Consider the following 82,393-nt stretch of genomic DNA (forward strand, 5'->3'; position numbering starts at 1 on the left):
CTAAACAACCAGTCGCCGGTTCATTTCCGCCAACTGGCTGCTTAAACTTGCAAGGTGTTTTGATCCCTGTCTCACAAACGGGGGTCAGTCCCGAACCAGGACTGCTGACGCTTTAATTGCTATTGGAATACATTGAACTCGCGAACCGACCACCAGTTTGATGCGGTGCCCGTCTGTACAACTTTGATGTAGCGTGCATTTTGACTCGCAAAATTCACCGTAATCACAGGTCCGTTTCCGCTGCCGCTGGAAACCGCATTGCCCCAATTCGTGCCGTCATTGGATACATAGACTTCATACCCACGGGCATAATCCTCATTGCTGCCCGTGGAATCCATCACAATCTTGCTAAAGCTCTTCGCGCTTTTCATATCAACGACAAAGTATTGGCCCGGCGCCATGGCTGCACCCGTGCTCCAGCGTGTCGACATATTGCCATCCAGGAGGTTGGCTGGTATATCTCCACTGGAAGGTGTGGACGCTGCGGTCCAAGTGGTACGGTCAAGCGCAGCGCCTCCCCCCGTATTCTCCGAACCGTACACATTCAACTCGGTAATCGACCACCAGCTGGAGGCCGTACCGGTCTGTACTATCTTAATATACCGTGCATTTTGATTCGCAAAATTCACCGTAATCACAGGTCCGTTTCCGCTGCCGCTGGAAACCGCATTGCCCCAATTCGTGCCGTCATTGGATACATAGACTTCATACCCACGGGCATAATCCTCATTGCTGCCCGTGGAATCCATCACGATTTTGCCAAAGCTTTTTGCGGCCTTCATATCCATGACAATGTATTGTCCAGGTGCCATCGCGGCTCCAGTGCTCCAGCGTGTCGACATATTGCCATCGAGCATATACTCAGGCACATCCCCGCTCGTTGGAGAGGAGATGACGGTCCAGCCGCTTCGGTTCAGCGGCAAGCTGCCACCGCCACTGTCTGGAGCCGTTACGGCTGTTACCGTGCTGCTGTAATCCGATAGATTGCCTGCTGCGTCCTTAGCCCTTACAGCATATTGATATGTCGTTGCGGCAGCTAATCCGTAATCGGCGTAAGAGGTTTGTGCTGCGCTGCCAACCAGGACTCCATTACGGTAAATGTCATACCCGGTTACACCCATATTATCCGTCGCAGCGGTCCAGCTCAGATTGATTTGGCTGCTGCTGACAGCCGCTGCCGCTAAGTTCCCGGGTACCGTTGGCGCTGTTGTATCACCGGAACCGCTGCCAGCGTATTCGACTACCGTTTGCCGCATGGCTTCAGCAGGCGAGTTCGCATACACTTTTCCGCCTGTATTATTAATGACATGCGTGATTTCACTGCCTGGTACTCCGTTAAGCCAGATGGTGGTGGCATGGTGAATTTTGACGCCGGGCACATCCGGCACTTCAATGGCGCTTTGAAGTTTCACAGCGGCGTCTCTGAAATACGAGTACACGCCAAGCCCCCACGCTTCATGGCTGGTGACGTGATCAGCCACCTTATACGAGGCAAACCCGTTAACGCTTCCGTTCTTGCTCATCCAAGAGGGTTGGTTAGGAACATCGTAAGGGATTTCCGACTGATAGAAATATAGTCGACCCCCGTTTCCGTTCCATACCGTCTGATATTCGTTATGGTGTTCGTTAAACAGTCCGTACAACGTCACGTTGTTGCCGTTAACGACAAGACCATTCTTGGACACATTGGTGTTCCAGGCTGCCCCGGCACCGTGGTCTGCGCGCCAGATCCAGAAGTGATCGCCAATCACGTTGTGGCTGTTGATGACAATGCCTTTATCGTATTTCCCGCTAGTGGCTCCTCCGGTTCTTACTGTAATATCATGGAGCGATGTCGGATTAGCAGCATGCAATCCCGAGCTTCCATTCGGGCCAATTTCGAGCATGACGGGAGATTCCTGAGGCCCTGCATCAAGGACCAGACCCGCTATTTTTACACCGTCCACGTCCGCAACCGACATCGCCGCTTTTCCATTGTCCGGGATGAGCGTAGGGAGTCCAATCCCCAGTACAACCGTGTTCGGGTTATTGACCCGAATCGTATCGTTCAGATGATAATTTCCCGGTGTAAACAGCAGATGTTTGCCTTGGCTTAGCGCACTGTTAATGCTGGCTGCTGTTGCTGTTCCAGGCTGCGCAATATAGAATTGATCGATGGATATCGATTGGCCCGGTGTCGAACCATTCGCCCAGCTGACCCCTTTGCTGTTAGTTTGAAGCGAGGGAACAAACACCTGATACTGTCCGGCCTGATTAACGTAGAGGTATGGTTTCTCGCGAATTACCGGCGTTCTGTCAACCACGGTATACGGAGGATCAGGAAATTGCCCGGTCGGTGTATTGTTGCTGCCCACGAACACCATATTCCAGACTCCATTGTTCCAGTTGGCCCACTGACTGTTCCGCGAGAACCATTGCTGCTGGGAGGCGGGTACCACAATGCCGTCAACCATGGAATCTGCCAAGAATCCCCCGCTGGCCCAGCCTGCATTCCAATTGTTATCAAAATCAAACAGATCCAGCTCGCCCTTAATATGGAGACGCCGCAGGGGAGCTGCCTGAGAGACCGCAATTTGCGTTTTGCCGCTGGATGGAGTAATACTCAGATTCTCGATGGCACGCCAGAAGTTACGCGTTGCATTCCCGTTGTCCCAGTCCGCATTGACATTCAATCCCCCGGTAATATTAACGTCCGATGGATTCTGTCCCAAACCGGCTACATGCGTATAAAATCCGACATTAAAATTAACGTTATACGATCCCGGCTTAAACAGGAAAGCGTACCGGTTGCTGCTGAACTCATTCGATTCCATCTGACTGAACACGGTGTTTGTGATATTGTTTATTTCGGCGACAGGAGTTGAAGGATCAAATACATATACATTCGGTCCAAAAATACTTGAATTCGCAGCGGTTACTTCGACATCTGCCGCTTCCGTGGCGGCGGGGTTCACTGAATATAAACCGAGTACGATAGCCAGAATGGATATCGATGAAACGAACCGTTTCATGTTCAAGATTTGCTACCTCCTTGTTTGTCCTTAAAATATTCCTGATTCCCACGGTGTCTTTAACAGCTAGCTGTTATATTCTTAATCACAGGCTCCTCTCCAAGGTAAGCGCTTGCATAACGGGCGTTCGTTTCACCTTCTTTCTCTGAGGTACTTCCACCAGACACTCATTGTTTACGTATTTCTCTACGTCGTCCATGAGAATGTCCCCCCAGTGCATTTGAAACAATTATCGGGCCAAATAACATTTTATGGAATGTATTGAATTTTAGATGTGAGGTATTATTTTTATGATCATGATCCGGAACTGCACAGCAACGTGTCAAAAAGACCAGCCCCTTACATCGGGACTGGTCTTCATAAAGGTTACGTATTGGGACGCAAGGCGAACTTACTTATGTCTCTGCTACGATTTTTAAGAATTGATCAATCATTTCTGTTGTAATCTGTTGGTCTTCATGCGATTGGGCTGTCGAATTCTTATTCACGGATTGAATGGCCACGTTGGGTCTGACTGCGCTTGAAGCCATGCCGGATTGGGCTTGTCCGTCCTGGACATGATCATTGCTGGCAAGCATCATCATCAGGAAAGCACTTCCCAGCCCAATAGACCACATATTCATTTTATTCTTCTTGTTCATCTGCGTTGCTCCTTCCATCACTCTTAGTGACATACTTAGTATAAGGTCCGAACCTTAGCGAGAGATGAAGACAACCTAAAAACAAATTAATTTTAAAGACGGCAATGATGATTTATCCGTCAAACCAACCCACCCAAACAATTAGTTTACATAATATAATTTATGTTTCTTTTGCAAAAATTTATTCCCAAACTTGATTTAGTTTGTCGGAATAGAAGACAATAGCTCTCTGGTAACGATGGATTCCCTCATCGCTGCTCGTTTCGCCAAGCTCCTTCAGCAGAAACTCCATCGCTTTATCGTATTGACCGAGATTATGCAATGTCATGGCATAAAATACGTTAAACTCCCTCGCCTGAGGGTAATCCATCCTTCCCCGTTCAAAAATCTCCTTGGATTTATTGTACAAGCCTAGTGTACGGTAAGTACTTCCAAGACCAAGCAAAGCGCCGCGCCGCTCGGGATCTTTCAACCCGGACGAAATCGCCTTCTCATAATAAGGTACTGCTTCACCTTCGAGCCCCATTAGATCATGTACCCAGGCCAGTTGATACAGAATGTCGGGATCTTCGGGCGATTGCTCCAACAGACCCAGAAGAATTTGCTTGGCTTCCTCCGGCTTGCCTGCTGACCGAAGCTCGATTGCCGTTTGTATCGTCGACATAGGTCACATCCCTCTCGATTCCTTTTTCAAAACATTCTCTTCCTTATCTTACCAGCGCTCCTCCGTACAAGTCAAAACAGAAGACAGCCACCCTCGATTCCCTAGTCCATCCTAAGAAATATTGGCGGCTGCCTACTGAAATGTTGTATTTGTCTAATCATCACGACACAAATCTGTTCGATTACTAACGGCTAATCCCTTCGCTTCTACTTGACCAGACAGAAGTTGCATTCCTATGCGATGCGCTGCATCTAACTTATGCGTTGTTCTCGACTTGCAGTGGTTGTTTCTCTTCTGTTGCCATGTGAGATTTACTTGGCCAGAACGCCCACTTGCCCAATAGCGTTGTTATTGCAGGCACCAGGAATGGTCTGACGATAAACGTATCCAGCATGACTCCGATTGCCGTGATAATCCCAAACTGCACCAATACCTGAATCGGAAGAGTTGCCAATACGGCAAACGTTCCTGCCAGGATTAATCCGGCTGATGTAATCACCGAGCTGGTCTCGCCAACGCCTTCCTTAATCGCTTGCTTCAGCGGCATCTGCTTCCTCTTTTGCCATATGCTTGAGATCATAAATATGTTGTAATCCTCCCCCAGAGCAACCAGGAATACGAAGGAGTACAGCGGTATCGCTCCCTGGATGGCTTCCGCTCCGAGGCCGTAGTGAATAATGATCCAGCCAAGGCCCAGTGCCGAGAAGTACGATAAAATTACGGTGGCTATCAGATACACAGTCGCAACAACGGATCTCAAGTAGACCAGCAGCAGCAATGTGATCAGTCCAATGACAACCGGAATAATCAATTTGGCATCATGTTCTCCCGCAATTTCCGTGTCATACTGCGTAGCCGTTTGACCACTAATCCACACCGCTTCACCGGGGTTTGAAACGCCTGCCTCCCGAAGAGAAGCTTCTGCGACTTCACGCAAATCCGGAATATGCTGCATCGCTTCCATAGAGTATGGATTCATGGCAAGCTCAATGTCATAACCGATAATGTTGTTATTCTCCGCACCGTTCTGCGGTTCCGACACCCGATCCACGTATTCGAGTGACTGCAGCCGTTCCCCCAAATCCAAAGTTTGCCCGCTGCTGTTAACCATCAATCGAACGGGTGCAAGCTCTCCTTCCGAGAATTGTTCCCCCATGATGGCGAAGCCCTCACGCGAAGGAACATCTTCCGGGAAAGACGAGAGCAGATCATAGGTAAACTTGATATGGGATGAGAATGTCGCAAGCCCGCCAAGTAATACCAATGCAACCAAAACAACGGTCCATGGTTTCGTTGTCACCACGCGACCGATCCAGCTCTCCTTCTCTTTATGCGGAGCTTTGACGGGTTTTCCTTTTTTCTGAGCGTGTTCGGCTTGCATCTCCGGGGTTCTCGGGATGAACGGATAAAACGATCCTCTGCCGAAAATGGCCAATAATGCCGGAACCAATGTCAGACTGGCTATGAACATAATTAGAATCGATAAGCTGAAGGGTACGGCAAAACGCTGATAGGCCCCGTACTGGGCCAGAAGAAGTGCAAACAGCGAGAGCACCACCGTGAAGCCGCTCATGGCAATGGCGCCCGATGAACTTGTAATTGCCTGGAACAAGGCTTTGCGTTTATCAGGTTCATGCCATAACAGCTGACGGAAGCGTGAGATCAGGAACAGGCAGTAATCCGTCCCCGCCCCAAAGAGCAGCACCGTCATAATCGCAATGGATTGGGAATCCACTGTTATCACTCCTTGATCGGCCATAAAGCCGAGGATCGGGCTTGTTACCATATAAGCAAAACCAACTGCGACCAGCGGGATCAAGGCGAGTATTGGTGAACGGTAAATGAGCAGCAGTAATATAAGAACCAGCAGCACGGTAGCGATCATCAGTGACACGTCTGCGTCTGCAAACAATCCCGTTGCATCGATGGAGATTCCAACAGGCCCTGTTATTCGTGCACTGATTCCGTCCCCGCTCTGAATAGGTGCCTGAAACGGATTGCTGCCAAGCAGCTGTTCCGTCCGGAGCTCGAGCTCTCCCGTCCCTTCCTTGAGCTGATCCGTTTCCTGATCCTCATCAAACAACACCGGCATTACCAGTGTGCTCTGATCCTCTGACAGCTGCGCGGTCAACGCTTGCGGCGGAAGTTTATGAAAGGGAACAACGAACCTCTGATAAGGCAGCGGGTCTGACTCAAGACTCGCTGTCAGTTCTTGGAGCTGGGCCAGATCGCCTTCATTCAAGCCATTCTCCTTGTGCCATACGATTAACGCCGGAATTCCCCCATTGCTGGGAAATTCTTGATCTGCAATCGCCTCTGCCATTACGGAAGGGACAGTCTCCTTCAGATTGGCTGCATGGTTTTCCTCTTTATCTCCTACAGCAGGCCATAACAAATTCAAAGCCAATGCGATGAGCACCCATACCAAGAGCGTGACCCATTTGCTTCTCTTTCCAGCAACCCATTTCCCATAGCTCGGTCCTGTTCCGTGCATATGTAGATCCTCTCCAATCGGTGTTATTCCTCATACATATCATGATTCTCTCTTAATAAATCTGGGAACATAACAGCGCAAAATTAATTATATATACCGGAAGGTTAATTATCAATATTTATTTTGAAAAAGCACTCCGCATGTCTTACACTATAGACAGGAGGTCATCATGACAAAAATACGCAACCCCCGAAATCCCGGACGTCCCAAAGCTGCTGCCGATCAGGCGCCAGTCCAGGATACTATTCTTTGGACTGCCTCCAAGCTATTTATGGAGAACGGGTACGAGTCCGTATCCTTGCAACAAATCGCGAAGGCTTGCCAAGTGACCAAGGCTTCCATCTATTATCATTTCACAAGTAAACCTGAGCTGTTTAAAATAGCGGTAACCACGATCCTTAATAAAGCATATGCTTCAACACGCAGGTTCCTGGATGAAGCGGATACCCTGGAATCCGGATTAATCCGGGTGGCTGAAGCGAAGATTGCAAAGCCCCACGCTGAGATGGAGACCATGATGCGGGAAGCAGAACCCTTCTTATCCAAGGAGCAAATGGCTGCGATCCGTGAAGCAGAACAGCGTATTCATGAGGTTCTCTCTGAGCGCTTCAATCAAGCGATGCTCGCCGGCGAACTTCGGAAAGGCAACACAATGCTGATGGCGCAGGCTTTCTCAGCTATGCTGATGCTCGGTAATCGCGAAGATACCCGCAGTGGTTATGCTGGCCCCCGTGAGATGGCTATTGAGATTGTGGATCTGTTCATGCATGGAGCCGTGGAACTTTCCCATTGATTCTTCACTTTTCAGGCCATATACAAAAAAGAAGGAGATCATCATGATGATCCCCTTCTTTTTTGTATAACGATTTATATTTCATTCCAGAAAGCAACGTCTTCGAGCGGTAGTCTTACCGTCTGCCGTCCCGGAGCGGCTGCTTTTCCGATTGCAATCAACATCACACTGCGGTAGTGGGAAGGAATATGGAACTCTTCCACAAATTTGACTTTGTTATATCCGCCCATCGGCACGGTGTCATACCCTCTGGAGCGTGCACTCAGCATTAGCTGCATGGAGATCAGTCCCGCATCCACGTCGATAATGCTTTCTTTCACGTCATTATCCATACCGGCGTAGATATTCTCCGCTGCATAGATAAAGCGCTGCTTCACCTCTTCGGTCATATAACCTGCTTCTTCAGACATTGAATAGATTTTCTCGCCCTTCTCATACCATTTCAAGTCTCCCAAAACAGCAATGACTGCGGACGCTTGAAGTACATGCTCCTGATTGTTGGCAATCGGGTGCAGCTTCTTCAACAGCTCAGCATCATCAATCACCAGAAAGCGCCAAGGCTGCAGGTTGCTTGAAGAAGGTGCCAATGTAGCATCCTTCAGAATCGCTTCCATCTCTTCTCTCGGAATTTTCACCGACGGATCGTATTGACGAACAGAATGACGTTCCTGAATTACAGTTTGGAAATCAGGTTTGGTTACAGTAGACATGGTTTATTCCCTCCACATTTTATATTGTGCATTTTTCTGCACAGTTTATATCGCGAGTTAACTGTGTTGTTTAATGCACAGTATATAGCAGACATAAATTCGTTGTCAACACATTTTATATCGTCTGTTCTACCATGTCGGCAATGGTACGGGATTCCAATATTTTCAGCGTGCTTTCCTCAATCTCGGATAAAATTCCGGCAAAGGACTCCCTGATTTCCGCTGCAAAGCAATGCCCGGTCGTGGCATCCAGCATGCCGTCGCTTATGGAGTTATGAACCTGGAGTATCGAATATACTTCAGCCAGTGTGATATCGCTGGCATTCTTCTTCAGGCGGTAACCGCCGTCCCTGCCTTCACGCGACTCAATCATATCAGCATGGGCGAGTGTTTTCAGAATACGACGAATCAAGGTGGATTCCAAGTGCAAATACGAAGCAATATCACCGCTTGAGCATTTGCCGGAGTGACGTTCGAGAGCTACCAATGCTTGTACTGCGAGACTGAATGTTTTGAAGGTGGACGGGCAGGCCGTTGCAGGTTTCTTGGAGGCCGCTTCTTTATGGATGCTCATGTTCCTCCCCCTCGTTAAGAATTAACTGTTCCTGATGGCAAGTGGGCAGCAAAAGATGCTGACCCCATGCTTCTCATTATTGTAACGTAAACCTGTCACTCCATCAAGCAGAACGAGGGCTCTCCCTTAATGACCCTCGTTCTCAACCAGTTCTTGAGACTCGAATAAGTTCGCCTCGCGATAATTTACATCCATCCTCAGATGGTTTGCCAGCGCACGATCCACCTCTCCCTGTTCAAACATTCGCTGAATCTCGTTACGCTCCGCTTGAATTGCTTTAAGCTCAAGCTCTCTGCGCTCGCTGCTCAGCTCGGGTTCCATTCGGCTCCATATTCGATCGTTCTCGATGTGATGCTCCATCGCGCGATAATCTGCGATAACGGCATGGGCAATTTCCAGGTTCTCTATAGGCTGCATGGCTTCGATCTCATGTATCGCTGCGCGGATCGCCTCCAGCTTCAGATCTTTATACATCTCCCAATCCGGATGACCGGGAGACATGGGGGTCTCTTTATGCTCCGGTTTTTGCAGCAGACCTCTCAGATGCCGCCATGATGCTTTCAACAGAAGTTTAAACTTATAACGGCTGCTAAGCAGCATTTCTACCCTGTTGAGCGAAGATTGGAATAGCTCCGCTATGTCAAGGGATACTCTTTTTTCCTTAAGCCAAACCTCCGCAACGTTACGTTCTGCTTCCAGCGCCTTCTGCCGAATCGTAATCGCAGCTTCCCAAAACTCCCGCATGTCGGCCTTATCCGAAATTTGAGATTGCTGAAGACGCTTGGTATATACGTAGATGAGCTGAAGGGCCTGCTCTTTGTTCTCATCCGTCATTTCTTCCCGCACAGCCCGAAGACCCGCTTGCAGCATATGCATCCGCGCTTCACGCTCATGATCTTTTGTTGAAACCGTCTCGGTATTCTTCTCACGGGTAAGCAGCGGCAGCAGAACACTGGCGATAATCAAAGTTAACAGAATGACACCGGCACAGATAAACAGCATTAAACTCCGCTCTGGAAAAGGGCTGTGATCCGCAAGTGTCAAGGGAATGGAGAAAGCCGCCGCCAATGTCAAGGCACCTCGAACTCCCGACAGGGCTGTCAACAGAGAAGTTTTAAACTGCCGGTTCGTTGAAGCCCACACCCAACCGAAACGCAGCAGGATCAGCACCGCCGTTATCAGTACAATGTAGCCGACCACTTGTCCGTTGTTATAGGCCGGGTCACTCCATATCTGATTAATAACTCCCGGAATTTCATGCCCCAGCAGGATAAACACCAACCCGTTTAGCGTATAGAGAATGACGGACCAGGTGCTGTCCGATACGACGCGGAGCTTAATGGATGCCGATCGCATGCGATCCCTCTCCACCGCATGGGTGACACCCGCTGCAACAACAGCCAGGATTCCGGATACATGGAATTCCTCTGCGATCAGGTAAATGATGAAGGGTGTCAGTATGATAATCAGCATATGCAGCGTAACGTCCTCCATACCAAGACGACGCAGCAGCATTCTGAACCATATCACAAGAAATCCTAACAGAGCGCCAACCACGATTCCTCCAACCGCAATGACAAAGAAGCTGCCGATCGCATTGGTTAAGGAGAAGTACCCCGTTACCGTAGCTGCGATGGCAAAATTGAACGCAACAAGTCCGGATGCATCATTCATAAGCGCTTCGCCTTCAAGCAAATGCATGATTTTCCCAGGCAGCTTGACTCTTCCCGATAAGGAGCCCACCGCAACCGCGTCGGTAGGAGAAAGTATCGCGGCCAGCGCAAAGGCTGCCGATAACGGTATGGCAGGAATAAGCCAGTGAATGAAAGGCCCCGCAATCAGGACGGTAGCAAACACAAGCCCAAGAGCAAGCAGCAGGATATAGGATCGCAGCTTCCATAACTCGTCACGCGGTGTAAGCTTACCATCGTTGAACAAGAGCGGTGCGATAAACAGCACCATGAACAATTCCGGATTTAACGGAACATGATGAAATCCGCGGATATAGGCGGCAACGATACCCAGTGCAATCTGGATCAGCGGAACGGGGATGAATGGCAGAAAACGATGAATGATGTTGGAAATGCCGACCAGGACCAGAAATGTTAGCACCATCAGAAATATTTCCATAGTCCGCCTGCTCCTCTCTATTTGGAATCTCTATGTATCTTCATCATGTACAGCCATGAACTCATCAATAGGTTGCGTAGAAGAATAGCGGTTTATTTATCCGATGATAAGTTTAGTTACATCCGTCGCATTAGATAAAAAATAAACAGGGCTCCCTAAAGGAGTTATCCTTTAGAAAGCCCGTGGGGAACAATAATTTATTAATAGGCTGTCCAGCCTGCGTCGGCGGTCACGACAGTACCATTTACAAAGCTGGCTTCATCCGATGCGAGGAACAATACAACTTTTGCAATCTCTTCCGGTTCGCCTGCCCGGGGATTCAAGTTCATGCCGGCCATTGCTCTTTCCATGCCGAACGGATTCGGATCGTTGATGGTTGTGTTGATATTCGTGCTAACCCCGCCTGGAGCAACCGCGTTACAGCGAATGCCCTTCGTGGCGTACTGGAATCCAACATTCTTGGTCAAGCCGACAACAGCATGTTTAGCGGCTGTATAGGCTGCACCGGCTCTGGAACCCATAAGTCCGCCAGCCGATGCGATGTTCACGATAACTCCGCTATTCTTCTCCAGGAAAATCGGCAACGATTTTCGGATGGTTCTCATCGGTCCGGTTGTATTGATGGCAAATACGCGGTCCCACAATTCATCGGTCACATCCGCGGCCGGAACAAAGTTGTCCATAATTCCCGCATTGTTGATCAAGATATCCAGTGTTCCATATTCATTCACGGTAGCGTCAACCAATTGCTGTACCTCTTCCTCCTTGGCAACATTTGCTGCCTGAGCAAGAGCTGTGCCTCCCTTGGCTACAATGCCGTCAACAACAACTTGTGCCGTTTCCAGACGGAGGTCAGACACAACAACCTTTGCCCCTTCGGCAGCAAACAGTTCAGCTATTGCTTTTCCCATACCGGAAGCAGCACCTGTAACAATTGCAACTTTACCAGATAATCTCATGTTTCATACCTCCATTAGTGGTTGTGAAATCGATGGAAATGACGAACATCATTCAACAACTGTTCAATGTACGACATATGTCAATTCTAGTATAACTATAGTATGATATAACTCACAATCATTAAAAAAAGCGAAACTGTGCGATAATGAACAAAAAGAATGGAATTGTTTATTTTTTATATATTTAAATTCGTTTTATATTTAACCGAAAGGAGTCGAATCTATGCAAACCTCGAAAAACATGACGGATCGGCGGATCATCCGCAGTAAAGAAGCATTGAAACAAGCGCTGCTATCCCTGCTGTCCCAGAAAAGCTTCTCCAGCATTTCCATCACGGAGATTGTTGAGCTGGCCAATTATAATCGTGGAACCTTCTACACCCACTATGACAACAAAGAAGCTCTGCTGGATGATATTCTCACCCCGCTAATGGAAGAACTGGTCGCTTCCTACAGGGCTCCTTATGGTGAAGTCGATGTGTTTCATATCGATGAGCTGCCCGCCAATGCAGTGAAAATATTCGATCATATCCATCTAAATGCAGATGTGTATACCGCCCTGTTCAAAAGCGATGTTTTACCGCTTGTGCGGGATAAAATGTTCTCGGCATTAAAGCATATCGCCATGGAGGATCTGGACTATCCCAGCGGTGAGCTCAACCATGAGCTTCTGGTCATCTACAACATGCATGCCTTGATTGGCCTTGTGTCTCACTGGATTGAGAGCGGCTTCCAATATCCGGTCACTCACATGAGAGATCAGCTGATTCTTATGATCAACTGGCGTCCGAGAAGCGTAAAAACCCAAATCAAACGCACAGACAAACCGTGAAATATTGGAGCAGGGCTGCCACTGAAAAAAACCATCTACCGTTCAGGGATTTAACGAACGATTGGATGGTTTTTTAACGTGCTAGATCCTGCAAACCAGTTAAAGAGCTCCCATACCGCCATCAATCCGATATTGAGCACCTGTAATAAAGGTGCTTTCGTCAGATGCCAGGAACAGAACCAGATTTGCGATATCGCTGGTTTCTCCGTAACGCCCGAGCGGAATGGTTTTGGCAAGCGTGTGCTCATCCACTTTCATGCCGCTTTCTAGTGAACGCATCATTCTGGTATTCACCGGGGATGGATGAATCGAGTTTACCCGTACGTTCGATCCCGCTACCTCAATCGCCGCCGTTTTGGTCAAACCGACGACCGCATGCTTGGAAGCGATATAGGGAGCTACGCCAGGGCTGCCGTCAAGTCCTGCAACCGATGAAGTATTGATTACACTGCCGCTGCCTTGTTGGATCAGGTGTGGAAGCACATATTTCAACCCCAGAAACACGCCGCGAACATTGACGCTGAGGACTTGATCGAAATCCTCTACTTTCTGATCAACAAGCGGAGCCACTTTCCCTTCAATGCCCGCATTGTTGAAGAATACATCAATCCGGCCAAAGTGCTCGATGGCCCTCTTCACATAACTCTCGACCTCGGAAGCGTTCGTAACATCCGCTTTAATGGCGATAACCTCGCCATGACCATCAAGCTCACTCTTCGCCTTATCGAGGGCATCCTGCATGAGGTCTACAATGACAACCTTGGCTCCCTCTTTCAGGAATTTCTCGGCAGTAATCTTGCCGATCCCACCCGCTCCGCCCGTAATGACGGCTACTTTTCCAGCTAATCTGCTCATGCTTCATATCCTCCACAAGGTTCATAAGTAGTTCTATCTTAGTTCTATCTTAGTTCTATCGTGAACTATTCTTATCCCCCGGATGAAATCTTATTCCTGTTTCTCTATTGGCGAGGACTTCGGTTCATCCAAGAAGTGCTGGGAGCCATCCGTGCCGAAGTGGGAATCGACTACCCGGTGCAGTTGCGGGTATCCGCCTCCGATTTTTCCGATGGCGGTTTGACCCCTGCCGAGGTTGCGCTAGCCTTGACCTACCTGGAAGCTGAGCTTGATGCGGTGCATGTATCCTCTGGCGGCCTAGTCCCCGCTGCTCCGCTAGCCACACCGGAAGGCTACCAAACCCCTTATGCTGCCATGATCAAACAATATGTACAAATCCCCGTCATTGCAGTGGGCAATATCCGCACCCAAGCGCTCGCCAATTTCATTCTAGCAGATCAAATGACGGATTTAATAGCCATTGGCCGACCGCTGCTGGAAGATGCAAATTACGGGGAAAAGATGTTGGCGCTGGCATAAATGTTTTACCGATAGGGAATTAGTGAGGGACTTGCGACGCCTGCACGAGAGGGATTCCTCACTGCAAGAGGTGCGCTTTGGTATACTCCTGCAACTGGCTGTCCCCCAAAATTAGAAGCAATCTTGGGGGCAGCCATAATCTTATATAGAAATCCGCATCCAACGCATGTTCGACTATCAGCCCGGCCATCACGCGATATAATCAGACGCCTTCAAAACCCCTCGTGCTGAACATTTTCCCTGGCGTATCCATGACAGGCTGTTTTCCTATAGCATCGGTAGAAGTTGCGCTTTAATGTGCCGCTTCACCTAACATCATCGTCCCCGAAAATATCGCTTAACGGTTTCATAGGCCAGCTTGGGACGTCGATATTCATCCACAATGCCTTTACTGTTACGTGTACATGAACGGGCCAGCAGCCAGCCAAGGCCTTCCGTCACACGACAATCGCTGAATTGCCATATGAAAATGCCGGATATATAATCCCGTTCCAGGTAAGCCCTTAAATTGCTGTCGATAATATCGGCCTGCCTCTCCTCCGAGCCCTTCTCCCGATTCGGACTGCGGAATCCGTAAAACCCGTCCCCCCCGAACTCGCTTATGATCATGGGTTTCCCCTTTCCGCCTAACGCATCTGCCCAAAGCCTTGCCTGATCCGCCAGTTCTCCCGGATTCTCATTGGTATACCAACCGGGGTAAAGATTGAAAGACACAATCTCCGCCAAGTCAAAACACTTCTCTTGATCCCTGTGATGGGAAGCGAAGGAACGGGGCCTGCTTGGATCAAGCTCGCCGATGATCGTCAGCTGTTTCTCATAATGGGCTCTCCCCTCTTCGGTATGACTTGCACATTCATTAAGAATGGCCCATATAAGAATGGACGGATGGTTATAATGCTGCTGCACCATTTCACGTGTCACCTGCTCGCTCTGCCAGCCAAAATTCGGATTCAGCATTTGCTCCAGACTCAAGCCTCTGGCATGATTCTCTTCCCACACCGCAATACCGCGTTCATCACATAAATCGAGAAAACGCTCATCGTAGGGATAATGGCTCGTCCGAACGGCGTTACATCCCAGATCCGTGATAAGTTCCAAGTCTCTCACCATCAGATGAAGAGGAAGCGCTGATCCGGCCATGGGATGATCCTCATGCCGATTGACTCCTTGAAGAACGACATCCTTGCCGTTCAACTGGATTTTTCCGTTATCCGTCGTAATCGTCCGGAAACCTACGCGATCCAGCCAATCATCGCAATCGTAGCCTTCCTCTGTCGTAAGGATGGCTGTCAGTGCATAGAGGTTGGGATTTTCCAATGACCATTCCTTCACATCCGGATATGCCACCCACGAAGAAATCTCCACAGTTTCTCCCGACTTCACCAGGGACCTGCCCAGCTCCGCGTCTATTCCTGCAAGTATCCCTCGGATCGATACCATTCTCTCTACCTGACCCATGTTTCGGACGACCGCTTTCCATGAACCATGCCAACCAAGACCCTGCCTGACGGGTGTAAACATGACATTTTGAATGTATAAATCGCTTATTTCCTCTACGGCAACCGGCCGTATAATCCCTCCATAGGTGTAATAATCATTGGGTACATGGAGAGCGGAATCCTCATGAAATGAATTATCAACGTAGACCACCAAATCATGAGTACCAGCTTCTACCTGAGGGATGACACACTCAAAAGCAGTATATGCGTTATAATGACAGGCTTTCATTACGCCATCGAAATAAACATGAGCCGTATGGCTAACGCCTTTGAATTCCAAGCGGAGATTACTTCGTTGATGAAGGGTTACCTTCTGCCTATAGACGCCAATCCCCCGGTAGTTACCAAATTCGGGATGCATCTCCCAACAGCCCGGTACCGGTAATCGATATCGATACGCTCCTACCTTTTCCCCCATATGAGCAGCAGGCGTGAAATCCCAAAGTCCCTCAAGTTCCGTGCTCTTACGAATCTGGTGCGTGCTGAATAGTCGAATCATAGTAGGCCTCCTTTTAATCGTCCTTTTTAATAAACATAAAAGAACCCCTTCCCGAACACCATAGCCAAGAAGGGCATTTACATGTCAAAATCGCTCTTTTGAAAATTGGAATTCAACCCGTGGTTAGGATAAGCTTAAGAAAGAACCACGCTCTAATCAATTTACCAAAAAAATCGACTTCAGAAGGTGAGTTGCTATGTATCAGATGCAGGACTTGGTTGTGCGAATTAATTGGTGTTTCCAAAAGATGACCTCCTCCAACTGGTCGGACATACGAAACAACACCACGCTGCACAGTTTTTATTGGATTCACGAAGGCAGCGGTGTTTTTCATACGGATCAAACGTATCAAGTCGAACCGGGTATGCTGTTTTACATGGAGCCTGGGCTGCGTATGCGCATGGCAAGCTCTACCGAATCCCCCCTGCTCATGAGCATGGTGTTGTTTGAATGCTGCGCTGTGCATTTTTCCACGGGTCAATGGCAGATGCCGGCAGCTGTTCCTCGACTGGATTTGCCGTTCGTCAAGAAATTCAATGGGGATATTGCTCTAAAACTGGATTCTACTTTCAGGGACGTTACGCATACGTGGGTACCGACTAATCCCGACAGTGAGCTGGAGAGCAGCGCCATTCTTCTCCGATTGATCGCAAAGCTGCATCAGCAGGAACAGGCTCCTGTGCAAGAAGAGCAGGCTTTTGAACGATACGCTCGCATTAAGAAGGAGATCGAGAATCATTTCGCGGAGCCTCTTCATATCGAGCAGATGGCTCGGGAGCACGCCATTTCGGTGTCGTATCTGCGAAAACTATTCCTGAAGCACATCCACCTCCCGCCCAAAGACTATTTGACCGCCATCCGGATGCAGCACGCCGAACGCTACCTGACCTATACAAATCATACGTTGCGCGTAATCGCTCACGCCTGCGGCTACAGCGACGAATTTCATTTCAGCAAAGCCTTTCGTAAGTGGAAAGGAGTCGCACCAACGGAATTTCGAAACGGTGTTGCGCAGGTGTTGGGCAAATGTTGACAATGAACCGCTCTCTACCCTAGCACCACACTCGTTTATAAGAGCAATATCTAAAAAGTTGATGGTGTGCAGCTGCAGCATCAAGCACGGAAAAACGGCAGCCGATGTTAACCGACTGCCGTTTTTTACACTTGTTATGCTAGCGTCTCCCCATGAACGATCTTCTGTAAAATATGGTTGTTCGGATAATGATCCTGTGGGCGGGCAATGTACTGAATCATAACTTCGGCCGCTTCCCGGTAAGCGTCAGCATCAAAAACAACAGTCTCCGCCCTCCCGGAGATTAGTTCTGGGCAACCGCTTGTACACAAAGCGGCGAGCCTGCCTGCGGTGTCAAAACGGAGTGCCTGTTCGCACAAGAATTCATTGATGACAACGCCCGGTAGACCTGAGTATTGAGCGAGAAACTTTTCAAGCTCCGAAGCGCTGGAATAAACATGCATCCGCTTCTCGTCCATGCCGGCCATTTCCCTAATCTGCTCCGTCATGCCTTGATCGACATAATGGTCGATCAGAAGAAATTGCGGCTCGGCTCCAAGTCGCCTTGCAGCTTCCTTGATGCCCGCCTCAAAATCCGGGACAACCGTATGGAAGAGAGGGTCATCAAGCGATGTATCGATCCCGATGATGGGAATCCCGACACCGTAATGCTTGGAGATCCGATGAAAAATGGAGGAAGAAGCATTCAGAATGAAGACCCCGTCCAGCTCCCTCTCCAACAGAATCGGAAGTTTGGAGAATTCCGGGTCGATATAGGAAACGACCAGCTGGTATCCAGCGTCGTTCAAATGCTTCCCTAGATGATACAATGCCTGTGAATACCGATAACGTGCCCAGTAAGGTTCACCCGTCTGATCGGGTAACAGAACGCCGATCAGCTCCGACTTGCCGCTTTTCAGCGCCAGTGCTGTTAAGTTTCGTTTATAATTGAGCCTTTGGGCAGCTTTCATTACTCTTTCCCGTGTTTCGGAAGAGATCGATTGATTATTCACGTTGTTCAGAATATAGGAAACGGTCGCCACCGATACGCCCGCTTCCTCGGCAATCACCTTCATAGTTACTTTTTTCATGTGTTTCAGCATCCTTTACTCAATCTCAATCGGCGGCTTTCGCATCAGAAGCCGTGTTTGCTAGGTTAATCATAAAGAATCTCATTCGTACGTCAACGAACGAAGCGGAGAAGGTTTATGCTCATGTAAACATCAATCAAGCGGTGCCACCTTAGGATTAGAAAGCCTGTCCCCGCGTCCATTGGATTACCTCGTATTGTAATTTTAAATCACCATTCACAACGAAGTGTCGTTGTACAGAAACTTTTCCCTCATGATCCGCTTCCATAAGGCCTGATTCCTCGGTGATATGAAAAGAGAATCCTGCATTTAACGGAAGCTCGGCCTCGGCTTCATAAATGCCAACCCCCTTCTTCACCAGCGGAATCCCCGCATGAATTCTTGCGTCTTCTGGCGTATCCGCCGGCACGCGCACTCGGATCGCAACGTTCGCCTTCTCCCGCAGATGAGGCAGCACGGTCAACGGATGGAGGGCGCTGCCGAGTCGGCCCTTCTCATACCGCACACAGCAATCACCTATTGACCGTGGTACGATCAAACCATGCTCATCGATATGCGCACTGTCTTCTGGATCCAATACGAGTTCGGCTTCTCCGTCCACGATGGTCAGGCCTCCTGCGTACCGGAGCAACGGGTGCACATAGGTCGGCTTACCCTCCATCCCCGCCACCCGGCTGCCTGCGAGCTCCACTCCGTCTGGTTCCCCCAGATGACCGAACAAGAATAGCAGCGGTCCATGAACCCGATCCGCCCAAGCCTCTTCGTTATGTACTGCTTCCGGAAAATACCCGAAAGCCAGCTCCTCCCCATAACGATAGCCTAGACGCAAGAGGCGTGCGGCCATCTCCCGGACGTGGTCCGCCTGCACTGTCATCCCCTCCATGCCCCCGGTATCGATCCAGAGCTTAATAGGTCCTTTCTCCTCATATTGATTGAATATGGGTTCATGGCTTAAAGAACTCTCATGATATTGATAGAAATAGGGCGACAACATAGCCACCTTGCCGAAAACGTCGGGTCGATTGAAACCAAGATGATACGTGACCAGCCCTCCTCTGGAGGAACCCATCAGTCCCGTATCACGGCTTTCACGTTTCGTTCGGAAGGATCGGTCTACGAATGGCTTCAGCTCTCTGATTAAAAAGCGTTCGTATGCTTCTCCACGGCATGGATATGGCAACCGCTCTGCAAATGGGCCTCCATGCGCGTATTCCTCGTTTCGGGACAAGCCCGCATTGCCTATGGCAACAATGATAATCTCCTCCATCCGGCCTTCCGAAATCAGCCGGTTGCACACATGGTCCAGACGCCAGGACTGACCATTAAAGCCAGAATGAAATACATTCTGCCCGTCATGGACATATAGAACCGGGTACCGCGTCTGTGTATCGCGGTCGTAACTTGGCGGCAAATAAATGTGAATGTCGCGGACGTTATTCATGACCGTTGAATAGAACGATTGAAACGTAATGATTCTGGCACAACTCATTACGATAGCTCCCCTTTCGTATGTTCTCCTGCAGGCAAATCAATCCAATTGTCCACTATATACGAAACTTTCTGATCTCTGTCAGCGTTTAATCTTCGGTACGGTACCGGGCGGTTCTGATCATCCGCTTCTTCCTTCTCATACCCCCGTGAAACCTTGAATCGGAAACAGACTCCCCTCGGAAGGCGGGCAGTACCCCTGTAGAGACCCTTTCGGACCTTCGATAGCTTAAATACCGCATGAATGGATGCATCCTCAGGTGTCGTGTCCGGTACACTCACCTCTACTTCCACCGTGACGGTAGCCGAGAGTTTCTCTACGACCGCGATTTTCATGCTTGCCTGTAAATTGCGGTTCTGATATCGAACTATCGTTTCTCCCGGCTTCCTAGGATGCAGCCTTCCTTCAGGCGTCACCTCCAGAATTGCGGGATGATCGACGGTATAGCCTCCTTCTAAGTCGGTGTACATCAACCCGTTGTCCAGCGTTACGACTGCGTTTAGCGTTGCGGAAGCCCCCTCCATTCCGACCGTATCAGGTCCGAACAAGTCAACTCGTTGGGAGACGCCCTCCCTGCCAAAAAAGAATCGCAGCGGAAGCTGCGCACGTCTTCCCCAATCGGTCTCAGCATGCGCGGCGTCAGGTTCCTCGTAGAAATACAACGTCTCCCCTTGTACGCAACCGCTGCTTAACAGTTCTTCCGCCACCGAACGAACGTGAATCGGCATGAAGAAACCTTCGGCTCCACCGATGTCGAGCCATAGCTTTTGACCGGGATTTGGCTTATGCGGCCGATACTGCTTCTGTTCGACAAACGTCTCTTCATCCAGATGGACAAAGAACGGGGACAGCATCCCGAGCAAACCGAATACATCAGGATTCCGCATACCGATGTTGTAAGTCGCAAGTCCTGCGGCTGAGGAACCCATCAGTGCTGTATGGGAAGCGTCCGACAGCGTCCGAAACATTCGATCGATGATCGGCTTCAACTCGTAAATCAGGAAAAATTCATATTGCTCACCCAGCATTTGAATCGGATACGCACATTGATCGTGGAAATACTCACTCGCTCCCTCGTTTTGCTTATGTTCAACCGCAACCACTATAATCTCCTGGATCTCACCGTTTCGAATCAAACCGTCCAGCGTCTCCCGAAGCCCCCAGGTTTCTCCCGATCGCTTGCGGGATTGAAATACATGCTGTCCAACATGCATGTAAAGCACGGGGTACCTTAGGCTTTGCAAGTCATCGTAGCTTGGAGGCAAATAGATCCAGGCATCTCTTTCGTTGTTCAATCGACTTGCATTAAGACCAGATAAGCTAAGAATCCGGGATTCCATTCGTTCTATTCCACCTTTCATTTCAATATTTACAACTTAATCGATTAAGTGAAAGTGATATATAGTCCTTTTTCTTGTCTCATCGATGATGTGTAAATCCTTACTAAAATAACGTTTATGATGGCCGCTCAAGTTTAACTTAAACGATTAAGTTTATTCAGAGTATAATTGCTTTTCTCTTGAACTGTCAATCCTATTTGACCCGAATTTTGAATCCCTCATCCGAAATCTCGCTCCTGTAATTGCTTCGGAGATGTCATTATAATACTGATTGTAAGCGCATTTATTGGTTTATATATATTATTTTTGATGAAGAGGGTGATATGTGTAAAATGGGTCGCTGAGCCCCCCTGCCCAGCAGATGCATCTTGTAATCTAATTTCATACTTAGGAGGAACAATGATGAGAAAATGCTTGTCTTCCCTGCTAGTCTTGTTCATGCTGGTTACATCCTTTTCCTTGTTTAATTCCAGAGCAGAGGCTGCTGACTACACCCAAGGGGTTGAACTATCCGGGGCTGTGGCGACGGTCTGGTTTAAATCAACCGTGAATACGAGCTGGGTGGATGTTCATTATCAAATTAATGGCGGCCCCCAGCAAAATTATCGAATGGCCAATAATAGCGGCAAATCCCGATATGAGCAGGCCATCTCAGGCATAAACAGTGGCTCCGTTATTACTTATTTCTTCACTTACAACAATGGAACTCCCGCTTACGATACCGGCACATTCACATATACTGCTGGCAATACTCCTCCACCATCCAATTCTTCCGGTTCCATCTACGACATCAATCCGTCCACCATTCCCGTTGCACCAGGCGGCTCCATATCCATGAAAATATTAAACGGCACAGGAGGCGCATACGCCGACAACCAAGTATACTGGGGCGTTCTCGGCATAAACCCTGCCAACAATAAGTGGAGTTATCTGGATTTAAGCGGAAATTTGGTGCCGATTTCTACGGCTCTGAATGATGCGCCCGGACATCTGACTAAAAATGGGATCAATTATGCCAATATCTATCATACCGTGAGTGACGCATCGTGGGTGAATCTGCCCAAAATTACATCCGGCCGAATGTTTCTAAGCGTAGGCACACCGCTCTATATTAAGACTTACAACGATGGATTTGCCGGACCTGATATCAACAATCCCACCGATCCGAACCGGAACATTTACTTCGATTTTGTCGAATTTACGATTGACAACGCAGGGTATCATGGAAATACGACCCGTGTTGATGGTTTTGGTTTCCCCATTCAACATCGTCTCGTAAACCAATCGGGCTCCTACGATAAGACCGTTGGCGAGCTTGAATCGGAAACCCGTGCCGGGATATTCACCAAATATCAGAATGAGGTGCCTGCCGCTTTCAAATCACTTGCAACGATACAGGCTCCGTACCGGATTGTAGCACCGATTCATGGCTCCTTTGCTCCAGGCGGAGCCAATGCCAATTATTTTAGCGGATACTCAAGCTACAGCACGCAGGACATTCTAAGATGTGATGGTGCGCTTACAGATGCTGCCACTTGCGCAGCCATTAACCGTCATGTATACACAACGAGCGACTGGAATACGGTATCCAACTATTATAAAGCTGCACCAGCGAATTTTTATGCGAAATTCTGGCATGATCATAGCATCGACCGTTTGGCATACGGTTTTGCCTATGATGATGTCAACGGTCAAGCCGCTTATTTAGAGGTAGGTGATCCAAAAGGACTCATTATCCGCGTTGGCTGGTAACCAGCTTGCCGCTTTATAGCCAACATGTATGAATAAAAATCCAGACACCCTCTTGTTTAAAGAGGGTGTTTGAACATTCAAGACAAACCAACCGTATAGTTTAACAATCCGCAGATTATGAGGATGGAATGTACGTGAACGTATGGGTACGGTTGAGCTGATCATTATTCTACGAGTAAGACGTCCATCTATACCAAGTACTTGTTTTTAAGTATCGTTCTTTCTTCCTCAGTAACGCCAAGCCCTTCATGAAGATACCGATCAAAGGATCCGTAATTCTCATCAATTGCTTCGAGCGAAGCCTGTATAAAGTTAGCTTTCATCATTTCCGGGATCTCTCCTGTCTTTCCCATTAACTCAGGCATATGGTCCATGTAATCCTTGCTGTCTGCCAGGAAACGCTTCATGAGTTCATCCACCGCCAGATTGGTCAATTCGTAATCCTCGATGACCACATCGCGCGGCACACCCAGCGTGAGAAGAATAAGCGCGCATACCACCCCTGTACGGTCCTTGCCGGCAGCACAGTGGAACAAAGACGTGTACCGACCTTCCTGTAACAGCTCATGAAGAATGAGCGAACACTTCTCCGTATTCATCATCATGGCTTTGTAACCTGCGTTCAGGTCAAGTCCGATCTTCTCCATATCCTCCGGATTAGCTTCCGCCATAAAGGGGATATTCGTATTGATTGCCTTGCCCATTGCGGGGCTCGGACGTTTCGCTACCTCGAAATCGCTGCGCAAGTCGCATATCCAGTCAATGTCGAGTGTACCCGCAATATGCAGATCCTGCTCACTCAGTTCATGCAGATCGGCGGAGCGAAGCAGTGCTCCCCAGCGAGTGGTTCGTCCATCCTCTGTAAGGTATCCGCCCATATCACGGAAATTGATCACTCCGTCTGTATTGATCATACGGTCATATATTGTTGAGACAGAGCCATCGTTGAACTTTACGTGATAGTAATTGCGACCCAGGGACTGTGTTCTTGTTACAGAAGCAGCCTCCAGATCGATATGAGCTTCAAGCCGCGCGCTTTGGGACTCATCAAATTCCAGTTGATTTGAAAGGTAGATGCCCTCGACTTCAACATGTGCAGCCGTATTCCAGGACATCGTAATCCGGTTGCCGACGCTGTATTTGGCTTGAACTAAGGGGCCCTGCTTTACTAGGTTGTTTGATATTGATATAGACATGATCAGAACTCCTCATTTCCTATTTTTATTTAACAAGTGGTTAGTGTTTACGAACTTTCAGATTCATTTTATATCGATTCGCCACAAGCTCTACGCTGAATACCATGATAAAGATAACGAGACCGACAAACAAAGCCCCGGCAAAATTATACGATTTCATCGCATGGGTCAGCTCATATCCGATACCGCCTGCACCGACTGCGCCAAGAATCGTAGATTCTCCAAGGTCCCCCTCGAACCGCAGTACGCACCAGGCAATAAAGGCCGTCTTTACCGTTGGCAAAATACCCTGCATGACGATGGCAAGCCAGCTGGCGCCGGTGGCCTGCATCGCTTCCAGCACGCCTTTGTCGACCTCTTCCAGCGATTGCGCGAATACTTTAATGAGCATGCCTGCCGCAGACACGGTAATAGCCAGCACGCCTGGAAGCGATCCAAGCCCGACAGACACGATAAAAATAAGCGCCCACACGACAGTCGGTATCGCACGCAGCAGCGAAGCGGCACTTTGGATGATCCACGCAATGAACGGATGGGGCGTCAGATTGCTTGCTGCCAAAAAGGAGAGAAAAAAAGCAATCAGGATACCCAGCACGGTTCCCAGAATGGCGACCTGCAACGATTCTATCGCTGCCAGAAGCACATGCCGCCACGCCGTAAAGTCGGGAGGAAACATGACTTGGACAATGCCCATGAGCTTCATGAAACCTGCGGCGATCCGGGAATAGTCGAATTGCAGCTGAATTAAGCTGAACACAAACAGCAAGGCAACAAGAGGCATTCCCACCACAAGAAGGCGGTTCTTTTTGGTTTTTTTGGGCTCCGCCATAGACGTAAGCACCGTCAGGGATGGTTTTGGCTCATTCCATTGCGCCCTCATATAATCCGCTCCCTTACACGATTGGTGATCGTTTCAACTACAAGAACAATGACAAGCACGAGAAGTACAGCCATGCTGGCTTTCTGGTACTGAAACAATTTCAGATTGGATTGCAGAATAAAACCGAGGCCTCCCCCGCCAACCATCCCGACAATCGTCGAAGCGCGCACATTAATTTCGAAATTGTACAGGCTCCAGCCGATAAATCCAGGCATGAATTGCGGGATGACCGCTTGAGACAATACTTGAAAATAACTACCTCCAGCCGCGCGAACCGCTTCCACCTGGCCCATGTCAATTTCCTCAAGCACCTCCGCAAAGGATCGGGTCAGCATGCCAATCGAGATCAATATGAGCGACATCGTGCCAACGATAGTGCCGAGCCCGAAAGCTGCGACCAGCAGGATAGTCCAGATGACAACCGGAATGTTCCGGAACAACGACGTAGCCGCTCGGACAAACACCTGCAGATAAGGATGCGGACTTGTCGTGGCTGCCGCTAAGAAGGACAGGAGTCCAGCTACAATCGAACCGATAACCATCGCCACGACGCTCATGTATATGGTCTGCATCGCAGGCTCGAGGAGCTTCGGCAGTGAAGAGAAATCCGGCGGCAGAAAATCGAGAAAGATAAAGCGAAAGCTTTCCCCCACCCCTGCAAACAGCGCGGGAAGCGAAAATTCGGCGCCGATTGAAGACCAGATAACAAGAGCCAGCAGCACGATGAGGAACAGTATCGTCTGGGTCCGTTTCATTTTACGAGCGGATTGCATTTGTGCCGCATTCATGTCAGGCGGTCTCCTTCACTTTAGCATGGCTCTGGTTGTAGATGAGCTGGATCATATCATCTGTGAGCTCCTCGGGGGACCCGTCAAACACTTTGGAACCTTTGTGGATGCCAATGATGCGGGTGGCATACTTCTTGGCGATTTCAACCTGATGAAGATTGCACAGGCAGGCGATGCCCTCCTCCTTGCAGATCGTGTACAGATAATGCATGATCGTCTCGGAGGAAGCCGGATCCAGGCTCGCAATCGGTTCATCCGCCAAAATCAAGTCCGGCTTCTGGGATAAGGCTCGCGCAATCCCTACTCGCTGCTGCTGGCCTCCACTAAGCTCATCGGCGCGTTTGTACATTTGCTCATATAACCCGACACGCTGCAGCATGCTCTTGGCAGCTTCCGTATCCGATTTGGAGTAGAGGCCAAGCGCGCCCTTGAACGGACTCATATAACCGAGGCGGCCATGAAGCACATTTTTGATTACCGTTACGCGGGTGACAAGATTATATCCCTGAAAAATCATGCCCATATGGCGGCGCATTTCGCGCAGCTTTTTCCCCTTGATCCCCATTGTCTCCTCGCCTTTAAAACGTATCTTCCCGTTTGTCGGCTCGATCATACGGTTCAAGCTGCGCAGCAATGTGCTCTTGCCGGCACCACTGGGTCCGATAACAACAACGAACTCTCCCGGACGAATCTCTAAATTCAGGTTGTCAAGTGCTTTGGTTCCATCCGGATATATTTTAGACAGGCCTTCCACTTGCAATAGTGTCATGTTTAAATCCTCCCTTGTTTATCTCTATTTGCTCAGCAATTCCTCAGGGGACATTTCAAGCGCTTTAGCTACTTTACGAATCGGATCAAAATCACTGTCGCTCCCCTCTACAAATGAAGAAGCGCCTACGCTTTCCATAAACTCAGGATTTTTAGTGTGATAATCCAGCATAAGCTCTCGAAGCTTGGTTACCAGCTCTTCAGGCAGATCTTGCCGATACAGCAGCGGAGCACCGCCAACGATGGGCTCGGACTCGGCGATCACGCGGAAATCTTCTTCTTTAACAAGACCCGATTCTGCCAGCATCGGCAGCATCAAACTGGACGTTCCGATTGCGTCGACATTGTTATTTGCCAGAGCAAGGAGCGATTTGTCATGTCCACCCGAGAAGGCGACGCTGCCGAAAAAGGATTCCAGCTCATTGTTTGCCAGGCCGAGTTCATTCATCAGCGTGGCACGGGGATACAAGTTACCTGAAGTCGATGCCGGATCGACGAATAGAAAATCTTTGCCTTTCAAATCTTTTACACTCTGATAAGGGGAATCTTCACGAACGAGAATGACGGTGTTGGATGATTGTCCACTTTCAGAACGGACAAGCAGCTTGGCGTTCGCCCGCTCCGTTGCGATGATGTAGCCAAACGGACCAATGAGTCCAATCTCGATTTTACCTGCACGAAGCGCTTCAATAACCATATTGTAATCCTCAGCTACAAATATTTCGGCAGGAATGCCTGTTGCATCTGTAATGTCTTTGGCCAGCTGCTCCTGGGAACGATTCATCTCCCCCTCTTCACTTGGCATCATGCCCACGCGGATGACTTCCGGAATTCCTTCGTTCCCGGATTCGGAACTTGCGGCAGTTCCGCAGCCGGAGAGAATAACCATCATCATGACAAGCGTTAGAATCAAACTTTGGCGACCTGTGTGTCTTTTGTTTTTTAGCATCCTATATCCTCCTGAAATAGATCTCATATTCTGTGGTACACAAGTAGGATACAAGTTGAATGTAAGAAGGATATCTTCGCAGATGAACAGGTTTGTTAAATTTCCGAATTGGTTGCGCACCTTCTTAGAAGACTGTTAATATAGGGTAAAATGTTAAAATAACGTGGAGTGTCGAAAGAGACCATCTCAAGAAACACTGGTCGTGGGCAGAAAGGAACTACTTATATGAACAAAATATCGCTTGTCGACACAGCATACCTGCTGCTGCGTGAGCGGATGGTTCTCGGAGAACTCATGCCGGGCACCCTGCTATCGGAGAATGAATTAGCCGAGGAGTATCAAATGAGCCGTACACCGGTCCGCCATGCGATTGCCCGTCTGGAGTCGGAAGGCTATGTTACCTCTCTCAAAAATCGCGGCGTGTTGGTCAAGGAAGTGAGCAGCAAGGAGTTTCTCGATTTAATTGAACAAATTCAGTCCATGCTCTTCTATTGTTTCGAAATCATGAAAGACCCGAAGCGGGAGATTCGCCTAAACTTGGAGTCGCTTGCAGCTCATGTTGAGGCACAGCGAATCGCCGAGCAGATGGATGATTATCCGTTATACACCAAGCATCATTTCCTATTAATGCGAGAAATTGTAGAATCCTTGGGCAACGGCGTAATGCTGAGCACGTTTGACTCATTTCGGGATAAATTATGCATGTATGCGATCGTCCGCTTCAAGCAAACTCCACATATCAAGCATTACAGCGCGATCGGAATCAACCGGGATACACTTCAAGCTCTATCAAGCCATGATTATGGAGCAGCGCAGGCGGTCGTCCTCTCTCTCAGCCGCATATCCAGAGAGCGTATGCTGGCTACAGGGCGGTTTTAAAAGACCGTCCTGGAACAAAACAGGCTTGAAAAGAATATAAAGAGAACGCCTGATTCAGGCGTTCTCTTCTTGTGATAACTTGAGTTATCGTCCACATGAAGTTCTATCTTGATTTTTGTTCAGCTGCTTATCTAAATTCAATTCATCCTTAAGAAAATCGGCGTTTATTATGCCCATTATATTGTTCACAAGCGTGTAATCCCATCCACTTCGTATGGCATTGATGTAGACGGATAGATCATACAGGGTGACAGATTCACCCCGAGTAGAGGTGTTTTGTCCACAAGCATCTCCACGGTGCTTCTTGAAGCGTTACAATGTCATGGCGTGACCATACCTGGCGAGGAATGCTTCCTTTTCCTTGTAATCCTTCATTACACTTCCGACAAGCCGCCAAAAGGATCGATCGTGGTTCATATGCAAGAGATGACAAAGCTCATGAATGACCACGTAGTCAATGACCTCGATGGGCGCCATCGCAAGACGATAGTTGAAGGTGAGATGTTTAGCCGAGCTGCAGCTGCCCCATTTTGTTCGGGACTCCTCGATGATGAAGGATTTGGGCGTGACTTTCAGCAGCTTCTGATAGATTTTGATGCGTTCACCGACTACCTTCTTGCAGCTTGCGAAATAGAACTTCTTCAAATCGTTCTGAAGCTCTTCTTCCGTACGCCCCTTCGTCTCGATTAACTCATGAAGCGAACAATATTGACCGAGATGAAGGAACTTGCCTTCCTCTTCGTATTCCCTGACCTTCGGTGAGGTACGTGCTGCTTCGATGGCTTGCAATTGCTTCAATATCTTGTTCTCATACTGCCTTACGGTATGTATCACCACATCATCACTTGTATAATTCGGTGCCTTCACCGTAACCAGCCCTGAGGGATGGATATGGATCGAGAGTTTTTTCCGTGGACCGTATTCCACATGAATTTCGATTTGTTGGTGTCCCAGTTCAATTTTCATGATCAACATCATTTCTATAAGATAGTATATCTATTGTAACAGAATCGAGCTGAATTAAGCTGCTTCATTATCGCTCTCTAGCTCTGAATCTACCCACTTCAAAACTTCATTGCCGGAACACCCTGTCCTTTCCATCAGATCATCATAGAATATCATATGCTTTACAAGGAGGAGGGAATGAGCCATGGGAGAAGTAGTAGAAGGTGGATATGGTGGATATGGTGGATATGGTAACGGTGTAGGAGCAATCTTGGTATTGTTCATCTTGCTGGTTATCATCACAAGTGCTTTTATCTAATAAGAACCAATCATCAGCCTAGCTCAGTAAAAGGCCATGAAAGGAATCATCCTTCATGGCCTTCTTCTCTAAGAAAATTGAATTCTCTATACATACATGTTCCTGTCATTTATCCTAATGCAACATCAAGAATCATCATCAATGTGAAGCCGAACATTAAACTCATTGACGCTAGATCCTTATTGCCTTTTTCTTGCGAACTGGGTATAACCTCTTCGGCTACTACAAAGATCATAGCTCCAGCTGCAAAGCTTAATGCGTAAGGTAATAAAGGTTCAATAAATGAGACAGCCACTGCACCGATTACGGCAGCGATGGGCTCGACCATACCCGAAAACTGTCCATAGAAAAAGCTCTTTCTTCGAGACATCCCTTCTCCTCTTAGAGGCATGGAAACCGCCACGCCTTCCGGGAAGTTTTGTATGCCAATGCCGAGGGCCAGCGTCATAGCACCAGCCAGGGAAGCCTCGGTTCCCCCATTGGCGAGCGCACCAAAGGCTATCCCTACTGCCAAGCCTTCCGGAATATTATGAAGCGTAATGGCGAGCACCAGCAATGTACTTCTTTTTCTTCGTTTTGGAAGATATCCTTCCGCACCAGCAATCGAAGAATTGGGATGAAGGTGAGGTAGTATTTTATCAATTCCCCACAGAAATACCCCGCCTAATAAGAATCCAAAGGCTGCCGGAAACCAGTTCCCTATGGGATTTCCTTCCGACATGGTTATAGCTGGCGCTAATAAAGACCAATAACTAGCGGCAATCATGACACCACCGGCGAAACCTAACATGCTGTCCAATAGTCGCTGGTTTAGTGTTTTTGTCATAAACACAAGGGCTGCCCCTAATGCAGTCATTCCCCATGTAAACAAAGTCGCAATGAATGCTTGCGTAATCGGATTGAATTTCATTAGGAAGTCTACCACTGTGCAAGAGCTCCTTCTTCAAAATATTAAAATGAATCGACAAATAGTATCCCCTAAATAAGAGCCCTACATGTATTTATATCCTATCATCGGGCTGACTGATCTTCTATGAACTTATTAACCATATTAACGTGACTGTATCTCACCCGCGTCGGTTTCCAACAAAAAAAGCCGCGATGATCGCGGCTTCTTCGATACTAAACAATGGGCTTGCTTTCTTTTGAGAAAAGAGTTTCTTCTGCCACCTGGGCTAATTCCTCGGCTTTATTGCTAATTTCCTGGATCGTTACCGAGAATTCTCGAATCGCCCCTGACTGGCTGTCAGTTAACGTGTGAATATCAGAAAAAGCATGATTTAATCCCAGCAGCAGTTCCTGAATATTCTTCGTAATTCCATTAATCCGATCCACATTCTCTTTGGAGATGGTCGCCAGCTTCCGGATCTCATCGGCAACGACGGAGAAACCTCTTCCCGCTTCACCTGCTCTTGCTGCTTCGATGGAAGCATTCAGCCCCAGCATGTTACTCTGCTCCGAAATCTCCTTAACCACGGTGGAAATCTTACCGATCTGCTGAGCACTTGAGCTGACGTCCTTCATTTGAGTCGTTACGTTGGTTACACGCTCGGTGAGGTGAGAAACCGATTGGCTTATATCTTCAATGGACGCCGTTGTCTGTTCGACAATAGCAGAGAAGCTTTCGGCCATCTCAAAAAGCTTATTCGCTTTCTCGAGGCTGGTCCCCATGCCTACGCCGCCAATAACGCGGCCCTGCTCGTCATGCAGCGGGATCGCGCGTGCAGCAAGCGGGAAACCAAACAGCTCTTTCGGAACGACCGCGGATAGAGCCGTATTATTCCTGATCGCGTTGGTGACGATATCCCCTTCCATTAAAGGGTCGCCTGGGCTCACATTCAATGAGAACGTTTTGCCCGGATAGTTGATGATCAGTTTCTCCGTATCATATATGCCAATGGTGATGTCATCATTCGTAAGATTATTCAGCAGTGGAGCTATCCTTACAAAAGCTCGGATCAGCTCATGCTGTGTTTGAACTTCAGTCACATTTACCATCCTATCTCCCCCCAGCCCTTAGTACGGGAATTTCCTTTGTCCGTAATGAACCGATATCCACTTCATCGTGGTGAATTCATCCAAGCTCCATGCCCCATTCAAGCGGCCCAGCCCGGACTGTTTCTCTCCCCCAAAAGCAACAATCGGCTCGTCGTTAATCGTGACATCATTCACATGGATCATACCGGTGTGGATTTTCTTCGCCATCTCTACCCCACGCTCCAGATTGGAGGTATGAATAGCCCCGCTAAGCCCAAAACGTGAATGGTTGGCAATTTCAATAGCTTCTGCTTCTGTTTCGAACGGAATGATACACACAACCGGGCCAAACAGCTCCTCTTGCGCTACCACCATATCCGGTTTGACGTCTATAAGGATGGTAGGCTCCACCATTCTGCCCGTAATCTGACCTTTCAACAGCGGAACCGCCCCTTGCTCAATGCCCTGTGCAATCAGCTCCTGCAGTGTCTCTGCCTGACGGTTGTTGATGACGGGTCCAAGGATGGTCTGAGGATCACTCGGGTCACCTGTTGTAAGCGTAGAGACCTTCGCTCCGAATTTATCGATAAATTCCTGATAGATCGTCTTCTGTACCAGAATTCGGTTGGCCGACATGCAAATCTGACCTTGGTGCGTGAATCTGCTGAATGTCGCCGCTTGCACCGCGTAGTCGATATCCGCATCCTCCATAATAATGAACGCGCTATTTCCCCCAAGCTCCAGCAGCGGTTTTTTGAAATTCTTGACAGCCAATTGTCCAATATAGCTCCCAACCTTAGTGGAACCCGTAAAGGAAATGATTCTCGGGATCGGATGCTCAACAAACGCATCGCCGATCTCCTTGATATCTGTCACCACTACGTTCAACAGGCCCTTCGGTACACCGGCTTCCTCAAAAATCTTGCCAATCAGAGTTCCACCCGTAATAGGTGAATCCTCGTGCGGTTTCAGTACCACTCCATTGCCAGCACCCAGCGCCGGTGCAACTGATTTCATGGACAGGAAGAAAGGGAAGTTAAACGGACTGATCACCCCAACTACGCCAGCGGGCATACGGTACAGCCGGTTCTCCTTGCCGTTCTCTACAGAAGGCAGAATCTTACCCTCCATTCTAAGAGGGAATGTAGCTGCTTCCTTTATGATATTTTTCACAAGACCGATTTCAAATGCGGCCTTCAGCCGCGTTCCGCCCAGCTCCTGAACAATAATGGACGTAATCTCTTCCTCATTCACTTCAATATATTTAACGGCATTCTCAAGGATATCGCGTTTATTGTAAGGATTAACCTTGTCCCATTCCAGCTGAGCTTTACAGGCCGCTTGATAAGCAGCATCAATGTCTGCAACACTGGCGATTTGAAATGCGGTGATTACCTCATCATTATAAGGATTGATATCAGGCAGCGTTATACTGCTACTACCATCTCTCCATTCCCCGTCTATGAATTGCTTTCCTAACTGTAAATAGTCCATATTCTGCCTCCTATGTCGATAAATTTGTTGTTACTACCCCATATATTTATCGACAAAATATCCATTGTTTGTTAAGGTAAATTTTTTCATATTGCCAAAATTCTGCACCCCAGAATGTTCTTCAACCTCTTCTCGTGCATTCAAGTGAATGGTACAAAACAAAAAAGCCGCCAATATGGCGACTTATAAAGCATATATATTTTTGTCTCGTCTCCAACGTATAGGTTTCGCCCCTGTTCACCTCTCACCCATTACTGATGTCCCACGATCCGATGAGGTACATACGGTTCTTCCAATGATGCAATTTCTTCAGCTGTTAATGTTATGCTAAGAGCCGCGACCGCATCCTCAAGATGGGATAGCTTCGTAGCGCCAACAATGGGAGCCGTAACCGGCTCTTTCTGCAGCAGCCAGGCAAGTGCGATTTGAACGCGCGGAACGCCGTGTTTTTTCGCTATAGCTGCAACCTGATCAACAATCAAGCGATCAGATGCCGCGGTCCCATCGTATTTCTGTTTTGCGATTTGATCGGTTTCGGAACGAAGCGTGGATTCCTGCGGATCTCTTGTCAATCTCCCACCGGCAAGCGGACTATATGGAATCACGCCGATCTTCTCCTCCTTGCAAAGAGGCAGCATTTCTCTCTCTTCCTCACGGTAGATGAGGTTTAGATGGTTCTGCATGGATACAAATCGAGTCCAGCCATTACTCTCGGCAACAAACAATGCCTTTTGGAACTGCCATGCATACATGGCTGAAGCTCCAATATATCTGGCCTTACCGGCCTTCACCACATCATGCAAGGCTTCCATTGTCTCTTCAATGGGCGTGTTGTAATCCCAGCGGTGAATCTGGTACAAATCCACATAATCGGTTTCCAGTCGTTTTAAACTTTTATCTATCTCACTCATGATGGCCTTTCGGGAAAGTCCGGCGCCGTTCGGACCTTCGTGCATGCGTCCGTTAATCTTCGTGGCTAGCACGATTTCATCGCGATTGGCATAATCCTTCAGAGCACGCCCCACGATTTCCTCGCTATGTCCAAGTGAGTAAACATTTGCCGTATCAAAAAAATTGATGCCCAATTCCAAGGCTTTCTTAATAATGGGGCGGCTGTTCTCTTCATCAAGTACCCATGGATGAACCCAGCCCTCTGCCGATCCAAAGCCCATGCAGCCAAGGCACAGCCGGGACACATCCAAGCCTGTATTTCCAAGCTTCGCATAATTCATATGATTGCTCCTCGCTTTCCCATAGTTACTATAGACGCCATTCACTCTTCTTCTCTATTTTTGTTCTGCAAAATAATGCGACACCGCATATTGATACGACTGCAAGAAAAACGCGACTGCCTTTTGGCTTACCGCCGCTTTAGGGTTAATGATATCAAAACCATGATAACAGCCCTGGTACAACTCGAAATCAACCGGAACGCCTGCTTGCTTTAATTTCTCCACGTAATGAATGGTTTCATCCCGGAATGGTTCGAGATCACCGACATAAGTGACGGTAGGCGGAAGATGAGTGTAATCGGTGGCTCTGGTAGCCGCGGCATAGGGAGATACCTCTTTTCCGTAGCGGTCCCCAAGGTATAACTTCCAAGCCCATTGATTCATATCGGAGTTCCATATAGGAGCGTTATTCTCCTTGGCCGATTCCGTCATCATTCGATCATCAATCATTGGATACAACGGCATTTGAAAAGCGATGTTCACTTCTCCTTTATCCCTTGCATAAAGCGTAAGGGCAGCCGTTAGTCCTCCCCCCGCGCTTTCCCCTCCTACCATCAATTGATTACTTCGGATGCTCAGCTCCCTGGCATGATTCTTCATCCATAGAAGAGCGTCATAGCTATCCTCCAATGCTGCTGGATAGGGTGCTTCGATGGATAGACGATAATCGGGAGCGATGATGACACAGCTGCTGGTGTCCATTAATTTTTTGTACGTATTCTCGAACATTTCGGGTACACCCATCGCATACCCCCCTCCATGCAGCCACAAGATACCGGGAACCTCTTCATTCGTATGATGGGGTTCATAAATTAGAATGCGCAGTTTGGAGCCATCTTTACGTGTAATCCATTCTTCACGGACATTTAAACCTTCCATGTGACTGCCTTTCCGTTTATCGCTTTGTTTCTTTCGATTTAACATCGTTTTGACAAATTTAGCTTCGCTGGAGGTGCCCAATAAGAGACCTAGAAGCTTTCCTCTCCATCTTAATTCCCTATCCATCATGGTATAAGTTACTTTCATGAGTTCCCTCCAAGTACGTATTGATCTGAAAATGTGTTTACAATATAGTAACACTGTGTAAGATAATCAACAGCCAGTTCGATAAATATTGCCGCTTATCGAACGAAAAAATCAAAAACATGAAAGTTGACCGCAGAATCCGCTATACCAAGATGGAGATTATCTGAAACGTGTGATCTATATTTTGCACGATCGCAGTATCGAGACTTGGAGGGAACAAGCACCGCAGATCGATGTCCATACGCCTGAAGCCTTATATTCATTTATATCCAGCGGCAGCGCAGCAGCGATTAAGGAGTGGGTTCGGAACGGAATGACCCAGAGCCCTGAAGAAGTAGCAGCGTTCATCGATAAAGCCACTCGTTCTGTGGAACGGTCTTTTTTGGAATGAAAGCCAATTGGCATACGAGCAGCCATAAGTGCTTGAAAGCCCGTTCTTCCATCACAAACCCGTTCTTCTCTCCAGTTCCTCGGGATAACGGTCTCCCGTCAGCGTGATTCGAGATGTAGCCGAGTTGATCGCAAGCAGATCTTCGGGCGTCAACTCCACTTGGGCTGCTCCCAAATTCTCCTCCAACCGATGTAATTTTCGTGTACCTGGTATTGGAACGATCCAGGGCTTCCGAGCAAGCAGCCATGCAAGTGCTATCTGAGCCAGAGACACGTTTCTGGGTTCAGATACTTGTTGAAGTACTCGAATCAATGCTTGATTGGCTTGAATCGCCTCTGCCGTAAATCGTGGAAGGATACGGCGCGTATCATTTTCATCGAAGGCAGTATCTGCACTCACTTTTCCGGTTAAGTATCCCTTACCTAAAGGACTGAATGGAACAAAACCTATACCCAGTTCCTCCAGAACAGGCAATAATTCCTCCTCCGGACGTCTCCACCACAAGGAGTATTCACTCTGAACCGCAGTCAGGGGATGGACGGTATGCGCACGACGAATGGTTTTGACTCCTGCTTCCGAGAGACCCCAATGCTTCACCTTCCCCTCCTGGATAAGATCCTTCACGACGCCCGCCACTTCCTCAATGGGTACCTTGGGATCCACGCGATGTTGATAATAGAGATCAATGGCTTCCACGCCAAGCCGTTTGAGCGAGCCTTCTACGGATTGCCGGATGCATTGAGGTCGACTATCCTGGACCTGTTTGCCATCCACCATCCTAATGCCAAATTTAGTCGCCAATACAACCTTGTCCTTGAACGGCACAAGCGCTTCTCCTACCAGTTCCTCGTTGATGAAAGGACCGTATATTTCGGCTGTGTCAAAAAAAGTAACGCCTCGATCAATGGCAGCATGAATCACCGATATCATTTCCTTCTTGTCAGCTGCGGGGCCATAGCCATAACTCATGCCCATGCAGCCAAGCCCAATGGCGGTAACCTTCAATCCGCTTGTTCCTAATTCGCGCATTTGCATCATCATCTTCCCTCCCATTGATTCATGTTTAGATTACATACATAACATGATTTCATTATGCTATAGATTATAAGGAGATCGATATCTCATTTGTCTTAAATGATTGCCTAATCCTCTCATTACATTATCGCTGTAGAGAAACATGCCTTATACTGAAAGAAGTGAAATAACAAGGAGGAGCTTATGTCCGAGGAAATACGCAAACACCGGAATGTGCTGGTACAACTATTGGAGCGACATGCGAATCAAAGCGGGGTTCACAAGACGGATATTCCATCATTATTCTTCATTCGTCACTTGCAAGTTACGGAGCCGGTTCATCGGGTCTACAATCCTTCCCTATGTTTTATTGCACAAGGTTCAAAAGAGGTATTGTTGGCGCAGGAACGATATGTGTACGGACCCGCTGATTATCTGATTTCCTCCATGAATGTGCCGGTGGTGGGTCAGGTCATACATGCTTCGAACGAAGTTCCTTTTTTGAGCCTGAAGCTGGAGTTTACGCAGAATCAAATCCTTGAGGTACTCAACGAATACGAACTTCCGATCCTGACTAAGGAAAACGCGAGAAGAGCTTTGTTTGTTGGTCAGATGGAGGCATCACTTCTGGAAGCCATGGTTAGGTTGGCACGCTTGCTGGATCATCCTGCAGAAATATCATTCCTTGCGCCGCTTTATATTAAAGAAATCTTGTTTAGACTCTTGCAAGGGCCTTACGGTGTTGCATTGGCTCAAATCGCTATGGAAGGCAGCAGCACTTATCGAATAAGAGAGACTATTGAGCAAATTATCCGGCATCGTGATCAACCGCTGCGTATCGAAAGTTTAGCTGAGACCGCGAGAATGAGTGTATCTTCGTTCCATAGGCATTTTAAAGAGGTAACCGCCATGAGTCCGCTGCAATTTCAAAAGCAGCTCAGATTACAGGAAGCAAGGAGATTATTATTGTCGGAATCAGCCGATGCCGCCGATGTTGCCTTCCGGGTTGGTTATGAGAGTCCATCCCAATTCAGTCGGGAATATGCGCGTCTATTCGGTTGCCCGCCTAGAACAGATATCAAGCAATTGAAGGAAAAGTATGATGTTTTGCGAGATGCCAACACCTTTTAAGGAACGGATCCGGCATAATAGCTTGGCGAACGACGTAAACGGCACGGCTATGCTATTATCGCAAAAAAAGCACCCCCGGAGTGTAGACTCCAAGGGCACTTCATTAGTGGGATATGCTTCGGACTACAACAGAAAGATCAGAATCGTATGGGACTAGAAGGTGTCGGATGATCACTCCTGCGTGGCTTCCTTCACCAGCGGCATGCCAGCTTCAACTAATCGCTTGTTGCGAATGAAAAATAACGCAAGTACAAGCATGAACAGCCCCGTTCCCATGAGCAGCCATTCAATCTCAATGACATCGGCAAGCGGTCCGAAGACCAACATCCCGAGGGGCATCATGGAAGTCGAGATCATGCCGAAGACCCCGAATATGCGCCCTAAATAATTGTCGTCCACTCTCTCCTGAAGCAAAACAGTCGTAGGCGTGTTGAAAATAGGCATTGCCACTCCAAACACACCCATAACGGCCAAGTAAATCCAGAAGATCGGCACAATGCCGAGCGCGAAGGTGCACACGCCCATGATGATGCTGGCGAGCGTCATGGTGTACACTTTATTTTTGAAACCGCCCCATGAAGCGATAATGCCCCCGCCAACCATCATGCCGATGGAGAACGCGATCTCGATGGCAGTCAAGCGCCATACGTCGTCACCGAAGGTACGCGTCACTTGCAGCGGTGTCAAAAAGGCCGCAGGGGCCATGAGCACGAAGAAAAAGGCGAAAAAGATAAAAAATGTTTTTAAAAAGGCATGCTGGCCAATATAGTCCAAACCCTTCTTGAAATCATCAAGGTAACCTGTCGTTTGGGCACTGGCTGCCTTTTGGTGGAGCGGAATTTTGAGAAAGAACAGTAACGTCAGGATCGCGATTGCCGCTGTGATGACGTCTATGAAAAAAATTATTTCGATTGTCGCCATGGTGAGTAATGCCGCGCTGGCGATAGGCGCAACGAACATAATGAGCGCCTGCAAGGTGCCATTGATGCCGTTTACTCTTGTTAGCTGATCTTGCGGCACGATTTGCGGTAAAATCGCCCCGACCGCAGGTGTCTGAATGCCTGCCCCAAGTGCGCGTACAGCAGCTATGACAAACAGCAGCCATAACGCTTCATAGCCCAGCAAAAAAACGATGGCCAGAATAAGCGTAACCACTGCGATCATGGCATCCGCGATCATAATTAGCCATTTGCGGTTAAAACGGTCAGCCCACACCCCAGCAAAAGGTGAAAGTAAAAAAGTCGGAATAAATCCGCAAATGATATATAACGTCATCATAATACCTGACTGTGTAGTCAGCGTAATATACCACATGATGGAATACTGCACCAAGGCCGAACCAAACAGAGAGATGGTCTGGCTGCTTAAAAAGAGAACAATATTCCTTTTCCAATGCTTTTTCTCATCTGCTTCAGATTGTGACATCGTTACCTGCTCCTACCTCCTTCATCTCGATTACGCTAACTCTATCACAAACCTGACGAGCATATTTCTTCTTGATTGCTCATGTTGATCTTCCCTATGACGATACTCGAAAGCTCCTTATTTCGCAGGGAATGAATGCTGTTTCCCTCACCAGGCCACGAGGAGTGCGAGGATTAAGAGCGTGAACAATCCCCACGGAAAAGAGCTGGCACCAAAGACTTCAAGTAAAACGCCTCCTGTTACTCCCCCGCCAGCGTTAGCCAAATTCCATACCGTTGTGCGCATTGGAATGACCATATCCACTTTGCTATCACCTGCTGCTCTGCAAGCGCTGTTTGCAGCAGCGTTGCTGCGCCGCCGAATGTTAATCTGGCGATGGAAATGACGGCGAATGCTAACTACGCTGTTCAGTACATTTTAGAGGGGATTTGGGATAGCTGTAAAAAAGACCTGAAATAAAAAAGCCGCAAATCTGCGGCTTTCATATTTTGCAAAGGCTAATTCATTTTGGCGATTATTTAAATACGCTATCAGGGACGTAGTAAACTTTCTGCGTATCTTTTTTGTTTACCGGATCTGTAACTATGGTGAAATATACGTTTCCATTTTTAGTCTGTACTCCCTCGATCTCGCGCTTTCCCACATTGGTAATATTCACAAGGGTTTTGTAAGCTCCTGTGCTGGATATGAATGCGATCTGCGGAGTGTCGCCATCCGCGCCGCCTGAGGTATAGATTTCTGTTTTTCCCAGCATATCAGCACCTTGGAAAGAACCGTTAGGTCTGATGATATTACTCCCCGACTGCGTAAAGCTGCTGACCGCGGCGTTGACAGCTGCTGCACTGTCCATTCTCACCTGCTCATTACTGTCTAGCAGCTTGTTTAATGCTACCGTGTCATAAATGGACCACGTTACGGTTCCTTCTGATGTTTGTACGCGGAAAACCGTGTGGGTGCTGTTGCCCCCGCCATCCACGCGATAAGTCTCACCTAATCTTGCACCTGTTGTATTGGCATAATTCATATATGTGAACCGATGCAGGTCCGTATAATCCACTGTCGTTCCGGCCGAATATTGAAGCCTGGCTACCTGAAGAGACCAGTAATACGTGGTGGAAGGATCTGCTTTTGAGCTAAAATAAAAGTAGTTTTCTCCATTATAGGTATACATGTCAAGCGTTTGGCAATGGCCTGAATTGGTGATGGTCATTTCATCAACATATGTGGCATCATTCCCGCTCATAAGCAGTCTTGACAGATAGCATGTTCCCCCCGAGCGTTGGGTGACGTAAAGATACTTGTCTGCGATATAGGCTTTCTGAACGGCCACGTTGTGGTTAAGTCCCTTGAGATTGTAAGCAAGTGTGGCGGAAGCATTTACGGTTTTCTCAGGACTTGCCGCAAATACGGGCATAACGGACACGGTAAAAACCAGAACGGCGAGCATGGCGGAAACCATCCATTTCATTGGCCTTCTCATAAGACGCAGTGCTTGAGCTTGAAACATAACAATACCTCCATTCGAATTCGAAATGATAATTCATGGGACTAATATCGAACTCCGTGTGTGTATAACCTCCTTTATCTTGTATTTCAAAAAAATGATTGGCAAACCATCATACACTAAATACCATACCAAAAAATGGATTGGATTTCCAATGCCATGATGATGATAATGTCATCACATGTCGCCACCATCTCTCGTTCCAGTAAAAAGAATATCCAACGATCGCTCCCGAACCGGAGATCACTGAACAGATGCCACTCATGCAGGGAATGACTCTTTAGGGCAGCTACGGAGAGAGCTAAAACTCGTACAGCAACGAGGGCACGGTCTACCGAATTAAGTTTATTCGGGTCGGGGATGATCCCCGGAAAGCATTAAGGGAAAACGATGAGCTGGACGAGGAACAATTGACCTCGCTTCACAAGCGTCTTGAGCGATTGGATCAGGCCAGCCCTGCTGGTGTGTGGACGGGTGATTTTTTACGTATCATCGAAAAGAATCCAGGTGTTCGAGCGGCAGAACTGGCAGTCGCTATTGGCTGGGAAACCGATAAACTGAAACTGAACGTTCTTAAACTTATCCCCGACATCAGATATTCTCGAATGTAAAACTGCATTTTGTTCCCCCATCTGCTATACACTCCTTACGTTCGACGCGACTGTCCAGTAAAGATTCAAACATAGCCAGCTCGCATTGACACGCTTGCCGGTAACGGCTAGCCACTTGAAAAATGGGACAGTTTCCTTCCTCTAAGGAATACTTGTCATCGTGAATCTTCACTAGCGAGGTCATGTATCCTGCATTATCCTGGATTTTGGCGAGTGTTACTATTTTTTCCTCGAAATTTTGTCCAGTCATGGCTAATTGGTATTTTTGTTCAAGCCTTTTCCTTCTTCGCTTAAATAGTTCGTCAACGAATAATTCACCGAACATATGGTTAATCTCTTCCATCAGCTCTAAAGACAGGACATCATATTGAGTAGGAAATAACTGTTCCGCTAAATCAGTCAGACTATATATATAAGTTGGTCTACCGATATGCTGACGAATCGTCGAGCTTTGGATATAGTTATCCTTTTTCAATGCATTTACATGTTTACGAACAGCCATTCCTGTCACTCCTAGATGTTCTGACATTTCTTGAATGGTGGTTGATCCTAATTTTTTGAGCAACAACAATATTTCTCGTTTCGTCGATGATTCCCGCAAAGGAGCTGTAAGTGTGTTCATTTAATTACCTTCCTTTCTGAACAAGAACATCGATGCAGGCAAAAACTTGGCAGCTCTTTCGCAGCATCCGTCCGGATTTCCTTCACGGAGGGAGGACTCATGAGAAGTCCAGTACAAGCTCTATTTTCGTAATGCCCTCCTCCAGAAGCAATGAAGTAAACACAAGTACAGTTTATACGCTTAAAACATATTTGTATACACTCAATTTTGTTTGTATGTAGAAACAATTTGTCGTTAAGTAAACATGTGTGGATTATACTGGGTGTGAAAATGTTGAAATGAGGTGAATCCAATTGGATTTTATGCGTGTGTTGATTGAAGGCAGCATTTTATCCGATGTTTTCTTGATCATCGTGCCTTGTTCCATCCGTGTGCCGTTGTTTCCTTTTGACTTCCCTGTCATTAGGTTTAATATGTAAGTAAAAGAGATGGGGGTATGATATGGAAAGAACTGAAATTATAGCAATAGTATCATTGTTAATATCCATCTTCCTTCTGCTTAAGCACTTTAGAATGCAATCCCGAATCAATGAGCTTACATCCGATCTTGCACGCCTGGAGGGCCGATCGGAGGTTTATCCTCCTCCCCGCCCACAGCAGCCGGCTGTTGTTGATACTCATTTCATAAGCTCGGGGAGCTCAGAGCTTTCACCAGAGCTGGAGCAACGCCTGCGACAACTGCTGGCTGAAGGAAATAAGATTAAGGCGATCAAAGAATTACGTGAGGCTATGCATCTCTCCCTGAAAGATGCGAAGAATTACGTGGACGCCATGGATCAGCGCTAGGCTATACGTACAAAGAGTGCCTCTTGATCATGAGGCATTCTTTTTTTTTGTGGTGCCCCTTCACTAAGCTAGAAATGCTTCTTCAGAAGTTCTTCAGAATTAATTCAGAATTCCCCTCGTTTTATCCCAAGATTTCCCCCTTAGAATAGAATCCATAACATGATTACGGGGGGATTTACACAATGACAAGGCTGATCGATTGGCTGCACGAGCAGGCTGTTTTTTTAAGCAGATTTCTTATATCGCCGGGGCAGATCGGAAGTGTAGCACCAAGTTCCAGAGAACTTGCAGAGACCATGGTGAAACCGGTAGCTTGGGAGCATATAAGGACCATTGCAGAGCTTGGCGCCGGCACAGGTGCGATTACAAGACACATACAATCCGCTGCCGGAGTGGATACAAGAGTGCTGTTATTTGAGAAAGACCCTTATCTTCGTCGTAAGCTGAAAGAGCGATATCCGCACTATTCCTGTTACACCGATGGCAGTCACCTTCGTCTATTCCTTAAACAGGAAGGCCTGGAGTCACTGGACTGCATCATCAGCGGACTTCCTTTTTTTAATTTTTCACAATACGTTCGGGACCGCATCATAACCGAAATTGTTGCAGCCTTGAACAAGGACGGGCTCTTTATTGCATTTCAATATTCACAACAGATGAAGAAGCAGCTCATGGAGCATTTTGACATCATCAACATTCATTTCGTTCCGAAGAACTTCCCTCCAGCCTTCGTTTACGTGTGTCGAAAAAAGCAAATTTGAGTGCTGAGGAGCCTCATCGTTGAATACTTTATTATGGCTTATCCGCTATGTTACTCTTTCATTAGATTGCGCCGACATTCAAGCTTGATCTTGGCCTGGGAGCCTACTAGCAAAGGAGAGCATGTCCTTGAAAAACATTAACGTTCTGATCGTCGATGATGATAAGGAAATCCGCGACGTCCTGCACGTCTATCTTCGCAATGAAGGCTATCACGTATTGGAGGCGGAAGATGGGCTTCAAGCCCTTCAGCTTCTTCAACAACATGAAGTTCAGCTCATCATTCTCGACGTGATGCTGCCGAAACTGGATGGGATCGCGGCCTGTCTTCAAATACGTGAGCGATCAGCGATTCCCATCATTATGCTCTCGGCCAAAGTAGAATCTCTGGATAAGATTACGGGACTGTCAACCGGGGCGGACGATTATGTCACGAAGCCGTTCCATCCGGTGGAGCTTATGGCGAGGGTAAAGGCCCAGTTGCGGCGGCAAAATTTCCTGAGCCTTCGGGAAGAGGAACCTTCCGAAATTCATATCGGCGACCTGTCCATTCATAAAAAACAGCATCTGGTGAAGGTTCGCGGTGCTGCGGTTTCCCTGACACCTATTGAGTTTTCCATTCTAGAGCTTCTTGCGGCGAATCGCGGTCAGATTTTCAGCGTAAGCAAGATTCACGAATGCGTTTGGAAAGAACAGACCCCCTTTTTCTCTGACAATACGGTGATGGTCCATATCCGTAATATCCGAGAAAAGATAGAGCTGGTCCCCCGCAAGCCGCAGTACATCAAAACCGTATGGGGAGTAGGATATAAAATTGAAAAATAAACGCTTTTCCTTGCTGACGGGCGCCGGCAGCTTACGGATGCGAATGCTCTGGTCTTTTGTCATCAGTATACTTGTGGGCTTGCTTGTCTCACTGGTAACGCCTAGGTTCACAGAAGTCTATTATGTGAATTTGCTGGTTGTGTTGGTGTCGTTCATCCTCCCCTTTTTCTTCACCTTCTTTTTCCTGACGCGTCATATCATCCGGTACGTGTCGGAAATGGCCTCTGGTCTTGACACTATCGCTCAAGGCCAGCTGGATTACCGAGTTATGGTAAAAAGAAAGGATGAACTGGGGGATATTGCGCTGAATATCAATGCCATGGCTGAAAAGCTCGAAACGCAGATTGGCCGGGAGCGACAGATGGAGAAAGCCAAGCTGGAACTGATCACGGGCGTATCTCATGACCTGCGCACCCCTCTCACAAGCATTATCGGCTATCTGGATTTATTGAAAGACAAGGCGTACCAGGACTTGAAGGAACATGACCGTTTTGTAAGCAATACCTACAACAAAGCGCTGCAGCTCAAGCAGCTCATCGATGACTTGTTTGCGTACACCCGGCTGGCTTCGAATGAAGTAAGCCCGGAGATGGAGAGGATTGATCTGAGGGAACTGTTGGTTCAACTCTTGGTTGAGCTTGAACCGATTGCCAAAGAAAACCAGCTTCGATTGGAGATGAACATCCATGAAGCCCCCCTTGTTCGCGAGGCAGATCCGGAGATGATCCGCAGAGCCATCGATAATCTGCTGATGAATGCACTGAAGTTCTCGGTGAGGCCCGGTGTTATTCGCATAACATTACTCCACAGCGATGATCATATGGAGCTCTCCATCGAAAATAAAGGAATGCCGATTACGAAAGAGCAGGAGTCCCGGCTATTCGACCGCTTTTACAAAGCTGACGATGCCCGTACCTTTCAGAGAATCCAGTCTGGTTCCGGTCTTGGGCTTTCCATAGCCCGCAGCATTGTGGAGCTGCACAGCGGAGCGCTTCAATTTCATCATCAAGACGGACATTTTACGTTCAGCATAATCCTTCCTTTATGAATGAATCCATCCCAAACGACCTCCAAGGCTCTTTTCAAGCGCAATGGACATGGATTAAAATGGTAGTAACAGTACCTAATCCCAATGGAAAAGAGGTTTGCCCATGAAAAGAAGATTCGTTCTATTGCTTGCCGCCTTATTTGTCACCGTCTCTTTATCAGCCTATTCATCCACCGCTGTCTCTGCAGACGGAACAGAGTACACTGTATTCTCCGATCGCCAGACAGGTACGGTAAAGCCTTGAGGACAAAGGATTCTGCTTGCCGCATCCCCTGCTTAAACAAATTCCTATCTTGACTCTATTAAATTCACGACAATACACCCATACGTAAAGTTACTCTAACAGAACAGGATGAGACGATATCGGCTCTTACTGCCCCAATCGTCTCATCCTGTTCCTCTTTCTATTTAAATATAAATTCAGCGATTTGCAGCTTCTCTCTTATTGCCCAGCCAAATATTCATCCAACTGACGCTGGATTTCCGCTACGTAATCATCAATGCCTGCCGCCTTCAGTTTCTGGATGGCCTTCGGATATTCGGTTTCAAAATTTACAAAGCCGGAACGTATGGCAGCTAAATCCTTGCCTGCCACTTCCTTCAATGCCGTTTCGATTAACTTCACCTTCTCATTATTAAACCGGAAACCGAGTGAAGCCGATCGTACGGCCTGATCATCCCAGCTCTTATAAGTATCTATGGACTCTTGTGCTACATTCGGCCCGAACAATTGATAGTTCTGGTTTCTGAACATCCATTCATAGAAAAATTCGTTAGGAGTCAGCTTGTTGATTCTTCCGTCTACAATCTCGTAGTCCTTGCCTTCGACGCCATAGAGAGCAAACAGGTAATTTTCCTGGGATTTATAAAGCCAGTTGACAAACTTCATGGCCCCTTCCGGATTTGGAGCATTCACAGGGATACCTAGCACTTCTCCGCCTGTGGCCGTAATATAACGCGGCTTCTCCGCCGCTAACAGATAGGTTTTGACCTCGGCATCCGGTGCATTTGCCTTAATCGCATCAACAATCTCCATTTCCTTGCCCAAAGACCCTTCAACCCATAAGTACAAGCCGGTCTGCATCCGGGAGTCTCTTTCATTGTACTTAATGGTCAGATCCTCCGTATATAACCCCGCATCATACATGCCGCGGTTGAATTTCGCTACTTCCTGGAAAGCTTCCGTTTCATAGTAGCTATATGCTTTTTTGCTGTCTTCCCCAAACACAACCAGATCTTCTACAGCAATCCAGTTATATTGTTCTTCGGCAAAATACCGGGTTAACGGTTTAAAGATAATGTCAGCAGGCCCCTTCATATCAGGAAAATCCTTGGCCGCCCTTGTCGCAAACTCTTTCAAATCGTCGGCAGTCTTCAGATCCGTCATCCCCACGGCTTCGAGGATATCCTGACGCACGGCAACTAACTGATACATGGCAGAGGACGGCGCATAAGCTGAAGGAATACCGTAAATCTTCCCGTCGATGGTTGCGCCCTGAAGCTGCTCCTTGGGCAGGACTTTGAGCATATCCTGGCCATGTTCCTGAATCAAATCATCCAAGACCATGGCTTGTTTCTTGTTCACGATTGTTGAGAGGTCCGGGAGACCGTCCCAATATAAATCAATCGGTTCGTTGGCAGCCAGCATGATATCTTTTTGTTCCCAATACTGCGCCCACGGCACAAATACAACTTCTACCTTCAAGCCAAGATCGGCAGCCATTTTCTCGGCAAATTCATTGTCCAGAAATTCGCTCATCCGATCGCTTCGATCCCCCGGGTACAGAATCGTAACCGTTTCCAGCGCAGCGGCTCCCCCTTCTTTTTTGCCGCTGCAGCCTGCCATAACGGAAACAGCCGCAATCAGTAACACCATAAAGATCAGCATTTTCTTTGTTCTCATGAAAGACCCTCCCTAATCAAATGGTTAATCTATGTTAAAAGCCTGTATCGGCCAGTAACCACTTAGGTGTCTATTCTTTGACCGCACCGGCCATAATTCCATGCACGAAGTATTTCTGAATGTACGGGTACAGGAAAATGATCGGCCCAATCGTAATGACCGTAATGGCCATCTTCACGGTCTCCGCAGGCAATGTGATGTTGCCGGAGGCCCCTGATGGAATGCGCCCGGAGCTTATCGCATTGACGTTGGACAGAATGTTGTAGAGATAATACTGCAGCGGGAACAAATCGCGTTCATTAATAAAAATCAGAGCATGCCACCAATCGTTCCAATATTGAAGCGCATACATTAAACCTACCGTCAACAGTGCCGTTTTGCTTAACGGGAGCGCTATTTTCACATAAATCGTAAAATAATTAGCGCCATCCATCTCCGCCGCCTCATATAGGGATGAAGAGATGCTTGCAAAATACGTCCGCATGAGGAACATGTTCCATACGCTAAAGATCGAAGGCAGGATCAAGGCCAGAATGCTGTTCTTCAGTCCGTAATAATTGACACTGACCATGTACCACGGAATCAAGCCGGCCGAGAAGATGATGGTGAAATTACTGATAAAAGCGAGTACATTGCGATATTTCAGCTTTTTGATCGATAGGGAAAATGCAATCATGCTGGTAATCAGCAAAGCCCCCATTGTACCCACAAAGGTTACAAATAAAGTCACGCCGTAGGACTTGAGTATTTTCGTTCCGCTATTAACGAAGATATATTTATACGTATCCAGGCTTGGGCTCAAGGGAATAATCGAATATCCGTTTCTCGCCACGGCCTGTTCCGAAGAAAAGGACACGCTTAGGGTTAGAACAAGGGGATACAGACAAATGAGTGCAAATACGCCAATGAAACCATAGGCAACGCCGATCACCAATTTATCGCCTAGCAATCTGTTCTTTTCCTTCATTAAAATAGACCCTCTCCGTCATTTATTTTCTTAGCGGATTTGTTCGCAGCCGTAATCAGGATTAGTCCCATCAAGGACTGGAACAGCCCGATGGCCGTCGAATAGGAAAAGCCAAGCGTGCGCATCGACTGATACACATAGGTATCAATGACCGTTACTTCCTCAGCCAGAACCGGATTGTTGCCGACGATACCATAAATCATCCCAAAGTCGCCATAGAAGATTCGTCCGACACTCAGCAAACTTAAGACGATAATGGTTGGTTTCAGCATGGGCACAGTCAAGAAAAGAATGCGCTGCAGTTTGTTCGCGCCATCAACTTTGGCTGCTTCATATAAACTCCCATCGAAATTGGACATCGCCGCCATATAGATAATGGAGCTGTACCCGCTCCACTTCCAGACGCTTGACAGAATGATGATCCATTTCCAATATTTCGGCTCCGAGTACCACCGAATGGGTTCTGCGCCAAAGAACTCCAAGACATGATTGGCAACGCCCACATCCGTGGAGAAAATGCCGTACAGGATCGCCCCAACGACGACCCAGGATATAAAGTACGGAAAAAACATCATGCTTTGTGCTATCTTTTTGTAGGTTTTATGCCGGATCTCATTAATCATGATGGCAATCGTAACAGGGATGATAATGCCTAGGATAAGACCGAAAAAGTTGATGTACAGTGTATTGTAAGTAACCTTCCACCCCATGCTGTTTGCCGAAAAAAAGTATTTGAAATTGTCCAGGCCCACAAACTTGCTGCCAAAGATGCCATCCACGACATTAAAATCGGTAAATGCCATCCATACTCCCGCAAAAGGGATGTAAGAGAACATGATCAGCACAATCAGAGCAGGCACGCACATGAGATACAGTATTCTGTTCTTCTTGATTTCATATAGAAAGCCCTTAACACCCGAACCCATTCCATCACTACCTTTGCATTGTGATTAAACGATTATGCTGTAATGCTGTGCTGCAGCTTCTCCTTCAGTTGATCCAGATCAATGACGGTGCCGGTGAGCCTTGCCTCTTCTGCTGCATAGGCCATCATGTGGCTTTCGACGGACATGTCGATGGAGGATCGGCTGCTGAAGCCGGCGTTCCCCAAATTATCCAGGAAATCGATCATCAGACCGGTATCGCCGCCATTATGTCCGCCGCTCATCATGGCTGGCCGAACAACAGTCTGCTCAACGGGTTCTGCCATATTGGAGTTAAAGCGGGTCACTTCGATGACGTTCAGGTTATCGTCTCCTCGAATTTCTCCATGCTCGCACATGATTTTAATCGTGCGGTACATCTTGTTGGTAAACGCGCTTAAATTAAATGTGGCCGTTACCCCGTTCTTGAACTCGATCAGTGTCACCTGATGATCACACACATCGTTGTCCGTCCGGTAAACACAGCGTCCGTAAGGACTCGTCTCCAGTACGTTTAACAGTCCCTCTTCACTCTGATCGACCGATATGGCCGTTGCCGGCCACTGCCCTCTCATCGGCAGATAGGCCTTTCTGGCATCGAACCGGCAGTCTGCGGCCACCTTGCAGTCCAGGCATCGCTCGGCACTGCCGGCCGGCGCATTCTCTTCCTTAAAATAAGTCAGGTTGCCATAAGAAGAGATTCGTTTAGCCCCGCTGTCCACCAGCCAGGAAAGAATATCCATGTCATGACAGGACTTCTGCATAATGATCGGACTCGCCAGATCACTTCTTCTCCAATTACCTCTTACGAAGGAATGAGCCATATGGAAATTACCAACGTTCTCGTTATGCTGAATCGTGATCACCTTGCCAAGCTCCTGGCTATCAATGATTCTCTTAATCTCGGCAAAAAAATGAGTGTAACGGAGCACATGACATACAATCACTTTGCGCCCTTTTTCATTGGCCTTCTGCTGGATTCTCAAGCATTCTTCAGGACTTGGGGAAATGGGCTTTTCGAGCAAAATGTCATATCCCAGATCGAGCGCCTGCATCGTCTGCTCATAATGGTCTCTATCCATGGAAGAGATAATGACGGCATCGCAAATTTTTCCGAGCCGGTAAAATGCTTCTACGGATTCAAACTGTCGGTCCAGCGGGATCTGGAACTCATCCGCAGCAGCCTTTCTTCTGTCGTCATTTGGTTCGATCACCGCAACGATGTCTTCGCTTTGGTAAGCGTATCTTGTGTAAATCATGCCTCTTTGTCCTGCGCCGATTAATGCTAACTTCAAATCTATGACCTCCAGCGTTCTCGTATTTGTGCCAAACAAGCTATTCCTGCTCCGGAACTACAGGGTCTTCCAAGGGATAATATCCTTCCGGATAATACGTATCCCATATATTCGTCAGTGGATCTTCATGGGTGATTTCGACTTGTATTGAACCTGTCTCATAATATCCGTTCTGCTGCCGGTTTTGTATATTCAGCGCGACATAGGAACGGTCTTCGAAATAGAGGGCTATACTCAGCGTATAACTTCCCGGCGACATGTCCGGCAATGGAACCATCTCGTTATGGACATGGTCCCCTGTCAGCCATGTGTGGGTAGCCGCGTGCAGCGGTAGTTCATAGGATACTTCTCCCTGCCTTAACTGAACGCAGATTTGAAAATCCCGATAAATCCTCGAACTGCCCGTGTTGGCAAACCAGAATCGCAGTGGCAGGCTCCCATGGCTGGACACGGTTTCCGGATAAGTCAGCCTGCGCAGAGCAAGATCATACCCAAGCCCTGCATTCACATTCGAGAGGCTTGCATGCCATCGCAATGCTTCCCGTCTGATATTCGGACCACACGCTAGATCAGTCACATGGAGGACAACCGGGTGGCTCTTCCATACATGCTGCAGCTTTTGTACGGCAAACGCCTCGCAGCATTCGATCCAATTCGCTTCGCTGCACCTCACCAGCAGGCCAAATCCACAACTGTGTTCCTTTACATATTGGATTAATCGATCATTCTGCAGCTCAGCCAGCATTGTCTGTGAGTCAAACGCCTCTATATAGGCGTTCCATTCTTCCTTGCTGTCAGACAGGGTGGATATCAGAACGGCTGTAAGGCGCCTGTCCGAACCGATATAACTCCCGACTTTGCGGATCAAGGCTGCAAAGCAATCATCGGCATCATTCTTCACCCACACAGGCAAATCCGGCATCAGGACTAGAATTGGATTAAGGGCAGCACGCAGGGCTTCCTCTATCCCTTCGAGCCTAAATTCTCCTCTTGCCGGCTCCAGCTCCCTCCATGACAATTGGACATATTGAAACTGTCCGTGGCCTGGATCTTGATTCTTATTCGGTAAGGGAACCGGCCGAATTTTTACGGTTTTATATTTTTCATAGTTTTCAAGCGAGTATGGGGTCATCCGATTAACTCCCCTTTATATGGCTGTCAACGGTTTGGAGGAATTCTTCAATGTCGGAGGCTTTGATGTAGGGATTAAGCCCAATCTTCTCGATTTCTTCGCTTAGCACCACCATGCTTAGTGTATTAAACCGGGCTCCCGTCTTCATGTATGCCGCCGCTGCTTTTTGCAGCGATGTAGTCCATTCCCCGGGATTTAGGACCGGATCAGCCTTCCAATCCCCAAAGACCTCATAACGCAGCATACCGTCTCCCTCCATCGTCGGATAATTATAAAATTGCCGTTGGATATGCACGATGTTGCTGCTCTCATTGTCCAAAACAAGCCCTAACCGCGTATCATAAAGCCAGCTTGCACTCCAGAAGCCTCTAATGGCTAATTCCGGAAAATATTGATCATAGAATGCTATCGCCATTGCCATTGAATTCTTCAATCTGTCCGGTGTGTACCCGGGTCCGGCTGGAATGTGAAGCGCCAAGAGCATGTCTCCCTGCTCCAGAACAGGCACCCATTCCGCCTTTAAGATGGGAGTCGGTTCTCTTTCCACGAATCCCATGGGATTGATCCGGTTAGCTATAACAAAAATGTCATTCTCCTGCCATTCCGTAGTGAAGCTGCCTTCAGGGTCGTAAACGTCATTGATTCCGTTCCTTTGTCCATCGCTGCGGAACTCTTCCCCCGCATGCGCAAGGGCGATCACTTCATGTGTCTCCACATGACGAAACATCGTGAAAGAATCCCCGAATCGGTAGGGAATAAAGTAAAACCGATCTAACAGAAAGATGGAACAGGTATAGAAATTCATCACCCACGGAAAATCATGTACCTTCGCATCACCGTGCAAAACCAGTTTCTCTAACTGAACTTTCAGCGGTTGATGAGGAATCTGCTCGTAATACGCTTTGGGCACGGAGCGCTCCTGCAGCCTTTGCATGGAAGGGTTAACGCAAGCCAGCAGCAACAAAAATGAATACAACTCCCCGTATTCCTTCATGCATCCAGGCGTCATGTTCGTATAATGGGTTTCATCGCAGCGATTTCGCGCAGAGCACATATCATCTACTAAGAATTTGGTGAAGTGAAACAACACGGCATCTTGTTCGATCGCCTCAATCCCATGAATGAGCCATTGCTGTGTATGTTCTGGAATTTGATACAGATCGAAGAGTTCGTGCAGAAACTCGCGCGGAATGAGAAACGGATTCCGATTCGGTTCATAGCGGTTATATTTTGCTTCCAATCCATCCGGCAGATCATCAAAATTGCAGCTTGCCGTACATTCGTTATAACTCAACACATTCAGCATTTCGCTTCTTTCCCCCGTTCAACGAATAGTTTGCCCATCGGGTAATAGCCGTCCTGGTTTCCCTCGATCGCAAGCTGGATATTGCCGATTTCGGCTACCCCGGTTTCGATGCCAACCTCCAAGCTGTACTCTCCTTCCGGCATATCCTCCGGTAAAGTAAAACTTTCTTCCCAAGCAATATCCACATCAGGCAGCCAATCCCGAATGTCTTCCCTACTTCGAAGGGTATACGTCTGACTATTGCCTGTAAGCCTTACCACAAGTGAATAATGATTGTAGATCGGAGCGACTCCCACATTCGCCCACAGAGCAGCAATACCGAGCTCTGCGCCCGCACTCACTTCCGAGTCGTATGTGAATTTCCTCAGTTCAAAGCGGTATCCCATCTTGTTCAGCCATGCCTTGATGTTCTCTTTCCACGGCTCCGGAACGACCGTTCCTTTATTGTTAAATGAAGAGATATGCCACTTCAGCGTTTCTTGAATGATATAATCAATATCCCAGCCCTGCAGATACCAATCATTCATGTGCCAACAGGCTTCAAATAAAATCGGCGCCTTCTCCCAGGCATCGGCCATCTGAAAATTCTGTATATTTTGAGGATAGAAGTCCGTCATATGGGACCATTGGTCGCCATGGAACCCGCCCATATCGCCCAAGCAATCAACACGAAAGCCTACCTTAGCTTTACGTTCCTTTATGATCCGGATTGACAACGGGTCATGCAGGAGTGCCTGGAGAGGCGTTATTTTAAAACCGTCCAGATAGGCATCCGTTATGCTCGAAATGGCCTCCGGCTTCAAAAACTCGGTTCCTCCGCCTTCTCCCCATGCCCCTACAATCGTCATATCCACCGAACTTATGACCGGATGCCCGTCAAACCGTGCCGCGAACGCCTTGATAAAATCAGACCAATAAGCTATGTATGGGGTCGTCTGTGGGTCTACTCTCCAGAATGGAAATTCGGGTTCCTCCGGATATTCCGCCCGAAACCACGCCGGGATATCATCCTCATCACTTAACGCATAGGGCGAACAACGAACGACAGCCGTACAGCCCATCGATTTGGCGTAGTCCAGCTTCTCCTCCAGCACTTCCCAATGAAAAACCCCTTTGCTGATTTCCAGGTCCCTCCAGCGTGCACTGCAGAAATACACTTTGCTGTCGGGATGATTGAAGGTTCTGCCGTTTTCGGTGAACTTATATTGGTTATGTTCTTCGCCCCGATTATCATAGATTCGGTCCGGCTCCCCCATTAACCCCGGTGCCGCTGTAAAACCGATGCCTGGATTGCTTAAGATGTCATCGGATATCGCCGGATAAACCGTCACTGCTCTGTTCATGTGCATCAGCTCCCACCATGTGCTAACGAATTTGCATTTTGTTACGTTATTTGTTACGTTATTGTTGCTATTTTTATCATTTTGTTTAGTAATCTCATGTTATATCACCCACCCCTAACCTTGCAATATAAATTTACGTTTTTTTAAAATTTCATGTAACATAGCGCGGCATAGATGTGTTATGATGAGTTATAAATAGCAGACATTCTCAAAATTAATCAACGTAACAGTATTACGTAACAAACATCCTGATTTGAGTAATCATTGTCTGGAATGTAACATTCCTATAAACTCTAAATGGTGATCATTAGTAACTTAAAAGGAGAATGTGTTTATTTATGAGTACGATTCGGGATGTTGCTAAATTAGCCAAGGTATCCACTGCCACCGTATCCAGAGTTCTAAACAATGATACGAAATATAAAATCACCGACGAAACCCGAGAAAGGGTATGGCAAGCCGTTACTCAGCTCAACTATAAAATCAGCGCAAGCCCCAAGCGAAAGGTTGCCCCCAAGGATGATGCCGAGAGCAAGTCCCATATCAAAATCGGATGCATCCTGAGCGTGACAAAAGATAAATATAACGACCCTTATTTCATGTCGATTCTATCGGGTGTGGAAGAGCGGTTGCTCAGTGCAGGATATAACATTGCCTTTATTCGCACAGGAATAGAGCTGAATGATAATAAGGTTCTATTCAACACCTTCAGTGAACCGATTACCGGCCTTATCCTTATGGAATCCTTGAACAGCGAGACTTACGAGTATATACGCAAGCAGGTCCCCTATATCGTGGGCATTGACACGGAACGCGGAGATATCGACAATGTGGGCTATGATCATTACCATGTAGCTTCTATGGCAGTAAACCATCTCATTGAGAAGGGACATACCCGTATTGGTTATATCGGGGGAAGCGGATTAACAAGCAACTTAAAAGACAGCCGCCGCTATCGAGGTTACTATTCCACCATGCATGCTGCCGGATTGTCAGTAAATTCAGATTGGGTTATTGATTGCATGTGGGATGAAGCGGTCTGTATCGAGAAAGTCAATCATTTATGCAAAACCAGGAATTACCCTACCGCCTTCTTCGCCGCCAGCGATCTGATGGCGATGGCGGCCCTCAATGGCTTGTACAACAACGGCATCTCTGTTCCTCATGAAGTGGCTGTTATAGGACTTTCCAATATCGAGGTTTCCAAGTATTCCAATCCTCCGCTATCCACGATCGATATCCCAACCAGAGAAATTGGTATGGTCGCTGTCGATAACTTACTAGACCGAATCAACGGAAACGTTCTCCTGCCTAAGAAGGTTATTCTGCCCAACCGCTTGGTCGTACGCAGCTCTACTTAGGTATGGGGCGACACACGTACAGGTTTAACAACCTGCGCCAAATCAAGGATCAAGCACCCTGACACGGTGCTCTTTTTTCATAGTACATGAACATTCTGCTTATGAAAGGGGGTGAGCGCTTCGAATCCAATAGACTGATTTTCCAAGCTGGAAGAATGCTGGATATGCGGCTGTACAGGCAACCCATCATATTGTAAGGAGGTTCTTGATGAAAACACGCGGTAATTCAATGAAATTGACATTTATTCTTGTTACGATGACGGCTATTCTTCTTACCTTGTTCCCTGTTTCACCCTTTATTTCGACTGCGGAAGCTGCATCTATCGTCGTAGACGGTGACTCAAGCGATTGGGCAGGTATTCCGGCAATCTCCACCAATTCCGGGACAGCCAGAGTCTTAAAGGCTTCCCACGATGACGTGAACCTTTATTTACTTGTCGAAGGCTCAGGTCTCAGCACCACCATGGGGAGTTTCTGGCTAAATACAGACGGGAATGCTTCAACTGGTTATCAAGCCTACGGTTGGGGCACAACCGGGATTGAATGGCTGCTTGAGAATCAATCGCTATACCGTTATTCAGGTGACGGAAGCAGCTGGAATTGGGATTGGTCATCCACGCTGTCTTCTTCGCAATATGTACGGACCTCATCAACAATCGAGGCAGCCATTCCACTCTCCACGCTTGGACTCACAGTAGGCAGTACCGTAAATATCGGGTATCTCGACAACAATTCGAATGTGAATCGGCTGCCGGCGCAGAACCAATCACTCCCCGTCTATACCATTAATGAGAGAAGTCCCGGAGGAAATATGATCGAATTTTATCCGCCTGAGCTGAATGATCCGCTTAACAACCCGTTCAAGGGCTGGGCTCCTTCAGCGAAATCCACCAGCTATCCCCAGGACCACCGTCTGGTTTATGTCGGTGTCACCTGGAAGGAGCTGGAGCCGACCAAAGGCAGCTATGATTTCGATGCCATCGAAGCGGCCAATCATTTCAGCTATTGGCAAAGCCGCGGCGTCAAGGTCGTGCTGCGCTTTATTCTCGATAGTCCTACCGGCGTGCCTCACCGGGATATTCCCGATTGGCTGTATAACGATATGGTCAGTCTGGGACAGTCGCCCGGCACCGCTTATCAAGATGCAACCGGAGGTATGGGAGCTGGCAACAATACGGGCTTCTCCCCGAATTACAGCTCTGACTATCTGATTGCGAGACACAAACTTGCCATTGAGGCCATTGCTGCACATTACAACACGCCTGACAGCCCGATTGCGTTTGTGCAGATCGGTTCGCTGGGCCATTGGGCAGAATTTCACACTTGGCCCTACGTAGGGCCGAACGGGGAAAGCAACTACACAGGCGCATTCCCTCCAAACTCCATATCCAACCAGTACATTCAACACTATATTGATGCCTTTGCCGCTCAGGAGGATCATACGCAGTTATTGATCAGACGGAGCGTGGAATTGGCCAAGAATAATAACAAAGGCCTCATTCTCGGCATGTACAACGATGTGTTCGGCGATCAGCCGAGCTTCGATTCCGAATGGGGCTGGTATACGGGCACACAGAACGGATATTGGGACGATATCGGTCAGCAGCAGCCCAATCACGCCAACTTCTGGGACACCCGTGTTTCTGGCGGTGAATTTTACGGTGGTGCCTATGGCATGAATGCTGCACTTACGACAGGCAGCGGCTTTAATGAGACGCTCCGGCAAACGGAGCTCAGCAAACCGAGCTGGCTGGGACCGAATGCTCCAGCTTCCTTGTCCCTGGGCAATCCATTGCAAGGCAATATGAACATACTTAAGAAACGAATGGGTTATCACTTTGTTGTGAACAAAGCAGCGTACCCGCAAGCGAATAACGGAAGCACACTGGATGTATCCATCCACGTGGAGAACAAGGGCGTTCAGCACTTCCCGTTCAACTGGCCTGTTGAAATTCAGCTTCGCAGTGGGGGCACCATCGTGGCACGTCAATCCACGTCAGCGGACTTGAGAACCTGGAGAACGGGAATGCACACAGTCTCAGGCTCAATCTCTACCAGCACACTGCCAAGCGGCACCTATGAACTGGCCATCGCCATCCTGGACCCTTCAACCAACCGTCCGGGGGTTGATTTTGCGAACACCGACAGGCTTGCTGATGGAGCTTATAAGCTCGGTACATGGACCAAATAATAACGCTATAATGCAACGAGCAGCAGACCTGCCACCCGTTAGAGACGGGCAGGTCTGCTGCTCTTCTATGATCACTATTTTTCACTATAGCCCAGACGTCTTGCCGGGTATTGGGCTTCTTACATCGGACATCCAAACTACTCTATTTTCGCCAAAAAGTAGAACAGTCTGCCTTATCTTCTATATTGTACTCGATCATCTTCTCAAGTAACGAATAGTCCACCGGGCCGTCCCATCGGATACGGACCAGTTCCTTCGTGTGGTCATAACCTGCCTGCACTATGTCCTCCGAGAAACGGACAATCCCTGCCTTTTCAGGGGCAACGGCCATATGTTGCTTGGATGCGCTGAAGCCGATAATAAAAGTATCGTGATCGGTAAACATCGGCTGGTTCCACGCGATTTTCGGCTTTAAATTCGGAAACTTCCCAACAATCCAGGCGAAGATTTCCTCCATTCGCGCTCGATGATCCGGGTTGTCAATGCCCTTCAAATAATCTGCAAAAACCTCCATGTGGCTTCCCTCCTAAAATCCAAACGATATTTTCATCGTATTGCGTACATTATACTATAATCCCCGCTTCTTCTGATCACAATGCATACCCCCCTTATATAAGGGAGAGGGCGTGGCCATATTGATATATAGAGACTGAGACTGAAACTGTACAATCCATTAAAAATCATTATACAATCAAGCCATATAGAACGTTGATGCGAGATAAATGAAGGAGTGCTTCTTAATGACGAATACTAATCCTAAGGTGGATGGATATCTGCGTAAAATCAAGAAATGGAAGGAAGAATCCGAGAAGCTGAGGGAGATTATTCTGGACTGTCAGCTGACCGAAGACTTTAAGTGGATGCATCCTTGTTACACGTTTCAGAACAAGAACATCATATTGATCCATGGCTTCAAGGAATATTGTGCGGTTCTGTTTATCAAAGGTGCTTTGTTAAAGGATCCACACGGCATTCTTATTCAACAGACAGAAAACGTACAAGCAGGTCGTCAAATTCGGTTCACCCATGTTGAACAGATCATCGAAATGGAAACTGTCTTGGAAGCCTATATTCATGAAGCCATCGAAATTGAAAAAGCCGGCTTGACCGTGGATTTCAAAAAGAATGATGAGCTTGTCATTCCTGAAGAGCTTCAACATAAATTCGATGAAGTCCCAGGCCTGCAAACGGCTTTTGAAGCCTTGACCCCTGGTCGCAAGCGTGCTTACGTACATTATATTAATCAAGCCAAACAAGCCAAGACGCGGGAGTCAAGAGTCGAGAAACATGTGCAGAACATCCTTGATGGCAAAGGATTGAATGATTAGATTCCTATCACTAGAGTCAGATCCATTAAGAGAAGTTCATGTATTCTAATGGCTTAATATGCGCTTCCGCTTTATGAAGAAGAATGAAAAACGCTTTAGAATTCTCGTATTCTTTGGGCAGATCATTGATGAAGAGTTGAAGCTGCTGCTGCGTGAAGCTTAATTTTTCTTCGGAATCGGATCTGTCCCTTTTCATTAGCTGACTCCGTACAAGAGATTCATATGAATATCTTAATCTCAAAAATTGATCCTTCAGGGAAGAATATTCATTCCCGTGGGTCGTCTCATTTATCATCAAATTCAATCGATCATGAATGAACGCGATATTGGACAATACGTCAAACATAGCGATTGCGGTTGATTCAGGATCGGAGTCTGTATCGACCGCTTGATCCACAACTTTCTTCAATGTCATGACATTGGACATAAAACCGCTGTAGTATTTTGCATTCGTTTCTTGATTAACCCGGTTTGTCTTGTTGTTAATAAGTAAGACGATAGATATCAATACAAGGAATACGAAAATGAGGATGGCTGCTTTTTTGTGTTTTACCATGATGTTGAATCCTCCCTGCTGCTGTTCTGCTCTTATCGTTATTGTACGAATACATTTTGAGTCATAACCCTCTATCCTCTCATACAAAAGCCTTCAAGATGCCTCTCTAGCTGTCCGTCTTACGAATCAACTTATCAATCCACAGCATTTCTCCCTTTACTTGGGATATGGAAACTTGCAGAACTTCATTTCTGTACCCATCGTCCACGTGTTTGCCTTCCCGCTTCTTAAGATCTTCCCAAAGCGCTTCCAGGTCTTTTTTTCTCATGTTTAATATTCGGAGTTGATTATCCCGAGAAATGCGCTGAAATAGCGACACTCGGATGAGAAATTCGATTTGATGCTTGGCGTCTTTCTCCGAAAATGCGTTGATAAGATCCGTAATTTTGGTTTTACCCGCCTCGGTTATTTCATAAACGAATTGATTGGGTTTACCATCCTGTTCGTTTATTTTTTTAGTAATCAAACCCTGTTCCGTAAATCGGCGCAAAGTGGGATATAACATATTGTGGTTAACATCTGTTAAATAACCCAAATCCCGTTGTATTTCCTTCTTGATCTCATATCCATGCTTAGGAGCCATTTCGATCTGGATCAATATAAGTAGTTCAATGTACATGTATTCTTACCTCTCCATTAGATTCAATGTTCTTTTTGTACGAATATAGTAAGCTTACAGCCTACGAATTCGTTCTTCAATCATAACTCGACAAATAAAGACGATTAGGGTCCTTTTGTCTTAGGCCATTAGCAAGATTCTCCCCTTGTTTATATATGTTAAAATAACATGTGTTAAATTAACTCCACTAAAATTTAGCAGTTGGGAGGAAAGATATGAATAATGAAATTATCTCTTTAGAGGAAATTACTCAATTTCAATCGCCAACCGAGGAATTCAACCCTTATGTGTGGTACAAACACAAACTGCAAAATGAACCGGTAAGCTATAATCAGGCAACCGATACCTGGAATGTCTTCCGTTACCAAGACGTCAAGCGAGTGCTTAGCGACTACGATCACTTCTCCAATGTGAGGATGCGCACAACCATCAGCGTAGGCGCAGATAATGATGAGGGTAAACATATGGGCAAGTTTAACCTGATGACAGATCCTCCGGAACACAGAAAAAGCCGCTCCCTGCTCTCTGCCGCATTTACTCCTCGCAGCTTGAAGCTGTGGGAGCCCCGGATTCAGGAGATCGTGAACGAACTTATCCATGAGATGGAAGAAGTCGAGGTCATTGATGTTGTTAAGGATTTTGCCAGCGCTCTGCCTACGATCGTGATCGCAGACTTGCTCGGCGTTCCTTCACAGGATAGACAATTGTTTCAACAATGGGTATACGATTTATTCCTTCCCATCCCCAAAGAAAATACAGAAAGCGTAAATGAGCTGAAACGCCGCGCGGCTAAAGAGTATTACAGTTATCTCTACCCTCATATCGTTCAGAAAAGAGCAAACCTATCAGACGATATTATTTCAGATTTGATTCAAGCCGAGGTGGATGGTGACCGATTGACCGATGACGAAATCGTAAGAACCACGATGTTTATCTTAGGTGCCGGTATTGAAACGACAAGCCATCTGTTAGCCAATACATTCTATGCATTCCTGTATGATAATAACCAAATCTATGCGGAAGTTCGAAATAACCGCGAGCTGCTCCCTAACACCATGGAGGAGATGCTCCGTTATCGGTTTAATATTGCCAAAATGGATCGGACCGTCAAACAGGACAATAACTTGCTTGGGGTTGATTTGAAGAAAGGCGATGTGGTTGTTGCGTGGATGAGCGCTGCAAACATGGACGAGGAGGTATTTGATAATCCCTTCACATTGGATATTCATCGTCCCAACAACAAACAGCATTTGACCTTTGGCAACGGACCCCATTTTTGCCTGGGTGCTCCGCTTGCCCGATTAGAGGCTAATACCGGGATTGGCCTCTTCATGGATAAATTCTCTCGGATTGAAGCTGTGCCAGGCTTTAAGCTTGAAGATAACTTGACTCCATCCGCAGCGGGACAAATGCTCTCCTCCCTGCCCGTTCGTGTATACCGATAGAGTCATTCAGCAAAAAGAAACACCTTACATCATAAAACGAGGCAGCCACCCAAGTGTAAGGGCGGCTGCCTCGTTTTAGTCGTAAGCGTAAAATACTACCCACCTGTAAATGCAATCCGCACCAATTGTCTATCTGGAAATATCAACAGCTAATTTATAGTTTTTGCCTATTTGTAGTAGAATAATGAGAAGTGATGACATATAAACAATCTTTTAAGGTACCTATTAATTAGGAGGATCTTGAATTTTAAAAGGTAGCGAATCTCTCGGTAAAGGATGCATTGCAATGAACAAAACGGATCGTTTATTAGCCATAGTGCTTGAGCTGCAGCGTAACGAAGTGTTACGTGCCGAGGATTTGGCCGCTATATTTGAAACAAGCGTGAGGACGATCTACAGGGATATTCAGGCTTTGAGTGAAGCTGGCGTATCCGTGATAGGGGCTCCAGGTCAGGGATACTCCTTAATGGAGGGGTATTTCCTGCCGCCTGTCAGTTTCACGGTGGAAGAAGCAGTGACGTTACTCATTGGGACAGATTTTATCGAGCAGTGGTTCGATACCCACTACAGCAGTAAGTCTCGCACTTCTAGAAAGAAGATTGAAGCCATTCTTCCGGAGCCGATCCGCAGTGAGGCAACCCGGATTCGCAAGAGCTTTCGTTTGCTAGCAACCGCTGAAGATAAAACACGAATACAAGAGAAGACATACTTGGAAGTGATTCGCCGGACGATACTGGAGGAGAGGAAAATAAGTTTTCACTATTCCAAAAGAATCGCTGAAGCTAATGGGAACCGCCAAAGTGTTCGTACGGTTGCTCCTTATGGACTTGTGCTTCATCAAGGATCATGGGTACTCATTGCATGGTGTGAATTGCGTCAAGATATCCGTCATTTCCGGTTGTCCCGAATGACGGAACTGATCGAACTGGAAGATAAATTTATGCTGCCAGCAGATTTTCATTTAGATGTATACCAGCCTCCAGACGATCGTAACGTCAGAGTGCGCATCTGGGTCCAACCTGACATTGCCGATAAGGTAAGGGAATCGAACAACTACTATATAGACACCATAGAGGAACAAGCGGAAGGTTTGCTGGTGACCCTTCGCGTTCGGCAGCCAGAGGAATTGCTGCATTGGGTGCTTGGCTTGGGAGCCGGAGTGGTTGTGCTGGAGCCGGAATCCTTCCGACATCGGGTTAGAAACGAACTGGAAAATACGTTAAAACGCTACTGACATAATGGTGTCAGTAGCGTTTTTGTATATTTAGATAAGAAGAAGACTAAAGGAGCTGATCCATGATGATTACAACAAAAGAAGCACTACAACGTTTTGAAGAAACTGCGACACATTATATTCACGAACTGGATCAATTCAATATAGAGCAGTTGAAGGAAGTGCCAAGTGACAACGAGTGGTCTATCGGACAGATGGTTCAACATCTCATCAGTTCGGCGCTTGATATGCAGCTTCGTAATCTGGATCAATGCTTGATGCCAAGCCAAGATCCCTTGGTTCCTCGAACGGAAAAAACCGAGCTTGGTGCGGCTGTATTTGCTCAAGGAAGCTTCCCGCCCATTCGAATTCATGTTCCACCTTCCCCACAATATACGCCGAAGCAGCCAGCAAGCAAGGAGCAGCTCATTCAAGGGTTACACACGGTTATCCAGAGAATGAAGGAGATCGAACCGAGCCTTAAAAAAACGTCCAAAGAGAATACAATGCCCCATCCGTCATTCGGTGGACTGTGTGCGGAGGAATGGTTTTTGCTTGTTGAAATGCACTACCGGCATCATCTTCTGCAGCTGGACCGCTTAAAACAAGGATTGGTACGGGAAGCAACATAAACAAATATAAGCGACAAATGGCCCTCGCTTTTAACAAGATAGGGGCCATTTGTCGCTTACCTTTAGTCTATAACAGCCGGGATGATGTATTCCTTAATCAGTGCCCACCTGTCCCGGGGATTCATGATGAACTCGGAGGCAATGGCTACGACCAGCTCCATTTCCGGAATACAGCAAATCACATTGCCGCCATCGCCTAACGCCAGGTTGGTACGTACTCCGGCTTCTTCGCGCAGCCACCATAAATAACCATAGTTATGGGGATTCATCGTTGTAGATTCGTCAATCCAGGACCCCGATATGATCTGGCGGTTATCCCATAAGCCGCGGTTCAAATAGAGGAGACCCACTCGTGCCATATCGCGGGGACGAAGCGTAAGCCCCCATCCTCCCGTGGAATGACGATGGGGATCTTCAACCCATCCTTTCACGTTCTTCCCAAACAGATCCTCAAACCCGAATGATGTCATTCCGTAATCCGGAATTACGTTCATGCCAATAGGCTTAAACAATCTCTCGTTCGCATAAGCGCGAGCATTTTGTCCCGTACTGCGAGTAAGAATGGCTGACAGCAGATGCGCCCCAGCGGTTGAATACTTAAATGCACCAATATCTCCGCCCTTCCCCAGCATATCCAGCGTATACTTCACCCAGTCAGGCTGCATGCACAGCTTATCGAGGGGTTCATGCCAGTCCTCGAATGGATAAGGAGCCGTCATTGTCAGCAGATGGCGTATTGTGATTTCCTGCTTCTGCGGATCAATAGCATCAGGAGCATACTCAGGGAAAAAATCCAGCACCTTCTGGTTCACCGTTTGAATGCATCCTTCATCAATGGCTATACCAATAAGGGCAGACAATATGCTTTTTGTTACGGATGCGACATGAATCGCATCATCCGGGCCATAGCCATTGTAATATCGCTCATAAGCAATATGCCCATGCCTCACAACCACGATTCCGTTTATATTGCTGTACCCGGAATTAATGGCAGACTCAAGCTCTGACAGCTTCTCTACATCCATTCCCAAAACTGCAGGATCCTCAGTTTGCCATTCTCCGGTTGGCCATTCATAATGCTGCATCATCAGCCCCTCCTTCTCTTCACTGGAAAATACACCTCGGTCACGCAGTCCTCAGAACCCGTGGCTCGTTTAGGGTCGGTTATATAAACTTCATATGGCGAATTCTCCAATTCGTATCCCTCGCGTTCAACCCATTCCATAAGGGTTGCATATACCGACGTCAGCTCCGAATATGAGCCCTTTAGGACAGACTTCGCACATAGACCTCCAGACAAATCTCGCGTCCCCTCTACCGTCTCCTCGATCGGGATGGCAAACTCGGTATCATTGCCGTCAGGCTTGTATTCAGAGCTGTGATAAATCGTCATGGGCGTACCCAGCAAGGTGAGTTTTTCAGTTGCAATCTGTTCGTACAAACTTCCGAAATACGTTCCATATCCTAGAGCGTAGTCATCACCTCTTATCATCTGACGCATACTAAGAATTCGGATGGACGGGGTTTCAACGAGTTCTACTTCAATGCTGTCGAGGTACGACATCAGGGGGACGCCTTTCTCTAAATTTGAGATATCAAGACTCATTAATTTCAAAGTGTGTTCTATAGCATTCAGCTTCTCCTGCATCTCCCTTCTCTTACGACATAGATCTGCACAGAGCAGTTCTTCAGATGGATCTTCTTCCCGTTCCAGAATAGCTTTAATTTCTTCCAGGGAGAAATGATAGGATTTCAAACGGTTGATAAAAAGCATCTTTTTGAGCTGACTGATGGAATAATACCTGTAACCGTTCTCCGGGTTAATCTCATCGGGAAGAATTAATCCGATCTCCGCATAATATCGAAGCGTTTTGGTAGATACTTCGCATATTTTCGAGAATTCTCCGATGGACAGCATGGGATCACCTCATTCTTTTTGTTGGTATACGGATGAACGCTTCAGGCTCGAATCTTTGTTCCATTACAATGTACACGTTGCCCTAAGGACAATGTCAACGGTTCAGATCTGGCTGTGCTGAGATATTTACGAGAACGTTGATACTATGATCATTGTTCATGAAGCAGAAACTCCCGCCTTCCGGCTGATCGCCGTTGGACGGGAGTTCGATTACTTCAGATGGTTTGGCGGTGAATCATATAGCCCTGATGTGTCTTTAAACCATTTAAAGATGTGGGTTGCGCAAACCTTAAGCACCGCATACCCGGGAACGGCCAGCAGAATACCGACGACACCAAACAGATTACCCGATGTGAGAATAACGAAGATAATCGTGATCGGGTGAATTTTAAGCGTTTTGCCCATAATCTGTGGTGAGATAAATTTGCCTTCGATCAACTGTACGATTGTCCAGACTGCCACCATCTTCAGCAGCATCACGGGAGAAGTAACCAGAGCCACAATCAGCGCTGGTGTAATCGCGATCGCTGGCCCCAGATAAGGTACGATACTCGTAAACGAGGCAATGATGGCCAATATAAGTGCATAGTCCAGACCAATGATCATGTAACCGATATAGAGCAAAATACCGATACAAAAGCTGACGATAATCTGTCCACGGATGAACGAGCTGATCTGGTGATTAATGTCTTGAAGTACGTGGAATATGCCGGAACGGCTCTTCGTTGGCAAGAAAGACAAAATCTTCTGCGGCAGCTTTTTGCCGTCTTTCAGCATATAAAACAGAACGAATGGCACCGTCACGATCGACAACACAATCTCGGTAAAAGCCCCCAGGAACCCGCCCACTCTGGCCCATGTATGGTTGAATATTTCCGTAGCTTTCTGAGTAAGGGTATTCCACCAATCCTGAGAGTTAATGCTCACTGCATCCTGAAGCTGACTAAACAACTGACTGCCTGTAAGCTCCTCGAATTGCAGCCTAACATTCTCGCTATATCTCGGGAAATTGTCAATCAGTCCCGTAATCTGATTGCGCAACACCGGAATGACCGCAAGCACGACCACCGTCAGTATACCCGCAATAGCCAAATACAGGATAAGTATGGACCATCCGCGTTTGATATTCCTCTTTTCCATGATATCCACAAGGGGATTAAGCAGATAATACAGTATTCCGGACAGTATGATCGGCAATACGATCGTCTTGATCAGCACGGCGAGCGGGTGCAGCACAAATGAAATCTTGCTCAGCACCAGTATGTTGACTCCCGCCAGAAGCAGAATGAGCAGCAGAAGTACAAACTTGTTGTTCAGAAAAAATCGCTTGAACCGATCCGGCCAAATGCGGGGTTGTTCCATATATGTCCTCCCTCACTTATGTAACGTTTAGTAAAATGTTGCGCCACTTCATACAGAAGAAATTCAGCAGCTGCTATTAAAACTAACGTTCGTTAACTTCATTCTTTTAACTATAATATTGAACCTGGTCCCATGTCCAGTTCACCAGGTTTAAGCTAGAAAAATGCATACAGTCCTTCTTCAAAGTACGTGTATTCCTGCTCATTTATTATCCTTTTTCCATATCCTTCAAAGAATGTATTCTTCTCGGATGGAGTTTCGATGGCGTCAGGCTTAGGGCGAAACCCTCTCCATTATACGGGATGCTGTCGATTCCATGCGAGCAAAAAAGACATCCGATCCCGGATGCCTCTACTTTTTTGCAAACCAAATGAGCACTCATTCGTTATTTCAATATGAAATTTCCGGACCCTGTGCGAACCTTTAATATCACGCCGCCATTGCCGAACATTCCCTTTAATCGGTTCTCGTCTTGGTCATTACCCTCATAACGGATTCCGTCCCACTTCAAATCCCAATTGCCGGAGCTTCCTTCAAAATCAACTTCCAGCGAGGAAGGCTCTTTAGCGAGATCGATGGTCACACGGCCGCTGCCTGATCGAAGATCGGTTTCATGCATGATCCCGTCCGCTTCAAGAAGTATACTTCCGGATCCCGTTTTTCCTTGTATCGCTGATTCTCCGCCCTTCAGTACGACCTTGCCGCTGCCACTCTGAAAGCTTAACTCCGAAGCCTCATAGCGTTCGGCCGATATATCGCCGGAGCTTGACTCCAACATGATCGAATCAGCAGCAATCTCCTCGGCTTTAATGTCACCGCTGCCTGTGTGTATGACCCATTCGCCGCCCTTCACTTGCTGCACGTCGACATCACCGCTGCTTGCCTTGATCGTAACCGAATCTCCCTGCAATCGCGCGATTTCGATATCGCCGCTGCTGCTGTCAATCTCGGCGGATGACCATTGTTTCTCCGGCAGCTCCACCGTCAGATCCAGATGCATGATCCGTACGCCCACGTCGATACCTTGGGGTACATCTATCCCAAGCTCCAGCGTATCACCGTTTGGTTCTGCCTTCAGCTTCACTTGATCCGCCCACTTTGGGCTTACTTTTCCGTCTAGGCTAACCTTAATCTGATCGGTATTCCCTTGAACGAAATGGATATCACTGCTTCCTGTGTGAAGGTTCAAGTGACGGTAATCGTTTGCGTCGAAGGTCTGCCCTTCGCTGATTTCTTGAGTATCCAATGAAAAGCCGAAGTTGATACCCGAAAAGATTTTTATCGGGTTCATCGTAATAATCAGCAGCAGCACACCCACCGCAACGATCAACAAACCTGTTTTTTTCTGCATAACGTATCTCCAGTCCTTCCATCTTTACGATTCCACTTCCGCTGCAAATCCGAAGTCCTGTTCAGTATATCACCCTGGAAAGAGTACTAACATTAGGCCTGCGAATGAGATTGGAGCCCCGACTTTAGTCCAGTTTCGCTGACAAACGGAAAAAAGCCGCGATTTCTCGCGACTTCTAATGCAAACATATCTTCACTTGTGTTTTCCCATATTCCTACTCGTTTAATGAAATTTCAAATTGGGAGCCAGCCTCACCTGCAAATACAATACGTCCGTTCTCTGGCAAGATGACCTCATTCTTACCGCTGACCACGGTGTGATTAATACAAATACCCGTCTGGTCATATACTGCAAAGGCATTGAGATAGACCATTGAAGTGTATTTCTCATTCTGAGTTTAAATGTTTTGGTTGATTAGAGTTCTTCCGGGTCTATAAATTTCACCTCTGGATACATGTCGCTCGGTCCCTGAATCAGATTTCCACCCGTTCCTTCTAGTTGTTTATTAAAGAAATCGAGTACATATTGATTAACAATGCTTGATCCTCTTTTACCATTGATATCTCCTGTTATCCCCGACAGTTTAATTAACTCCGAATAGAATTGAAGGTCCGTGAAATTGAAGTGCTGCGTTCCTTCTACATAAATCACATTTCCCCCATGTTCGATAACATTTTTCATAATGTGCAGCTCATCTGAGAGAAATTTATTGACTTCATTATCCGAATTTCTATCATTTTCAAAATTGACTAACCAGTCTTTAAAACCTCCCGATCTGATGAACATAAACGGCTTGTTTATATCATCTCTATTTTCCACTTCATTTAGTGACCCGTCCATATTGACCCCGGCCTTGACTCTTTGATCTAAATAAGTTGTATTAAACGCCGTTGCACCCCCAAAAGAATGCCCCATCACGCCTATGTTTTTTAAATCGATCTTCCCTTTAAATTGACTTTCAATTGCACCTAAATTTAGCTTTTCGATTTCATCTAGTATAAACTCTACGTCTTCTGTCCATATATTCCCGATTTTTGTACGATCATCTATGGTTGTCATCTTTGTTTTATAATCCGTTACACGGCCATCCGGAAAAATGGTAGCAAAGGTGCTGTACGTATGATCGATTGTGACTACGACAAAACCATGACTGGCCAGATTCTCGGCCTGTGATGCCTGTAAAACTCGACTGGTTCCCATGCCATGAGATAGCAGTACCAAGGGATAAGGGCTTGTAGAAGGCAATATTTCTACATTTTCATACGAGTTGGTTCTATTATACTTCCAGTAGTCGAGCACAAAGGCGGGCAGCTTTAAAGAAGTAGAGAAGCTCTGAATATACTTTTTGAACATTTCTGTATCACTTGGAAAAAGAGTTCCACGCTTGTTGTTATTCCTATTTTCAGTAGGGTACCAAACTTGAACCATTAGCTCCCTCTTATCGCTTTGATCTTCAGTTAAAACTTCATCTCTGTTTTGATCCGTAAAATGAAAGGTTTGAGTACCCACTTTCTCTGGGCCATCAGGCTCCGGCAAATCAAAAACAGGTAAGTATGCAGACAAGACGGTAGAACCCACAAGCAGAATGACGATTAGGGAAGATAAACTATATTTCAACAGCTTTCCTATTTTTAGATTCACCATCTTACCTGAATGCCTGAATGAAACGATGAGTATGAATAGAGCCGTCATGATATATACCAGAAGTAATTGCCATCTGTATCCTTCAACCAACAATTGAACTACAAATATCACGCTACTTCCTATAGCCAAACCCAATCCTGTTTTCTTTGCACTTCTTTTAATAAACAATAGATCTACGAGTAAAGCGAAACAGGATAGAACTAAAAGTATTTCAAATAATCTCATATGTAACCCTCTCTTTCATTACGGATATCAGCCGAAATGGACAAACTGTGGAAAGCCGCCCCACGGGACGGTTTCTCACATTCATTAATGCACATCTGTGAAATCACGAGTGGACTTTTTCAGAACATTTACTTCGCTTCGTTCATAAAGGTTCTAACATCTTCAGCTATTTCTTTATATAAAGTATGGTGCAAGTAATGCTCGCCATCCATTGTTATTACTTTTCCATGTACCGAGTCTTTGATCTGCCCTTCATGCAGAGGTATCCATCCTAGTACGTCTTCATTATTCCCTTGTACAAAGAGAAGAAGAGGAAGATCTTTGGGGAAGGTTAAACCTTGAGCCCCTTTAAAATTGGAAGAAATATGATCCATCTCATTCAACATCGTGGAACTGTTTGAGTTTTTATTTGACAGCATTTTCATCTGCTCGACGGTGTGATCATCAAATGGGAGTCCAGCATAAGGGTCACCACCAAATTTAACCACTAATCTTTGGAGACCTGATTTTTTAATAAATCCGAACATTTTTGTAGGTAATTTGGCATCAATACCCGGTTGTGTTGGAACACTGCTGTCAATTCCGACGAATGCAGTTACCTCATCCGGATATTTGTTCACATAATCAATGCCGTAAATGCCTGCAATGGAGTGGCCCATAAGCATATATTTGTTAATATTAAGCTGCTGTAGAGCTTCATGAACTTCACTTACGATATTTTCTGCGGTTCGTTCTTTTTCAGTTCCATCACTCAATCCATAGCCGAAAGGCTCAACTGCAACAACTTTGTAAAATGGAGATAATTCATCAATAAGCAGCTTAAAATCTAGCGCTGGTGCTGCTGTTCCATAACCGGGAAGAAGCACGATCGTTTCCTTGCCTTCGCCTTGAATGAACACATTCATATTTTTCCCGTCTACAGATACGTGCTGGCCGTATGGCTCTATCTTCTTCGCCTCTGAATTGCTACTGATCACATTCGTGATATAAACAATACCTAGAAACAGAACAATGGCGATTACGATTGCTCCTAATATTTTAAGTATAATGTTTCTTACCTTTCTGGCCCTCGAACCAATCTTCGCTTTCTTTTCCTCTGGTTGCGTCACTCTCATCTTCTCCTGTCCTGAACTGTTTGTCGTGAATCATTCATTGCTGCTGCGGCCTCATTGGATTTCCATGGCTATAACGATTGTGTGTCACATACACCTGCTCCTATGCTCATCTGTTTAATGGCCGTAACAAGCCGTTAATGCAAGCCTAACCAACCAAGATGTCCTCACCATGACGACAATATGAACGGAGTATGAACTAACAACAAAAAGGCCACGTTTCACATACAAGGAAGCTTGTATGTGAAACGTGGCCTGAAAATTCGGTTTAAACCATAATCCAGTGTATATTCTGTTCTGTACATTCATCTCTCCTGTATGTCTAAATATCGGTGGGTGGAGTGATTGGCAATGAAACGATGAAGGTCGTTCCCTGACCAACTTCGCTTTCCACAACGATATCACCTTGATGAAGCGATACAATCTGTTTAACGATAGCAAGTCCCATACCACTGCCATCATACTTGCGGCTGTGGGAACGATCCGCCTTGAAAAAACGCTCAAATATGCGCTTCTGGTCTTCGAGAGGAATCCCAATACCCGTATCGGAGATTCGGACGATTACAATTTTGACATCCAGCTTGATGCTGACGTGAATCACGCCGCCGCCATCCTTGGAAAATTTGATGCCATTGCTGAGGATATTTGTCCACACCTGATTCAATTGGTCATGATCAGCCGTTACTTTCACATTCTGCAGCTCAAGCTCAAAATGAATATTGCGGGCAGACCACTGCGGCTGGAGGGCCACAATGACCCTTCTGATCTGTTCATCCAGACTGAGTGTGACCAGCCGGGGCTGCTGTGACTGCGATTCAAGCACACTCAGCTTGAGCAGGCTGTCACTCATTTTGGATATCCGCTTTGTCTCAGCGATGATAATATCAAGATAACGACTTCGTTCGTGATCGGCGAGATTCACTTGCTTCAGCGCTTGAGCATACCCCGATATCGAGGTGAGCGGAGATTGAACCTCGTGCGACACGTTTGTCACAAATTCCCTGCGCATCTGCTCCAGCTGCTGCAGATCGCGCATCATGTCCTCGAAGCTACGGGCCAGTGTCCCGAGCTCCCCTGTTTGCTTGATATTAAGCTTGACGTTAAAATCTCCAGCGGCGATTCGCTTGGTCGCTTTTGTCAGTTTTTTGATGGGTCTAACCAGGAATATAGAAGCAATCAAAATCAAGATGCTCCCTACAATCAACGAACAAGATGCAAAGATCAACGCCCACTTGACAACAAAAGAGGAGGATGGTGGGGCGAGCGTTTCCAGAAACATCGCTTTCGTTCCCATTTCCGTTTTCAAGGGCAGCCCTAAGAGGACCGTAGCAATACCATTCGGAGTGTCCTGAACAACGCCTCCTCCCAATACCTTCTGCAGCTGCTCCGTCGACACAGCGGCAGGCTGATCTTCATGATACTTACCATAGGACTGGAACTGTCCCGATGCTTCGTAAATTCGAATATGATAGGAATCGAGCTGCTTCATTCCGCTTACGAATGAATCCGCTTCATGTAATGGAAGGATCTTGTAAATCTGCACGATGTCTTGGGCGAAGTTACGCAAATTGATCCGAGCATTTTCGTTCAGTTTATCCTCGAATATTAAAGTAGACATAAAAAAAGAAATGACCGTGCCGGCGATGACAGAGACCAAAAATGTCAGGACCACACGAATATATAACGTTTTGATCATTCGTAAACCTCAAGCCGGTACCCCAAACCGCGCACCGTCTCGATCCGAAAATCGGGCGTTTCCGCGAACCGTTCACGCAGTCGCTTAATATGTACGTCTACCGTTCGATCATCTCCGGCATAATCAATTCCCCAGATTTGATCAATCAGCTGCTCGCGCGTATAGACTTGTCCGGGTGTTCCAGCGAGCTTATAGAGCAGCTCGAATTCCTTCAGCGGCAGCGTGAGCGACTCTGTCCCTCTCGTCACCTTGTATGTCTGCCGATCCAGGATGATGTTGCCAAAGTGGACCGTCTGGGTGGATCCAATCTTGTATCGCTTCAGTAATGCTCTGACACGAACCGTGAGCTCCAACGGATCAAACGGTTTCGTTAAATAATCATCCGTTCCCAGTTCGAATCCTTTCACTTTCTCCCATGTCTCACCTCTTGCAGTCAGCATAAGCAGCGGAAGATCCGGATTGGCTCTTCGCAGCTCCTTGCACAGCGTCCAGCCATCCATAATTGGCATCATAATATCGAGCACGACCAAATCGACGGGTGTTGAACCGTAAACGGCCAGTGCTTCCTTGCCGTCCCGTGCCTCAACCGTTGTGAAGCCGTCGTTTCTCAGAAATAAACAGACGAGCTCGCGAATGTTCGGATCATCGTCAGCAACCAGTATCGTAGGCATCTAGTCCCTCTTTTCCTTTATCCATCCTGTAGAGTAATCACCATTATACTATAAATAAATTTAAAACCTAAAAGCGTGGATCATTGAAAAATACTAGAGTTTAGAGTAACACTCACCTTTTGGTAAGTACCTGTAGTAAAAGTGCATACTTACGTATTCGAAGTCCACCCATTATACTCAGGAAGTAATCATCCTGAAGGAGGACAAATCATTGAAAACACTTGTAATCGTCACACACCCAAGCATAGAAACATCCGTCATTAATCAGCGGTGGGTAGAGGAACTCCAGAAATATCCGGACAAATATACGGTACACGAACTGCATAAGGCTTACCCTGACGGAAACATTGATGCAGAGAAAGAGCAGCAATTAATTGAAACGCATGGCAGCCTCGTCCTGCAGTTCCCTGTCTATTGGTTCAATTGTCCGCCACTTCTTAAGAAATGGCTTGACGATGTTTTTGCTTACGGCTGGGCTTATGGTTCAGGTGGAGGAGATAAATTAAAGGATCGCAAAACGGCTTTGGCTGTAACAGCCGGAATCAAAGAAGAGGATTATCGTGAAGAGGGAAAATATCGCTATACACTCGAACAGTTACTGACACCATTCGAAACAACCTTCCTATACTGCCATGCGAATTATCGCTCGTTCTTTGCGTATTATGGCAAAGAAACGGAGCCTGGTATAAATGATGAGTCGGCTTCAAGCGATCTGGAGACAAATGTGCGAGAGTACTTGAATTTTATTGACAGCCTGTAAAGATCGCTCTCATCCAGCCGTATGTTCAACACAAATTTGAAGCCTGCCGCTGCGCAGCATCCAGTGGCAGGCTGCTGTTTTTCTCTCCCCACTCGCACATCATGTTTAACAGCGGAATGAGCGAAAGTCCGCGTTCTGATAATGTGTATTCCACTTTGGGCGGGACCTGGGGATATTCCGTGCGAACGATTAAATGATCCGCCTCCAGCTCTTTTAGCATGACACTTAGCGTTTTATATGATATGGTGCCGATTTTTCGTTTCAGCTCATTATGACGCATCACTTTATTTTCAGACAGCCAGTACATAATGATCATTTTGTACTTACCGCCGATTAAGGACAACGTATATCCAAAGCCGGTCTCTTTGACACCCACGCCCGTCGGTACACAGGTTTCGCTCACAAGTTACACTCTCCTTCTGAATCGTTTCGATATCGACAAGATGAACTGGCAATAACCGCAAAGCACGGGTCCCTGTCGAAAATTAATCTTATCATAAACAATAATTAAGAATTGCAGCATCCCTTATTCTTCCGAACTTTTTCCCTCCTTTTCAGTTTAGCAAAAAAAGCCGCGAATATCGCGGCTACATATACCTGTTCGTTGTTGTCCTTGACTAACCGCATTCGACAGCCTCGTCTCGTTATGTCAAGAGTCGTTGCCCTTCGCAGCGGAGATCAACCTGCCCAAACATCCTTTACATATTGGCCCTCCGCTTCCAGCCTGGATAACCAGGAGGCAGCTTCATCCGCGTCCACGCCGTATTTATCCTGATAGGATACAATCAGCGTTTGTTCAACCTCAGGCGCCATCCGGGAGCCGTCACCGCAGATGTACATTCTCGCTCCATCCTCCAGCAGTGACAGCAGCATTTCCCCATCCTGTCTCAACAAATGCTGGACATAGCATTTCTCCGTACCCTCCACTCTCGAGAAGGCAGTATGAAGAGTTACCAGGTTTTCTCTGGCTGCCTGTTCAAACTCCTCTCGGTAGAGGTAGTCGTGCTCCGGAGTCCGGCAGCCGAAGTACAAATGCGCGGGACCCAGCTTCTGTCCTTCTGCCCGAAGGATTTGTCTGGCCTGAATGAATCCCCGGAACGGTGCCACACCGGTGCCGGGCCCGACCATAATGAGCGGGGTGGCTGGGTTGTTCGGGAGTTCAAAGCCCGATTCAGGCGAACGGATAAACATCAACACCTCTGCGCCCGTCTCCAACTGGCTCAAATAATTGGAGGCAATGCCCCGGTATTCCCCATAACCGCTCCAAGCGCTTTCCCGCACGACACTGACTGTGATACTCGCTTGGGTCCAGCTGACTCTCGGAGAGCTGGAAATCGAATAATATCTCGGTTTGAGTGCTGGCAGCAGCTCGAGAAAGCGTTCAAAAGGCAACTCACAGGCTTCATACCGTTCCAGCAGCTCCAGCATGGTGAGGCGTTTAGCCCGTACCTCGGTCTGATAAGTGTCTTCCGCAAGCAGGCTCTGCAGCTCTTTGGCATGCGGCGGGCATACCGTACAGGCTGCCATCTCCCGAATCTGAGCCCTTGTGGCCGGCTCCTGCAGCTCGATGCTGCGATGCAGCAGATCGTCCAGACGCACGGGAACCCCTGCCGGCAAATGGGCGCTGCTGCTTCCTTGAACGGACAAGACCAGATGTGCCGCGGCATCCAAGTGGAATCTGCGGAGCACACGCTTCACCAGACTCTCCGGATTGACTGGGAGTATGCCCATGTGATCGCCTTCTGCATAGTTCGTTCCTTCCGGCAGCGATATTTCGATATGCTGTGTGATGCGTCCGCTATCGGCATGCTGCAAGTTGCGGCTGTGCGCGATGTGCCCGGTGACGGCATGATAGGTTTCTGCCAGTGGAATGGCTGCCCCTCCCTGAACGAACTCAACAGACAAGGCGCTGCGCTTCGGCTTGCTGCTGGCCATGACCGGCAGTCCCAGCGCCTGCATCAGATCGGGCCATACATGTTCCGTCCATTCATCAACTTCACGTTCAAAATCGCCGCTCGCATCACTCTCACCGCGCGCAAGCAGGCGCTGTGCCCCTTTGGCTGCCAGCAGCTCGTCAATTTGGCGCGGAATCCGTTGGTAGGTGCTGGCCCAGTTGTGATCCCCGCAGCCGAAAACCGTATACCGAACGCCTTGTATTTCGGATTCAGCCGCATTCTCCAGCCATTCCATAAAAGCCTTGGCATTGGAGGGCGGCTGACCGTTATAAGAGGCGGTTACAATCACAACAGCGCCTTCCTTCGGAAGATTTCCAGCGAAGTCGTCCAGTGCACCTACCTGACTGTCGAATCCATGGTACTTGGCTGCATCAGCCACCTCTCTGGCAATGCCTTCAGCCGTGCCCAAGTTGGACCCGTACAGCGCGAGCAGCGGCGTATGATGAGCGTTATCCGCAATCCTGTCGGACTGGGCGTATTCCCTCTGTTCCTGTTCGGGCACAGCAACACTTCCTGGAATCAAGAGGGCTGCCCCTCCCTTACGGTTACGGACTTTAATGTGGAATGCATCCGGCTTCAGGGTCAGTGTCTCCTTGACTTTCAGCTCATAATGCTGGGTATCGACCAGTTCAAAATATTTGAGAACCAACCCGAGCACCAAGGTGGCCTCCTGGAGTGCAAACTGTTGGCCGATACAAGCACGCTGTCCGTTGCCAAACGGTTTGTACGCGTCATGCGGCACCTTGCTCGGATCTTCAAAGCGCTCCGGTTCGAATGCCTCCACATCGTCTCCCCATACGCGCGCGTCTCTGTGGAGTCCGGGAATCAGCACCGTCACACTATCCCCTTTCTTAATGGGATAGGTTCCACCGATACGGGTATCCTCTTTTGCAGATAACGAAAAGGCAGGCGCAGTCGGCCATAACCGAAGTGACTCGCTCAGAACCATGCGGACGTATTTGAGTTCCCGCACCTGGTTATACGAAGGAACTGGATCCTTCAGCACGCGGTCCACCTCACTTACCGCCTTGCGCAGCTTATCCGGGTTTTTCATCAGAAAATAGATCGCGAAGGAAAGCAGCCCGCTTGTGGTCTCGTGCCCCGCGATCAGAAATGTGATCATCTGATAACGGATATTCTCATGATCCAGCCGCTCGCCTGTATCAGGATCCACGCCCTCCAGCATGTGCGCCAGCAAATCTCCCTCCTCGCCGCCATGCGCCTTGCGCTCTTGAATAAGCTCATCCACAAGCGAGAACATCGACTGAATGTCCTCCTGAAACTGACGTTTCTTCTTAATCATGAACATGTCCTGAATGCCCAGCCGGTGAAGCTGGTTCATGCCTTCATCAAGTGAACGCACCATGCTGTCGATAAATGGATGATTGTCTTCGCGATAAAAGCTGTTAAACCTATAATTAAACCCGCACAGGCCGATTGTATCGAGTGTCAGGCGTGTCATATCGGCAGGAATATCCACTGTTTCATCCGGATTGAGCCGTGCCCATTTCTGGATAAGCTGCATGGCAATATCAATCATCTTCGTATGATATCCCTGCATCGCACGCTGGCTGAAGCTGGATAACAGGATGTTATGGGCTTTTTTCCAATTGGGCTCCTGCGTCGCGCTCGTAAACAATCCATCCCCCGCAAAGGGGCGAACATTCTGCAGTGGTGCCCAGATTCGTTTATCAAAACGCTTCTCGTCACACGCGTCCTTAACATACTCATGGCCGGAGACGTACAGCTCCTTGCGCCCCCCGGGATACTGAAACTGGAAGATCGGCCCGAATTCCGAGGCGACCTTTACAAGCGATTGGATCGGAGCCGCTGAATCCAGCAGGGGCAGATTACCCAGCGGTCCGAAGGTTTTAGGTTGAGGCACCGGTGTCGTTTGTGTCATGGTTTTTCCCTCCATTATCCCATAATTCTCTTTGTATTTGCCCTTAGGATAGGGCTGAATGAAGCACAGACAATACTGATTGACCATAATCGTAATTCGGTCATTTTTTGATAAAAAAGGAGGATCCGACGCGCATCGCTGGTTTCCACTTACAATGATGGTCTTATCCTGCCTCTTACCCTATCACGATATGATTGTCCCGCACATCAGCCGCAGGTCCATAATTCCAATGAGGGCTTCTGCTCCTCTTTATATTACTTTTCAACCAGAATATGCTCCATTATTGAAACTTTAGGACTATTCAATGCCCATTAATTCATCCGCTGTTCTATAGGAAAACACAAAAAAAAGACACCTTGATGATCGCCCTCATAGTGCGCACCTGGTATCCGGCTACAGAAAACGTTCACAAATCTGTCACTTACGAGAGACTTTCCCTCATCTCTATAATTACAAAGGTAAATGAGAGAGGATGATGAAATTGCCAGTAACAAAGAAAGAGCATTTTTATTTTGGGTTGATGATGTGCATCGGGATGGTCATCATGATGACCTCCTACAATGTAATCACGAACGGATTAATTGGTGAAGTTTCATTCATCGCCATAATCAGTCAATTCGTACTGGGCTTTATCATTGCCTTCTTACTGGAACTGTTTATAGTCGGTCCAACAGCACAGAGAATCGTGTTTTCGATAACGCGCCATAAGTCCGGTAAAATGATTACGATATTGGCAATGTCATTCTGTATGGTGACGGGGATGGTTTTCTTTATGTCTATGTATGGATTAGTTTCAGCTTACCTTTCCCATCACCTCGCAGGAGAGCCCTTGCTTGGAAGTTATTTCGCCATATTCTTGAAAAATTTTGTTTTTGCTTTCCCGCTTCAGCTCCTGATCATGGGACCGCTCGTACGGTTCTTATTCGGTAAAATTAAAACGAGTCGGCTGAAGCAATCATTGACCACCGTCTAGGCTGACTGTCACTAACGCTCCTTAATAGTAAAAAGCCGCCCAGTTGGGCGGCTACTAACCACTGCTCACAAATTGGATTACCCCAATGAGAGCTAATAGAAGAAAAATAGCGTCAGTCTCCTTAATTCGTTATCATCTACCTATATCCATTCGATAAACACGAGCTAAATCCTCTTCCTACACTACAGAGCCGATATGAGAAGGAAGCGCTGGCCCAATGCCAGTAGCTGTCTGATGCCTTAGTCTATCAATCCATCGCTTTGCGCAGATCATAGTCATGTAGATCAATATCGAGCGTGTCTCCTAGTGCTAACTTTGCCAGTTGGCTTCCTATAAAGGGTCCCATGGTGAGTCCGGACGCTCCAAGTCCGTTTGCCGTTATAAGCCCTTTCCAGCCCGGAACAACGCCTATCACTGGAAGGAATCCGGGCGTAAACGGACGAAAACCCACCCTGACCTCTTGAAAAGTGCTGTCGGCTAAACCCGGTGCTAATTCAAACCCTTTATTGAGGATTTCCTGCATACCGCCTGCCGTTACTCTAGTATCATAACCTTCAATTTCATTTTCATGGGTCGCGCCTATCACGATTTTCTGTTTATCAAAAGAGAGCAGATATTGATCTGTAGGCGGTATGACTACAGGCCAGCTGCCTGTCTCTTGCTCACCCTGAATTTTCACGTGCATGATCTGAGCTTTTTGATAACTCACCTTAAAATGAATACCTAGGGGCTGGAGCAGTTGGTTTGCCCAAGCGCCTGCACAAACAATGACTTGGTCAGCCGCGAAACGATCCGTCCCGACCGTTACTCCCGTTACTCGGTTTGCCTGATACTCCAGCGAGGCATCCCCGCTGATCAGGACAGCCCCGTTTCTCTGCGCGGATCGGATTAACGCATCACGCAGCGCACGACCATCTATCCTTGCAGCACCGCTAATATGAACCGATTGATAACCTTCTGCCAGCAAGGGAAACCGCTCATGGGTTTCTGTTTCATTCAACCGGGTGATTTCACCAATTTCCGGAGCATCTGCTTTTCGTTGATGTGCCCGCTCCTCCATCTTTCTGATTTTGTCCAAATCCGCATGAATGCTAAGAGCACCAACCTGAGCATAGCCGGTATCTGTCTCTCCTTCGCTTTCCAGCTCATGGATCAACCCGGGATAGAAACGCGCACCGGCCTTAGCCAGCTGGTACCAAGCTTGATTGCGCCTTTGCGATAGCCAGGGACAGATAATGCCAGCCGCAGCATCCGTCGCTTGCCCTTGATCCTGACGATCTATGATTAGGACCTCTGCTCCCATTCTCGCTAACTGATATGCTGTTGATGCCCCCAGGATCCCTGATCCGATGATGATGACTTTCTTCATAATTACATCCCTTTCCTAAATCACTGTATCCATTATAGCGAATACAGTCTGAAAGTATAATGGCAGCGTGTGCTCCTGCGCACCACCCTTATCGTTGAACGCAAAAAAAGTCGCCGATCCCGGCGACTTCATCATACTTCTATACTCTTGAACTCGGACGAGCCTCTTATACAGATACCCGTTATATTTTTTCAACCCATTACTTTTCCATTACGGCAAAATAGTTATCTTCCTCATCAGCAAAATTGAAGACTCTGCCGGAAGGCAAATTTACAATTTCACCGACCTTGACATTCTTATTCGACAAGTCACTCATTAATCCATAGAAATTTTCCGTGTAAAACATTAAAGAAGGCGTCCCCAGATTTACGCCAGGCGAGAATTTAGCGACAAGTTCCTTATCATGCAGCACGATGCTGGTTTCCGAGCCCTTTGCAGGAGCAATTTCAATCCATTTCATCTGATCGTTGCTTTCTTCGGAAATGACATGAAATCCTACCTTCTCTGTCCAGAACTTCACTGCCTCATCCTGGTTATTCACATACAACATAATTTGTCCAAGTTGGCTAATCATCATCTTTCCACTCCCTTATGTAAAATGAATATCCAATATCCAATGCTCCTAATTCTCTCCATCGTAGTGGTTTCTGATACCTGTTGTGATAGTTCGGTTCTAAGTATCATTCCTCATAAATGCCAAGCCCGCATACGCCAGGCAGTCTACCCTTTCTAACTCGCCTGTGTCACTACCTGAATATTATAGCATGTACACAACGTCATAGTTTCTTATGAATTGCTTATTTTTATAAATTTCTACAAAATTAGAGTTCACGCATCCGTACTTGACCAAAAATAACAGAAATCCTTATAAGAATGGGCTCCCTCTTACCTATGAACATCTAATCGAAGTGACAGCAAGCCGCATAGGATAGATTAGATGGACAAGAGAGTGTGGTGACGAATTTGAAACTGCAAGACGTCAAGGGTGCTTACGATGTAATTATCGGCTTGGGCAGTTGGTGCGGACCTTCGCTTTATTTGCGGCAACGTGGACTGAGAAGGTTTGCCTTTCCGCTGGACTGGATGATATCCAACTCGATTTCGGATGTCAGCCGATTATTGGACAATCGCTTCGTTGGATTTATGGATCTGGAGCAGTTGCAGAAGACCAAGGGTACTTCGGCTTTGTTGGAAGATGGAGTCGCTGTTTTGTCTGAAGGAAATCAGGTGTATCAAGATGCCCATTTTATTCTGGATACCCGGTATAACATCATATCCGTGCATGATTTCCCCGTATTGCCTAACCAGGATTGGATGCATTCGTACGATGTTTACAGAGGAAGACTCAATCATCGCATCGATCGATTCTTCAGAATTCTTGAACATAGCGAATCCGTTTTATTTGTCAGGTGGGGGGAAGTGACCGCCAACGAAGCAGCCGAGCTGCATGCGGTGTTATCTTCGTTAGTTCGCGGCACATGTAATGTTCTCTTCCTTCAAACTCTTCTCGATTTGGAGAATGTACAAGAAATCGATTGGGGAATGGACGGTATTTGCACGCTGCAGGTCCCGGACAGCCGCCCGAATGATATATCCATTTGGAATTATGCGCTTGATGGCCTCCGTTTGACCAATCGCTGGGGGATGTAACAACGGAACCATAATAAGAAGGTTACCGGAAAGATAAAAAGCTGCCGCTGACGGGACTGACCTGGTCATAGCCCCGTCAAGTAGACATTAAAAAAAGAGATTTTATTAAGCGGCGACTTTTTCCCGAAACTCAATCGGGGAGAGGTCGCCCAGTTTG

At 47.3% G+C, this 82,393-nt stretch carries 75 protein-coding genes; 24 read left to right on the plus strand and 51 right to left on the minus strand.

Annotation, left to right across the window (positions count from 1 at the left end):
- Window positions 1-119: 119 nt before the first annotated feature.
- The 4 genes from M2277_RS28050 to M2277_RS28065 form a co-directional block, all read right to left on the minus strand.
- Window positions 120-3,011: a discoidin domain-containing protein gene (locus tag M2277_RS28050; RefSeq protein WP_280756211.1), complete on the minus strand. Its 2,892-nt coding sequence runs from the start codon at window positions 3,009-3,011 to the stop codon at window positions 120-122.
- Window positions 3,012-3,406: 395 nt separating this feature from the next.
- Window positions 3,407-3,652, minus strand: a complete 246-nt coding sequence (locus M2277_RS28055) for a hypothetical protein (RefSeq protein WP_006210815.1) — start codon at window positions 3,650-3,652, stop codon at window positions 3,407-3,409.
- Window positions 3,653-3,833: 181 nt separating this feature from the next.
- Window positions 3,834-4,316, minus strand: coding sequence for a tetratricopeptide repeat protein (locus tag M2277_RS28060; RefSeq protein ID WP_280756183.1), 483 nt, complete (start codon window positions 4,314-4,316; stop codon window positions 3,834-3,836).
- A gap of 256 nt (window positions 4,317-4,572) precedes the next feature.
- The gene (locus M2277_RS28065; RefSeq protein WP_280756184.1) at window positions 4,573-6,810 is read right to left on the minus strand and encodes an MMPL family transporter; all 2,238 of its coding nucleotides are present in this window, start codon (window positions 6,808-6,810) and stop codon (window positions 4,573-4,575) included.
- Window positions 6,811-6,979: 169 nt separating this feature from the next.
- On the opposite strand from M2277_RS28065, the gene M2277_RS28070 reads away from it, so the two are divergent.
- Window positions 6,980-7,603 (plus strand): TetR/AcrR family transcriptional regulator, encoded by a 624-nt coding sequence (locus M2277_RS28070; RefSeq protein ID WP_148247387.1) that lies wholly within the window; start codon window positions 6,980-6,982, stop codon window positions 7,601-7,603.
- Between the two features lie 74 nt (window positions 7,604-7,677).
- Here M2277_RS28070 and M2277_RS28075 read toward each other — a convergent pair whose 3' ends face one another.
- The 4 genes from M2277_RS28075 to M2277_RS28090 form a co-directional block, all read right to left on the minus strand.
- Entirely contained in the window at window positions 7,678-8,313 is a 636-nt protein-coding gene (locus M2277_RS28075; RefSeq protein ID WP_036639381.1) for a nitroreductase family protein, read from the minus strand.
- A 115-nt stretch (window positions 8,314-8,428) separates the two neighbouring features.
- On the minus strand, window positions 8,429-8,887 hold the full coding sequence (locus M2277_RS28080) for an RrF2 family transcriptional regulator (protein WP_036639384.1): 459 nt from the start codon (window positions 8,885-8,887) through the stop codon (window positions 8,429-8,431).
- A 126-nt stretch (window positions 8,888-9,013) separates the two neighbouring features.
- Window positions 9,014-11,017 carry a Na+/H+ antiporter gene (locus M2277_RS28085; protein ID WP_063479470.1) on the minus strand — a complete coding sequence of 668 codons (2,004 nt, stop codon included), beginning with the start codon at window positions 11,015-11,017 and terminating at the stop codon, window positions 9,014-9,016.
- 200 nt (window positions 11,018-11,217) lie between these two features.
- Entirely contained in the window at window positions 11,218-11,976 is a 759-nt protein-coding gene (locus M2277_RS28090) for an SDR family oxidoreductase (protein ID WP_036639390.1), read from the minus strand.
- Between the two features lie 223 nt (window positions 11,977-12,199).
- On the opposite strand from M2277_RS28090, the gene M2277_RS28095 reads away from it, so the two are divergent.
- Complete coding sequence (locus tag M2277_RS28095) at window positions 12,200-12,808, plus strand: TetR/AcrR family transcriptional regulator (RefSeq protein WP_036639393.1); 609 nt, start codon at window positions 12,200-12,202, stop codon at window positions 12,806-12,808.
- Between the two features lie 99 nt (window positions 12,809-12,907).
- On the opposite strand, the gene M2277_RS28100 is transcribed toward M2277_RS28095, so the two are convergent.
- Entirely contained in the window at window positions 12,908-13,663 is a 756-nt protein-coding gene (locus tag M2277_RS28100; protein ID WP_006210824.1) for an SDR family NAD(P)-dependent oxidoreductase, read from the minus strand.
- A gap of 60 nt (window positions 13,664-13,723) precedes the next feature.
- Between M2277_RS28100 and M2277_RS28105 the strand changes: the two genes are divergently transcribed.
- Entirely contained in the window at window positions 13,724-14,182 is a 459-nt protein-coding gene (locus M2277_RS28105) for an oxidoreductase (RefSeq protein ID WP_231888066.1), read from the plus strand.
- 315 nt (window positions 14,183-14,497) lie between these two features.
- Here M2277_RS28105 and M2277_RS28110 read toward each other — a convergent pair whose 3' ends face one another.
- Window positions 14,498-16,180, minus strand: a complete 1,683-nt coding sequence (locus tag M2277_RS28110) for a glycoside hydrolase family 2 protein (RefSeq protein ID WP_280756185.1) — start codon at window positions 16,178-16,180, stop codon at window positions 14,498-14,500.
- A gap of 196 nt (window positions 16,181-16,376) precedes the next feature.
- Here M2277_RS28110 and M2277_RS28115 point away from each other — a divergent pair, with 196 nt between their 5' ends.
- Window positions 16,377-17,213 carry an AraC family transcriptional regulator gene (locus M2277_RS28115; protein WP_006210827.1) on the plus strand — a complete coding sequence of 279 codons (837 nt, stop codon included), beginning with the start codon at window positions 16,377-16,379 and terminating at the stop codon, window positions 17,211-17,213.
- 134 nt (window positions 17,214-17,347) lie between these two features.
- On the opposite strand, the gene M2277_RS28120 is transcribed toward M2277_RS28115, so the two are convergent.
- From M2277_RS28120 to M2277_RS28130, 3 genes are all read right to left on the minus strand, one after another.
- On the minus strand, window positions 17,348-18,283 hold the full coding sequence (locus tag M2277_RS28120; protein ID WP_280756186.1) for a LacI family DNA-binding transcriptional regulator: 936 nt from the start codon (window positions 18,281-18,283) through the stop codon (window positions 17,348-17,350).
- A 157-nt stretch (window positions 18,284-18,440) separates the two neighbouring features.
- Entirely contained in the window at window positions 18,441-19,772 is a 1,332-nt protein-coding gene (locus M2277_RS28125; RefSeq protein WP_280756187.1) for an alpha/beta hydrolase, read from the minus strand.
- Complete coding sequence (locus M2277_RS28130) at window positions 19,772-21,112, minus strand: alpha/beta hydrolase-fold protein (protein ID WP_063479465.1); 1,341 nt, start codon at window positions 21,110-21,112, stop codon at window positions 19,772-19,774. Before M2277_RS28130 ends, M2277_RS28125 begins: the two co-directional genes overlap by 1 nt.
- Window positions 21,113-21,514: 402 nt before the next feature.
- Between M2277_RS28130 and M2277_RS28135 the strand changes: the two genes are divergently transcribed.
- Window positions 21,515-22,864 (plus strand): glycoside hydrolase family 64 protein, encoded by a 1,350-nt coding sequence (locus tag M2277_RS28135; protein WP_148248797.1) that lies wholly within the window; start codon window positions 21,515-21,517, stop codon window positions 22,862-22,864.
- 188 nt (window positions 22,865-23,052) lie between these two features.
- Here M2277_RS28135 and M2277_RS28140 read toward each other — a convergent pair whose 3' ends face one another.
- Genes M2277_RS28140 through M2277_RS28160 form a run of 5 tightly spaced genes read right to left on the minus strand, consistent with a single transcriptional unit; the run spans window position 23,053 to window position 27,445 of the window.
- Entirely contained in the window at window positions 23,053-24,060 is a 1,008-nt protein-coding gene (locus M2277_RS28140) for a tyrosine-protein phosphatase (RefSeq protein ID WP_280756188.1), read from the minus strand.
- A gap of 40 nt (window positions 24,061-24,100) precedes the next feature.
- On the minus strand, window positions 24,101-24,940 hold the full coding sequence (gene phnE / locus M2277_RS28145) for a phosphonate ABC transporter, permease protein PhnE (RefSeq protein WP_280756189.1): 840 nt from the start codon (window positions 24,938-24,940) through the stop codon (window positions 24,101-24,103).
- Window positions 24,937-25,728, minus strand: a complete 792-nt coding sequence (gene phnE, locus M2277_RS28150) for a phosphonate ABC transporter, permease protein PhnE (protein ID WP_006210835.1) — start codon at window positions 25,726-25,728, stop codon at window positions 24,937-24,939. Before phnE (M2277_RS28150) ends, phnE (M2277_RS28145) begins: the two co-directional genes overlap by 4 nt.
- A 1-nt stretch (window position 25,729) precedes the next feature.
- Window positions 25,730-26,497: a phosphonate ABC transporter ATP-binding protein gene (gene phnC, locus M2277_RS28155; protein WP_148247393.1), complete on the minus strand. Its 768-nt coding sequence runs from the start codon at window positions 26,495-26,497 to the stop codon at window positions 25,730-25,732.
- A gap of 24 nt (window positions 26,498-26,521) precedes the next feature.
- The gene (locus M2277_RS28160) at window positions 26,522-27,445 is read right to left on the minus strand and encodes a phosphate/phosphite/phosphonate ABC transporter substrate-binding protein (RefSeq protein WP_280756190.1); all 924 of its coding nucleotides are present in this window, start codon (window positions 27,443-27,445) and stop codon (window positions 26,522-26,524) included.
- Between the two features lie 225 nt (window positions 27,446-27,670).
- On the opposite strand from M2277_RS28160, the gene M2277_RS28165 reads away from it, so the two are divergent.
- Window positions 27,671-28,324, plus strand: coding sequence for a GntR family transcriptional regulator (locus tag M2277_RS28165; protein ID WP_006210838.1), 654 nt, complete (start codon window positions 27,671-27,673; stop codon window positions 28,322-28,324).
- 312 nt (window positions 28,325-28,636) lie between these two features.
- On the opposite strand, the gene M2277_RS28170 is transcribed toward M2277_RS28165, so the two are convergent.
- On the minus strand, window positions 28,637-29,290 hold the full coding sequence (locus tag M2277_RS28170; protein ID WP_036639418.1) for a M48 family metallopeptidase: 654 nt from the start codon (window positions 29,288-29,290) through the stop codon (window positions 28,637-28,639).
- 184 nt (window positions 29,291-29,474) lie between these two features.
- On the opposite strand from M2277_RS28170, the gene M2277_RS28175 reads away from it, so the two are divergent.
- Window positions 29,475-29,588 (plus strand): hypothetical protein, encoded by a 114-nt coding sequence (locus M2277_RS28175; protein WP_006210840.1) that lies wholly within the window; start codon window positions 29,475-29,477, stop codon window positions 29,586-29,588.
- Between the two features lie 109 nt (window positions 29,589-29,697).
- On the opposite strand, the gene M2277_RS28180 is transcribed toward M2277_RS28175, so the two are convergent.
- From M2277_RS28180 to M2277_RS28200, 5 genes are all read right to left on the minus strand, one after another.
- The gene (locus M2277_RS28180; protein ID WP_280756191.1) at window positions 29,698-30,513 is read right to left on the minus strand and encodes a ZIP family metal transporter; all 816 of its coding nucleotides are present in this window, start codon (window positions 30,511-30,513) and stop codon (window positions 29,698-29,700) included.
- Between the two features lie 197 nt (window positions 30,514-30,710).
- Window positions 30,711-31,586: a methyl-accepting chemotaxis protein gene (locus M2277_RS28185; RefSeq protein ID WP_006210842.1), complete on the minus strand. Its 876-nt coding sequence runs from the start codon at window positions 31,584-31,586 to the stop codon at window positions 30,711-30,713.
- A gap of 18 nt (window positions 31,587-31,604) precedes the next feature.
- On the minus strand, window positions 31,605-33,059 hold the full coding sequence (gene yfmT / locus M2277_RS28190; protein WP_280756192.1) for a benzaldehyde dehydrogenase: 1,455 nt from the start codon (window positions 33,057-33,059) through the stop codon (window positions 31,605-31,607).
- A 251-nt stretch (window positions 33,060-33,310) separates the two neighbouring features.
- A complete protein-coding gene (locus M2277_RS28195) occupies window positions 33,311-34,291 on the minus strand; it encodes an aldo/keto reductase (RefSeq protein ID WP_006210139.1) in 981 nt (326 codons plus the stop codon).
- Between the two features lie 54 nt (window positions 34,292-34,345).
- Entirely contained in the window at window positions 34,346-35,317 is a 972-nt protein-coding gene (locus M2277_RS28200) for an alpha/beta hydrolase (protein ID WP_280756193.1), read from the minus strand.
- A 172-nt stretch (window positions 35,318-35,489) separates the two neighbouring features.
- Between M2277_RS28200 and M2277_RS28205 the strand changes: the two genes are divergently transcribed.
- Entirely contained in the window at window positions 35,490-35,708 is a 219-nt protein-coding gene (locus tag M2277_RS28205) for a TetR-like C-terminal domain-containing protein (RefSeq protein WP_481857796.1), read from the plus strand.
- Between the two features lie 51 nt (window positions 35,709-35,759).
- Here the strand turns inward: M2277_RS28205 and M2277_RS28210 are convergent, their stop codons facing one another.
- On the minus strand, window positions 35,760-36,743 hold the full coding sequence (locus tag M2277_RS28210; protein WP_148248799.1) for an aldo/keto reductase: 984 nt from the start codon (window positions 36,741-36,743) through the stop codon (window positions 35,760-35,762).
- A 183-nt stretch (window positions 36,744-36,926) separates the two neighbouring features.
- Here M2277_RS28210 and M2277_RS28215 point away from each other — a divergent pair, with 183 nt between their 5' ends.
- Complete coding sequence (locus tag M2277_RS28215) at window positions 36,927-37,853, plus strand: AraC family transcriptional regulator (protein ID WP_063479455.1); 927 nt, start codon at window positions 36,927-36,929, stop codon at window positions 37,851-37,853.
- Between the two features lie 171 nt (window positions 37,854-38,024).
- Here M2277_RS28215 and M2277_RS28220 read toward each other — a convergent pair whose 3' ends face one another.
- Window positions 38,025-39,278, minus strand: a complete 1,254-nt coding sequence (locus tag M2277_RS28220; protein WP_036639431.1) for an MFS transporter — start codon at window positions 39,276-39,278, stop codon at window positions 38,025-38,027.
- 181 nt (window positions 39,279-39,459) lie between these two features.
- Here M2277_RS28220 and M2277_RS28225 point away from each other — a divergent pair, with 181 nt between their 5' ends.
- On the plus strand, window positions 39,460-39,663 hold the full coding sequence (locus M2277_RS28225; protein ID WP_156515063.1) for a hypothetical protein: 204 nt from the start codon (window positions 39,460-39,462) through the stop codon (window positions 39,661-39,663).
- Window positions 39,664-39,792: 129 nt separating this feature from the next.
- On the opposite strand, the gene M2277_RS28230 is transcribed toward M2277_RS28225, so the two are convergent.
- Together M2277_RS28230 and M2277_RS28235 are read right to left on the minus strand one after the other, a co-directional pair.
- A complete protein-coding gene (locus tag M2277_RS28230; RefSeq protein ID WP_280756194.1) occupies window positions 39,793-40,785 on the minus strand; it encodes a phage baseplate protein in 993 nt (330 codons plus the stop codon).
- Between the two features lie 588 nt (window positions 40,786-41,373).
- Window positions 41,374-42,015: a helix-turn-helix transcriptional regulator gene (locus tag M2277_RS28235; protein ID WP_063479453.1), complete on the minus strand. Its 642-nt coding sequence runs from the start codon at window positions 42,013-42,015 to the stop codon at window positions 41,374-41,376.
- Window positions 42,016-42,456: 441 nt separating this feature from the next.
- Here M2277_RS28235 and M2277_RS28240 point away from each other — a divergent pair, with 441 nt between their 5' ends.
- From M2277_RS28240 to M2277_RS28260, 5 genes are all read left to right on the plus strand, one after another.
- A complete protein-coding gene (locus M2277_RS28240) occupies window positions 42,457-42,801 on the plus strand; it encodes a ribosomal protein L7/L12 (RefSeq protein ID WP_063479452.1) in 345 nt (114 codons plus the stop codon).
- Between the two features lie 182 nt (window positions 42,802-42,983).
- Entirely contained in the window at window positions 42,984-43,562 is a 579-nt protein-coding gene (locus M2277_RS28245; protein WP_280756195.1) for a class I SAM-dependent methyltransferase, read from the plus strand.
- Between the two features lie 121 nt (window positions 43,563-43,683).
- The gene (locus M2277_RS28250; protein ID WP_040680654.1) at window positions 43,684-44,385 is read left to right on the plus strand and encodes a response regulator transcription factor; all 702 of its coding nucleotides are present in this window, start codon (window positions 43,684-43,686) and stop codon (window positions 44,383-44,385) included.
- Window positions 44,375-45,433 carry a sensor histidine kinase gene (locus M2277_RS28255; protein WP_280756196.1) on the plus strand — a complete coding sequence of 353 codons (1,059 nt, stop codon included), beginning with the start codon at window positions 44,375-44,377 and terminating at the stop codon, window positions 45,431-45,433. The genes M2277_RS28250 and M2277_RS28255 overlap by 11 nt, the downstream gene beginning before the upstream one ends.
- A gap of 103 nt (window positions 45,434-45,536) precedes the next feature.
- Entirely contained in the window at window positions 45,537-45,677 is a 141-nt protein-coding gene (locus M2277_RS28260; protein WP_156515062.1) for a hypothetical protein, read from the plus strand.
- 198 nt (window positions 45,678-45,875) lie between these two features.
- Here M2277_RS28260 and M2277_RS28265 read toward each other — a convergent pair whose 3' ends face one another.
- From M2277_RS28265 to M2277_RS28295, 7 genes are all read right to left on the minus strand, one after another.
- Entirely contained in the window at window positions 45,876-47,336 is a 1,461-nt protein-coding gene (locus M2277_RS28265) for an ABC transporter substrate-binding protein (protein ID WP_006210125.1), read from the minus strand.
- 70 nt (window positions 47,337-47,406) lie between these two features.
- Window positions 47,407-48,303 carry a carbohydrate ABC transporter permease gene (locus tag M2277_RS28270; RefSeq protein WP_063479449.1) on the minus strand — a complete coding sequence of 299 codons (897 nt, stop codon included), beginning with the start codon at window positions 48,301-48,303 and terminating at the stop codon, window positions 47,407-47,409.
- Window positions 48,303-49,229 (minus strand): ABC transporter permease, encoded by a 927-nt coding sequence (locus M2277_RS28275; protein ID WP_006210123.1) that lies wholly within the window; start codon window positions 49,227-49,229, stop codon window positions 48,303-48,305. The genes M2277_RS28270 and M2277_RS28275 overlap by 1 nt, the downstream gene beginning before the upstream one ends.
- A 32-nt stretch (window positions 49,230-49,261) precedes the next feature.
- On the minus strand, window positions 49,262-50,521 hold the full coding sequence (locus M2277_RS28280) for a Gfo/Idh/MocA family protein (RefSeq protein WP_006210122.1): 1,260 nt from the start codon (window positions 50,519-50,521) through the stop codon (window positions 49,262-49,264).
- Window positions 50,522-50,561: 40 nt separating this feature from the next.
- Window positions 50,562-51,653, minus strand: a complete 1,092-nt coding sequence (locus tag M2277_RS28285; RefSeq protein WP_280756197.1) for a DUF4832 domain-containing protein — start codon at window positions 51,651-51,653, stop codon at window positions 50,562-50,564.
- A gap of 4 nt (window positions 51,654-51,657) precedes the next feature.
- Window positions 51,658-52,959, minus strand: a complete 1,302-nt coding sequence (locus M2277_RS28290; RefSeq protein ID WP_148247403.1) for an acyltransferase domain-containing protein — start codon at window positions 52,957-52,959, stop codon at window positions 51,658-51,660.
- Window positions 52,953-54,302 (minus strand): DUF4832 domain-containing protein, encoded by a 1,350-nt coding sequence (locus M2277_RS28295; protein WP_280756198.1) that lies wholly within the window; start codon window positions 54,300-54,302, stop codon window positions 52,953-52,955. The genes M2277_RS28290 and M2277_RS28295 overlap by 7 nt, the downstream gene beginning before the upstream one ends.
- Before the next feature lie 338 nt (window positions 54,303-54,640).
- Between M2277_RS28295 and M2277_RS28300 the strand changes: the two genes are divergently transcribed.
- On the plus strand, window positions 54,641-55,663 hold the full coding sequence (locus M2277_RS28300; protein WP_063479444.1) for a LacI family DNA-binding transcriptional regulator: 1,023 nt from the start codon (window positions 54,641-54,643) through the stop codon (window positions 55,661-55,663).
- A 208-nt stretch (window positions 55,664-55,871) separates the two neighbouring features.
- Complete coding sequence (locus tag M2277_RS28305; protein WP_148247405.1) at window positions 55,872-57,854, plus strand: DUF4832 domain-containing protein; 1,983 nt, start codon at window positions 55,872-55,874, stop codon at window positions 57,852-57,854.
- 142 nt (window positions 57,855-57,996) lie between these two features.
- Here the strand turns inward: M2277_RS28305 and M2277_RS28310 are convergent, their stop codons facing one another.
- Complete coding sequence (locus M2277_RS28310; protein ID WP_148247406.1) at window positions 57,997-58,368, minus strand: iron chaperone; 372 nt, start codon at window positions 58,366-58,368, stop codon at window positions 57,997-57,999.
- Window positions 58,369-58,594: 226 nt separating this feature from the next.
- On the opposite strand from M2277_RS28310, the gene M2277_RS28315 reads away from it, so the two are divergent.
- Window positions 58,595-59,182 carry a YdeI/OmpD-associated family protein gene (locus tag M2277_RS28315; protein WP_280756199.1) on the plus strand — a complete coding sequence of 196 codons (588 nt, stop codon included), beginning with the start codon at window positions 58,595-58,597 and terminating at the stop codon, window positions 59,180-59,182.
- A gap of 25 nt (window positions 59,183-59,207) precedes the next feature.
- Here the strand turns inward: M2277_RS28315 and M2277_RS28320 are convergent, their stop codons facing one another.
- Entirely contained in the window at window positions 59,208-59,738 is a 531-nt protein-coding gene (locus M2277_RS28320; RefSeq protein WP_280756200.1) for a hypothetical protein, read from the minus strand.
- 106 nt (window positions 59,739-59,844) lie between these two features.
- Window positions 59,845-60,357, minus strand: a complete 513-nt coding sequence (locus M2277_RS28325; protein WP_280756201.1) for a PadR family transcriptional regulator — start codon at window positions 60,355-60,357, stop codon at window positions 59,845-59,847.
- A gap of 215 nt (window positions 60,358-60,572) precedes the next feature.
- Here M2277_RS28325 and M2277_RS28330 point away from each other — a divergent pair, with 215 nt between their 5' ends.
- The 3 genes from M2277_RS28330 to M2277_RS28340 all read left to right on the plus strand — a co-directional run bounded on the left by M2277_RS28330 (window position 60,573) and on the right by M2277_RS28340 (window position 63,647).
- Window positions 60,573-61,802, plus strand: a complete 1,230-nt coding sequence (locus M2277_RS28330; protein ID WP_036639456.1) for a cytochrome P450 — start codon at window positions 60,573-60,575, stop codon at window positions 61,800-61,802.
- A gap of 286 nt (window positions 61,803-62,088) precedes the next feature.
- Window positions 62,089-63,036 carry a helix-turn-helix transcriptional regulator gene (locus tag M2277_RS28335; protein WP_280756202.1) on the plus strand — a complete coding sequence of 316 codons (948 nt, stop codon included), beginning with the start codon at window positions 62,089-62,091 and terminating at the stop codon, window positions 63,034-63,036.
- A 65-nt stretch (window positions 63,037-63,101) separates the two neighbouring features.
- Window positions 63,102-63,647, plus strand: a complete 546-nt coding sequence (locus M2277_RS28340; protein WP_006210110.1) for a DinB family protein — start codon at window positions 63,102-63,104, stop codon at window positions 63,645-63,647.
- Window positions 63,648-63,709: 62 nt separating this feature from the next.
- Here the strand turns inward: M2277_RS28340 and M2277_RS28345 are convergent, their stop codons facing one another.
- From M2277_RS28345 to M2277_RS28385, 9 genes are all read right to left on the minus strand, one after another.
- Window positions 63,710-64,732: a serine hydrolase domain-containing protein gene (locus tag M2277_RS28345; RefSeq protein WP_280756213.1), complete on the minus strand. Its 1,023-nt coding sequence runs from the start codon at window positions 64,730-64,732 to the stop codon at window positions 63,710-63,712.
- 2 nt (window positions 64,733-64,734) lie between these two features.
- On the minus strand, window positions 64,735-65,565 hold the full coding sequence (locus tag M2277_RS28350) for a MerR family transcriptional regulator (protein ID WP_280756203.1): 831 nt from the start codon (window positions 65,563-65,565) through the stop codon (window positions 64,735-64,737).
- A gap of 210 nt (window positions 65,566-65,775) precedes the next feature.
- Window positions 65,776-66,927, minus strand: a complete 1,152-nt coding sequence (locus M2277_RS28355; RefSeq protein WP_006210107.1) for an AI-2E family transporter — start codon at window positions 66,925-66,927, stop codon at window positions 65,776-65,778.
- Between the two features lie 385 nt (window positions 66,928-67,312).
- Entirely contained in the window at window positions 67,313-68,278 is a 966-nt protein-coding gene (locus tag M2277_RS28360; protein ID WP_063479440.1) for a DUF4097 family beta strand repeat-containing protein, read from the minus strand.
- Window positions 68,279-68,492: 214 nt separating this feature from the next.
- Window positions 68,493-68,651, minus strand: coding sequence for a hypothetical protein (locus M2277_RS28365; protein ID WP_006210105.1), 159 nt, complete (start codon window positions 68,649-68,651; stop codon window positions 68,493-68,495).
- A gap of 41 nt (window positions 68,652-68,692) precedes the next feature.
- Entirely contained in the window at window positions 68,693-70,147 is a 1,455-nt protein-coding gene (locus M2277_RS28370) for an alpha/beta hydrolase family protein (protein ID WP_280756204.1), read from the minus strand.
- Window positions 70,148-70,275: 128 nt separating this feature from the next.
- The gene (locus tag M2277_RS28375; RefSeq protein WP_280756205.1) at window positions 70,276-71,256 is read right to left on the minus strand and encodes an alpha/beta fold hydrolase; all 981 of its coding nucleotides are present in this window, start codon (window positions 71,254-71,256) and stop codon (window positions 70,276-70,278) included.
- Between the two features lie 325 nt (window positions 71,257-71,581).
- The gene (locus tag M2277_RS28380; RefSeq protein ID WP_006210102.1) at window positions 71,582-72,955 is read right to left on the minus strand and encodes a sensor histidine kinase; all 1,374 of its coding nucleotides are present in this window, start codon (window positions 72,953-72,955) and stop codon (window positions 71,582-71,584) included.
- Window positions 72,952-73,626 (minus strand): response regulator transcription factor, encoded by a 675-nt coding sequence (locus M2277_RS28385; protein ID WP_006210101.1) that lies wholly within the window; start codon window positions 73,624-73,626, stop codon window positions 72,952-72,954. Before M2277_RS28385 ends, M2277_RS28380 begins: the two co-directional genes overlap by 4 nt.
- A gap of 211 nt (window positions 73,627-73,837) precedes the next feature.
- On the opposite strand from M2277_RS28385, the gene M2277_RS28390 reads away from it, so the two are divergent.
- A complete protein-coding gene (locus M2277_RS28390; protein WP_280756206.1) occupies window positions 73,838-74,386 on the plus strand; it encodes an NAD(P)H-dependent oxidoreductase in 549 nt (182 codons plus the stop codon).
- A 25-nt stretch (window positions 74,387-74,411) separates the two neighbouring features.
- On the opposite strand, the gene M2277_RS28395 is transcribed toward M2277_RS28390, so the two are convergent.
- A complete protein-coding gene (locus tag M2277_RS28395) occupies window positions 74,412-74,789 on the minus strand; it encodes a winged helix-turn-helix transcriptional regulator (protein ID WP_280756207.1) in 378 nt (125 codons plus the stop codon).
- 275 nt (window positions 74,790-75,064) lie between these two features.
- Window positions 75,065-78,244: a bifunctional cytochrome P450/NADPH--P450 reductase gene (locus M2277_RS28400; RefSeq protein ID WP_280756208.1), complete on the minus strand. Its 3,180-nt coding sequence runs from the start codon at window positions 78,242-78,244 to the stop codon at window positions 75,065-75,067.
- 481 nt (window positions 78,245-78,725) lie between these two features.
- Here M2277_RS28400 and M2277_RS28405 point away from each other — a divergent pair, with 481 nt between their 5' ends.
- The gene (locus tag M2277_RS28405; protein WP_040680659.1) at window positions 78,726-79,217 is read left to right on the plus strand and encodes a DUF2798 domain-containing protein; all 492 of its coding nucleotides are present in this window, start codon (window positions 78,726-78,728) and stop codon (window positions 79,215-79,217) included.
- A gap of 247 nt (window positions 79,218-79,464) precedes the next feature.
- Here M2277_RS28405 and M2277_RS28410 read toward each other — a convergent pair whose 3' ends face one another.
- Complete coding sequence (locus M2277_RS28410) at window positions 79,465-80,586, minus strand: NAD(P)/FAD-dependent oxidoreductase (RefSeq protein WP_280756209.1); 1,122 nt, start codon at window positions 80,584-80,586, stop codon at window positions 79,465-79,467.
- Window positions 80,587-80,785: 199 nt separating this feature from the next.
- Window positions 80,786-81,160: a VOC family protein gene (locus M2277_RS28415; RefSeq protein ID WP_280756214.1), complete on the minus strand. Its 375-nt coding sequence runs from the start codon at window positions 81,158-81,160 to the stop codon at window positions 80,786-80,788.
- Between the two features lie 380 nt (window positions 81,161-81,540).
- Between M2277_RS28415 and M2277_RS28420 the strand changes: the two genes are divergently transcribed.
- A complete protein-coding gene (locus tag M2277_RS28420) occupies window positions 81,541-82,236 on the plus strand; it encodes a DUF1796 family putative cysteine peptidase (protein WP_340462817.1) in 696 nt (231 codons plus the stop codon).
- The last annotated feature ends 157 nt before the right edge of the window (window positions 82,237-82,393 follow it).

This window comes from Paenibacillus sp. LBL, from assembly GCF_029893715.1.
Classification (GTDB): Bacteria; Bacillota; Bacilli; order Paenibacillales; family Paenibacillaceae; genus Paenibacillus_AQ; species Paenibacillus_AQ glucanolyticus.

Coding starts and splice junctions, on each gene's coding strand:
- M2277_RS28270 (WP_063479449.1), bottom strand. CDS start 48,303: ATGAAGGAAAAGAACAGATTGCTAGGCGATAAATTGGTGATCGGCGTT.
- M2277_RS28170 (WP_036639418.1), bottom strand. CDS start 29,290: ATGAAAATTGAACTGGGACACCAACAAATCGAAATTCATGTGGAATAC.
- M2277_RS28325 (WP_280756201.1), bottom strand. CDS start 60,357: ATGTACATTGAACTACTTATATTGATCCAGATCGAAATGGCTCCTAAG.
- M2277_RS28220 (WP_036639431.1), bottom strand. CDS start 39,278: ATGTCACAATCTGAAGCAGATGAGAAAAAGCATTGGAAAAGGAATATT.
- M2277_RS28195 (WP_006210139.1), bottom strand. CDS start 34,291: ATGAATTATGCGAAGCTTGGAAATACAGGCTTGGATGTGTCCCGGCTG.
- M2277_RS28275 (WP_006210123.1), bottom strand. CDS start 49,229: ATGGGTTCGGGTGTTAAGGGCTTTCTATATGAAATCAAGAAGAACAGA.
- M2277_RS28075 (WP_036639381.1), bottom strand. CDS start 8,313: ATGTCTACTGTAACCAAACCTGATTTCCAAACTGTAATTCAGGAACGT.
- M2277_RS28355 (WP_006210107.1), bottom strand. CDS start 66,927: ATGGAACAACCCCGCATTTGGCCGGATCGGTTCAAGCGATTTTTTCTG.
- M2277_RS28070 (WP_148247387.1), top strand. CDS start 6,980: ATGACAAAAATACGCAACCCCCGAAATCCCGGACGTCCCAAAGCTGCT.
- M2277_RS28385 (WP_006210101.1), bottom strand. CDS start 73,626: ATGCCTACGATACTGGTTGCTGACGATGATCCGAACATTCGCGAGCTC.
- M2277_RS28330 (WP_036639456.1), top strand. CDS start 60,573: ATGAATAATGAAATTATCTCTTTAGAGGAAATTACTCAATTTCAATCG.
- M2277_RS28185 (WP_006210842.1), bottom strand. CDS start 31,586: ATGGTAAATGTGACTGAAGTTCAAACACAGCATGAGCTGATCCGAGCT.
- M2277_RS28165 (WP_006210838.1), top strand. CDS start 27,671: ATGAACAAAATATCGCTTGTCGACACAGCATACCTGCTGCTGCGTGAG.
- M2277_RS28370 (WP_280756204.1), bottom strand. CDS start 70,147: ATGAGATTATTTGAAATACTTTTAGTTCTATCCTGTTTCGCTTTACTC.
- M2277_RS28350 (WP_280756203.1), bottom strand. CDS start 65,565: ATGCTGTCCATCGGAGAATTCTCGAAAATATGCGAAGTATCTACCAAA.
- M2277_RS28140 (WP_280756188.1), bottom strand. CDS start 24,060: ATGTCTATATCAATATCAAACAACCTAGTAAAGCAGGGCCCCTTAGTT.
- M2277_RS28340 (WP_006210110.1), top strand. CDS start 63,102: ATGATTACAACAAAAGAAGCACTACAACGTTTTGAAGAAACTGCGACA.
- M2277_RS28320 (WP_280756200.1), bottom strand. CDS start 59,738: ATGGTAAAACACAAAAAAGCAGCCATCCTCATTTTCGTATTCCTTGTA.
- M2277_RS28090 (WP_036639390.1), bottom strand. CDS start 11,976: ATGAGATTATCTGGTAAAGTTGCAATTGTTACAGGTGCTGCTTCCGGT.
- M2277_RS28345 (WP_280756213.1), bottom strand. CDS start 64,732: ATGCAGCATTATGAATGGCCAACCGGAGAATGGCAAACTGAGGATCCT.
- M2277_RS28285 (WP_280756197.1), bottom strand. CDS start 51,653: ATGACCCCATACTCGCTTGAAAACTATGAAAAATATAAAACCGTAAAA.
- phnE (WP_006210835.1), bottom strand. CDS start 25,728: ATGAATGCGGCACAAATGCAATCCGCTCGTAAAATGAAACGGACCCAG.
- M2277_RS28135 (WP_148248797.1), top strand. CDS start 21,515: ATGAGAAAATGCTTGTCTTCCCTGCTAGTCTTGTTCATGCTGGTTACA.
- M2277_RS28335 (WP_280756202.1), top strand. CDS start 62,089: ATGAACAAAACGGATCGTTTATTAGCCATAGTGCTTGAGCTGCAGCGT.
- M2277_RS28080 (WP_036639384.1), bottom strand. CDS start 8,887: ATGAGCATCCATAAAGAAGCGGCCTCCAAGAAACCTGCAACGGCCTGC.
- M2277_RS28400 (WP_280756208.1), bottom strand. CDS start 78,244: ATGACACAAACGACACCGGTGCCTCAACCTAAAACCTTCGGACCGCTG.
- phnE (WP_280756189.1), bottom strand. CDS start 24,940: ATGAGGGCGCAATGGAATGAGCCAAAACCATCCCTGACGGTGCTTACG.
- M2277_RS28175 (WP_006210840.1), top strand. CDS start 29,475: ATGGGAGAAGTAGTAGAAGGTGGATATGGTGGATATGGTGGATATGGT.
- M2277_RS28315 (WP_280756199.1), top strand. CDS start 58,595: ATGACGAATACTAATCCTAAGGTGGATGGATATCTGCGTAAAATCAAG.
- M2277_RS28120 (WP_280756186.1), bottom strand. CDS start 18,283: ATGAAAAAAGTAACTATGAAGGTGATTGCCGAGGAAGCGGGCGTATCG.
- M2277_RS28115 (WP_006210827.1), top strand. CDS start 16,377: ATGTATCAGATGCAGGACTTGGTTGTGCGAATTAATTGGTGTTTCCAA.
- M2277_RS28055 (WP_006210815.1), bottom strand. CDS start 3,652: ATGAACAAGAAGAATAAAATGAATATGTGGTCTATTGGGCTGGGAAGT.
- M2277_RS28050 (WP_280756211.1), bottom strand. CDS start 3,011: ATGAAACGGTTCGTTTCATCGATATCCATTCTGGCTATCGTACTCGGT.
- M2277_RS28235 (WP_063479453.1), bottom strand. CDS start 42,015: ATGAACACACTTACAGCTCCTTTGCGGGAATCATCGACGAAACGAGAA.
- phnC (WP_148247393.1), bottom strand. CDS start 26,497: ATGACACTATTGCAAGTGGAAGGCCTGTCTAAAATATATCCGGATGGA.
- M2277_RS28305 (WP_148247405.1), top strand. CDS start 55,872: ATGAAAACACGCGGTAATTCAATGAAATTGACATTTATTCTTGTTACG.
- M2277_RS28200 (WP_280756193.1), bottom strand. CDS start 35,317: ATGAAAGTAACTTATACCATGATGGATAGGGAATTAAGATGGAGAGGA.
- M2277_RS28415 (WP_280756214.1), bottom strand. CDS start 81,160: ATGATTAGCCAACTTGGACAAATTATGTTGTATGTGAATAACCAGGAT.
- M2277_RS28310 (WP_148247406.1), bottom strand. CDS start 58,368: ATGGAGGTTTTTGCAGATTATTTGAAGGGCATTGACAACCCGGATCAT.
- M2277_RS28380 (WP_006210102.1), bottom strand. CDS start 72,955: ATGATCAAAACGTTATATATTCGTGTGGTCCTGACATTTTTGGTCTCT.
- M2277_RS28215 (WP_063479455.1), top strand. CDS start 36,927: ATGTCCGAGGAAATACGCAAACACCGGAATGTGCTGGTACAACTATTG.
- M2277_RS28095 (WP_036639393.1), top strand. CDS start 12,200: ATGCAAACCTCGAAAAACATGACGGATCGGCGGATCATCCGCAGTAAA.
- M2277_RS28245 (WP_280756195.1), top strand. CDS start 42,984: ATGACAAGGCTGATCGATTGGCTGCACGAGCAGGCTGTTTTTTTAAGC.
- M2277_RS28260 (WP_156515062.1), top strand. CDS start 45,537: ATGAAAAGAAGATTCGTTCTATTGCTTGCCGCCTTATTTGTCACCGTC.
- M2277_RS28125 (WP_280756187.1), bottom strand. CDS start 19,772: ATGAGTTGTGCCAGAATCATTACGTTTCAATCGTTCTATTCAACGGTC.
- M2277_RS28230 (WP_280756194.1), bottom strand. CDS start 40,785: ATGTTTCAAGCTCAAGCACTGCGTCTTATGAGAAGGCCAATGAAATGG.
- M2277_RS28410 (WP_280756209.1), bottom strand. CDS start 80,586: ATGAAGAAAGTCATCATCATCGGATCAGGGATCCTGGGGGCATCAACA.
- M2277_RS28360 (WP_063479440.1), bottom strand. CDS start 68,278: ATGCAGAAAAAAACAGGTTTGTTGATCGTTGCGGTGGGTGTGCTGCTG.
- M2277_RS28290 (WP_148247403.1), bottom strand. CDS start 52,959: ATGCTGAATGTGTTGAGTTATAACGAATGTACGGCAAGCTGCAATTTT.
- M2277_RS28300 (WP_063479444.1), top strand. CDS start 54,641: ATGAGTACGATTCGGGATGTTGCTAAATTAGCCAAGGTATCCACTGCC.
- M2277_RS28295 (WP_280756198.1), bottom strand. CDS start 54,302: ATGAACAGAGCAGTGACGGTTTATCCGGCGATATCCGATGACATCTTA.
- M2277_RS28265 (WP_006210125.1), bottom strand. CDS start 47,336: ATGAGAACAAAGAAAATGCTGATCTTTATGGTGTTACTGATTGCGGCT.
- M2277_RS28210 (WP_148248799.1), bottom strand. CDS start 36,743: ATGCAAATGCGCGAATTAGGAACAAGCGGATTGAAGGTTACCGCCATT.
- M2277_RS28365 (WP_006210105.1), bottom strand. CDS start 68,651: ATGGTCTATCTCAATGCCTTTGCAGTATATGACCAGACGGGTATTTGT.
- M2277_RS28160 (WP_280756190.1), bottom strand. CDS start 27,445: ATGCTAAAAAACAAAAGACACACAGGTCGCCAAAGTTTGATTCTAACG.
- M2277_RS28060 (WP_280756183.1), bottom strand. CDS start 4,316: ATGTCGACGATACAAACGGCAATCGAGCTTCGGTCAGCAGGCAAGCCG.
- M2277_RS28240 (WP_063479452.1), top strand. CDS start 42,457: ATGGAAAGAACTGAAATTATAGCAATAGTATCATTGTTAATATCCATC.
- M2277_RS28065 (WP_280756184.1), bottom strand. CDS start 6,810: ATGCACGGAACAGGACCGAGCTATGGGAAATGGGTTGCTGGAAAGAGA.
- M2277_RS28085 (WP_063479470.1), bottom strand. CDS start 11,017: ATGGAAATATTTCTGATGGTGCTAACATTTCTGGTCCTGGTCGGCATT.
- M2277_RS28250 (WP_040680654.1), top strand. CDS start 43,684: ATGTCCTTGAAAAACATTAACGTTCTGATCGTCGATGATGATAAGGAA.
- M2277_RS28110 (WP_280756185.1), bottom strand. CDS start 16,180: ATGATTCGACTATTCAGCACGCACCAGATTCGTAAGAGCACGGAACTT.
- yfmT (WP_280756192.1), bottom strand. CDS start 33,059: ATGGACTATTTACAGTTAGGAAAGCAATTCATAGACGGGGAATGGAGA.
- M2277_RS28100 (WP_006210824.1), bottom strand. CDS start 13,663: ATGAGCAGATTAGCTGGAAAAGTAGCCGTCATTACGGGCGGAGCGGGT.
- M2277_RS28130 (WP_063479465.1), bottom strand. CDS start 21,112: ATGGAATCCCGGATTCTTAGCTTATCTGGTCTTAATGCAAGTCGATTG.